This is a genomic window from Glycomyces mayteni, assembly GCF_042428885.1.
GTDB classification, from domain to species: domain Bacteria; phylum Actinomycetota; class Actinomycetes; order Mycobacteriales; family Micromonosporaceae; genus Glycomyces; species Glycomyces mayteni.
In genome coordinates this window covers 449,787-562,378 of record NZ_JBHMBP010000002.1, presented here as the reverse complement: position 1 = coordinate 562,378, position 112,592 = coordinate 449,787, and the positions used below count along the sequence as shown (strand labels likewise).

Below are 112,592 nucleotides of genomic sequence, written 5' to 3'. Positions count from 1 at the left end.
GTGAGGGCGAGGGACACGGCGTAGAGCGGGGAGCCGTGGGCGAAGTTGACGGTGCCGTCGATCGGGTCGAGGACCCACTCGTAGTGGGACTCGGTGTTGCCGGTGCGGCCGCGCTCCTCGCCGAGGAGCGGGATGTCGGGGGTCTCGGCGGCGAGGAACTCGCGGACGGCGTCCTCGACGGCGTAGTCGAGGTCCGTGGCGTAGTCGCGGTCGCCCTTGCCGCTGATGGAGCGCTCGCGCCCGAGGCCGGTCCGGATGACCTCTGATGCGGTCGCGGCCGCCTGCTCGGCCGTGCCCAGGAAGTCCAGCAGATCGCTCATTATTCGGTTCCTCGTCTCGTCAAACCCACCCGACGGACCACATCCTAGACGTGCAAGACCAAGCGCCACTTGGACTCCCAGTGCGATTTTTCCGGCAATCGCGGCGAGTCCGGGGCCGGTGCGCCCGCAAAGCGGTGCGCACCGGCGCAAATCACTCAGGTGGCGGGCAGCCACACCCGCATCGCGGCGGGTCCCCGGGTGGCGCGGAGTCTAAACGGCAGGAGCGGGATCTCCGCGGCCTTGCCGTCGTCGTCGGGCGCGGCGGGGCCGTAGGGCCAGGCGTCGGGGCGGTCGTGGACGCGGGCGGCGACGTGGACGGCGCCGTCGCGCAGGACCGGGGGGACGGCGGTGTCGACGGTGAGTTCGTCGAGGTCGCCGCCGGGGAAGTCCAGCGATTCGGCGCAGAGGACGACCGGGCCCTGTTCGACGGCGGCGCAGCCGCGGACGGCGTCCACGCGCGGGTCGGGGCGGGTCCAGCGCGGGGCGACCGAGAAGTCCAGGTGGATCTCCTCGCCGGGGGCGAACTCCCCGATGCGGCCCACGGTGACCGCGCCGGGGGTGATCCGGCGGACCGAGCCGTCGGGGTGGGTCAGCCGCACGTCCTCGGCCCAGGAGGGGACGCGGAAGGTGATCTCGCGGCTGCCGCCCTCGTTGGCGTCGACGCGGACGGTGACGCGGCCTTCCTCCGGGTAGTTCGTCTCGACGGTGAGGGCGAGGCGGGAGCCGTCGACGACGGTGTCGATGGTGCAGGGCGTGAACTGGTGGATCTGGACGCCGCCGTCGTCGGTGGTGGCGACGTAGGCGGCGAACTGGGCGAAGGTGCGGGCGAGGTTGGTCGGGCAGCAGGAGACGTTGAACCACGGGGCGCGGTGGCCGCCCGCGAGGGTGTGCGAGAGCGCCTGGCCCCCAGGCGGCTCGGGGTCGGCGGTGCGCTGGTGGAGCGGGTTGGCGTAGAAGAACGACCTGCCGTCGGGGGCGACCGCGCCGGAGAGGACGTTCCAGGCGATGCGCTCGATCATGTCGCCGTAGCGGGTGTCGCCGGTGGCGAGGGTGAGGCGCCAGGCGGTCATGACGGCGGCGATCCCGGCGCAGGACTCGGCGTAGGCGCGGTCGGGGCTGAGGGCGAAGTCGCGGCCGAACGCCTCGTCGGCGTACTGGGAGCCCATGCCGCCGGTGAGGTGGGTGCGGCGGGCGACGGTGCGGTCCCATTGGCGGCGCACGGCTTCCAGGAGGTCGTCGTCGCCGGTCTCGACGGCGACGTCCACGGCCCCGGAGGACAGGTAGAGCGCGCGGACCGCGTGGCCGCGGAGGACCTCGGCGTCGCGGACGGCGGTGTCGTCCTGGTAGTAGAAGCCGTTCTCCTTGAGGGTCTTCTGGCCGTGGCGCTCGATGAAGAGGCGGGCCTGCTCCAGGTAGCGGGGCTCGCCGGTGGCGCGGGAGAGCTCGGCGAGGGCCACCTCGATCTCGGCGTGGCCGCAGATCCGCTCGATGCCGCCGGGGCCGAACGTGTCGCAGACGTGGTCGGCGACGCGGCGGGCGATGCGGGTGAACTCGTCCTCGCCGTGGTTGCGCAGGCGGGCGACGGCGGCCTGGATGAGGTGGCCGGCGCAGTAGAGCTCGTGGCCCCATTCGAGGTTGGAGTAGCGGGGCTCCTGTCCGGGGTTGCCGAACGCGGTGTTGAGGTAGCCGTCCTCGTGCTGGGCGGCGCCGATGCGGGCCGTGAGCTTCTGGAACTCCTCCTCCAGGCCGGAGTCGCCGGTGCGGCCGATCTCCCAGGCCATGGCCTCGGCGAGCTTGTAGACCTCGGAGTCGGAGAACTCGCGCCCGGCGCGCTGGAACGGCCGCCCCGGCTCCTCCCCCGAGGCGACGCGGTCGAAGTTGCCGATCCAGTCGAGTGCTTCGAGCCAGTGCAGGCAGTGGCGGATGGTCGCCGCCGCGTTCACCGCCTGCCGCTCGCCCCAGTGGCCTCCGGTGAGGCGCACTTCCTCCGTCCCCAGCGGGCGGAAGGTACCGGTGGAGGGCATTACGGGTGTTCTCATGTTCATCCTTCGAAGGCTCCGGACGTGGGTCCTCGCGGTGGGCGAGGGGGTCGGCTCCGAAAGCTTGCGAAAAGGTTTTCGGAATGCCGTCGAGACGATGCTAGGGGCTGTCCGGGCTCCGCGTCAATGCGTGGAGCCCGGTGGATCGAGACCGGGCGACGGACGGCGGCATCTGGACCGAAAGCCTGGTTCGCAGGATTTCCCGTCGTCGGCTACAGTCGATCCGTTCCAGACCGAAGGAGGACGAGGTGGCCCGAACCCCGGCGCCGCGCGGCGCCCGCGCCGCGACGCTGACCGACGTCGCCCGGCTGGCGGGCGTCTCCGTCGCCACCGCCTCGAAGGCCCTGAACGGCCGCAACCACGTCAGCGCCGCCACCCGCCAGCGCGTCGCCGAGGCGGCCGCGCAGCTCTCCTTCTCCCCCAACTCGCTCGCCCGCGGTCTCCTCGCGGGGCGCACGGGCACCGTGGGGCTCCTGACCTCGGACCTGGTGGGGCGCTTCAGCCTCCCGATCCTCATGGGCGCGGAGGACGCGTTCGGCGCGGGCGAGATGTCGGTGTTCCTGTGCGACGCGCGCGGGGACGCGATCCGCGAGCGCCACCACGTGCAGGCGCTGCTCAGCCGCCGCGTGGACGGCCTCATCGTGGTGGGCTCCTCGACCGACCCGCGCCCGCCGCTCGCGGCGGCCGTCGACGTGCCGGTCGTGTACGCCTACGCGCCTTCGGAGGACCCCGAGGACCTGTCGATCGTGCCCGACAACGTGGGCGCGGGCCGGATGGCCGTGGAGCACCTGGTCGCCTGCGGGCGCACCAGGATCGCGCACATCTCGGGCGACCGCGGCTTCTCGGCGGCGCGCGACCGCGTGACCGGCTCGCTCGCCGCGCTCGACGCGGCGGGGCTGGCCCTGGTCGGCGACGTCGCGTACGGCTCCTGGGAGGAGGGCTGGGGCCGGGCGGCGGCCGGGATGCTCCTGGACCGGGAACCCGATGTGGATGCCGTGCTGTGCGGCTCGGACCAGGTGGCGCGGGGCGTGCTCGACACGCTGCGGGAACGGGGCCGGCGCGTCCCGGAGGACGTGGCGGTCATGGGCTTCGACGACTGGGCGGTCATGACGACCGGCGCCCGGCCGAAGCTGACCAGTGTGGACATGAACCTGGAGGAGCTGGGGCGCAGCGCGGCCCGCGCGCTGTTCGAGGCCATCGGCGCCGAGCACGGGCGGGGCGTGCGGACCGTGCAGTGCCGGGTGGTCGTGCGCGGCTCCACGGTGGCCGAGGGCTAGGTTCCGCACCGGTCCCGGCGCGGGGGGAGTATCTTCTCCGGTCGTGACCGAACAGATGACCTCCGACCGCCACGCGACCTGGCTCGAACTGTTCTTCGACCTCGTCGTCGTGGCCGCCGTCGCCCAGTTGACGCACCTGCTGGTCCACCCCAGCGGGCTGCACGTGGCGGCGTTCTTCACGCTGTACACGGCGATCTGGCTGGTCTGGACCTCGTTCACGGTGTACGCCAACGTCGCCTCGGAGCGGACCCGCACCCGGACGATGCTGCTGGGCATGGTGGGCCTCGCGGCGATGGCCGCGGCCGTGCCGGAGGCGACGGGCGCGCACTCGGCGGTGTTCGCCGCCGCGTACCTGTACACCACCGGGATCGCCTCGCAGGGGCTCACGCGCTCGGGCCGGATGGTCATGAGCTGGTCTGCGGCGCAGCGGAACGCGGGGCTGCTGCCGTGGATCGTCGCGTTCTGGGTGGACGACCCGCGGTGGAAGCTCGCGCTGTGGGCGCTGGGCGTGGCGATGACGCTCGCCGGGGCCGTGCTCGTGGGCGACGACAAGGACCGCATGCGGGAGTTCCAGGACCGGCTGCGCGAGCGGGCCGAGCGGAGCAGGCGTCCGGCGCAGGAGTTCGAGCTGTCGGACGTGCAGGGCTCGCACCTGGGCGAGCGGCTGGGCCTGTTCGTCATGATCGTGCTCGGCGAGGCCGTGCTCCAACTGGTGACCGCGATCGGCGAGGTCGAGTGGGGCTGGAGCCAGGTCGGCATCGGACTCGCCGGGTTCGGGCTCCTCATCGGACTGTGGTGGCTGAACTTCCGGTACGGGTTCGACGAGGAGAACCAGACCGCGCCCAGGTTCCTGCTCCCGGCGCACCTCGTGGTCGCCGTGTCGGTGACGCTCGTGGCGTTCGGCCTCGGCACGGCCGCCGAGCACGCCACCGCGCCGCTCCCGGACCTCCACCGGTGGCTCCTGTGCGCCGCGCTCGCGGTGTGCCTCGGCCTGTGCGCGCTGGCCAACCGGGCGTGGTGGTGCATGGCGGTGCTGGCGGCCCCGATCGCGGTGGCGGCCTTCGGTTCCCAGGTCGCGGCGGTGTTCACCGTGCTCGTCCTGGCGGCCTCGACGGGCGCGTTCGTGCTCTACTTCCTGCGCCGGACGGCAACCTCGCGGGCATGAGGGGTCCATCCAGAGTTTGGCATTAATTTTCGGGTTCGGGTCTACCCATGAAGGGGATTTTCATGGGATCTTCTGGAGGACCTCTGTACCCGAACTCCCCCGAAGGCCAGGTCCCACCGTGCGCACCACCGCTCCCTGGATCCTCGCGGCCGCCGCCCTCGCCGCGCTGTTCGTCCCACCGCCGGCCACCGCCCAGACCGGGGAGGACGCCGCCGTCCCCGTCGACGGCCAGAGCCGCCCCATCGCCCCCGGCATCGAGCTGGCGTCCTTCGACCGCTGGGAGGACCAGGGCTGGATCCGCGGCGACGCGGCCACCGTGGACCTCACCGGCGGCGCGGTCCCCCGCTACCTCGACCCCGGCGCGATCGCCGCGTCCGCGCCCGTGCGCGACCAGCTCGACGGCGTCGAGGACGCGGTCCTCGCGTTCAACGCGGACTTCTTCGACATCAACGACACCGGCGGGGCCGAGGGCGCGGCCGTCGCCGACGGCGAACTCGTCAAGTCCGCCGCCACCGGGACCTCCGACACCATCGCCTTCGCCGCCGACGGCACCGCCTCCGTGCAGCGCATCGGCTTCGACGGCACCGCCACCCTCCCCGGCGGGACCCTGGACCTCCACGGCCTCAACACGACCGCGCTCCCGGTGAACGGCGTCGGCGTGTACGACGCGCGCTGGGGCGAGGCGAGCCGCATCCGCGTCGCGGACGGCGCCATGGACGTGGTCGAGGCGACCGTGGTCGACGGGATCGTCACCGCGGTCACCGACGACCCGCAGGCCGGGCCGATCGCCGAGGGCGCGTACAGCCTGGTCGGCCGCGAAGCGGGCGCGACCGCGCTCGCCGCGCTCCAGGTCGGCGACGCCGTCGCGGTCGAGTACGCCGCCGTGACCGACGGCGACCTCCCGCAGACCGCCGTCGCGGGCAACCAGCTCCTCATCACCGACGGCGAGCTCGTCAACCAGACCGACCAGGCCCGCCACCCGCGCACCGCCGTCGGCGTCTCCGAGGACGGCACCGAGCTGTACGTGCTCACCGTGGACGGCCGCCAGGCCGCCAGCGGCGGCTACACCCTCCGCGAGACCGCCGAGGAACTGCTCGCCATGGGCGCCTACAGCGCCCTCAACCTCGACGGCGGCGGCTCCTCCACCCTCATCGCCCGCGCCCCCGGCACCGAGGACCTCGTCACCGTCAACAGCCCCTCCGACGGCACCGAGCGGTCCGTGGGCAACGCCCTCGCGTTCACCGTCCCCGGCGGCGACGGCGAAGCCGACGGGTTCGCCGTCGCCCCGCAGGCCCCGTTCAGCCCCGGCGCGATCGAAGGCGCCGACTACGACCGGGTCTTCCCCGGCCTCACCCGGCCCCTGTCCGTCGCCGCCTACGACGACGCGTACGGGCCCGCCGACGCCGACCCGCGCTGGAAGACCGACCCGTCCCGCCTCGGCTGGGTCGACGGCGACGCGGTCTTCCACGCCCGCAACCGATCCGGCGAGGCCGTCGTCACCGCCAGGGACGGCCGGGCCACCGGCTCCACCACGCTGACCGTCCTCGGCGCGCTCGACGCGATCGCGCCCTCGCAGCGCCTCCTGGCCCTCCCCGACGCCGAGGCGACCGCCGGGTTCCAGATCGTCGGCACCGACGCGGACGGGTTCACCGCCCCCATCGACCCCGCCGACGCCGACCTGTCCTACGACGGCGACCTGTTCGCGATCGAACCGGACGGGCTCGGCGGCTACACCGTCGCCGCCAAGGCCGCCGGCGGGTCCGGGACCGTGGAGATCACCGTCGCCGGGAAGACCACCGCGCTCGCGATCACCGTGGGCCTCGACGAGCAGGCCGTCAGTGACTTCAGCGACGGCGCGCAGTGGATCTTCTCCACCGCCCGCGCCACCGGCTCGATGGCGCCCGGCGAGGGCCACGACGGCGACGCCGGGCTCACGCTCACGTACGACTTCACGCAGTCGACCGCGACCCGCGCCGCCTACGCGCGGCCCCCGGCGCTCATCCCCGTGGACGGGCAGCCGCAGCGGTTCGGCATGTGGATCGAGGCCGAGGGCCTCGGCGAGTGGCCGTCCCTGCAACTCAAGGACGCCAACGGGACCGACGTGGTCCTGCGCGGCGACTACCTCACCGAGCCGGGCTGGAACTGGATCGAGTTCGACGTGCCGCAGGGCACGCAGTACCCGGTGTCGGTGTACCGCTTCTACGTCGCCGAGACCCGCCCGTCCGTGACCTACCACGGGTCGGTCACCATCTCGGGCCTCACGGCGTACACCGCGCCCGACGTGGAGATCCCCGCGGCCGAACCGCGGGTGGACACGATGGTCGCGAGCAACCTCGACGGCGCGGACTGGACGTTCGCGGTCATGTCCGACGCCCAGTTCACCGCCGAGAACCCCGACAGCGCGATCGTCGCCTCCGCGCGGCGGACCCTCCAGGAGATCAAGGCCTCGGACGCGGAGTTCGTGATCGTCAACGGCGACCTCGTGGACGAGTGCGAGCCCGACGACCTCGCGCTCGCGGAGCGGGTCCTGGACGAGGAGCTGGGCGACGAGCTCGACTGGGTGTACGTGCCGGGCAACCACGAGGCCATGGGGTGCTCCGTCGCGGACTGGTCGGCGGTCTTCGGGCCCGCGTACCAGACCTTCGACCGGGGCGGCACGCGCTTCATCACGCTCGACACCTCCGGCCTGACCATCGGGAAGGGCGGCTGGGACCAAGTCCTCATGCTGCGCAACGCCCTCGACGCGGCCGCCGAGGACCCCGACGTGGACTCCGTGGCGGTCGTGGCGCACGTGCCGACGAACGACAAGAGCCCGCAGGCGGCCTCGCAGCTGGGCGACCGGCTCGAAGCCGAGGTGGTCGAGGAGTGGCTCACCGGGTTCGAGGCCGACAGCGGCAAGGACGCGGCCTACATCGGCGCGCACGCCGGGTACTTCGACGCGTCCCGTGTGGACGGCGTGAACTACTGGGTGAACGGCAACTCCGGGAAGGCGCCGTCCACGACGCCCGAGGACGGCGGCTTCGTCGGCTGGACCCAGTTCGGCGTCGAGGACTCCGGCCGCGGCGAGTGGCTCAGCGCCCTCGTCCGCCCGCAGGTGGACGCGCTCACCGTGACCGCCGACGACCTCGCCCCCGGCGCGACGGTCGCCGTCGGCGCCGAACTGGCCCAAGGGGATGCGACGATCCCGCTGGTCTACCCGATGGGCGTCGAGTGGACCGGGTCGAACGTCTACATCGGCGACCGGCCGGGGCCGCTCGCGTGGCTGCGCTACGCCGCGTGGTTCGACCCCGAGACGCGCGAGCTCACCGCGTGGCGCCGCGGCACCGTGGAGCTGACGGCCACCGTCAACGGCGTCGCCGCGACCGACACCGCGACGATCCGCTAGCGGAGGGGGCCGCCGCGGCGGCCCCCTTTTCAGTCCCGCTCCGGGACGTGGCAGTCGGCCAGGTGGTCGTCGACCATCCCGACGGCCTGCATCATCGCGTACGCGGTGGTCGGCCCCACGAACCCGAAGCCCTCCTTCTTCAGCGCCTTCGACAGGGCCTTCGACTCCGGCGTGACCGCCGGGATGTCGGCGAGGGACTTCGGGCGCTCGCGCCGCTCGGGCGCGAAGGACCACACCAGGTCGCTGAGGCCGCCGTCCATCCGGGCGGCGGCCTTCGCGTTCGCGATGGTCGCCGCGATCTTCGCGCGGTTGCGCACGATCCCCGCGTCCCCCAGCAGCCGCTCGGCGTCCGCGTCCGTGAACCGCGCGACCTTCGCGATCCTGAAGCCCGCGAACGCCTTCCGGAACGCCTCGCGCTTGCGCAGGATCACCAGCCACGACAGGCCCGACTGGAACGCCTCCAGGCTGACCCGCTCGAACAGGGCGTCGTCGCCGCGGACCGGGCGGCCCCACTCGGCGTCGTGGTAGTCCCGGTAGATCTCCGGCTCGGCGCCCCACGGGCACCGCGCCAGCCCGTCTGCCGACGTCACCGCATCGCTCAAAACCCTCTCCCCCTCCTCGACCGGTCGCGAGCCTACGCGATGGGTCCGACACGTCCCGGGGACCGGGATGTCGGTGGCTTGTTGCAAGATATTTGCAATAGAGTCCCCACATCCCCTACGAAGGAGCACCCATGAGCACCTCCCCCACCGGCCACACGATCCCCGACCTCGTCATGGCCTGGGGCCGCGGCCGCGCCCACTCGCGCACCACCGCCCAGCCCGAGCCGATCGACGGCGGCTACGAAGTCGCCGTCGGCCCGCCCAGCACCGAGGTCCGCAAGGTCTACCACACCTACACGCCCGAGTTCCTCGCCCAGACCGCCGCCGCCCTCGACACCCCCGGCCACCAGCTCATGATCGCCGGACCCGACGCGCTCCTGCGGTCCGCGATCCCCGCGACCTGGACCATGGACCAGGGCGGCCACCTCATGGCCGTCGTCTTCTCCCCCGACCCGTACACCGTCCCCGACGGGTACCGGCTCGTCGTCGAGACCGAGGGCCCGCTCACCGTCGCCCGCGCGTTCCACACCAACGGCGACCACGCCGCCTCCGCGCGCCTGGGCCGCGACGGCGAATTCGGCGTCTTCGACAAGGTCGTCACCGCCGACAACCACCGGCGCCGCGGCCTCGGCTCCACCCTCATGCGCGCCCTGACGCTCAACGCCCACGCCCTCGGCATGCGCTCGGGGCTCCTCGTCGCCAGCGACGAGGGCCGCGCCCTCTACGAGCACCTCGGCTGGACGTTCGTCTCCGACTTCCCCGGCGCGCGCTCCAAAGCCGCCTAAATCGCTTGCCGGTCATGCGGTCCGCTGCGAGAGTGGCCGCATGACCACCGACTCCGCCTGGCGCGACGCGAACCGGGCCATGTGGGACGAGCGCGTCCCGATCCACGCCGCCAGCCGCTTCTACGACCAGGACGGGTTCCGCGCCGGAGGCGGCGACGTCAACGCGTTCGAGGCCGAGGAGGTCGGCGACGTCACCGGCAAGCGCCTCGTCCACCTCCAGTGCCACATGGGGCAGGACACCCTGTCGTGGGCGCGCCGCGGCGCCGCCGAGGTCGTGGGCCTCGACTTCTCCGAACCCGCCGTCGCCGTCGCGCGCGGCCTCGCCGCGGAACTGGGACTCGACGACCGCGCCTCGTTCGTCGCCGCCGACGTCTACGACGCGCCCGAGGCGCTCGGCGGGCGGACCTTCGACGTCGTCTACACCGGGCTCGGCGCCCTGTGCTGGCTCCCCGACGCCGAGCGCTGGGCCGACGCGGCCGCGTCCCTGGTCGCGCCCGGCGGGTTCCTGTACCTCGCCGAGTTCCACCCGCTGGCGGACGTCCTCGACTGGGACACCGGGACGCGGATCGAGCGCAGCTACCTCCGCGCCGAGCCGATGGTCTTCGACGAGCCGGGCACCTACACCGACGGCGAGGCCGACACTCAGAGCAATCTCAACTTCCAGTGGACGCACCCGGTGAGCGAGGTCGTCTCGGCGCTGGCCCGCAACGGCCTGCGGATCGAGTTCCTCCACGAGTTCGACTGGACCCTGTTCCAGCATCTCGGCCCCGTTGAGCAGCGGGAAGGCCGGTTCCAGTGGCCGGAGGGGGCGCCGCGGACGCCGCTGATGTACTCGCTCAAGGCGTCCCGGGTGTGACGGCCGCCGCGCGCTGGTTTCCGATCCTCCTCTGACCTTTCCTCCAGTGGTCGCCGGGTTTGTCCTCCCAGAATTCCAGGGACGAACCGCCAAGGAGGAATGCCGTGAAGACGAAGCAGCACCAGACGCCGAGCTACGAGGGCCGCCCGTACGCGAAGCCGGAGGAGGAACTGGTCGACCAGGGCCTCCAGTTCGACATCGGGACGCTCCTGAGCCGGCGCGGCGTGCTGTTCGCGGGCGGCGCGGCGGCCGCGGTGGGGCTCGCGGCGTGCACGAACTCGGCCGACGCCGCGGGCGCGGACACGAGCGCCGCGGCCGACGCGTCGGACCTGACGGAGATCCCCGAGGAGACCGCCGGGCCGTACCCGGGCGACGGGTCGAACGGCCCGGACGTCCTGGAGCAGTCGGGCGTGGTCCGCAGCGACATCCGGGCGAGCTTCGGGGACAGCACCACGGCCGCCGAGGGCGTGGACCTGGAGATCGAGCTGACGCTCTACGACATGGCGAACGACAACGCGCGCTTCGAGGGCGCGGCCGTGTACCTGTGGCACTGCAACAGGGACGGCGAGTACTCGATGTACTCCGACGCGATCGTGAACGAGAACTACCTGCGCGGCGTGCAGGTCGCCGACGCGGACGGGGTCGTGAAGTTCACGAGCGTCTTCCCGGCCTGCTACTCGGGCCGGTGGCCCCACATCCACTTCGAGGTCTACCCGGACGTCGACTCGATCACCGACAGCGCCAACGCGATCGCCACGTCGCAGATCGCGCTCCCGCAGGACGCGTGCGACACCGTGTACGCCGAGGAGGGCTACGAGCAGTCGGTGGAGAACCTCTCGCAGGTGTCCTTGGAGACCGACGGGATCTTCAGCGACGACGGCGGGGCCTCGCAGCTCCCGTCGGTCAGCGGCGACGTCGCGGGCGGCTACGCCATCGCGCTCCCGGTGGGAGTGGACACGACCACGGAGGCGGGCGGGGGCGGCTCGGCCCCGTCCGGCGGCGGCGAGGGCGGCCCCGGCGGGACCCCGCCGGGCGGCTCCGAGTCGAGCGGCGACAGTTAAGGGCAGGGAGAAGGCCCGCGACCGCAGTGCGGTCGCGGGCCTCTGCGCGTCTCAGATGAGGACGACGAGCCCGGACTCGCCGAAGAGCGTCGCGGCGAGCGCGCCGCGGTTGGCGGCCTTCATGGGGAGCTTCGCGCCGACGGCCTCGATGTGCGGCTCGACGCGCTCGGGGTGCGGGTGCACGGCCTCGATGCTCACGAGCGGGACGACGGGCAGGCCGGCGGCGGGGTGCGGGGTGCTCCCCCAGTCGATGAGGAACGGGACGGGGCCGCGGTGGCGGCCCTCCTTGTCGAGGGTGAGGCGCCACGAGAGGGTCGCGCCGTCGGGGGTCTGGCGGGTCATCTCCCACGGCTCGCCCGGGTCGTACCCGGCCTCGCGGGAGGCGGCGACGGCGCCGTCGATGTCCTCGGTGCGGACGGCCCAGGTCACCAGGCGGGCCTCGGTGAGGGTGTCGATGCCGAAGGGCCGCCACCGGTCGGGGGCGGGCTGATCGGGGTCGGGGCCGATGATCTCCAGGTACGCCCCCTCGCCGACGCCGAGCAGGAAGTTCCTGGTGCCCAGGCCCTGGTGGACGCCGCCGGGGACGGGTCGCGTCCCGGTCAGACGGGCGACCTCGTTGACGGTGGCGGCGAGGTCGGGCGTGGCGAGGACGAGGTGGTCGAGTGAGGACATGGGCCGGATTCTAGTCACGAAGCGCCACAGCCGTAACCGCCGTCCTGAAACCGCACCGGCCGCTCAGCGCCGGTTGGGGTCGGAGAGGGCCTCCAGCATGTCGTCGACGGGGTCGGCGAGGACGCGCTCGGCGGCCTGTTCGAGGACGCGTTCGGCCTCGGCCTGCGCGGGCTCGTAGCCGACGCGGCAGCCCTCGGGGGTGAAGGCGGCGTCGGGGGCGGGGGGATCGGTGTCGCGGCGCATGACGTCGCCGATGCCGTTCTCCAAGAGCCCGAACGCGTGGTGCGCGGCGGAGGCGGCCATCGCGGACACCTCGTAGATCGGGCGGCCTTCGAGGATCAGGTGGACGTTCGCCTCCACGAGGATGTGCTGGGTGTGGAGGAGCTGCGAGGAGACCAGGCGCGAGGTGAGCTTGGCGTGGCCCTCGTCGATGAGCACCTGGGCGAGCAGCGCGCCCGAGCGGCGGCGGTAGTCCATGGCGCTGACCATGAGCGTGGGGGTGGCATGGATGAGCTGCTGGACCTGGAGGAACAGCGGCTTGTCGCTCAGGCCGGTCTGCGGGGCGCGGTGCTCCAGGAGCTCGATGAAGCGGTCGCGCAGGACCGCGTGCGGGGTGGTGCCGCGGGGGCGCTCGCGCACGACGCGCGCGGCGTCCTCGATGTGGTGGCGCATCCCGCCGATGACGAGGTCTTCCTTGGTCGGGAAGTAGTTGAACACCGTGGCCTTCGAGACCTCCGCGGCGGCGGCGATCTCGGCGACGGACACGTTCTCGTAGCCGCGCTCCAGGAACATCTGGAGGGCGGTGGCCTTCAGCAGGCCCCACGTGGCGTTCTTCTTGCGCTCGCGGAGGCCTCGGTGTCGTTCCATCCCGCAACTGTACCAGCACTCCGTGGACCCGGCCAAAAATTCTTCCCGGAAAAAAGTTGTACCCGGTCAAAATCCGGTGCTACGCTCGCCGACATGACAGGAAACCCACCCGCCGACCCGCCCCGCAAGACGGCGCCGGACGTCGGCGAGGAGGCAGCACCGGAGGCCTCGATCCTCCGCCTCCTCGCCGACTACCTGCGGCCCCACCGCAAACCGCTGCTCCTCGCGGTCGCCTTCCAACTCGTCCAGACCGTCGCCTCCCTCTACGTGCCCACCCTCAACGCCGACCTCATCAACAACGGCGTCGCCGCCGGGGACACCGCCTACGTCCTGCGCCACGGCGGCTTCATGCTCGCCGTCACCGTCGTCCAGCTCGTCGCCGCCGGATTCGGCGTCTACTTCGGGGCCCGCGCCGCCATGGCCCTCGGCCGCGACCTCCGCGCCGACCTCTTCGGCCAGGTCCAGCGGTTCTCCTCCACCGAGATGGACCGCTTCGGGGCTCCCTCGCTCATCACCCGCACCACCAACGACGTCACGCAGGTCGTCACCATGCTCGTCATGGGGCTCACCCTGTTCATGATCGCCCCGATCACCGCCATCGGCGGCCTCTCGCTCGCGCTCACCCTCGACGTCCCCATGACCGGCATCCTCCTGGCCGCCATCCCGATCATGGCCGCGATCATCTACTTCATCGTGCGCGCCATGGTCCCCGCCGGACGCGCCATGCAGCGCTCCATCGACGGCATCAACAAGGTCATGCGCGAGCACATCACCGGCATCCGCGTCATCCGCGCGTTCGTCCGCGACGACCACGAGCAGGACCGCTTCAACGAGGCCAACGACAAGCTCACCGCCGCCTCCCTGCGCGTCGGCCGCGTCCAGGCGTTCTTCGGCGCCACCGCCATGGCCTCCAGCAACATCACCTCGATCGCCATCGTGTGGATCGGCGCCGGGCGCATCGCCGACGGCAGCCTCCAGATCGGCGACCTCATCGCCTTCCTCACCTACGCCGGGCTCATCCTCGGCTCCGTGATGATGTCCATGGGCGTGTTCATGATGGCCCCGCGCGCCAAGGTCGCCGCCGGGCGCATCCGCGAGGTCCTCGACACCGAGCCGACCATCACCGACCCCGCCGACGCCGTCCACGACCTCCCCGGCCGCGGCGAACTCGACGTCGACGGCGTCACCTTCCGCTACACCGGCGCCGAAGAACCCGTCCTCCGCGGCGTCGACCTCGTCGCCCGCCCCGGGCAGACCACCGCCGTCATCGGCTCCACCGGCGCCGGCAAGACCACGCTCCTCAACCTCATCCCCCGCCTCTTCGACGTCGACGGCGGCGCCGTCCGCATCGACGGCGTCGACGTCAGGAGCATGGACCGGGCCCTCATCGCCCGCACCGTCGGCCTCGTCCCCCAGCGCGCCTACCTGTTCTCCGGCACCATCGCCGCGAACCTCCGCTACGGGAACCCCGACGCCAGCGACGAGACCCTCTGGCGCGCACTCGAAACCGCGCAGGCCGCCGAGTTCGTCCGCGACATGCCCGAGGGCCTCGACACCGTCCTCGGCCAAGGCGGCACCACCGTCTCCGGCGGCCAGCGCCAGCGCCTCGCCATCGCCCGCACCATCGTCGCCGCGCCCCGCATCTACCTCTTCGACGACTCGTTCTCCGCACTCGACACCGCCACCGACGCGGCCCTGCGCGCCGCGCTCGCCCGCGACATCACCGATGCCGCGCAGGTGATCGTCGCCCAGCGCGTCTCGACCATCCGCGACGCCGACCGCATCGTCGTCCTCGACAACGGCCGCGTCGTCGGCACCGGCACCCACGAGGAGCTCCTCGAACACAACCCGGTGTACGCCGAGATCGTCAACTCCCAACTCACCCTTCAGGAGGCGCTGTGACCATGCGCGGACCCGCCGGCCTCGCCGGACCGAACCTGAAGAAGGCGGACGACTTCCGCGGCACCGTGCGCCGCATCGTCGGGCTCCTGTGGCGCGACAAGATGCGCCTCACCTCCGTCATCGGCTTCGGCGTCCTCATGGTCCTCGGGATGCTCGCCGTCCCCACGGTCCTCGGCCGCGCCACCGACCACGTCATCGCGGGCGCCGCCGCCGGCGACGTCGACTTCGCGGGCCTCGCGAAGATCCTCGGCCTCGCCGTCGCGATCGCCCTCGCCACGTTCGGGATCACCGTCTCCAACGGCCGCACCATCGCCAAGATGGCCCAGTACATGGCGTACGACCTGCGCGAAGAGGCCGACCGGAAGGTCGCCGCGCTCCCGCTGTCCTACTTCGACTCCCGGCCCCGCGGCGAGGTCCTCTCCCGCGTCACCAACGACATCGACAACCTGACGCAGACCGTCGGCCAGGTGACCCAGCGGATCGTGCAGGGCCTGCTGTTCCTCATCGGCGTCCCGATCATGATGCTCACCATCTCGCCGCTGCTCACCCTCGTCGTGGTCCTCACCCTCCCGCTGACCGTGCTCGCCGCCCGCGTCATCGGCAAGCGCAGCCAGCCGCGGTTCGCCCAGCAGTGGGCCACCACCGGGAAGCTCAACGGGCACGTCGAGGAGATGATCACCGGCCACCAGCTGGTGACCCTGTTCGGCCGCCGCGCCGAGGGCGCGGCCGTGTTCAAGCGGTACAACGACGACCTGTACGAGAACACCGTGCGGGCCCAATGGGTCTCGGCGCTCCTGGGCCCCGCCATGGCGTTCCTCGGGCTCGTCACGTACGTGCTCGTGGCCGTCGTCGGCGGCCTCCAGGTGGCGGCCGGGCTGCTCAGCTTCGGGCAGATCCAGGCGTTCATCCAGTACACCAACCAGTTCTCGAACCCGCTGAACATGCTCGCGGCGATGTTCGGGCAGGTCCAGTCCGCGGTCGCCTCGGGCGAGCGGGTGTTCGAGCTCCTCGACGCCGAGGAGCAGTCCCCGGAGCCCGCGGCCGCGCCGGAGGCGCTGGCGTCGGTGGAGGGCCGGGTGGCGTTCGAGGACGTGTCGTTCCGGTACCTGCCGGACGAGCCGCTCATCGAGCACCTGTGGCTGGAGGCCGAGCCGGGGAAGACGGTGGCGATCGTGGGGCCGACGGGCGCGGGGAAGACCACACTCGTGAACCTGCTGATGCGCTTCTACGACCTGGACGCGGGCCGGATCACCGTCGACGGCGTGGACGTGTCCACGGTGGAGCGGGAGCGGCTGCGGCGGCGGATCGGCATGGTCCTCCAGGACACGTGGCTGTTCGAGGGCACCATCGCGGAGAACATCGCGTACGGCAAGCCCGAGGCGGGCCGGGAGGAGATCGAGCGGGCCGCGCAGGCGGCGCACGCCGACCACTTCATCCGCACGCTCCCTGACGGCTACGACACGATCGTGGGCGCCGACGAGGGCGGGTTGAGCGCGGGCGAGCGGCAGCTGGTGACGATCGCGCGGGCGTTCCTCATCGACCCGTCGATCCTGATCCTGGACGAGGCCACGTCCTCGGTGGACACCCGCACGGAGATGCTGGTGCAGCAGGGCATGGTGGCGCTGCGGCAGGGACGCACGAGCTTCGTGATCGCGCACCGGCTCTCGACCATCCGCGACGCCGACGTGATCGTGGTGATGGAGCACGGCACGGTGGTCGAGCAGGGCCCGCACGAGAAGCTCCTCGCCTCGGGCGGCGCGTACGCGCGGCTCTACGAGGCCCAGTTCTCGCAGCCCGCAATCGAGGAGGAGGCCGAAGCGGCCGCGCCTGCTCGCGCATAAGACTCGGTGCACTGCAAGGGAAACCAGGGCCCGAACAACGGCGGCGCCCGGAGCTGGAAGGCTCCGGGCGCCGCCGCACGTTTCCGGCGAAAAATCCTATATCCTATATCCTATATCCTATATCCTATAGGATGTATGATCCCACAGCGATGCCGCACGGCCGCCGCCGGAGGATCGTACATCCTATTTCCTATAGGATATAGGATCGGCGGTCAGACGGTCGCGGTCTGGCCGTTGGGGATGCGGCGGTAGGAGTCGCCGACGAGTTGGGGGAAGAGGCGGTCGGGCAGGCCCATGCCGATGTCGCTGAGGATGGCGTCGTGGATGGGGTGGACGGCCTCGGCGTCCACGGCGCGGGCGAAGTCGATGGCCTCGGCGATCTTGAGCCAGGGCGCGGCGACCGGGGCGAGGAGGGTGCGCACGGGCATGTCGGGGACGGTGAGGGAGTCGCCGGGGTGGTAGACGCCGTCGACCAGGTAGCAGACGTTGGCGACGAGCGGGAGGTCCGGGTGGATCACGGCGTGGCGCTCGCCGAAGACCTTGACCTCGGTGCCCGCCACGGGGATGACGTCGCCCGCGCTCACACACGTGTAGGCCAGGCCGCTGGGGGCCTCGGCGAGGAGTTCGGGCCCGTAGATCGGGACGTCGGGGCGCTTCGCGTGGAAGTCGAGGAGGCGGGCCTCGTCGCAGTGGTCGGGATGCTCGTGCGTGATGAACACGGCGTCCGCCCCGTCGAGGGCCGCCGGGTCGGAGTACACGCCCGGGTCGATGACGATGAGCCCCTGACCGGTGTCGAGCCTGACGCAGGAGTGGCCGAACTTGGTGAGTCGCATGGTCACACAGTAGGACCCGGGGCCGGGCCGCTGCGGGCCGTTCCCGCAAAGCGCTAGAGCGTGAACGTCCCGGCGGCGGCGCTGACGGCGACGGCCGCCGCTCCGGCCGCGACGGCGAGGGCGACCACGGCCCAGTCGGCGGGGCGCATTCGCTGCTCGCGGGCGTGGGTGCGGGGGATCTCGGTGTCGAAGCCGCGCGCGTCCATCGCCGCGGCCAGGCGGCCGGCGCGGCGGATCGCGCCCACGAGCAGCGCGAACATGGTCGAGGCGAACAGCCTGGCGCGCCGCACCGGGTTCCAGCCCCCTTCGAGGCCGCGGGCGCGGCGGGCCGTGGTGATCTGCCGCCACTCGGCGGCCAGCAGCGGGAGGAGCCGCAGGGCCGCGAGCGAGCCGATCGTGAACCGGGCCGGGGCCTTGAGCTGCTGTGTGAGGGCGTCGGCGAGGTCCGTGGGGTCGGTGGTCGCGAACACGAGGACGCCCGCGGTGGCGGCGACGCACACGCGCAGGCCGATCGCGACGCCTCCCAGGAGCGCCCCGGTGCTCACCTCGACCGGCCCGAATTCGACCAGCGTCCGGCCGGTCTGCTCGGCCGCGAAGACCGCGTTCACGACCACGACCGCGCCCGCCGCGACCCACAGCCAGCGCAGCCGCCGCGCGAGCGGGCCGGGCCGGATGCCGGTGAACGGCAGCACGAGGAACAGGGCTGCGAGCAGCAGCAGCGGGGTGAGCCAGTCGGAGGCGACGAGCGCCACGGTCGTGAGCAGCACGACGGCGGCGAGTTTCGCGACCGGGTTGGCGCGCGCGATCGGCGCTTCGGGGCCGCAGACGGGCGCGAGGGTCAGCACGGGGCTTCCTTCCCGTCCTTGAGCACGAGTTCGCGGGCGCCGAGGGCGGCGGCGAAGTCGCGGTCGTGGGTGACGGCGAGGAGCGCGGTGCCCTCGTCGCGGATGTCGGCGGTGAGGTCCACGAGCTCGCCCCAGGTGCGGCGGTCCTGGCCGAACGTGGGCTCGTCGAGCAGGAGCACCCCGGGCGCGGCGGCCAGCGCGGAGGCGACGGAGAGGCGGCGGGCCTCGCCGCCGGAGAGCGTGTGGGGGTTGGCGGCGGCGAGGGGCGCGAGGCGGAGGCGTTCGAGGAGTTCGGCGACGCGGGCGTCGATGCGGGCCTGGGGCCAGCGGGCCTGCTTGGGGCCGAAGGCGAGTTCGTCGCGGACCGTGGCGGTGACGAACTGGTGCTCGGGGTCCTGGAAGACCGAGCCGACGCGGGTGGCGAGCCGCCGCGCGGGCAGGCGGTGGAGGGGCCGGTGCTCCCCCGGGACGGCGGCGGCGCCGCGGTCGGGCCGGGCGAGGCCCCCGGCGAGGAGCGCGAGCGTGGACTTGCCGGCGCCGTTGGGGCCGGTGACGGCGAGGAGTTCGCCCGCGCGGAGGTCGAAGGAGACGCCGTCGAGGGCGGGCCGCGGTGCGCCGGGGTGGGTGAGCGCGAGGTCGCGGGCGTGCAGGGCGGGGTCGCCGGGGGTGCGTCCGGGCCGGTGCGGGAGCGGTGCGCCGGGGACCCATACGCCCTGCGCGGCAAGGGAGTCGCCGTGGTCGGCGAGGACGCGGGCGGCGGGGCCGTCGGCGATGAGGGCGCCGTCGGGTCCGAGGGCGACGACGCGGTCGACCAGGTCGAGGATGTCGGCGACGCGGTGCTCCACGACGACGAGGGTGGCGTCGGTGTCGGCGAGGGCGGTGCGGAGGGCGTCGCGGACGTCTTGGGCGCCTTGGGGGTCGAGGTTCGCGGTGGGTTCGTCGAGGAGGATCAGCTCGGGGCGGCGGGCGAGGACCCCGGCGAGGGCCAGGCGCTGCTGCTCGCCGCCGGAGAGGGCGTGGGTGTCGCGGTCGGTCCCGTAGGGGAAGCCGACGGCGCTGAGGGCACTGTGGACTCTGGGCCAGATGTCGCCGCGGGGGACGGCCTGGTTCTCCAGGCCGAAGGCGACGTCGTCTCCGGCGCGAGCCATGACGAGCTGCGTCTCGGGGTCCTGGAAGAGGATGCCGACGCGGCCGCGCTGGTCGGCGGCGGGCTTGCCGTCGAGGAGGACCTCGCCGTCCTGGTCGCCCGCGTCGGCGGTGAGGAGTCCGGCGAGCGCGGCGAGCAGGGTGGACTTGCCCGACCCGGAGGGGCCGAGCAGGAGCACCCGCTCGCCGGGCTCGACGCGGAGGTCGACGCCCGTGACGGCCTGGGCTCGGCGTCCGGCGTGGCGCCAGGCGAAGCCGCGGAACTCGACCGGGATCACGGGGTCAGATCCGGGCCCGTTCGCGCCCGGCGGGGAAGCGGTCGAGGACGCCGGTGGGGAGCATGGCGTTGACGAGGGCCTTGGAGCCGAGTCCGGCGACGACGGCGCCGGAGAGGGCGGCGAAGGCGATGTAGGGGAGCTGGAAGGACCACAGTTCGGTGTCGGGGTACCAGACGACGACGTCGAAGATCGTGGCGGCGACGCAGGCGAGCGCGCCCGCGGCGACGGCGGTGGGGGTGCCGAAGCGGCGGTAGCGTCCCGCGGCGAAGCCGAGTTCGCCGCCGAGGCCCTGGAGGAGGCCCTGGTAGATGACCAGGACGCCCCACACGGAGCCGAGGAGTGCGGAGACGGTGGCGGCGAGGGCTTCGGTGAGGAGGCCGGCGCCGACGCGGCGGACGATGAGGGGGGCGAGGACGGCGGGGATGAGCCAGACGCCGTACAGGATGCCCTTGAGCGGGGGCAGGAACGCGAGGACGGGGTCGAGTCCGGCCCACACGAAGTTCCAGGCCCAGAAGACGACGCCGAAGGCGACGGCGAGGACGGCGCAGGTGAGGATGTCGACGGTGCGCCAGCGGCCGGGGGCGTCGAGGGTGCTGTCGGTAGGCATGGGCTTGCCTTTCAAGTGATGGGTACACAGCGCGACAGCGGCACACGACGACTTCCTACGCCGGTATTACCCGGATCAGGTGTGAGGGTCTGCGGTCGGTTCCGCACTCTCAGCCATTCGGCTCCCCTGTCTGCATCGACGTTAACACCAAGTGGGGCGCCGGTAGCGGGCCGCGGTCGGCCCAGTGGCGCCCGGCGCCCGCCGGGCCGTGCCCGGCCCGGGGGCTTGCCGGGCCGGGCCCGGCCCGGTCGGGGTGTCGCCGCGGGCCGTTAGGCTCGCGGGCATGACGAGCGAGCAGGATTGGGACCTGGTGAAGCGGGTCGTGGAGGCGCTGCCGGACGGCACCTGGACCTCGTACGGCGACCTCGCCGAGCTCATCGGCACGGGGCCGCGGCAGGTGGGGGCGTACATGCGCGACGGCGACGTGTCGCGGGCCTACCGGGTGCTGACGGCGGGCGGCACGGTCTCGGAGGGCTTCCGCTGGGCCGACGGCCGCTCGGGCCGCGACGTCCCCGACCTCCTCCGCGAGGACGGCGTGACGGTGAACACCCGCGGCCGCGCCGACAAGACCCAGCGCATGTCGGTCTACGACCTCAAACTCCTCGCCGCGGAGCTGGACGACGAGGCACCCGACGACACCGATGACCTGACATAACCCGATAAATCACGATTTGCCCGGTCTAAGGGACCCCTGGCGCAAAAGTACCCCAGGGGTCCGACATCAAGCGCCGCAACGAAACGCGAGCCAAGCTCGCCGAGCGGTGCGGCCACGGGCGGGTCAGTGGATGTCCGGGTCCGGGTCGGTGAGGCGCCATGAGGTGAACTCGACGGTGAGGCCGGCGCGCGAGGGGGCGGCGCAGTAGGGGCCGGCCGAGGCGGTGGCGTCGGGGTCGAGGGGGGCGAGGCGGACCAGGCGCCAGGGGCCGGGCTCGCCGTCGGCGGGTGTGGCGCGGGCGCGGACGGCGACCGCGTCGGCGAGGCGCGTCGCGCGCATCGTGACCTCCAGGCCCGCCCACTCCGGGACCGGCGCGGTGGACCAGTCCGAGCGGCCGTCGGTGACGACCGCGCCGAGCTGGAGCGCGCCGTCGGCGTACTCGACGCCGGTCTTGATCCACCGCTCGGCGTCGAGGCGGACCATGAGGCCCGCCTGGTCGAACTGCGCGTCGTAGTCGGCGATGAACGCGACCTCCACGGCCCGTTCGCGGTCCCACTCCTCCAGGAGCGCGTGCTCGTTGTCGTGGACGAACCCGTAGGCGGTGTGCCGCCACGCGTCGCTGCCCTCGGCCGCGGTCACGCGCAGCCGCCCCCCGGCCTCTTCGGCCGAGACCGGCAGCGACGTCCAGGCGCCGGACTTCCAAGGGACTTCGATAGGTGCGTCGATGTGCATCGGTCCGAGCCTAGCGACCGCATCGCTGTCACACCAGTGCTGTACAACGGTGCCCATGGGGGAATCCACCGAAACGCTCAGGAACGAAGCCGAGACCCTGCTGCGCGCCCTCGCGGGCGAGCACGCGCGCCTGCGCGAGGACCAGTGGAGGGCGATCGAGTCGCTCTGCACGGCGGGCCCGGACGAAGCGGGCCGCCGCGTGCTCCTGGTGCAGCGCACCGGGTTCGGCAAGTCCGCCGTCTACTTCACCTCGACGGCGCTGCTGCGCCGCCGCGGCGCGGGCCCCACCGTCATCGTCTCGCCGCTCCTGGCGCTCATGCGCAACCAGATCGAGGCCGCCGAGCGCGCGGGCATCCGCGCCCGCACCATCAACTCCGCGAACCCCGAGGACTGGGACGCCACCGCCGAGGCCATCGCCGAGGACGCCGTGGACGTGCTGCTCATCAGCCCCGAGCGCCTGAACAACCCGGCGTTCCGCGACTACCAGCTCCCGAAGCTCGCGGCCGGGTGCGGGATGCTCGTCGTGGACGAGGCGCACTGCATCTCCGACTGGGGCCACGACTTCCGGCCCGACTACCGCCGCATCGCGACGTTCATCGAGGACCTCCCCGAGCGCGTGCCGGTCCTGGCGACCACCGCCACCGCGAACGCCCGCGTCTCCGACGACATCGCCGAGCAGCTCGACCGGCCCGGCACGCCCACGCTCGTGCTGCGCGGCACGCTCGACCGCGAGTCGCTGCACCTGTCCGTCGCCGACCTCCCCGACAACGCGCACCGCCTCGCCTGGCTCGACGAGGCGCTGCCGCGCTTCGCCGGGTCCGGGATCGTCTACACGCTCACCGTGGCCGCCGCCGAGGAGGTCAGCGACTACCTCGGGAGCCGCGGCCACGCCGTCGCCTCCTACACCGGCCGCACCGACAACGCCGAGCGCCTCGCCCGCGAGGACGACCTCCTGGGCGACCGCATCAAGGCGCTCGTCGCCACCAGCGCGCTCGGCATGGGCTTCGACAAGCCCGACCTCGGGTTTGTGGTCCACTTGGGAGCGCCGTCGTCGCCGGTGGCGTACTACCAGCAGATCGGCCGCGCGGGCCGTGCCCGCGACCGGGCCGAGGTGGTGCTCCTGCCGGGCGCGGAGGACCGCGCGATCTGGGACTACTTCGGGTCGCTGTCGTTCCCCGCCGAGGACGCGGTGCGGCGCACGCTCGACGTGCTCGCCGCCGAGGGCCGGGCGCTGTCCACCGCGGCGCTGGAGACGCGGGTCGACCTGCGGCGCACCAGGTTGGACATGATGCTGAAGGTCCTCGACGTGGACGGGGCGGTGCGGCGCGTCAAGGGCGGCTGGGAGGCCACGGGCAGGCCGTGGACCTACGACGCCGAGCGGTACGCGAAGGTCGCGGCGGCCCGCCGCCACGAGCAGCAGCGGATGCTCGCGTACGAGTCGACGGACGGGTGCCGCCTGGAGTTCCTGCGCAGGGAGCTCGACGACGCGGAGGCCGCGCCGTGCGGGCGGTGCGACAACTGCACGGGCACGCGCGCGGAGTCGGCGGTGTCGTCGGAGGCGGCCGAGGGCGCGGCGGCGGCGCTGTCGAAGCCCGGGGTGGCGGTGGAGCCCAAGCGCATGTGGCCCACGGGGATGCAGGCGATGGGCGTGGACCTGAAGGGGAAGATCGCGCCGGAGCTGGGCGCGGAGCCGGGGCGGGCGCTCGCGCGGCTGTCGGACATCGGGTGGGGCGGGCCGCTGCGGGCGCTGCTGGGCGACGGGGCGGACCGGGACGTGCCCGAAGACGTGTTCAGCGCGGTCGTCAAAGTTCTGGCCGCGTGGGACTGGGCCGAGCGGCCCGCGGCGGTCGTCTCCACCGGGTCGCTCTCGCGGCCGCGGCTGGTGGACGGGCTGGCCGAGCGGATCGCGCGGCTGGGGCGCATGGAGTACCTGGGGGCCTTGGGCCGCACGCCGAACGCGGTGTCGGGTCAGCACCGGGCGAACAGCGCGCAGCGGCTGCACCAGGTGCTCGACGCGTTCACCGTGGACTTCCCGGTCCCGGCGGTGAGCGTGCTGCTCGTGGACGACGTGCGCGACTCGGGCTGGACGGCGACGGTGGCGGCGATGCGGCTGCGGGAGGCGGGCGCGGCGGCCGTGCATCCGCTGACGCTCGCGTTGCAGGCGTAGGGCTTTCCCCGCGTTCCGTCTCAGGGCCCCCGGCGCGCCTCGGGCCCGGACGCCGGAGCGTCCGGGCCCTTGCGGAGGAGGAGAGCGGTCTAGAGGGCGCCCAGGAGCGCCGGGTAGTAGCCGGAGGCGTGTCCGGCGGCGTTCGGGTGGTAGGGGACGTCGAGGAGCGTGAACCCGTGCAGCCACGGCGTCTGCGAGCAGATCTCGTGGCCGGTGAACTCGTCGCGCACGTCCACGTAGGTGAACCCGTGGGCTTCGGCGGCGGCCTGAATGACCCCGGAGAGCACGTCGGCGCCCTGGTTCATGCGGACCTGCTCGGCGATGCTGATCGACCCGAGCGCGTCGCAGGTGTTGCGGGCGGCGAACAGGCGCGGGTAGCCCGTGACGACCACCTCCGCGTCGGGGGCGCGGGACTCGATCTCGGTGTAGACCGCGTCGAGTTTCGCGGGGAGCTCCTGGGTGGCCTGGCGCTCGGACTCCTCGATCGCGGGCGTGCAGTTCTTGAACGGGGTGATGCACGCGATGACGGCGTCGGTCCAGCCGATGTCGTTGCCGCCGATGCCGATCGTGACGAGGTCGGTCCCGGCGTCGAGGGCCTGGACCTGGTTGGCGAGGACGTCGTCGGTGGTGGCGCCGCCGCAGGCGACGAAGGTGAACTCCGCGCCGAGTTCGGCGGCGAGGAGCGCGGGGTGGGCCTTGTTCGAGCGCTGGCAGGCCGTGTCCGTGTAGGGCCCGGCGCCCGAGCCGGAGGAGTAGGAGTCGCCGAGGGCGACGTACTCGGTCTGCTGCGCCTGCGCGGCGGCGGGGGCGATGAGGAGGGCGGCGAGGGCGGCGGCGACGGTCACCGTTGATCGTCTGAGTCGGTCCATGGGAGGTCCTTCGCGAGTCGGGGGAAGACTTGCCACATATTGTGAACTCGCGGGTAACTTGCGGGGAACCCTCCGACGGTAACAAATCGGGAAATTTACACATCTCGTTCTGTGGGTTGCGCGGGACGCGTGGCGGGCGCGGGGCGGCCGGGCCGCCCCGCCCGACGCTAGACCTCCCGGGCCACCGCCGGGTAGTAGCCGTTGGCGTGGCCGAGGGCGTTGGGGTGGAAGGACTCCGCGGTCGGGTAGCGCAGGCCGTGGAGGTAGGGCACGTCGTCGCAGACGGCGTGGCCCGCGAAGGACTCGCGCACGTCGACGTACTTGAAGCCGTGGTCGGCGGCGGCGGCGTCGAGGACGCCCGCGAGGACGTCGGCGGCGGCGTTCATGCGGGTCTGCTCGGCGACCGAGGGCTGGTGGAGCGCGCCGCACGTGGTGCGCGCGTTGAACAGCCGCGGGTAGCCCAGGACGAGGACCTCCGCGCGCGGGGCGCGGTCGGCGATGGCGTCGTAGACGCCGTCGAGCAGGCCCGGCAGTTGGCCGCGCATGAGCGTCTCGGACGCCTCGATGCGGCCGGTGCAGTCCATGAGCGGCGTCAGGCACGCGGCGACGGCCTCGGTCCAGCCGATGTCGTTGCCGCCGATGGTGACCGTGACGAGGTCGGTCCCGGCGTCGAGCGCGCCGAGCTGCTCGGCGAGGAGGTCGGCGGCCGTCGCGCCGGAGCACGCGGCGAACCGCAGGTCCGCGCCGAGGCCGTTGGCGAGCAGCCGCGGGTAGGCGAGGTCGGAGCGCAGGCACTCCTCGTCGGCGTAGTCCCCCGCGCCGGTCCCCGACGAGTACGAGTCGCCGAGGGCCGCGTACTGCATGGGCGGGGCCTCCGGGGGCCCGGCCTGGGCGGCGGCCGGGGTGAGGGCGAGGGTGGCGGTGGCGGCCAGCGCCGCGGCCGCGAGGCGCGCAGGGTTCATTCGGGCTCCGTTCCGAGTCGGTATGGGAGGGAACTTTATTGCCCGTTGTTCGCGGGAGGTGATGAAACCCCCGTTATGTGGAGGAATCACGTTCTCGGGTCGCCCGTGCGGGGTGCGGTCTTAGGCTGGGCGCATGGGTGATGCGACGGCGCGGCGGCGGGATTCGATGTCCGATCAGGCCCTGATCGAGGCGACGGGGGCGGACTGGCAGACGTGGCTGCGGCTGCTGGACGAGCGGGGCGCGGCGGAGCTGGGTCATGCGGCGATCGCGCGGCTGCTGGTGGGCGAGTTCGAGATCGACGGGTGGTGGGCGCAGTCGATCACGGTGGGGTACGAGCAGGAGCGGGGGCTGCGGGAGCCGGGGCAGCGGCCGGACGGGACGTTCAGCGCCAGCGCCTCCAGGACCGTGGCGGCGCCGATCGGGGCGGTGTTCGAGCATCTGGCGGACCCGGAGCGGCAGGCGGTGTGGCTGGGGGACGTGGAGTTGTCGCAGCGCAGCGCTTCGCCGCCGAAGTCGGTGCGGTTCGACGCTTCGGACGGGTCGCGGGTGAACGCGAACTTGACGGTGCGGTCCGACCGGACGGTGGTGGGGGTCGAGGTCGCGAAGCTGGGTTCGGCGGAGGAGGCCGCGGCGGCGAAGGCGGCGTGGCGGGAGCGCCTGGGGCGGCTGGCCGCGGGCCTGGAGTGATGCGGGCCCGGGGCGGTGGCGGGGCGGAATACGTTCGGCGGCAGGGGCGTTGCCTCGCGCATGTGGAGCAGTGACGAACTCGACCTGGACGCGTACCTGGCCCTGCTGGGGTACGACGGGGACCGTGCGCCGACGCTGGCGACGCTGCGGGCGTTGCAGCGCGCGCATGTGCTGACGGTGCGGTGGGCGACGCTGGACAGCTTCCTGTACCGGCGGGTGGCGCTGGATCTGCCTTCGGTGCAGGACAAGCTGGTCCGGCGCGGGGGCGGCGGGTACTGCTTCGAGCACGTGGTGCTGTTCGCGGCGGTGCTGGAGCGGCTGGGGTTCGCGTTCAGGGCCGTGTCGGGGCGGGTGCAGCTGGGGGCGGACTCGCGGCGTCCGCGGCCGGCGACGCACGCGATGCTGATCGCGGACGTGGAGGGCGCGCGGTGGCTGGTGGACGTGGGGTTCGGGGCGAGTCCGCTGGAGCCGGTGGAGCTGGTGGACGGGGCCGTGGGCGAGGCGGGGCCGTGGCCGGTGCTGCTGCGGTGGCAGGAGGTCACGCACGGGTCGGAGGGGTGGGCGGTGCACGAGCCCGGTGAGGGCCCGGAGGGCCCGGCGGGGTGGAAGGTGCGGCAGGTGTTCACCGAGAACCCGCAGTATCCGGTGGACTTCGCGGTCGGGAACCACTTCGTGGCCTCGAACGACCGCTCCCCCTTCGTGATCCGCCCGTTCGTGCAGCGGCTGCGCCCGGACCGGCTCGACAGCCTCGACGCGCTGGCGTGGACCGTCGCGCGTCCGGGTCGGGAGCCGGTGACCGAGTCGGTGGCGCCGGGCGAGGTGCCGGGGCTCCTGGGCGACGTGTTCGGCGTCCGCACGGGCGCGGAGGAGGCGGCGCTGCTGGTGCGCCGCCTCGCCGGGCTGGAGCGGGACGCGTCCTAGGTGGTCGTGACCTCTTCGGCGGGTGCGGCGGGGGGCGCGGCCTTCTTGGCCTTGCGGCCGCCGGAGCGGGAGATGGCGACGCCGACGAGGGCGAGCGCGCCGCCCGCGAGGGTGAGCCAGGTGGGGATCTCGCCGAGGAGCGTCCAGGACATGAGGACGACGATCGCGGGGACGACGTACGTGGTCGCGCCGAGTTTCCCGGCGGTGGTGTAGCGGAGCGCGTAGCCCCAGGTGAGGAAGGCGAGCGCGGTGGGGAACAGGCCGAGGTAGAGGACGTGGAGGGTCGCGGAGGCGGGGGCGTCGCCGAGCTGGCGGAGCAGGAGCGGGGCGAAGGGGAGGCACAGGACCGCGGCGATGGCGTTGCCGAAGGCGGTGAACTGGAGCGAGGAGCAGTGCTTGAGGGTGGGCTTCTGGACGACGACGCTGACGGCGTAGGTGATCGCGGAGACGAGGCACAGGAGGACGCCGAGGACGGAGGCGGTGCCGTGGCGGCCCATGGAGAGGCTGACGACGGCGACGCCCGCGAAGGCGACGGTGATGCCGAGGAAGAGGCGGGGCGGGAAGCCCTCTTTGAGGATCCAGCCGCCGAGGAGGGCGATGAGGATGGGTCCGATGTTGACGATGAGGGCCGCGGTGCCGGCGTCGACGAGCTGCTCGCCCCAGTTGAGGGCGACCATGTAGACGCCGAACCAGAGGACGCCGGCGGTGGCGATGCCGGGCCAGGCGCGGCGGCCGGGGAGTCCTTCGCGGCGGAGGGCCCAGACGGCGAGGAGGACGACGGCGGCGACGCCGGCGCGGCCGAGGGTGAGGGGGCCGGGGTCGAGGTGCTGTCCGGCGTCGCGGATGGACACGAACGCGGAGGCCCAGCAGATGACGGTGACGGCGACGGCGAGGGCGGCGCGGGTGTTCATTCGCTCGCTCATGGGCGGGTGCTCCTCGGGGCGGACGGGCCGCAGGTCGGGTGGGCTGCGGGCGCGGGCGGGCGCGGTTCGCGCCGGGCTCAACCTAGCACTGCGGTGCGATCGGTGTATCGGTCGATTGACTGGGGCGCGGGACCCCGGGGGTGGCGGCGCGGGGGCGGGGCCCCTAGGATGGAAAACGGTATCTATGCGGTCGTCGCGCGCCGGACCTGGGCGGATGCGGTCGCCCGGATCATGGCGGACAATGGTCGGACTCCTCCCGTCGGACCGAGACGAGGCGGCCGTGCTGGAGCGCGGCAGCCCGACGGGAATGTTCCGTTTACTGGAGAGGGATTCTGATTCATGAGTCAGACCGGTTTCACCTACGTGGAAAGCGTTAGCCCCGGGAGCGGGCGGCGCGGACCGCGGGCGGCGCTGGCCTCCGACGCCGCCGCGTTCAGCCTCGACGGCGAGTGGCGGTTCCGGCTCGGCGCCGGGCTGCACGACCTCGCCGAGGGGTTCGAGGACCCGGGCTTCGACGCGGGCGCGTGGGACGTGCTCGCGGTGCCGTCGATGTGGCAGATGCACGACCTCGACGGGGCGGCGCCCTACGGGAAGCCCGCCTACACCAACGTCGTCTACCCGTTCCCGGTCGACCCGCCGCGGGTCCCGGACGCCAACCCCACCGGCGAGTACCGCCGCACCTTCACCCTCCCCGCCGACTGGCCCGCCGCCGGCCGCACCGTGCTCCGCTTCGAGGGCGTGGACTCGGCGTTCGCGGTGTGGGTCAACGGGGTCCGCCTCGGCGACGGCAAGGGCTCGCGCCTGCCCACCGAGTTCGACGCCACCGAGCACGTCCGCGAGGGCGAGAACACCGTCGCCGTCCGCGTCCACCAGTGGTCGGCCGCCTCCTACCTGGAGGACCAGGACATGTGGTGGCTCTCGGGGATCTTCCGGCCCGTGTCGCTCGTCCACCGGCCCGAAGGCGGGATCGAGGACGTGTTCGCGCACGCCGACTACGACCACCGCACCGGCAGGGGCACGCTCCGCGTCGAGGCCCCCGACGGCGTGCGGGTCACCGTGCCCGAGCTGGGGATCGACGTCGCCGCGGGCGAGCCGGTCAGCCTCGCGGTGGAACCGTGGACGGCCGAGACGCCCCGCCTGTACGACGCCGAGGTCGCCACCGCGAGCGAGCGCGTCTCGCTGCGGATCGGGTTCCGGACCGTCGCGGTCGAGGACGGCCTCCTCAAGGTCAACGGCAAGCGCATCCTCCTGCGCGGCGTCAACCGCCACGAGTGGGACCCCGACCACGGGCGGACCCTCTCCGTCGAGACGATGCGCCGCGACCTGGAGGTCATGAAGCGGCACAACGTGAACGCCGTGCGCACCAGCCACTACCCGCCCGACCGCCGCTTCCTCGACCTGTGCGACGAGATCGGCGTGTGGGTCGTGGACGAGTGCGACCTGGAGACCCACGGATTCGTCTTCTACCAGTGGCGCGACAACCCCAGCGACGAGCCGATGTGGCGCGAGGCGTACCTCGACCGCATGGCGCGCATGGTCGAGCGCGACAAGAACCACGCCTCGGTCATCATGTGGTCCCTCGGCAACGAGTCCCACACCGGGCAGAACCTCGCCGCCATGTCCGCCTGGGCCAAGGACCGCGACCCGGGCCGCCCCGTCCACTACGAGGGCGACTGGGACTCGGGGTACGTGGACGTCTACTCCCGCATGTACGCCGACCACGCCGAGACCGACCGCATCGGCAACAAGACCGAAGAGTCCACGAAGGACCCCGCGCTCGACGCCCACCGCCGCAACATCCCGTTCATCCTGTGCGAGTACGCGCACGCCATGGGCAACGGCCCCGGCGGCATGAGCGAGTACCAGCGCCTGTTCGAGCAGCACGAACGCTGCCAGGGCGGGTTCATCTGGGAGTGGATCGACCACGGCGTGCGCATGCGCGCCGAGGACGGGCGCGAGTGGTTCGCGTACGGCGGGGACTTCGGCGAGCCGCTCCACGACGGCAACTTCGTCGTGGACGGCCTCGTGTTCCCCGACCGCGAGCCCTCCCCCGGCCTCGTCGAGTTCAAGAAGGTCGTCGAGCCGCTCCGCATCACCGTGGACGCCGGGTCGCGGCGCATCACCGTCGAGAACCTCCGCGACTTCGCCGACACCGGCGACCTGGAGTTCACCTGGGCCGTCGAGGACGGCGGGGAGGCCGAGCACCAGGGCCGCCTCGACCTGCCCGCGCTGGCCCCCGGGAACGCCGCGATCGTCCCGTTCCCGGCCGGGATCGGCGACCTCGCCGACCCGCGCGGGGAGCGGTGGCTGACCGTGCGGGCCGTCCTCGCCAAGGACGAGTCCTGGGCCGAGGCCGGGCACGAGATCGCCTGGGGCCAAGGGCAGTTGGCCGCGGCCCCGGCCCCCGCGCCGGCGTCCGTCTCGGCCGCGGCGACCGCCGCCGAGGGCGGGTACCGGCTCGGGGACGCCGTCTTCGACGCGTACGGTCGCCTCACCGCGATCGGCGGCCTGGAGATCGAGGGGCCGCGCCTGGACCTGTGGCGCGCGCCCACCGACAACGACCTCCGCAGCTGGCACGGGGCCCTCGCCGACCAGTGGCGCGAGATCCCCGCGGGCCTGCACCGCCTGGAGCACAAGGTCCTCGGGATCGACGCCGGGGACGGCGGCCTCGCCGTCACCACCCGCGTCGCCGCCGCCGGCGCCGAGATCGGCATGGGCGCGGTGTACCGGTGGACCGGCGCCGACGGCGTCCTGTGGCTCACCGTCGAGGTGAACCCGGACGGCGAGTGGGACTTCCCGCTGCCGCGCCTGGGCGTGCGGGCCTCGCTGCCGCGCGCGTACGACGACGTCACGTGGTTCGGCGGCGGGCCCGGCGAGGCCTACGCCGACACCCGCGACGCCGCCCGCGTCGGCCGGTTCCGCTCCACTGTGGCCGGACTCCAGACGCCGTACGTGTTCCCGCAGGAGAACGGCTCCCGCATCGACGTGCGCTGGGCCCGCCTCGCCGCCCCGGAGGGCCCCGCGCTCACCGTCCACGGCGGACCGCTGTTCGCGCTCACCGCGCGGCCGTGGACGAGCGAGGACCTGGAGGCGGCCCGCCACCGCACCGACCTGGTCGAACGCGACCGCGTCTACCTGAACCTGGACGCGGGCCTCCAGGGCATGGGCTCGGCCGCGTGCGGCCCCGGCGTGCTCCCCGAGCACCGCCTGCTGCCGCGCGCCACCGCGTTCACGCTGGGCTTCCGAGTGAGCGAGTAATGCCTTGCGGCGGGTTCGCGCGACGCGGTCGTCCGCAGTGTGAACTACCCTGAGTGCGGACCCGTCGCATCCCAACCGGTGAGAGAAGGACCCCTGTGCCCAAGAAGTCGAATGCCGACACCGCGAAGCGCCCCACGATCAGGGACGTGGCCGCGCGCGCGGGCGTGTCGGTGCCGACGGTCTCGCGGGTCCTCGCCGGGAACTACCCGGTGGCGCCCGCGACCCGCTCGAAGGTGCTGCGCGCCATGCGGGACCTCGACTACGTGGTGAACGCCCACGCGCGGGCGCTCGCGGGCGCGACCACCAAGACCGTCGCGTTCGTCGTGGACGACGTCACCGGGCCCTTCTACGCGTACATCGCGCGCGGCGTCGAGCAGCAGGCCGCCTCCGAAGGCCGCCTGTGCCTCCTGTGCACCACCCACGGCGACCCCGAGCGGGAGCTCGCCGTCGTGGAGCTCATGCGCGAGCAGCACGCCGAGGCCGTCATCGTCGTCGGCGGCGCCTGGGACAACGAGCACTACCAGGAGCGCATGCGCTACTTCGCGACCGCGCTCGACCGCTCGGGCTCGCGCCTGGTCCTGTGCGGGCGGCCCTCCCCCGGCGACGACGTCCCCGCCACCGTCGTCCACTACGACAACGAGGGCGGCGCGTACGCCATGGCCTCGCACCTCCTGTCGGCCGGGCACCGCCGCATCAGCTACATGGGCTTCGGCGAGGGCCTGACCACCACCGACGAGCGCATCCGCGGCTTCAAGCGCGCCCACGCCGACCACGGCGTGGAGGTGGACGAGTCGCTCATCCTCCCGGGGAGCTTCAGCAAGGCCAGCGGCCACGAGCTCACCCGCGGGCTCCTCGCCGAACGCGACGACGTCACCGCGGTCTTCGCCGCCACCGACATGGTCGCCGCCGGGGTCCTCAAGGCCCTGCGCGAAGCGGGCGTGAGCGTCCCCGACGACATGTCCGTCGTCGGCTTCGACGACATCCCCCTGGCCTCCGACCTGACCCCGGCACTGACCACCGTGCACGTCCCCCACGAGCAGCTCGGCCGCGAGGCCGTGCGCCTGGCACTCCACAGGGGACCGGAAGTGGAGGACCGGGTCGTCCTCGGCACCCACATCGTGGTCCGCGAGACCGTGGCGCCGCCGCGCCGGAAGTAGACGCGCGCGAGGGGCCGGGACGCACGCGTCCCGGCCCTGTCGCGTCTCACGCGGGCTTCAGGTCAGCGCTCGTCCCGGTCCTTGCCGGTCATGCGCTCCTTGGCGTCGTGGAGCTTGTCCTCGGCCTTCTCCTTGAGGTCGTGCCACTCCTCCTTCGCCTTGCCCTTGAGCTCGTCCGCGCGCCCCTCGTTCTCAAGGCGGTCGTTGTCGGTGGCGTCACCGACCTTCTCCTTCGCGCGGCCCTTCATCTGCTCGGCCTGGTCCTTCGCTTTGTCGAAAGCGCCCATGGTTTCCGTACCCCCTTCGGTGCGGTCATACATGGGGCTACCCGTCCGGCCGCCGGTTTATGCATCGCCGCCGTGACCTGGGGTTCGACCGGGTGCGCCGCCCCTCCCGACCCCCGTCGATCTCCTGATGGCGGATGTCGGCGGGGCGGGGCAGAATCTTGGGGTGACTTCTGACAGCGCGATCCAGATCCGCGAGGTGCTCCCGAGCGAGCACGCGGCGCTCGGCGACCTCACCGTCGACTCGTATCTCAAGGGCGGCTTCCTCATCGGGGGGCTCGACGACGAGTACACGCCGCACCTGCGGGACGTGGCGCACCGCGCCGCCCGGGCCACCGTGCTCGTCGCCGTGGACGGGGAGCGGCTGCTCGGCGGCGTGACCATCGCGTTCCCCGGGAGCCCGCTCATGGAGCTGGGCGGGGACGGCGACGCCGAGATCCGGATGCTCGCGGTCGACCCGGACGCGCACGGGCGCGGCGCCGGGTCGGCGCTCGCGGCGGCGTGCGTGGAGCGGGCGAAGGCGGCGGGCACGAAGCGGATCGTGCTGTGCTCGCAGCAGGAGATGACCACCGCGCACCGGATCTACCGGCGGCTCGGGTTCGAGCGCGAGCCCGCGCTCGACTGGGAGCCGCTGCCCGGCGTCATGCTGTGGGCGTTCGCCTTGCGGCTCTATAGAAACGAGTCGTAGATCCGCTTGTAGTCGGCCAGCGCGTAGTCGACCTCGGCTTGGCCGAGGCCGTAGCGGGCGAGGTCGTAGCGGTGGCCGCGGGGGCGGGTGGCGAGGGCCGCGTCGAGTGCGGCCTGCTCGGCGAGGCCCCAGGGGAGCCCGAGGCGCTGGAAGAGCGCGGGGACCTCGCGGGGGGCCTCGGTGGTGAGGTGGCGGTAGGGGACGTCGAGGACGGCGTAGGCGGGGAGGCGGGCGCGCTCGGTGCGGGCGCGGTCGGTGCCGGTGGCGAGGAGGCCGAGCCAGAGGCGCCCGATGTCGGCGGGGTCGGCCTCGGTGGTGTTGACGGCCATGGCGGTCTCGGTCATGGAGCACAGGGACGCGAGGGCGTCGGCGGGTTCGCGGTGGGTCCACACGATCTGGGCGTCGGGGAAGGTCTTCATGAGGGGGCCGAGGCTCCAGAGGTGGGCGGGGGCGCGCAGGACCCAGCGCCGCCGGGGGCTGCCGTGCTGGAGGACCTGGAGGGTCTGCTTGAGGTAGCGGTAGTCGGGGGCGGCGTCGCGGTCGAGCATCCACTGGACGTAGCCGGGCGGGTGGATGCGCACGAGGTGGCCGATGCCGTGCGGGAGGACCCAGATGCAGGAGTCGGGCTTGTCGGGGTGCATGTCGTAGAGGGCGCCGAAGGTGGGGACGGCCTTGTGCATGGCGTCCACGGTGCGTTCGGTGCGGCGGCGGTGGTCGTGGTCGGGGGCGGTGGGGAGGTCGGGGTGCATGAGCTGGTGGAGCAGGGGCGCGCGGTGGCCTGCGGGGGCGGCGAGGAGGCGCTGGAGGTGGGTGGTGCCGGTGCGGGGGATGCCGGTGACGACGATGGGGCGGTCGATCCGCTCGTCGGCGATCTCGGGGTTGAGGGCGTGGAGTTTGCGGATGCGCAGGCGGTTCTCGATGCGGTCGGTGACCTCTTGGACGGCGCTGAGCCAGCCGACGGGGGTGAGGCCGGGGACGTCGGCGTAGGCGTGGAGGAGGGCGCGCATGTCGTCGGTGAACTCGTCGTCGCCGCGGGCGGTGGAGCCGGTGCGCTGCTCGGCGTCGCGGACGGCGCGCTCGATGAGGCGGTCGACCTTCTTGCGGCGGCCCGCGACGGCGGGGGTGAGGACCGTGTTGACGGCCCTGAGCCAGGGCGCGACGCGCTCCATCCGGGTTCACTCCTTTTGTGCCGCTTGTGAATTGAGGTGAGCCTACCGTCGGGTGGCGGTAGGCCCGCCCCGGGTCCTGCCTGTGCAGGTTGTCACTGCGACTCTGCTGGCTCCAGGGGGATCGCGGCCGCGAGCTGCGGCGCGAGCTCGGCGACGAAGCGGGCCGCGAGGTGGTTGGAGTCGCGGTAGACCAGGAGGTTGCCGACGACGACGGGGCAGGTGCCCTCGTCCACGTCGCACATCCACGGGATCGGGTCCACGACGCGCGCGCCGGTGTCGGCCACGGCCGCCTCGGTGTCCTCGCGCCGCTCGGGCTCGATGAGGGCGTCGTCCAGGTCGCCGACGCAGGTGCTGGCGTCCTGGGGGTTCTCGGCGAGGCAGTCGGGGACGTCCTCGCCGAGGTCGGGCGAGTCGGCGAGGTAGTAGACCTCGTCCGCGGACTCCTCCAGGCGCTCGACGCTCTCGACCCACCCGTCGGTCCAGGCCGCGTCGGGGTCGTCGGCCATGACCTCCTTGTCGTCGTAGGTCGCGGCGACCACGGCGTCGGGCTCGACGTCGTCGAGGAGGTCGTAGACGCCGTCCTTCCACTCGGGGCACTCGGTGTACTCGCGTTCGAGCTTCGGGTCGTACTCGCGCACGTCGGGGACGGAGCAGTTGGCCTTGGTCATGGCGAGCAGGCGCCACCCGGCGGCCTCGGCGAGCTGGTTGACGGCCGGGAACCACTGGGCGGCATGGGAGTCGCCGAAGAGGACGAGGGTCTTGTCGCCGTCGGGGTCGCCGTACCAGCAGTCCTCGTCCACGTTCGGGTCGTCGCGCTCCACGACGCAGCCGTCGTCGTAGAGGGCGGGCTCGTCGAGCTTCGCGTCCTCCAGTGCGGGCGTGAGGTTCGCGGGGACGGTGTCCACGTCGGAGGACTCGTCGAGGAGGTCCCACACGGTGGCGTCGTCGCCGGTGATCTCGGCGGCCTCCTCGTTGGAGGCGGCGGGCATCGGCTGGAGCGAGGCGAGGATCGACAGCGCGAGCGCGCCGGTGATGAGCCCGCCGCCCATGGCGAGGGCCCGGGAGGGCACCTGCACGAGGGTCCGGCGGGTGCGGATCGGGTTCTCCACCAGGTGGAACGTGGCGACGGCGAGGAGGAACGCGGCGGCCATGAGCACCAGGTAGTGGCGCAGGCGCGGCTCCTCGACGCCGAGCATCGCGGGGCCGATCATGACCAGGGGCCAGTGCCACAGGTACAGGCCGTAGGAGATCTTCCCGACGTACTGGGCGGGCGCGACGCCCAGGAGCATGGTCGCGCCGAAGCGGTGCGGGGCGCAGCCCGCGGCGATGACGAGGGCGGTGCCCGCGACGGGGAGGGCCGCGGCGGTGCCGGGGAAGGCGGTGCGCTCGTCGATGAGGAGCACGGAGGCCCCGATGAGGCCCAGGCCCGCCCAGGAGCCGGCGGCGGCGGCCCACGCGGGCAGGCGCCGCAGGTGCGCGGCCGCGACGGCGACCCCGGCTCCCGCGGCGAGTTCCCATGCGCGCGTGTGGATGCCGAAGTAGGACCAGACCGGGTCGGGCCCCGACTGGGTGGCGCTCAGGTACAGCGAGGCGGCGCCGATCGCGGTGAGCACCACGGCGATCGCGGCGGTGCGGCGGCGGCGCAGGTGGTCGCCGGGGGCGAAGCGCCCGCCCCAGACGCGGCGCGCGAGCAGCGCGACGGCCAGGAGCAGCAGCGGCCAGAATATGTAGAACTGCTCCTCGACGGCGAGGGACCAGAAGTGCTGCAACGGGGACGGCACGGCGTCGGCGTTGAGGTACTCGGTGCCTTCGCGGGCGAGGCGGATGTTGACGACGTTGAGCGCGGCGGCCGCGGCGTCGGTCGCGATGTCCGGGAGCCTGGTGCGCGGCAGCCAGATCCACGCGGCGGCGAGCGTCGCGGCGAGCACGACGGCGGCGGCGGGCAGGAGGCGCACGGCGCGGCGGGCGTAGAACCCGGTGATGGAGACGCGGCCGGTGCGGTCGATCTCGCGCAGCAGCAGCGAGGTGATGAGGAAGCCGGAGATGACGAAGAAGACGTCGACGCCGATGAAGCCGCCCTCAGCGTAGAAGAAGCCGATGTGGGACGCGATCACCGCGCCCACGGCCAGGGCCCTGAGCCCTTCGATGTCGGGCCGCCAGTGGCTCGGCCGCGCACCGGGTTCCTTGGTCGCGGCCGCCGGGGCGGCCGGTGTCGGTATGGGGGCGCCGCTTCGGGGCGTCGCCGCTTGTTCCGCGTTGGTCAGACGCATATGTCGGGTCTCCGCAAAGGTTCACCGGGCAGGGACGGGCCGGTCGGGCAGGACCGGCCGATGACGATGGGGGTCGGTACCGGGGACGAACGCCGACCATAGCATTCGCCGCTTACCGGTACCGACCCCCTCGAAATCGGTGAAATCAGCCTCATTCAGCCGCTCACCGTCCGTCAGGTCGCTCCCGCACTACGGGACGCCCGGAGCCTCCGGGGTCTGCCTGAGCAGGCCCTCCTGCGTCGCGGAGGCGATGTACTGCCCCGCGGCGTCGAAGAAGCGGCCCTGGGCGAGGCCGCGGCCGTCGGCCGCGGTCGGGGACACCGAGTCGTACAGGACCCAGTCGTCGAAGCGGAACGGGCGGTGGAACCACATGGCGTGGTCCAGGCTCGTCCCGAGGTACCCGCCGGGGCCCCAGACGGCGCCGTGGCGGGACAGGACCGAGTCCAGGAGCGTCAGGTCCGAGGCGTACGTCAGGACGCACACGTGGATGAGCGGGTCGTCGGGGAGGACCCCGTCGGCCTTCATCCACACCCGCTGCCGCTCCAGGGCCGGGCGCTCCCCCGAAGCGGAGAAGCCCGAGCCGCCGAAGTACCGCACGTCGATCGGGCGCGGCACCCGCGCCCACATGCCGAGCCGGTCCGGGTGCGACTTGAGCTGCTCGCTCAAGGGCGGGATCGACTCGGGCGCGGGCAGGTCCGGCGGGGCCGGGTCGGCGTGCTCCAGGCCGCGCTCGCCGGTGTGGAACGAGGCCGACATGAAGAAGATCGTCTGCCCGCCCTGGAGGGCCACCGTGCGGCGCACCGAGAACGAGCGGCCGTCGCGGATGTCCTCGACCTGGTAGATGATCGGCTTGTCCGCGTTCCCGGGGCGCACGAAGTACCCGTGCAGCGAGTGGACGTGCCGGTCGGCCGGGACGGTCCGCCCGGCGGCGACGAGCGCCTGCCCGGCGACCTGGCCGCCGAAGACCCGCTGGAGGCCCACCTCGGCGCGCGGCCCGCGGAACAGGCCCTTGTCGACCTGCTCCAGGTCGAGGACGCCGAGGAGCGAGTCCACGGCGTCCTGTCCCACGAGGACCTCGACCATCTAGGAGCCGATCTGGTGGACCCGGACCGTGTTGGTCGAGCCCGGCGTGCCCGCCGGGGTGCCCGCCACGATCACGACCAGGTCGCCGGGGGCGGCCAGGTGGTGCTCCTGAAGCGTCTTGTCGACCAGCTGGAACATCGCGTCGGTGTGGTCGACGTGCTCCACCAGGTACGAGTCGGTGCCCCACGACAGGGCCATCTGGTTGCGGACCGACTCGATCGGCGTGAGGCCGTAGATCGGGCGGTTCGGCTTGAGCCGGGCGAGGCGCTTGACGGTGTCACCGGTCTGGGTGAACGCCACGAGGGCCTTCGCGCCGATCGCGTCGGCGATGTCGGCGGCGGCGTGCGTGACGGCGCCGGACTTCGTGCGCGGGTCGTGGAGCAGCTCGCGCAGGCCGATGGGGCCGCACTCGGTGGTCTCCACGATCTTCGCCATGGTCCGGACGGTGCCGATCGGGTACTTGCCGACCGAGGTCTCGCCGGAGAGCATGACCGCGTCGGTGCCGTCGAGGACGGCGTTGGCGACGTCGGAGACCTCGGCGCGGGTCGGGCGGGCGTTCTCGATCATCGAGTCGAGCATCTGCGTGGCCACGATGACCGGCTTCGCGTTCTCGCGGCAGAGGCGCACGATCTCCTTCTGCACGATCGGGACCTCGTCGAGGGGCATCTCGACGCCCAGGTCGCCGCGGGCGACCATGACGCCGTCGAACGCCAGGACGATCTCTTCGAGGCGCGCGACGGCCTCGGGCTTCTCGACCTTCGCGATGATCGGGCGGCGCACGCCGACCTCGTCCATCACCTTGTGGCCCAGGCGGACGTCGTCGGGCGTGCGCACGAACGACATGGCGATGAGGTCCACGCCCAGGTTCAGCGCGAACTTCATGTCCGAGATGTCCTTCTCGGAGAGTGCCGGGACGCTGATGTTCACGTTCGGGAGCGACAGCCCCTTGTTGTTGGAGACCGGGCCGCCCTCGACGACCAGGCACTCGACGTCGGTGTCGTCGGCGCCGAGCACTTCGAGCGCCAGCTTGCCGTCGTCCACCAGGAGGCGGTCGCCCTTGGTGACCTCGGCCGGCAGCTTCTTGTACGTGCAGGACACGCGGTCGTGGGTGCCGTCGACGTCGTCGGAGGTGATCTTGATGCGGTCGCCCGCGTTCCACTGCTCCGAGCCGTTGGCGAAGGTGCCCAGGCGGATCTTGGGGCCCTGCATGTCGGCGAGGATCGCGACGGGCTTCCCGGCGGCCGCGGCGGCGTCGCGGACCATCTGGTACACGGCCTCGTGGTCGGACTGGGCGCCGTGCGAGAAGTTCATGCGGGCGACGTTCATCCCCGCGTCGATCAGGCCGGCCATGCGCTCGGGCGTGGCGGTCGCAGGCCCGATGGTGCAGACGATTTTTGCTCTACGAGTCACCCTGCGATGTTATATCGGACCTTCACTCGCACTCAGGGGGTCACCGCAGTTGAGAGCTGTGATTCACCGTATGTGAATACGAAAAAGCGTAGGCGGAATTGAGCGCAGTGCGTCAGGGGCGATTGCGCCTGAAGCCGAGGCGAAGCTTGCGAGCCTCGCCATTCGGCAGAGCTTTACTGCGCTCAATTCCGCCTATTGCACGTTATGCGGCGAGCGGTTGTGCGGAGGCCGCGACGGGCGCGGGGAGCGCCGTCTGGCCGCCGAGGTACCGGTGCGCGGCGGCGGCCGCGGCGCGGCCCTCCGCGATCGCCCACACGATGAGCGAGGCGCCGCGGTGGGCGTCCCCGGCGACGAACACGCCGGGCGCGTCCGTCTGCCAGTCCTCGCCGCAGTCGATCACGTTGCGGCGGGTGCGCTCGATGCCGAGCTGGCGCAGCAGCGGCTGGTCCTCGGTCCCGGCGAAGCCGATCGCCAGGAGCACCAGGTCCGCGGGCACGAGCCGCTCGGTGCCGGGCACCGGGACGACGTCGCGGCGGCCCTGGGACTTGTCGACGGTGACCTCCGAGAGGCGCATCTGCCGGACGTGCCCGTGCTCGTCGCCGACGAACTCGGCGGCCGCGGAGGCGTAGTTGCGCTCCCCGCCCTCCTCGTGCGCCGGGTAGTTGCGGACGATGACCGGCCAGGTCGGCCACGGGTCCTTGCCCTCGTCGCGGTCCGAGGGCGGCATCGGGTACAGGTCGAGCTGGCGGACCGAGGCCGCGCCCTGCCGGTGGGCCACGCCCAGGCAGTCCGCGCCGGTGTCGCCGCCGCCGATGATGACCACGTGCTTGCCCTTGGCGTCGATCGGCGCGAACGGGGCCTTGCCCGCCGCGACCTGGTTGGCGCCGACGAGGTGCTCCATCGCCTGGTGGATGCCCGCCAGGGACCGGCCGGGCTGGTCGGTCTCGCGCCCTTCGAGCGCGCCCACGGCGAGCACGACCGCGTCGTGGCGCTCGCGCAGGTCCTCGGCGGTGATGTCGACGCCGACGTTGACGTCGCAGAGGAACTCCACGCCCTCGGCCCGCATCTGGGCGACGCGGCGGTCGATGTGGCGCTTCTCCAGCTTGAAGTCGGGGATGCCGTAGCGCAGGAGCCCGCCGGGGGCGTCGTCGCGCTCGTACACCGTCACCGAGTGGCCCGCGCGGGCGAGCTGCTGGGCGGCGGCCAGGCCCGCCGGGCCCGAGCCGACGACCGCGACGGACTTGCCCGTGGCGAACGCGGCCGGGCGCGGTTCGACGTTGCCGTCGTCGAAGGCCCGGTCGATGATCTCGACCTCGATGTTCTTGATGGTCACCGGGTCGTCGCCGATGCCGAGGACGCACGCGGCCTCGCACGGCGCCGGGCACAGCCGCCCGGTGAACTCCGGGAAGTTGTTCGTGGCGTGGAGCTGCTCGATCGCGGCGCCCCACCGGTCGGTGCGGGCCAGGTCGTTCCACTCGGGGATGCGGTTCCCGAGCGGGCAGCCGTTGTGGCAGAACGGGATGCCGCAGTCCATGCAGCGCGAGGCCTGGGCCGTCACGAGCTCGCCGGACGTGCGGGTGTACACCTCGCGGTTGTCGAGGATGCGCACCGGGATCGGGCGCTTCTTCGGGACCTCGCGCTGGTGCTGGAGGAATCCGCTGGGGTCAGGCATTGCCGGCCTCCGTCTGGGCTTGCTGGAGGGCGAGAACGGCCTTGTACTCGCGCGGGATGACCTTCGTGAAGCCGCTGGCGGCCTTGGGCCAGTTGCCGAGCAGCTCGGACGCGACCGCCGAGCCGGTGGCCCGGCCGTGGCGCAGCAGCAGCGAGTGGACCAGGTCGATGTCGGAGGCCGACAGCGGGTCGAGGTCCGCCAGCGCGGTGTTGGTGCGGGACTCGTCGAGGCGCCACACGTAGGCGGTGCCGCCGGACATGCCTGCCGCGAAGTTGCGGCCGGTGGGCCCGAGGACGAGGACGGTGCCCGCGGTCATGTACTCGCAGCCGTGGTCGCCCACGCCTTCGACGACGGCGACGGCGCCGGAGTTGCGGACGGCGAAGCGCTCGCCGACCTTCCCGCGGATGTACGCCTCGCCGGAGGTCGCCCCGTACAGGAGCGTGTTCCCGGCGATGACGTTGTCCTCGGCGGCGAAGGGGGCCCCGGCGTCGGGGGCGAGCACGAGGCGTCCGCCCGAGAGGCCCTTGCCGACGTAGTCGTTGGCGTCGCCGACGAGCTTGAACGTGGCGCCGCGGGTGAGGAACGCGCCGAAGGACTGCCCGGCGGTGCCGCGGAAGGTGAGCTTCACGGTGTCGTCGGGGAGGCCCTCGCGGTGGGCGCGGGAGACGGCCGCGCCCAGGAGCGCGCCGACGGACCGGTCGGTGTTGCGGATCGGCAGGTCGGCCTCGACGCGCTCGCCCTGCTCGATCGCGGGGCGGGCGAGGTCCACGAGGGCCGCGCCGAGGGTGGCGTGGACGCCGTGGTCCTGGACGGTGGCCTGGACGCGGGGGCCCGCGACGGGGGCGGCGATGACGTTGGCGAGGTCCACGCGGGCGGCCTTGCGGCCGGGCGCGGGGAGCTGCTTGAGGCGCTCGACGTCGCCGATGGCCTCGTCCAGGGAGCGGTAGCCGAGGTCGGCGAGGATCTCGCGGACCTCTTCGGCGATGTAGCGGAAGAAGTTCTCCACGAACTCCGGCTCGCCGGTGTACCGCTTGCGCAGGACGGGGTCCTGGGTGGCGACGCCGACGGGACACGTGTCGAGGTGGCAGACGCGCATCATGACGCAGCCGGTGACGACGAGCGGGGCGGTGGCGAAGCCGAAGCCCTCGGCGCCGAGGAGGGCGGCGACGACGACGTCGCGGCCGGTCTTCATGGCGCCGTCGACTTCGAGGCGGATGCGGTCGCGCAGGCCGTTGCGGACGAGGGTCTGCTGGGCCTCGGCGAGGCCGATCTCCCACGGGGTGCCCGCGTGCTTGATCGAGTTCGCCGGGGACGCGCCGGTGCCGCCGTCGTAGCCGGAGATGAGGATGGTGTCGGCCTTGGCCTTGGAGACGCCCGCGGCGACGGTGCCGACGCCGACCTCGGACACGAGCTTCACGTGGACCTCGGCGTCGCCGCCTCCGGCGTGCTTGAGGTCGTGGATGAGCTGCGCGAGGTCCTCGATGGAGTAGATGTCGTGGTGCGGGGGCGGGCTGATGAGGCCCACGCCGGGGGTCGAGTTGCGGGTCTTGGCGATCCACGGGTGGACCTTGTTGCCCTGGAGCTGGCCGCCCTCGCCGGGCTTGGCGCCCTGGGCCATCTTGATCTGGATGGCGTCGGCGGTGGCGAGGTACTCGGAGGTGACGCCGAAGCGGCCGGAGGCGACCTGCTTGATCGCGGAGCGGCGCTCGGGGTCGTAGAGGCGGTCGACGTCCTCGCCGCCCTCGCCGGAGTTGGAGCGGCCGCCGAGGCGGTTCATGGCGATCGCGAGGGTCTCGTGCGACTCGATGGAGAGCGCGCCGTAGGACATCGCGCCGGTGTGGAACCGCTTGACGATGGCCTCGACGGGCTCGACGTCGTCGAGCGGGACGGCCTCGCGGGAGTCGTCGAAGCCGAGCATCCCGCGCAGGAGCCCGGAGTCGGCGGCGATGGCGTTGACCTTGTCGGTGTAGCGCTTGAAGACCTCGTACTGGCCCGAGCGGGTGGCGTGCTGGAGCAGGAACACCGTCTCGGGGTTGAACAGGTGCACCTCGCCTTCGCGGCGCCACTGGTAGTCGCCGCCCGGGGGCAGCGGCTCGCTCGTCTCGACGGTCCGCTCGTAGGCGGCGCGGTGGCGCTCGGCGACCTCTTTGGCGAGGGTCTGGAGGCCGATGCCGCCGATGGAGGAGTCGGTGCCGGTGAAGTAGCGGTCCACGAAGTCGGCGTCGAGGCCGACGGCCTCGAAGATCTGCGCGCCGGTGTAGGACGCGATCGTGGAGATGCCGATCTTCGACATGACCTTGAGGACGCCCTTGCAGAGCGCGTTGATGTAGTTCTCGACGGCCTGGGCCGGTTCGGCGGCGACGACGCCCTGGGCGCTGAGCTCCTCGACGGAGTCGAACGCGAGGTAGGGGTTGATCGCGGCGGCGCCGTAGCCGAGGAGGACCGCGGCGTGGTGGACCTCGCGGCAGTCGCCGGTCTCGACCAGGAGCGCGACCTTGGTGCGGGTCTGCTCGCGGACGAGGTGCTGGTGCACGGCGGCGGTGAGCAGGAGCGAGGGGATCGGCGCGAGGTCGGCGGTGGAGTCGCGGTCGGAGAGCACGAGGATGCGCACGCCGTCCTCGATGGCCTCGGAGACGTGGCGGCAGATCTCGACCAGGCGGTCCTTCATGCCGCGGGCGCCGTGGCGGGCCTTGTAGACCCCGGAGACGCGCACGGCCTGGAAGCCCGGCATGTCGCCGTCCTCGTCGATGTGGAGGATCTTCGCGAGCTCCTCGTTCGAGAGGATCGGGCGGGTCAGCTCGATCTGGCGGCACGAGTGCGGGCCGGGTTCGAGGAGGTTCCCCTCGGGGCCGACGGTGGTCCCGAGCGCGGTGACGAGCTTCTCGCGGATGGCGTCGAGCGGCGGGTTGGTGACCTGCGCGAACAGCTGCGTGAAGTAGTCGAACAGGAGCTTCGGGCGCTTCGAGAGCCCGGCGATGGGCGTGTCGGAGCCCATGGAGACCAGCGGCTCCTCGCCGTTGGCGGCCATGGGGGCGAGGAACATGCGCAGCTCCTCGTCGGTGTACCCGAAGGTGAGCTGGCGGCGGCGCACGGACTCGGCGTCGTAGGTGCGGGGGCGGCGCTCGGGCAGCTCTTCGAGGCGGATGAGCCCGGCGTGGAGCCAGTCCCCGTAGGGGTGCTCCTTCGCGAGCGCGTCCTTGACCTCTTCGTCGTCCACGATGCGTCCGGCCTCGGTGTCCACGAGGAACATGCGGCCCGGCTCCAGGCGGCCCTTGGCGGCGACCTTCGCGGGGTCGATGTCGACCACGCCGGCCTCGGAGGCGAGGACCACGAGGTCGTCGGTGGTGCGCCACCAGCGGGCGGGGCGCAGGCCGTTGCGGTCGAGGACCGCGCCGATCTGGACGCCGTCGGTGAAGCAGACCGCGGCCGGGCCGTCCCACGGCTCCATGATGGACGCGTGGTAGCGGTAGAAGTCGCGGCGCTTGGGGTCCATGGTGGCGTTGTGCTCCCACGCCTCGGGGACCATCATGAGCATCGCGTGCGGCAGGCTGCGCCCGCCGAGGTGCAGCAGCTCCACGACCTCGTCGAAGTTGAGGGAGTCGGAGCCGTTCGGGGTGTTGATCGGGAACAGGCGGCGCAGGCGGCCGGGCAGCGCCGCGGTCGCGAGGTCGGCCTGGCGGGCGGTCATCCAGTTGCGGTTGCCGCGGATCGTGTTGATCTCGCCGTTGTGGGCGACCATCCGGAACGGGTGGGCGAGCGGCCACGACGGGAACGTGTTCGTGGAGAACCGCGAGTGGACGAGCACGATCGCGGAGGTCAGGCGCTCGTCGGCGAGCTCGGGGTAGAACTGCGGGACCTGCGCGGGGGTGAGCATGCCCTTGTACACGACGGTGCGGCCGGAGAGGCTGACGATCGCGGCGCCGTCGAGCTGGCGCTCGCGCATCTCGCGCTCGGCCTGCTTGCGGACGCAGAACGCGAGCCGGTCGAGCTCGATCCCGGAGGCGGCGGCGTCCTCGGCGGCGAGGAACACCTGGGAGACGCGGGGCTTGGAGGCGAGGGCGGCGGCGCCCAGGCCGGAGGCGTCGGTGGGCACGTCGCGCCAGCCGAGGACGCGGCAGCCCTCGGCCACGGCGTACTTCTCGACGATCGCGCGGGCGCGGAGGGTGGCGTCGTCGTCCTCGGGGGTGAAGACGAGCCCGGCGGCGTAGTGGCCGGCGGCGGGGAGGGGGAAGTCGACGGCGTCGCGGTAGAAGGCGTCCGGGATCTGGAGCATGATGCCCGCGCCGTCGCCCGAGTCGGGGTCGGGGGCGGTGGCGCCGCGGTGCTCCATGCGCACGAGCGCGGACAGGCCGCGCTCGATGACGCTGTGGGCGGCCCGGCCTTGCATGTCCGCGACGAAGGCGACGCCGCAGGCGTCGTGTTCCCAGGCGGGGCGGTAAAGACCGGGTGCGGGGTTCAGGGCAGAAACCAACCGTGGCCTCCTTCGTCGTCAAGCGCGCACGGCATGTGGGGATGCCCGTGCACGGCGGTGTTTCGTACGGGACGACGTCGGCCCGAGAGAATGCAAAGTGTCAGCCGAGTGTAATGCATCGCTCATCTGTCAGACACCATCGTCCTACGATCCGAGCAGGTCGCGCGGTTTTTCTGAACGAACCCTCAGGCGGGCTCCCGAGTCGCGCGCAACCTTCGCGTAATGGGCGTGTAACGGCACCTGGACCCGAGGCCGGGCCGTGCGGACCGGTGGACGCGGGTGGTTAGAGTGATCCCATATCGCACGGTGCCCATCCCGTGCAGGCACCCCTCGACCAGAGTACGTTCGCAAGGAGTCTTCTTCCAATGACCTATCCCCCGCCCCCTGGCTACGGACAGCAGCCGCAGCAGCCGGGCTACCCGCAGCAGCAGCCGGGCGGGTACGCCCCTCAGCCGCAGCAGCCCGGCTACGGGCAGCCGTCCCAGCCCCAGTACGGGCAGACCCAGCCTCCCGGCTTCGGCCAGCAGCCCCCCGGCTACCCGCCGCCCCCCGGAACGCCCGGCGGCCCCTACGGCGCCCCGCCGCCCATCCCGCCCTCGGGCGGTGGCGGCGCCGGCCTGGTGTGGAAGATCGTGGCCCCGATCGCGGTCGTCCTCATCATCGGCGTGGTCTTCATCGTCCGGCTCATCGCGAACGACGGCGACGCGGGCAACGCCCTCGACGACCTGACCGACTCCGACTCGTCGACCTCGGTCGCCGAAGGCGACTGCCTCATCGAGGACCTCAACTCGACCACCACGTCCACCGACACCGACCCGACCGCCGGCCTCACCGCCGAGTGCGACGCGGCCGAGTCGTACTGGACCGTGAACAAGGTCGTGGACGACCCCGACCTGCGCGCCGACTCCCTCGGCGAGCTGGAGGACTACGCGGGCGTCGAGGCCGAGTGCGGCGCCGTGGCGCTGCGCGGCGCGTTCGGCGAGGTCTGGCAGTCGTACTTCTACGTGTACGACTGGGACGGCGGCAAGGTCGACTTCCTGCTGTGCCTGACCGCGATCGAGAAGGAGAACGCCGACGGCGCCCTCCCGGTCACCCCGAACACCGGCGACTGCACCGACGGCAACGGCCTGAAGATCGACTGCTCGGCCCCGGGCGCGCTCTACACCGTCGAAGAGGTCGAGGCCTACGACCCGCCGCTGGAGGAGTCCGCGTTCGACTCCACCACCGCGCTGGGCGGGTGCCCGAACTCCGGCTACTACGCCGCCGCCCTCTACGGCGGCGACGGGCTCATCTGGGGCGCCTACTGCTCCAGCGACAACCTGTAGCGCCGCAAGGACATCGAGGGCCGCTCCCGCACCGCGGGGGCGGCCCTCGCCGTTCCGTCACCAGGGCGGGCTCGCCGGGTCCGCCTATGATGGAGGGGAACCGCCCCGAGTACGGCCACCCGACGGAGAGCCGCCATGACCTACCCGCCCCCGAACCCCTACGACCCCTCGCAGCAGCAGCCGGGCTACGGCCAGCCCTCGGCGCCCCAGCACTACACGACCGACGCCGACCCGTACTCCCGCCCCGACGTGTACGGCCCCGGCGCCGGATACGGCAACCCGCCGCTCAACGTCCAGCCCGGCAGCGCCCCGCCCGGCCTCCCGTACTCCCCCGCCGCCCCCGGCTACGTCCCCGGCCAGCCCACCGGGTACCAGCAGCCCCCGCCGCCGCCCGGCCCGCCCGGCGGCGCGTTCATGGCCGGGCAGGCCGCGCCCCCGCCGCCGCGCACCGGCGGCAACACCAGGCTCATCGTCACGCTCGTCGTCGTGGTCCTCGCCGTCGCCGTCGGCGGCACGTTCCTCGCGATGAACCTCGGCGAGGACGAGGGCGACCCCGTCGCCGAGGAGACCACGAGCGCAGCGGCCGAGGAGACCACCGGCGCCGCCGTCGAGGAGACCAGCGCGGGCGAGTCCGAGTACCGCGTGCCCGTCGAAGGCGAGTGCATCGAGAACGTCACCACGGGGTTCTACGTCGTGGACTGCGAGGGCGAGACCGCCTACTGGTACGTCGTGCACATCGTCCAGGCCCCCGCCGACGCCGACCCGAGCGACCCGACCCACGCCGTGGCCGCCGCCGACGCGTGCGAGGGCTACGAGTGGACCCAGTACTACTACACGGACACCGCGATCGCCGCGGGCCGCGACTGGGACCCCGACATCGACTCGATCACCGCGCTCTACTGCGTCCGCGAGGTCGGATAGCCCACGGCCCCAACGAGGCCGCCGCACCGCGCGCGCGGAGCTAGGATCGGGCCATGACCCTGACCCTGGACGACGTGGACCGCTTCGAGGCCGCCAGGCCGCGCCTGGCGGCCATCGCCTACCGGATGCTCGGCTCCGCCGCGGAGGCCGAGGACGCCGTCCAGGAGGCGTTCCTGCGCTGGCAGGGCGCGGACGTCGCCGCGATCGAGGTCCCCGAGGCGTGGCTGACGAAGGTCCTCACGAACCTGTGCCTGAACCAGCTCACCTCGGCGCGGGCGCGGCGCGAGACGTACGTCGGCGAGTGGCTGCCCGAACCCGTCCTCGGCGGCGACCCGATGCTGGGCCCGGCCGACACGGCCGAGCAGCGCGAGTCGGTGTCGTACGCCGTCATGACGCTCATGGAGCGCCTGTCGCCCAACGAGCGCGCCGTCTACGTGCTGCGCGAGGCGTTCGACTACCCGCACCGCGAGATCGCCGCGATCCTCGACATCACCGAGGCCGGAAGCCAGCAGATCTTCCACCGCGCCAAGAAGCACGTCGCCGACGGGCGCACCCGCGCCGAGATCGACCAGGCGGCCGCGCGCCGCATCGTGGAGGAGTTCCTCGCGGCGGCCACCGGCGGCTCGGTGACGCCGCTGCTGGAGCTGCTCACCGACGACTCGATCGCGATCGGCGACGGCGGCGGGAAGGTCCCGGCCCGCGCGAAGGCGTTCGAGGGCGCCACCGCGGTCGCGAAGTTCCTGTGGGGCATGTTCCGGCCCGCCGCGGTCAAGCGCGACATGATCGGCGGCGCCGCCGACCTGTACGCGTGGCCCGTCAACGGCGAGCCGGGCCTCGTCGCGGTCGTCGGCGACCGGGTCGTCGGGGTCATGGCGGTCGAGATCGCGGCGGACGGCGTCGCCGCGTGCCGCACCCAGGTCAACCCCGACAAGCTCGCCCGCGCCACGGCGCTGTGGGCGACGCTCGACCACGGGGAGCCCCTGGTCGAGCAGGCGTTCTGACCCCTCCTGACGTCATGTGACGTGCTTCACTGCTTATTCCTGTCAGCTTTCGCGGGCCCGCCCGGTTCAGGTCGCGAACACGAAGCAGACAGGAGCAAGCCCATGCAGCACCGCATCATCGTCCTCGGCGCCGGCTACACCGGCGCGTTCGCGGCCGGCCGCCTCGCGCGGCGGCTGCACGGCGACGACGTGGCCGTCACCCTCGTCAACGCCGAGCCCGACTTCGTCGAGCGCGTCCGCAACCACCAGCTCGCCGCAGGCCAGGACCTCAAGCCCCGGCCCTTCGCCGAGATGTTCGCCGGGACCGGCGTCGAACTCAAGCTCGCCGAGGTCACCGCGGTGGACGCCGACGCGAAGACCGTCGCGGTCACCGGCTCCGGCGGCGCCGAGACCCTCGCCTACGACACGCTCGTCTACGCCCTCGGCAGCGGCTGGACCGACCACGGCGTCGCCGGGGCCGCCGAGCACGCCTACGAGATCGCGAGCCGTTCCGGCGCGCTTCGCCTGCGCGACCGCCTGGCCCGCTTGGACGCCGGGTCCAGGGTGACCGTCGTCGGCGGCGGCCTCACCGGGATCGAGGCGGCCACGGAGTTCGCCGAGGCCCGCCCCGACCTGGACGTCGCGATCGTCGCCCGCCGCGACCTCGGCGACTGGGTCTCCCCGAAGGCGCAGGCGCACCTGCGGAAGGTCTTCGCGAAGCTCGGCATCACCGTTTACGAGCACACCGACGTCGCCGAAGTGCGCGACGGCGAGATCGTCACCGCCGACGGGACCCGGATCGCCAGCGCGGCGACGGTGTGGACCACCGGGTTCGCGGTCCACCCGATCGCGGCGGCCACGACCCTGGAGACCACCGCGCGCGGCCAGATCGTCGTGGACGGCGACATGGCCTCGGTCTCGCACCCGGACGTGTTCGCCGTCGGCGACGCGGGCTACGCGATCGGCGACGCCGGCGTGCCACTGCGCATGTCGTGCGCCTCGGGCATCCCCATGGCCCAGGCCGCGGCCGACGCGATCACGGCCCGCCTCACCGGGGCGAAGGCCGGGAAGGTGCCGCTGGGGTACTTCAACCAGTGCATCAGCCTGGGCCGCACCGAGGGCCTGATCCAGTACGTGCACGCCGACGACCGCACCCGCACCGTCTCGCTGCGCGGCCGGTTCGCCGCCCGCTACAAGGAGATCATCTGCAAGGGCGCGGCCTGGGGCGTCGCCAACCCGACGTACGGCATGCCGGTGCGCCGCCGCCGCGTCGCGAAGGCCGCCGAGCACGCCGGCTCCGCCGTCAAGGCCCTGGCCTAGTCCCTCCCCTGGGCCCGGGCGACACCCCGCCCGGGCCCGCTCCCCGCACACAACGCAAAGGAACATCATCATGAGCAAGGTCTGGTTCATCACCGGTTCGTCCCGCGGCCTCGGCCGGGAGTTCACCGAAGCGGCCCTCGGCCGCGGCGACCGCGTCGCCGCCACCGCGCGGAGCACTGAGAGTTTCGGCGAGCTGGTCGAGAAGTACGGCGACGCGGTCCTGCCGCTCGCCGTGGACGTCACCGACAAGGCCGCGGTGGACGCGGCCGTCGAAGCGGCCGTCGCGCACTTCGGCCGCCTCGACGTGGTCGTCAACAACGCCGGGTACGCGCAGGTCGGGGCGGTCGAGGAGCTGTCCGAGGCGGAGCTGCGCGGCGAGATGGAGACGAACTTCTACGGCGCCGTGTGGGTCGTCCAGGCGGTCCTCCCCCACCTGCGGGCGCAGGGCTCGGGCCACATCGTGCAGCTCTCGTCGGCGGCGGGCCTCATCGCGATGCCGCTCGGCGGCGCGTACCACGCGTCGAAGTGGGCCCTGGAGGGTCTGAACGAGGCGCTCGCGGGCGAGGTCGCGTCGTTCGGGATCAAGGTGACCATCGTCGAGCCCGGCGGGTTCGCCACCCGGAAGGGCAAGAACCCCGACCCGCTCGACAACGGCCACATGGCGGCCGCGCACCCCGCGTACGTGCCGCTGCGCGAGAAGCTCGCCCAGGCGGTCAAGGGCCAGCCCGCGGGCGACCCGGCCGCCTCGGCGCGGGCGATGCTCAAGCTCGTGGACCTGGAACAGCCGCCGCTGCGCGTCCTGTGGGGCCTGGGCTTCCACCCGATGCTCAAGCAGGCGTACGCGGCCCGGCTCCAGGGCTGGGAGGACTGGAAGGAGCTGTCGCTGGAGGCCCAGGGCGAGCTGTCGGTCTGAGGGAAACAGGAAAGCGGGCGCCCCTCGGGGCGCCCGCTTCGGCTTGTCTTAGGCGGCGGTGATCCGCGGGTGGAGGTCCTCGGCCGGGGGGTTCCACGTGTCGAGGTCGACGGTGGCCTGGTCGCCGGAGCGGATGTCCTTGATCTGCGTGCCCTCGTCGTTGGTGAAGAGCACGAAGGGGATGCCGCGCTTGTCGGCGAACTTGATCTGCTTGCCGAACTTGGCGGCCGAGGGCGAGACCTGCACGGGGATGCCGCGGGCGCGCAGGCGCTGGGCGATCGCGTTCGAGGCGGGCCGGTCGTCCTCGTGGTTGAGGGCGACGAGGACGCACGTGGGGACCTCGCGGGTCGCATCCAGCTTCCCGGCCTGGAGCAGAGGCACCAGGAGGCGGGAGACGCCGATCGACAGGCCCACGCCGGGGTACGTGTTCTTGCCGTCGGAGGCGAGCTTGTCGTAGCGGCCGCCGGAGCAGACCGAGCCGAGGTGCTCCTCCCCTTCGATGAAGACCTCGTAGACCGTGCCGGTGTAGTAGTCGAGGCCGCGCGCGATCTTCATGTCGGCGACGACGAAGCCGGGGGCGGCCGCCGCCGCGGCGTCGACCACCGCGGCCAGCTCGGTCAGGCCCTCCTCCAGGAGCGGGTCGGCGACGCCGAGCGCGCGGATCTCGTCGACGAACGAGGAGTCCTCGGCGCTGATCGAGGCGAGCTTCAGGCACGCCTCGGCCTGCTCGGGGGTCGCGTCCACGCCGTCGATGAGGAGCTTCGCGGTGGCGTCGCGCCCGATCTTGTCGAGCTTGTCGATGATCCGCAGCGCCTCCTCGGTGTCGCGGATGCCCAGGCCCTGGTAGAAGCCCTGCGAGAGCTTGCGGTTGTTGACGTGCATGCGGACCTTCGGCAGCGGGAGGCCCTTGAGCGCGTCGGCGACGACGAGCGCCACCTCCACCTCGTAGTGCGCGGGCAGCTCGCCGAGGTCCACGATGTCGATGTCGGCCTGCCAGAACTCGCGGTACCGCCCGCCCTGGGGGCGCTCGCCGCGCCAGACCGGCTGGATCTGGTAGCGGCGGAACGGGAAGTTGAGCTTCCCGGCGTTCTCCAGCACGTACCGCGCGAACGGCACGGTCAGGTCGAAGTGCAGGCCCAGTTCGGCGTCCGAGGCGTCGCGGTCGTCGGCCTGGAGGCGGCGCAGCACGTAGACCTCCTTCGAGGTCTCGCCCTTGCGCAGGAGCTGGTCCATGGGCTCGACGGCGCGGGTCTGGAGGTTCGCGAAGCCGTGCAGCTCGAAGGCGCGGCGGAGATGGTCCACGACCTGCTGCTCGACGATCCGCTGCCGGGGCAGCAGTTCGGGGAAGCCCGAGAGCGGCTGGGGTCGTGACATGGGTGTCTCCTAGCGCGTAGTTCGATCGGAAAAGGAAGCGGAGCCGTCGCTAATGGGCGGTCAGGCGCTTCAGGTACGGGTTGCGGGCGCGCTCGGCCGCGATCGTGGTGGCCGGGCCGTGCCCGGGGAGGACGACGACGCCGTCGTCGAGCGGGAGGACCTTCGTCCGCAGCGTCTCCTGCATGGCCGCGTCGGAGCCGCCGGGCAGGTCGGTGCGGCCGATCGCGCCGCGGAACAGCACGTCGCCGGTGAGCGTGTACGCGGCCTCGTCGCCCGCGGTGTGGAACATGGCCGACCCGGCGGTGTGCCCGGGGGCGTGGTCCACGGCGAAGCGCATCCCCGCGAGCTCGACGGTCCCGCCGTCGGCGAGGACCTGCACGTCGTCGGGCTCGGTCCAGTCGAGGCCGGTGCCCACGAGCGCCATCATGTTCGGGCCGAAGCCCTGCGTGGGGTCGGCGAGCAGGTGCGCGTCGTCGGCGTGGATGTACGCGGGGACGTCGTTCGCGCCGCACACGGGCGTCACGGAGAACGTGTGGTCGAGGTGCCCGTGGGTGAGGACCACGGCGACGGGCTTGAGGCCGCGCTCGCCGAGCAGGGCCTCCAGGCGCGGGGCGACGCCGATGCCCGGGTCCACGACCACGCACTCGGCGCCGGGACCGGAGGACAGCACGTAGCAGTTCGTCCCGAACGCATCGGCCACCAGCGTCTCGATGAGCACCGCTCCCCCTCCCTTCGCGGGCTCAGAATACACGGGGCATCCTGCGGTGACGCGTCTGACTTGACCCGGTTAGACTGCGGAACTCGTAACCCCCAACACAAGCGAACGTCATGAGGAGTCCAGGTGCCCGCGAAGTCCAAGCACATGGAGCAGCGCAAGCAGCGCATCGCGAACGCGAAGAAGAACGCGCGCCTCGCGGGCAAGCTGCGCAGGCGGCGCCAGCTCCAGGCGCTGGGCGGGCTCCTCGCCGTCGCCGCCGTGCTGACCCTGGTGTACCTCTGGCAGGACGGGTTCTTCAAGGACGAGGAGCCCGCGGCCGAGGAGCCGACCTCCGAGATCACCGAGGACCCGCTGGCGACCGAGGTTCCGACCGACGGCACCGAGGAGACGGCCACGGCCGACCCGACGGCGGAGTCCTCCGAGGCCCCGACCGACACCGAGACCGAGTAAGCACCCCTAACCGCGCGAAGGAGATCCGACGGTGGCGTCGAAACAGGCTCAGCGACTGGCGGCCCGCCAGCACTTGCAGCAGCGCATGGCCGTCAAGGCCGAGGAGGAGCGCCGCAGGCGCACCGTCGCGTGGAGCGTCGGCGGCGTGGGCGCGCTGGCCGCGCTCGTGCTCCTGGCCTGGGGCGCGTTCGCGTGGCTCGGCCCCGACGACGAGTCCGCCGGCGACCCCGACGTGCAGCAGCTCGTGAACGACGCCGAGGCGGCGGCCGACCGCTGCGGCGACGTCGAGCCCAGCGGCGAGGGCGCCACCGGCACCGCCACGGAGGGCCTCACCGACGGCCGCCCCGTGCAGGACGTCTACCTCGAATGCCTCCAGATGACGGCCCCGGACGCCTCCGCGACCGCCTCATGCATGTACACCTCGATGGACGGGACCAGCCCGGTCCCGCTCGCGACCGAGCCCGCCGCCGGGTCGCAGGAGATGACCATCGTGACCAACCTCGGCCTCATCACCGCCGACATCGAGACCGCCGAGGCCCCGTGCACCGCCGGGTCCTTCACGTTCCTCGCGCAGGACGGGTACTTCGACGGCCAGCAGTGCCACCGCCTGACCACCGAGGGCATCTACGTGCTCCAGTGCGGCGACCCCGACGCGCGCGCCGCGATCGAGGCCGGCACGCCCGAGATGGCCGGCGCGGGCTCCCCCGGCTACCAGTACGGCGAGGAGAACACCCCGGTCGAGGCCGAGGCGAACTACCCGGCCGGGACCATCGCGATGGCCAACGCGGGCGCCGGGACCACCGGCAGCCAGTTCTTCATCGTCTACGAGGACACGACCCTGGGCGCGGACTACACGATCCTCGGCCAGATCACCTCGGGCCTGGACATCGTCGAGCAGGTCGCGGCCGCGGGCGTCATGTAGCGCCGCCCCCGATGTGATCCAGTCGCGGGCGCGGTCGGGGCAGCGCAGGCGGCCCGGGCCGCGCCCCGCGGCTAGGATTAATGCGTATCGGAGCTTTGTTGAGGCTTTGAGAAGCTGTAGTGCCGTGCGATACCGAGGAGGCGTGCGTGGTGACCGAGCGAGCCGCGTCCGGCAGTCCCGCTGACGCCGCGCCCACTTCCGGCGGCCCCATGGGCCCGCCGACGGGGCGCCGCATGCGGGCCCGGCTGGCGCGCTTCAACGCGCCGTGGCAGTCCTCGACCCTCCCGGAGGTCCTGGAGCCGCTCGTGGCGGCCCACCGGGCCGCGCACCCCCGTGCCGACGTGCGGCTCCTCCAGCAGGCGTACACGCGCGCCGAGCAGCTGCACAACGGGCAGTTCCGAAAGTCCGGCGACCCGTACATCACGCACCCGCTCGCGGTCGCGTCGATCCTCGCCGAACTCGGCATGGACACGAACACGCTGGTCGCGGCCCTCCTGCACGACACCGTCGAGGACACCGACTACCAGCTCGACGAGCTCGGCGACGAGTTCGGCGGGGAGGTCGCGCTCCTGGTCGACGGCGTCACCAAGCTCGACAAGGTGAAGCTCGGCGACGCCGCGAAGGCCGAGACGATCCGCAAGATGGTCGTCGCCATGGCGAAGGACCCGCGCGTCCTCGTCATCAAGCTCGCCGACCGGCTCCACAACATGCGCACGCTGACGTTCCTGCCCCCCGAGAAGCAGGAGCAGAAGGCCCGGGAGACGCTGGAGATCCTCGCGCCCCTGGCCCACCGGCTCGGCATGAACACGATCAAGTGGGAGCTGGAGGACCTGTCGTTCGCCACGCTCTACAAGAAGCGGTACGCCGAGATCGCGCGCCTGGTCTCCGAGCACTCCCCGCAGCGGGAGATGCTCCTCCAGCAGGTCGTGGCCCAGGTCAAGGACCACCTGAAGGGCTCGCGCATCAAGGCCGAGGTCTCCGGGCGGCCGAAGCACCTGTACTCGATCTACCAGAAGATGATCGTGCGCGGCCGCGACTTCAACGACATCTACGACCTGGTGGGCCTGCGCATCCTCGTCGAGGACGAGCGGGACTGCTACGCGGCGCTCGGGGTGATCCACGCGAACTGGCAGCCGGTGCCGGGGCGCTTCAAGGACTACATCGCGATGCCCAAGTTCAACATGTACCAGTCGCTGCACACCACGGTGATCGGCCCGAACGGCAAGCCCGTCGAGATGCAGATCCGCACGTGGGCGATGCACCGCACCGCCGAGTACGGCATCGCCGCGCACTGGAAGTACAAGGAGACCAAGAACTCCACGGTCGCCGGGCCGCCCGCGCACATCGACGACATGGCGTGGCTGCGCCAGCTCCTCGACTGGCAGCGCGAGGCCGCCGACCCCTCGGAGTTCCTCGACGCGCTCCGCTTCGACCTCGCCTCCTCCGAGGCGTACGTCTTCACCCCGAAGGGCGACGTCATCGCCCTCCCCGCGGGCTCCACACCCGTGGACTTCGCGTACGCCGTCCACACCGAGGTCGGCAACCGCTGCATCGGCGCGCAGGTCAACGGCAAGATCGTGCCGCTGGAGTCGACGCTGTCGAACGGGGACGTGGTCGAGGTGTTCACCTCGAACTCCGAGAACGCCACGCCCAGCGAGGACTGGCTCGCGTTCGTCAAGAGCCCCCGCGCCCGCACCAAGATCAAGCAGCACTTCAAGCGCGAGCGCCGCGAAGAGGCCATCGAGCTGGGCAAGGACGAGCTGACCCGCGCGATGCGCAAGCGGCGCCTGCCGCTCCAGCGGATGCTCTCCCACGACAACCTGACGTCCCTCGCGAAGGACCTCAACCTCAAGGACGTCGAGGCGCTGTACGCGGCCCTCGGCGAGCACCACATCTCCGCGTCCGCGGTCGTCCAGAAGCTCCTGGAGGTCCAGGGCGGGGCCGAGGGCGCCGCCGAGGACATGGCCGAGGCCACCGCGCCGACGCAGCCCGCGCGCATCGTCCCCGAGGCGCACGGCGACATCCACGCGGCCGTCACGGTCGCGGGGATGGAGGAGGGCGAGATGCCGGTGCGCCTCGCCCACTGCTGCAACCCGATCCCGGGCGACTCCATCATCGGCTTCGCGACCCGCTACCACGTGATCTCCGTGCACCGCAGGGACTGCGAGAACGCCGAGGAGCGCATCGAGCTCCAGCCCGACCGGGTCCTGGAGGTCCACTGGTCCCACGAGGACGACCAGGCGACGTTCGTGGCGACCGTGCAGGTCGAGGCCCTCGACCGGCACCGCCTCCTCGCCGACGTCACGCAGGTCCTCTCGGGCGAGCGCGTCTCGATCCTCTCCGCGACGGTGACCACGACCCGCGACCGGGTCGCCCTGTCGCGCTTCACGTTCGAGATGGCGAACCCCGAGCACCTCGACCACATCATCAAGGTGATCCGCAAGGTCGACGGCGTCTACGACGCCTACCGACTCACCGGGGCCGAACGCACGTAGCGCTCGCGATATAGGGTGGGCCGGTCGCCAACCCGCCTACCGGAAAGCAAGACCATGACGGAGCTGTCCCAGTTCGACGACGACGAGCGCGCCCTGATCCTCAACACCCCCGGGGTCGTCCTCAAGGGGACCGTGGTCTCCGACGGGTCCAAGAACGCCCTGGTGTTCCTCAAAGAGGTCACCGCGGGCGCGAAGGTCTTCAAAGAGGCCCGCAAGCACCCGAACCCCTTCGTCAAGTCCGTGGCCCTCGCCCTGCGCGAACGCGACCCCGAGTCCTCCGACGGCGAGCTCCCCGTGGACGACGCCGCCATGTCCGAGGCCCTCAAACTCGCCGCTGACGTCGCCGACCTCCTGCGCCGCAAGGCCGCCCCCGAGGACACCGCCGCCTACACCGCCTGGCTCCTCCACCTCGCCACCGAAGTCGCCGGCGCCGTCAAGACCCGCCAAGGCGGCCTCTTCTCAAAGAAAGTGGCCGTCAACGACGGCGAACGCATGTTCCTCGAAGACCTCACCCAGGCCCTCAACGCCTAGAACCCCTGCAAGGCCCGCACCCGAGAGGGCGCGGGCCTTCGGCGTGTCATGCGCTCCTGGTGAAGGTCATGTTCACGCCGTCGTCGGGGTGGTAAGTCCACGAGACCTCGATGCCGTCGAACTCGGCCTCCTGATAGCCGTCAAGCGCGCGCGTGTTCTCCATCTGGTCCCTGACCGCGTCGGGGACGTCGAGCTCGTCGAGGATGCAGGAGAACTGCGTCAACGTAGCGCCCGGCATCTCCTCGGCTCCGGCCCGGTCGATGCTCAGGGTGTCGCCATCGTCGCCGATGCGGACGTCCGAAGATCCGACGGCGCACTCCTCCTTGACGGCTTCGAACAGGTCGTCGTCGGCGGCCCCGGCCCCGCCGGGGTCGTTTCCGGCGAGGCCGACCGTGAGGCCGACGAAGAAGCCGACGAGCGGTCCGGCGATGGCCCACGCCAGGAGCGGGTTCCGGCGCCGGGGCGGCAGGGCGGGGAGCCCCGGTGCGGGCGGTTCGAGTGCGGGCGGTTCGAGTGCGGGCGGTTCGAGTGCGGGCGGTTCGAGTGCGGGCGGTTCGAGTGCGGGCGGTTCAGGTGCGGTTGCGGCGGTCTCGGGGACACCGGGACCGGCCGAGGGATCTGAGGGAGTCATACGTGGAGCGTCGCACCGGATCACCGCTTGCCGCACCCATAACCACTCGATCGTGTGCGCGTACTGCCAGGCGGTCTTCTCGGGGGTGGTGAAGCGGGACAAGAAGAAGGGCATGAGGGCGTCTCGGAAGCGGGCGGCGAGGGGGCCGGCGGCTTTGGACTGGTTGGTGCGGGCGGCTTCGGCGATGACGCGTTCGACGCGGGCGCGGCGGCGGGACTCGTAGGCGGTGAAGGCGCGGTCGACCGGGAGGTCGCGGAGGCACTTGGCGAGTTCGACGGCGGACTCGGCGGCGAGGCTGGCGCCCTGGCCGGAGGACGGGGAGGTGGCGTGGGCGGCGTCGCCGATGAGGACGATGCGGCCCTTGGACCAGACGGGGACGTGCGGGAGGTCTTCGAGGGGCGAGGGCGGGATGAACCCGTCGGGCGTGACGTGGTCGAGGATGGTCATGGCGGGTCCGGCGTCGTCGGCGAAGGCGCCCCGCATGCGGGCCATCCACATGTCGAACGTGGTGTTCGCCAGGTCGGCGTCGGCGAGGCGCTTGTAAGGCATGTTCGCGAACCAGCCGGTGCTCTCGCCGTCGGAGAGGTACCCGAAGAAGGCGCGGCGGCCGAAGACCATGCGGAAGTCGCCGTCGGTGGGCCGGATGCCCGCGGGGCCGTCGATGTAGCCGCCGAGGCCCACCAGGCCCGTGTAGCGGGGCGTGACGGCGGGGTCGATGAGGCCGCGGACGGCGGAGCGGATGCCGTCGGCGCCGATGAGGATGTCGGCTTCGGCGGTGGTGTGGTCGTCGAAGCGGGCGATGACGCTGTGGCCGGTGTCCACGGCGCCCTCGAAGCGCTTGCCGTAGGTGATGGGGACGCCGTCGGCTTCGGCGCGGGCCTGGAGGAGCTCGGAGATGCGGCCGCGCGGGAGCGTGACGCGCCCGGGGAGGGCAGGGTCGGTGTCGATGGCGCCGAGGACCTTGCCGGTGCCCGAGGAGATGACCATGCGGGGCGTGGGCATGCCCGCGGCGGCCAGGTCGGCGTCGGCGCCGACGACGCTGAGGGCGTTCAGGCCGTTCGAGGCGAGGCCGAGGGGGCCGCCCTTGGAGCCGGTGCCGGGGCGGTATGCCTCGAAGACCTGGGCGTCGATCCCGGCTTTGCGCAGGGCCAGGGCGGCGACGGGGCCGCCGACGCCGCCGCCGATGACCAGCGCGGTCCGGGCCTTGCGGTGCTGTTCGTTCGTCATGGCGGGAGCGTAGGTCGCAACCGGCGCGTGCGGCGTCATCCTGGGGTAGCGTTCGGGATTCGACCACGGTTGTACGGCGCGATTGTGCGGCGCGATTGTGCGGCGAATCGCCGCGGGGCCCCGAATCCCCTCTTATAGTGATACCGACTCACGTAGGGAGGGGTTCTCGTGGACAAGTTCAACGAGATGAAGGACAAGGCCGGCGACATGGCCGACGACGCCAAGGACAAGGCCGAAGACCTGTACAACAAGGCCAAGGAGTCGCCGGTGGGCGACAAACTCGACGACGTCACGGACCAGGTCAAGGAGAAGGCCCAGGGCCTGATCTCGAAGTTCAAGGGCGACAAAGGCCCCGAGTGACTCCGGGCTCCCGTAGCGAGCCAGCCAGCTATGAAGCGGCGGGCGGACCACCAGGTCCGCCCGCCGCTTTCGTGCCGTGTGCTAGCGCCGCTTGCGCTTCTTGCTGTTGCCCGGCCGGGACTGCGAGGTCCGGTTCGGGCCGGACCTGGACGTGCCGCTGCCGGACTTGACGGGCTCCTCCAGCAGCTCCAGCGGGAGGTCGTCGATCTTCGCGAGCTCCAGGCGGTCGTCGTCCTCGTCGTCGTCCGCGGCCTTGCGGGCGGGCTTCTCGGACTTCCCGGACTCGTCCTCGCCGCGGCCGCGGGCCGTGGCGACCTTCTTGTTGTGGCGCTGGACGGCGGCGCTGCGCTCGGCCAGGTCCACCACCCACGGGGCGGCCAGGAAGATCGAGGAGTACGCGCCGACGACCATGCCGACGAACAGCACGAGCGCCAGGTCCTTCAGCGTGCCGACGCCGAGGGCGCCCACGCCGACGAACAGCAGCGCCGCGACCGGCAGCACGCCGATGACGGAGGTGTTGATCGAGCGCATGAGCGTCTGGTTGACCGCGTCGTTGACGGCCTCGGCGAAGGTCTGGTTGCGCGACTTGAGCAGCTGCGCGGTGTTCTCCTGGACCTTGTCGAAGACGACGACGGTGTCGTAGATCGAGTACCCGAGGATCGTCAGCAGGCCGACGATCGTGGAGGGCGTGATCTCGAAGCCGACGAGCGAGTAGATGCCGACGGTGATGATGATGTCGTGCGCGAGCGCGCCCAGCGAGGCGATGGCCATGCGCCGCTCGTACCTGATCCAGATGAAGGCCGAGACCAGCACCAGGAACACGACGAGCGCGATGAGCGCCTGCTTGGACACGGCCGCGCCCCAGGTCGCGGAGACCTCGGAGACGGAGATCGAGTCGGCCCCGATGCCCGCCTCGGCGGCCATGGCGTCGCGGATCGCGGTGGACTGGCCGTCCTCCAGCTCGCCGACGCGGATGATGTAGGACCGGCCGTCGCCGGTCCCGGCGACCTGGCCGGTGCCGATGTCCGCGCCCGCGGCCTCGGCGGCGTTCTCGACCTGTTCGAGGCTCGCCGAGGTGTCGGCCGCGGGGACGGCGTACTGGACGCCGCCCGCGAAGTCGATGCCGAGGACGAAGCCCTTGAAGATCATGACGACCGCGAGGGCGGCGATGACGATCCCGGAGGCGAGGTAGAACTTCCGGCGGTTGGCGATGAACTGGAAGTCCGTCTCGCCGCGGTAGAGCCGGCTGAGGACGCCGGGGCGCTTCTCGGTCTGCTTGGTGCTCATCGGTCCTTAGCCTTTCGCGGCCGCGTCGCCGGTGGCCGGGGCGGTCTTGGTGTGCAGGCCGGAGAGGGCCTGGCTGTTGAGGACCCTCCCGCGCGAGAGCCATTCGGCGATCGGGTGGGTGAAGAGGAAGACGATCATGACGTCGACGATCGTGGAGATGCCGAGCGAGAACGCGAACGCCCGGACCGGGCCGATGGCCAGGATGTACAGCACGACCGCGGAGATCATCGAGATCGCGTTCGCCGACATGATCGTGCGGCGGGCGCGGACCCACGCGCGCGGGATCGCCGAGCGCGCCGAGCGGCCCCCGGCCATCTCCTCCTTTATTCGCTCGAAGTACACGATGAAGGAGTCGGCGGTGATGCCGATCGAGACCACGAAGCCCGCGACGCCCGCGAGGGTGAGCGTCAGGCCCACCTGCGAGCCCAGGAGCGCGATCGCCGGGTACAGCACCGCGGAGGCCACGATGAGCGAGCCGAGGACCACGAAGCCCATGAGCCGGTAGTAGACCATCGAGTACAGGAACACCAGGATCAGGCCGAGGAACATGGCGTACATGCCCGCTTCGAGCTGGTCCACGCCGAGCGTCGCGGTGACCTCGTTGACGGTCTCGACCACGAACGTCGTCGGCAGCGAGCCGAAGTTGAGCTGGTCGGCGAGCTGGTTCGCCTCGTCGGCGGAGAAGTCGCCGGAGATCTGCGTGGAGTTGGTCGACGCCTCGTTGATCGTCGGCGCGGACACGACCTCGTTGTCGAGGACGATCGCGACCTGCGACCCGACGTTCTCGTTGGTGAGCGCGCCCCACGACTCCGCGCCGGAGGCCGAGAACTGCACGTTCACGACGAACATGTTCGGGTTGGCCTGGTCGGTGCCGACGTCGGCCTGCGTGACGTCCGAGCCGAGCACGGTGGCCGGCTGGAGCAGGTACTTGTAGGCGACCTTCAGGTCCGGGTCGTCGGCCGAGTACGGCTCGGGGGCCGAGCACGCCACGACCTCGATGTCCGCCTGCTGGACGGCGCCCGGCGGGCGGTTGTCGAGCTGGGTGCAGGTGATCTGGGGGACGAAGAACTGGACGTTCGCCGGGAGCAGCGAGACCTCTTCGGGGGTGAGCTCGCCGAACGGCTCCAGGAGCGCCATGGTCGCCTCGTCCGCGGGGGCCGCGGTGAGGGCCTGCGCGGTCGCGGCGGCGTCGGCGCCGACCTTCGCCCACACGTCGTCCAGCGTCACGTCCACGTCGTCGGTGGCGGGCGCCTGGCCCTGGCCCGACGCGTCCTCGGAGGTGGCCTCCTCGGTGGGGGTCTCCGCGGCCTCTTCAGTCGGCGTTTCGCTCGACTCGGCCGTGGGGGTCTCGGACGCGCCGTCCGAGGGGTCCTCGCTCGGGGACTCCTCGGCGAGGGCCTCCTCCAGCGCGGACGTGTCCATCGTCGAGTTGGTGACGATGCGGAACCGCAGCTCCGCGGGGGCGCCGACGTCGCGGAGCGCCTCCTCGTCGATGTCGTCGCCCGCGACGTTCACGACGATGTTCTCACTGCCCTCGACGAACACCTCGGGCTCGGAGACGCCGGTCGAGTTGACGCGGCTCTCGATGATCTGGCGCGCCTGCTCCATGGTCTCGGCCGAGGGCGGCTCGTCCGTGCCCTGCTGGTACGCCGTGAGGGTCATGGAGAGCCCGCCCTGGAGGTCGAGCCCCAGTTTCGGAGTGGGGAACTTCCACCCGGAACCCGCCAGCGCGGACACCCACAGGATCGCGAGCACGGCGAGCAGCGCCACGAAATACGGGGCGACTGCCAGGCGCTTGCGCTGGATCTTCTTCCGTGGGCGGTCAGCGCCCGTTACTGAAGCCAATGGTCGGTCTCTTCCTCAGAACTCGGACAGGGGCGGGCGCGAAGCGACCGCGCAGACGGTGGCGGGCGCCGGTCCGCGGGGCGGACCGGAGGGAGTGGGCTCGCACACGCACCCTCGGCGGGGCTCATTCTAGGACGGGTGCCTCAAAGGGCATGCAGGGCCTAGTACTCCTTGCGGTCGGACTTCCCGGTGTGCTTGTCGCCGTCGGTCTTGTCGTCGCCGTTGGCGAGCTTCTCCAGGTCCTCGTCGGAGAGGGTGGCCTCCTCCTCGGAGACGGTCTCCTCGGTGGTCTCGGCCTCGGTCTCGGCGGGGGAGACGACCTTGGCGACGGCCTGGCGGGCGAAGACGAGGAAGGTGTCGTCGCTGGCCTCGATGGTGATGGTCTCGTCGTCGGAGTCGACGACGGTGCCGTAGAGGCCGCCGATGGTCATGACGCGGGCACCGGGCTGAACGTTGGACTGCATGTCCTGCTGCTCGCGCTGGCGCTTGCGCTGGGGGCGGATCATCACGAAGTACATGAGCGCGATGAAGCCGACGATCATGATCAGGAACATGATGTTGGAGCCGCCGGCGCTTTCCTGAGCGAGGACGTCTGCGGTTGCGAGCACGGTGGTGCCTTTCGTCGTGGTGGTCACGGTCTGGGAGGGTGACGTGGGCGGAGTCTATCCAATACGTGGTGTCGCCCCGTCTCCACGGCCCACCCTACGCGTCGCCGCTCCGGAACAGCCCGTCGGCGCTCGGCGGCTGGAGGCCGAGGTGCTGCCAGGCGGCGGCGGTGGCGACGCGCCCGCGGGGGGTGCGGGCGAGGAGCCCGGCGCGCACGAGGAACGGCTCGCAGACCTCTTCGACGGTGTCGGGCTGCTCCCCCACGGCGACGGCGAGGGTCTTGGGGCCGACGGGGCCGCCGTTGAAGGTCTGGACGAGGGCGCGCAGGACGGCGCGGTCGAGGCGGTCGAGGCCGAGGGAGTCGACGTCGTAGAGGTGGAGGGCGTCGACGGCGACGGTCTCGGTGATGGTCCCGGCGGCGCGGACCTGCGCGAAGTCGCGGACGCGGCGCAGGAGGCGGTTGGCGATGCGGGGTGTGCCGCGGGAGCGCCCGGCGATCTGGACGGCGCCTTCGGGGGTGATGCCGACGTCGAGGATGGCGGCGGAGCGGTTGACGATCGCTTCGAGCTCGTCCTCGGAGTAGAACTCCAGTTGGCCGAGGAAGCCGAAGCGGTCGCGCAGGGGCCCGGTGAGGAGTCCGGCGCGGGTGGTGGCGCCGACGAGCGTGAACGGTTCGAGTTCGAGGGGGATGGCGGTGGCGCCGGGGCCCTTGCCGACGACGACGTCGACGCGGTAGTCCTCCATGGCGGTGTAGAGGAGCTCCTCGGCGGGGCGGGCCATGCGGTGGATCTCGTCGATGAAGAGGACTTCGCGGGGTTCGAGGCTGGTGAGGATCGCGGCGAGGTCGCCGGAGCGTTCGAGGGCGGGCCCGGAGGTCTGGCGGAGGCTGACGCCGAGTTCGGCGGCGATGATCATGGAGAGGGTGGTCTTGCCGAGGCCGGGCGGGCCGGACAGGAGGATGTGGTCTGGCGGGGTGCCGCGGTGGCGGGCGCCTTCGAGGATGAGGCCGATCTGCTCGCGGACGCGGCCCTGGCCGATGATCTCGTCGAGCTTGCCGGGGCGGATGCCGGCCTCGGCCTTGCGTTCGAGCTCGGTGGCCTCGGCGGCGGTGAGCGCCCGGTCCCATTCCTCGGTCGTGACGTCGATGTCGAAGTCGTCTTCCATGCGCTACCGCTTCCCGAGGAGTCGGATGGCCTGCTTGAGGAGGGTGGGGACGTCCTGGCCATCGGCGCCCTCGGCGTCGAGCTGCTCGATGGCGGTCTCCGCCTCCTTCGCGGTCCAGCCGAGGGCCTGGAGGCCCTGGCTGACCTGGGTGCGCCAGCCGCCGGGGCGGCCGCCGGTCTGCTTGGGGACGCCGTGGAGGTCGACGGGGCCGATCTTGTCGGCGAGGTCGAGGACGATCCGCTCGGCGCTCTTCTTGCCGACGCCGGGGATGCGCGAGAGCGTGGTGGTGTCGGCGGTGGCGATGGCGTGGCGGATGACATCGGGGCGCAGGGCCTCGATGGCGTCGCGGGCGATGCGCGGGCCGATCTTCTGGGCGCCCTGGAGCAGCTCGAACAGGTCGCGCTCCTCGGCGGTGTTGAAGCCGTGCAGGGTGATCGAGTCCTCGCGGACGATCGTGGAGATCGCCAGGACCGCCTCGGAGCCGACCTTGAGGTTGGCGAGGGTGTGGGCGCCCGCGTGGACGGCGTAGCCGACGCCGTTGACGTCGACGACGGCGTAGACCTCGCCGACGGCGGCGATGGTGCCGGTGAGCTGGGCGATCATCGGTTGCGCTCCTTGGCTGCGGCGACCGCGGCGGCCTGCGAGGCGGCGGCCTGGGCGATGCGGGCTTTGACGCCGCCCCTCCACAAGTGGCAGACGGCGATGGCGAGCGCGTCGGCCGCGTCGGCGGGCTTCGGCGCTTCCTTCAGGCGGAGGATGCGGGTGACCATGGTGGTGACCTGGCGTTTGTCGGCGGTGCCGTTGCCGCACACGGCGTTCTTGACCTCAGAGGGCGTGTACGTGGCGGTGGGCAGGCCGAGGCGGGCGGCGGCGAGGAGCGCGATGCCGGAGGCCTGGGCGGTGCCGATGACGCTGGCGACGTTGTGCTGGCTGAAGACGCGTTCGACGGCGACGGCCTCGGGCCGGTGCTCGTCGAGGAGGGCGCGGAGGCCGTCGTCGAGGGCGAGGAGGCGGTCGGCAAGGCCGGCTTCGGGATCGGTGCGGACCACGTCGACGGCGACCATGGTGCCGGGCGCCCCGGGGCGTCCTTCGACGACGCCGACGCCGCAGCGGGTCAGGCCCGGGTCGATCCCCATGACGCGCACGCGCTCCTCCTGTCGCTCGGTTGTCGCGTCAGCTTATCCGGCCGGTCCGACGTCCGGGTGCAAGCGCCGCCGCGGGCGGTGTTCGAGGCGACCTGGAGCGACACCCGATGGTCGGGAATCGGACTGGTGGCCTTGCCCATAAACCACTTGCCGGTCGGCAGGTCACGTGATTTCGTTGTAGTCGGCCGGTAGCACCGCATCCGCCCCCCATCGGCGCAACGAGGCGACCGCGGGCCCGGCCGGCCTTCCTCCGCTCTGCCGAACCACTGGTTGGGAACAACTGTGTCTGCTGCCGCCTTCATGCCGCCCGTCGCCGCCGACGGCCACTCCCGACGCTTCATAGCCACCATGGTGTTCGTGCTCGGCGCCCTGTCCGCGACCGCGCCGATCGCCATCGACCTGTACCTCCCGGCCTTCCCCGCGATGGCCGACGCCCTCGGGACCCCCGAGAGCCGCATCCAGCTCACCTTGACCGCCATGATGATCGGCATGGGCGTGGGCCAGGCCGTCGTCGGCCCGCTCTCGGACCGCTTCGGGCGCCGCAAGCCGCTGCTCATCGGCATGTCGGTGTTCACGCTCGTGTCGCTGCTGTGCGCGGTCGCCACGAGCGCCGACCTGCTCATCGCGCTGCGCTTCGTGCAGGGCCTGTCCGGCGCGGCCGGGGTCGTGGTGGCCCGCGCGGTCATCCGCGACCACTTCGCCGGGGACGACATGACCCGGTTCACGGCCAAGATGATGTTCGTCACGATGCTCGCGCCGATGCTCGGCCCGATCGTCGGGGCCCAGCTCATCCGCTTCGGCCCGTGGCCGACCGTGTTCGTGTTCATGGCGGTCCTGTCGGCGCTGTCGACGTTCCTGGTGTGGAAGTACCTGCCCGAGAGCCTCCCCGCGGAGGAACGGCGGTCGATGACGGCACGCGAGTTCGGGTCCACCGTGGTGACGCTGGTGCGCGACGCGCACTTCATCGCGCCGACGATCGCGGTGCTCATGAACTTCTCGATGCTGTTCACGTACGTGTCGACGTTCAGCTTCATCTCGCAGAACGAGCTCGGGGCCTCCCCCGGGTTCTACTCGCTGCTGTTCGCGGTCGGCACGCTCGCGCTCCTGGCGGGCAACCAGGCGAACATGCTCATGATCGATCGCTCGAAGTCCTCCAGCCGCATGATCGTCGGCATGGCGATCTCGCTGGCGGGCGTCACGTTCCTGACGGTGGTCCAGCTGGTGGGCGCGGCGAACCTGTGGACGGTCCCGGCCGGGATCGTCCTGATGATGCTCGGCTGCGGCGTGGTGTTCCCGAACGCGGGCGCCGCGGCGATGTCCTCGCAGCCGCCGCAGATCGCCGGGACCGCCTCGGCGTTCATGGGCGCGACCCAGATGGCCGCGGGCGGCGTCCTCCCGGCCCTGGTCACCGTCGGCGGCGTGACCCTCGCGAGCATGACGTTCGGCGTCGCGGTGTACGCGGTCGCAACGGCCGCCGCGGTCGCCTGGACGATCGTGGTGTACCGCAGGTCACCAGTGCCCGGGATCGCGTAACGCTTCGCGAAGCAAATCGTTTGAACGAACGGCGGCTTGTTCTCCACCTACGTGGAGGTGTTCCGATCAGGGGCCATGGGCCGAACCGGATCAGTTGCTGCCCCCGCCAACGCGGGTTCGTCGGGCCGCCAATGCAACAAAGGGGCCCGGAGCGTTCGCTTCGGGCCCCTTCTCGTGCGCTCGCTAGTCCTCGTCGAGCTTCGCGAGGATCTCGTCGGAGATGTCCGCGTTCGTCCACACGTTCTGGACCTCGTCGGAGTCCTCCAGGGCGTCCACGACGCGGATGACCTTGCGCGCGCCCTCGACGTCGACCTCGATGTTCACGGAGGCCTGGAACCCGGCCTCGGCCGAGTCGTAGTCGATCCCGGCGTCCTGGAGGGCGGTGCGGACCGCGACCAGGTCGGTGGGCTCGCAGAGGATCTCGAAGCCGTCCTCGCCGAGGCCGTTGACCTCGTCGGCGCCCGCGTCGAGGACCGCCATGAGCAGGTCGTCCTCGGTGAGCCCGTCAGCGGCGGGGACCAGGATGACCCCGCGGCGGGAGAACATGTACGCGACCGAGCCGGCCTCGCCCAGGGAGCCGCCGTTGCGGGTCAGGGCCACGCGGACCTCGGCCGCGGCGCGGTTGCGGTTGTCGGTGAGGCACTCGATGAGGACCGCGACCCCGCCGGGGGCGTACCCCTCGTACATGAGGGTCTCGTAGTCGACGCCCGCGCCGTCGAGCCCGCCGCCGCGCTTGACGGCGCGGTCGATGTTGTCATTGGGGACCGAGCTCTTCTTGGCCTTCTGGATCGCGTCGTAGAGCGTCGGGTTGCCCCCGGGGTCGGCGCCGCCGGTACGCGCCGCGACCTCGATGTTCTTGATCAGCTTCGCGAAGATCTTGCCCCGCTTGGCGTCGATCGCGGCCTTCTTGTGCTTGGTCGTCGCCCACTTGGAGTGACCACTCATCCCGGCGTTCCTCGTTCCTCTTGCTCGTCCGGTCCGGCGCTCAGCCTCGGACCATGTCCACGAAGTACTGGTGCACCCGCGCGTCGGGGGTCACCTCCGGGTGGAAGGAGGTGGCCAGGCAGGCGCCCGCACGTACCGCGACGATCCTACCGCCCGACGCATCGAGGCCTGTCTCACCGCTGTCCACCCGGGCCAGCACCTCGACCCCGTCGCCGACCCGCTCGACCCACGGCGCGCGGATGAACACGGCCCGGAAAAGGCCCCCCGCGACGCCGTCGATCCCGATCTCCGTCTCGAACGAGTCCACCTGGCGTCCGAACGCGTTGCGGCGCACCGTCATCGGGATGACTCCGAAGGAGCGCTGGTCGGGGCGGCCGTCGAGGACCTCGTCGGCGAGCAGGATCATGCCCGCGCACGACCCGAACGCGGGCATGCCCTCGTCCAGGCGCTTCTTGACCGGGTTGAACATGTCGAAGATGCCGAGGAGCTTGCTCATGGTGGTGGACTCCCCGCCGGGGATCACCAGGCCGTCGACCGCGTCGAGCTCGGCGGGCCGCCGCACCGGCGCGGCCTCGGCCCCCGCGGCCTCCAGGGCGCGCATGTGGTCCACCACGTCGCCTTGCAGGGCGAGCACGCCGATCCGGGGCACGGTCATCAGAGAACTCCAAAACTAGGCGGCGTCGGGCCGTTCCAGCGTAATCGCGGCCGCGCGGGCCGCCGACCTGGCGGATCGGCGCTGTGACCGAAACCGGCCTGACCACTGTCATCGGGTGACGATCCGTTAAAGTCACCGATCGAACGTGACGCACCCCTTCATGCCCGGGAGAAAGCAATGGCGAAGACCTCGAAGCGCAACCCGATGCCCCGCTCGGTGCGGGCCGCGCGCAACACGATGTGGCTGGAGGCGGCCCTCGCCCTCGTCGCCGGCGGCCTCATCGTGCTCCTGCACCACACCGCGAAGGAGTTCGTGCCGCCCGCCGCCGAGCACGACGTCTACCGCGGCGCGGTCGGCCTCGGCGCCCTCGCGGTGTTCCTGCTGCTCTCGACGCTGCTCCTGCGCTTCCAGTGGCGCATCCTGTGGATTCTCAACCTGCTCGTGCAGGTCGCCGCGCTCGCCGGGCTCGGCTGGCTGCTGTTCACCAGCGGACTGTACTGGGCGCTGTGCATCGGCCTCGCCATCGTGCCGATTACGATTCTGGGAACGCTTACCGAGCGCTTCGCCCGCCGGTGGTTCAACCACTAGGGCGCCGTCCGATCCCCGTCTGAGAGGCACGAGATGCTCCCCCAACCGAACTTCGGCCGCGACCGCGATCCAGGCAAGGGCGCTCCCGAGCCAGAGGGGGACGACCCGGACGCGAAGCCCAAGAAGCTCCTGCGACTCCAGATCGCCCTGTGGGTCGAGGTCGTCAGCGCCGTCATCGCGGGCAACATCCTCGCGTTCTACACGTTCTCGCTGCGCTCGGCCTCGGTCGCGGAGCTGACCGACGTGTACGAGAACTCCGGCATGGACCTCGACCAGACCCCGGCCGAGACCGCCCAGGCCGCGCACGACTTCTACCAGTCGACGAACTTCCTCGCCTCGAACCTGGTCATCGCGGGCTTCGCGCTCGTGGCCGCGATCGTCGCCGCCATGTGCGCGATCCGCCTCAAGTCCCGCCAGAAGGCCGTCCGCTGGTGGGCCGTGGGCGCCACCGCGGTCCTGTTCATCGTCGGCATGTTCATGTCCACGATCTTCGGCCTCTACGTCGCGCCGTGGGTGTTCGCCGCGATCCTGGCCCTGTGGTGGCTGTTCTCCGCCGACATCCGCTACTGGATGGACGGCAGCGCGGCCCCGGCGGGACCGCGCCGCAAGAAGCAGCAGCAGGACGACGACGAGGCCGCCGAGGACTAGTTCCCGGCGTCGTCGCCGTTCCCGTGCTTGGCGATGTAGTCGATGAAGGCGGCCCGGGCCAGCGGCTCGGCGCCGCCCCAGTCGCCCTTCGTGGCCTCGCGCCAGATCCCCACCAGGTCGTCGATGGCCACGCCGATCTCCGCCACGTCGGGGTCCAGGTCCTCGGATTCGAGGGCGGTCGGGGTGTGCCGGAACAGGTCGATGAAGAACCGCCAGTCGTGGCGGTCGCGCGCCAGCGCGAAGGCGCGGCGCTGGAGGTCGGGAGTGTCGTACTGGTCCAGCTCGGTAGCGTTCATGGCACAAGGGTAGGCGTGTCGGAGCCCGATCGGAGCCGGTCCGGTTCTTAGGATCTGCGCATGCGCAAACTCGCGGTAGGCGCCCTCGGCGCCGCAGCCTTCGCGGTGATGACTCCCGCTCCCGCACATGCCGATCCGATCCCCGTGGACCCGGGCATCGGCAGCGGCGTCGACACCGGCTTCCTGTACTTGGAGATCGCCCCCGAGGACGGTCCGACCGAGCGCGCGGTGCTGTCGTGCCCCGGCGGGCAGGGCCACTCGCGCGGCGAGGAGGCGTGCCTCCAGCTCACCGCGGTGGACGGGGAGATCGGCTCGCTCGAAGCGGCCGACGGGATGTGCAACAAGGTGTACGCGCCGGTGACCCTCAAGGGCTTCGGGCTGTGGGACGGCCGGTTCACGTACTACGAGGAGACGTTCGGGAACAAGTGCGAGGGGGTCCTCGCCACGGGCGGGACGGTCTTCGACATCGCCGAGTAGGGATGGGATGCGAAGGGCCCGGAGCGGAGCGCTCCGGGCCCTTTCGCGTGCGGGCTACCAGCCGCGCTTGGCGAGCTTCTGCTCCTCGGAGAGCGTGTCGACGTTGATGCCGACCATGGCTTCGCCGAGGCCGCGGGAGACCTCGGCGATGATCTTCGGGTCGTCGTGGAAGGCGGTGGCCTTGACGATGGCGGCGGCGCGCTTGGCCGGGTCGCCGGACTTGAAGATGCCGGAGCCGACGAAGACGCCCTCGGCGCCGAGCTGCATCATCATGGCCGCGTCGGCGGGGGTGGCGATGCCGCCCGCGGTGAAGAGCACGACCGGGAGCTTCCCGAGCTTCGCGACTTCGGCGACGAGCTCGTAGGGGGCGCGCAGCTCCTTGGCGGCGGCGTACAGCTCGGTGGAGTCGAGGGTGGTGAGCTTGCCGATGTCCTGGCGGATCTGGCGCATGTGGCGGGTCGCCTCGACCACGTTGCCGGTGCCGGCCTCGCCCTTGGAGCGGATCATGGCCGCGCCCTCGGCGATGCGGCGCAGGGCCTCGCCGAGGTTGGTCGCGCCGCACACGAACGGCACGTTGTACTTCCACTTGTCGATGTGGTTGGCCTCGTCGGCGGGGGTGAGGACCTCGGACTCGTCGACGTAGTCGACGCCGAGGGACTCCAGGACGGCGGCTTCGGTGAAGTGGCCGATGCGGGCCTTCGCCATGACCGGGATCGAGACGGCCTCGATGATGCCGTCGATCATGTCGGGGTCGGACATGCGGGAGACGCCGCCCTCGGCGCGGATGTCCGCGGGGACGCGTTCGAGCGCCATGACCGCGACGGCCCCGGCGTCCTCGGCGATCCTGGCCTGCTCAGGGGTGACGACGTCCATGATGACGCCGCCTTTCAGCATGTCGGCCATGCCGCGCTTGACGCGGGCGGTCCCGACCTCGGCCTCGGTCTTCTGGGTCTCTGACACGGTCACCGGCTCCATCTGTACGTCCACGGTCTCAGGGGTGCTGACCTGGCCGATTCTACGCCGCGACCCGTCTCACAGGCCCCTTGATACAAACCCGTGAGGGGGCGCACGGTCACTTGACGGGGTCGTCGATGTCCCAGTACTGCGGTCGCGGGAGGCGGTGGTGCAGGCGCAGCATGACCGCGACGGGCAGGGACCGGGAGGCGACGGCGTCGCGCACGAAGTCGGTGTGGATCTGGCGGGCCAGGGCGACGCGGCGGTTCGCCGATTCGAGGTCGTCGGTCCAGACGGGGTCGGCGGCGAGGTCGCGCAGGGCCCGGGTGAGGTCGTTCTCGGCGTACTCGCGCAGTTCGCGCTGGCGCTGGGTGTCGGCGGGGACGGCGACGACGGAGAGGGCGAGGGCGACCACTTCCTCGAAGCCGGGGTTGCCGACGAAGCGGAGGACGGTCTCGGCGCGGTCGTCGAGCTTGGTGAGGAGCGCGGTCTCGGCGGCGCGGGCGCGGCGGTGGAGTCGCTCGACCCGCGCGACCGTCCAGGTCGCGTACGCGCCCGCGACGGCCGCGATCGTCACGAGCGCCGCCAACCACCACATCGGGATCATCGTACGGGCATACGGCTTGGGGGGCGGGCCGGGATCACCGGCGGCGCTCGACGCCCGCTTCGATCGCGGCGCGGTAGACCTCCAGGAGGCGGGCGGCGACCTCGGGCCAGTCGTAGCGCTTGACCCACTCGTTCGCTCGCTCCACATAGGCGGTGCGGCGGTCGGGTTCGTCGAGGAGGCGGGCGGCCTTGGCGGCGAGGTCGGCGGCGTCGCCGACGGCGAACAGCTCCCCCGCGCGGCCCTCGTCCAGGACCGAGGAGAACGCCTCGATGTCGCTGGCGAGGACGCAGGTGCCCGCGGCCATGGCCTCGGTGAGGACCATGCCGAAGGACTCGCCGCCGGTGTTGGGGGCGACGTACAGGTCCACTCCGGCGAGCATGGAGGCCTTCTCCTCGTCGGAGACGGCGCCGAGGAAGCGGATGCGGGCGGCGACGTCGGGGTCGAGTCCGGCGACGGCCGCTTCGGGGTCGCCGCGGCCGACGACGACGAGGTGGAGGTCGGGGCGGTCGGCGGCCAGCGCGGCGAAGGCGTCGCGGAGGATCGGGAAGCCCTTGCGGGGCTCGGTGAAGCGGCCCATGAACCCGATGGTGGGGCCGTCGGGGAGGCCGTCGAGGGGCGCGGCCTTGCGGTAGAAGGCGACGGGGACGCCGTTGGGGATCTCGACGGCGCCGCCGCCGAGGTGCTCGACCTGCACTTTGCGGGCGTAGGGGCTGACGGCGATGCGCGCGGAGAGGTTCTCCAGGACCAGCTGGGCCATGTGCTTCCCGGCGGCGAGGATGCGCGAGCGGGTCATCGCGGTGTGGAAGGTGGCGACGACGGGGCAGCGGGCGTTGAGGACGGCGAGGCACGCGAGGCTCGGGGTGAGCGGTTCGTGGACGTGGATGACGTCGAAGCCGCCTTCGTTGCACCACTTGCGGACCCGGGCGGCCGAGCGGGGGCCGAAGGCGAGGCGCGCGATGGACCCGTTGTAGGGGACGGCGACGGCCTTGCCGCCGGGGACGACGAAGTCGGGCAGGCCCGCGGTCTCGGTGGCGGGCGCGAGGACGGACACGTCATGGCCGGCGTCGATGAGGGTCTCGGCGAGGTCGCGGATGTGGAACTGGACGCCGCCGGGGACGTCGAAGGAGTACGGGCTGACGATCCCGATCCTCAGCGGCCCCATCAGGGCCTCGGCGCGAAGTCGGCGGTCCAGAACCGCTGGAGCATGTGCCAGTCGGCGGGGTGGGCGCGGATGCCCTCCTCGAACGCGTCGGCCACGCGCTGGGTGGTGGACGCCAGGCGCTCGCGCAGGGGCCCCGTGCCGGTGTCGACGGGGCCGGAGATGTGGCAGACGGCCTTGTCGTCCTCGTAGTGGATGGCGGCGGTGAACAGTTCGACGCGGTTGCGGATCGCCAGGAGCGCCGGGCCGGACGGGAAGGTCGTGGCCTCGCCGAAGAACTTCACCTCGGTGCCCGAGCGGCCCAGGTCGCGGTCGGCGACGAGGGCCACGACGTGCCCGGCGTCGAGTGCTTCGCCAAGGGCCGCTTGGGGGTTGCGGTCGCCGCCGGAGGCCGGGATGATCTTCATCCCGAGAGACTCGCGGTATTCGAGGAAGCGCCGGTAGACCCCTTCGGGTTTGAGGCGCTCGGCGACGGTGGTGAGCGGGTCGCCGGAGATGCGCGGGACCCAGGCCCCGGCGAGGTCCCAGTTCCCGCAGTGGGGCAGGGCCACGATCGAGCCGAGGCCCTGCTCGGCGCGTTCGTGGACGCGCTCGAAGCCGTTCATCTCGAAGCGGCGCAGCAGGTGCTCGTCGCTCATCGACGGGAGGCGGAACGCCTCGATCCAGTAGCGGGCGTACGAGCGCATGGCGTCGCGGACGAGCTCGTCGCCCGGTTCGCCGCCGACGACGCGGGCGAGGTTGCGGCGCAGCTGCTGCACGCCGCGGCCGTTCTTGCGGGCGGCGCGGTCGGCGAAGCGGCGGCTCAGGCCGTACGCCCAGGACTCGGGCATGAGCCGCACCCCGCGCCAGGCCGCCAGGTAGGCCAGCTCGGTGAGGCGCTCAGGCATCGACGCGCTCCTCGCTCGCGGCGAGGAGCGCGCGCGCCTGGACGAACCGCTGCACGACGGTGACCGTGGAGAGCACCGCGAGCAGGCCGAGGCCCGCTTCGAGGGCGAACGGGACGCCGAGGACCTCGACGAGGACCGCGAGCCCGGCGATGATGAGCCGTTCGGGGCGCTCGGCGATGCCGACGTCGACGCGTGCGCCGAGGTTCCCGGCGGCGGCCTTGACGTAGGACACGAGCTGCCCGGCGACCAGCGCGGTCAGCGCCAGCGCGGCGCCGAGGAAGCGGCCCTCGGCGAGCAGGTAGTAGGCGAGGCCCGCGAAGATCGCGCCGTCCGCGAGGCGGTCGCACGTGGAGTCGAGGAGCGCGCCGAAGCGGCTGGAGGTGCCCTTGACGCGGGCGATGGCGCCGTCGAGCATGTCGGTGAACACGGACAGGCCGACGACGATCAGCCCGGCGAGCAGGTGCCCCTGGGAGAGGAGCAGGACGGCGGCGGCGACCACGATCGCGGTCCCGGTGACGGTGACGGCGTTGGCGGACACGCCGACGCGGATGAGGAGCCTCGCGGCGGCGTCGACGTAGCGGCGCACGCCCGCTCGGCCGGAGGTCCGAAGGAACTTCGCCATGGTCTCCTGTGTTTCTCGGCAGCGCCCAAGTGGGTGTTCGGGCAAGTGGGTGCGGCGCCCGCTCCGGCCGGCCGGAGCGGGGCTGTGCCTTTGACTCTAACCGTGCCCGGCCGGTCACACCCGCTCCCATGCGGCCGCCAGTTGCTCCCGGGTGTCGGAGAGGTATTGGGGGAGGGTCTTGGTGCGGCCGATGATGGGCATGAAGTTCGCGTCCCCGCCCCAGCGGGGGACGACGTGCTGGTGGAGGTGCCCGGCGATCCCGGCGCCCGCGACCTGGCCCTGGTTCATGCCGATGTTGAAGCCGTGCGCGCCCATCGCCGAGCGCAGGACCGTCATGACGCGCTGGGTGAGCGAGCCCATTTCGGCGACCTCGTCGGCGTCGAGGTCGGTGTAGTCGGGGACGTGCCGGAACGGGACGACCATGACGTGCCCGGAGTTGTAGGGGTACTTGTTCAGCACCACGAACATCGACTGGCCGCGGGCCACGATGTTCCCCTCGGCGTCGTCGAGCTTGGCGATCTCGCAGAACGGGCAGCCCTCGATGTCCGCGTCCTCGCCGGTGGGCTTGCCCTCCCCCTGGATGTAGGCCATCCGGTGCGGCGTCCACAGCCGCTCGTACCCGTCGGGGACGCCTGGTCCTTCGCGCTGTTCCACGGGACGATCCTAGGCCACGGCCGCGGAAAGCGGTAACGCGACGAAACGCCCGCGACACTCCACCTCGGATAAGCTCCGATCGTGACGTTGCCCCAGCTGTACCTAGTCGTGCTCATCGGCTGCGTCACCGTGCTCGTGTCCATCGCGGCGATCCGCGCGACCCACCGGCTCGGGCTCCCGGCGCTACTGGTGTTCCTCGGGGCCGGGATGGTCCTCGGCGAGGACGGCGTGGGCATCCCCTTCGAGGACTTCGAGCTCGCGCAGGTGCTCGGGACGTTCGCGCTGGCGCTCATCCTCATCGAGGGCGGCCTGTCGACCAGGTGGCGGGCGATCTCCGGGCAGCTCGCGCCCGCGTCGATGCTGGCGACGGTGGGCGTGGGCGTCTCGGTCACCGTGACCGCGCTCGGCGCGCACTACCTGCTCGGGTTCGCGTGGCAGACCGCGCTGGTCATGGGCGCGGTCGTCGCGTCCACCGACGCGGCCGCGGTGTTCTCGGAGCTGCGCGGCATCGGGCTTCCCAAGCGGCTCAGCGGGACCCTGGAGGCGGAGTCGGGGTTCAACGACGCGCCCGCGGTGATCCTGGTCCTCGCGTTCTCCGCCGCGGAGGGCCTGCCGAGCACGTTCGAGCTGTTCGGGCTCCTGGTGTGGGAGCTGGCCGCCGGGTCGGTGATCGGACTCGCCGTGGGCGCGGGCGGGGCGTGGCTGCTGCGGCGCCTCGCGCTCCCGGTGTCGGGCCTGTATCCGCTGGCGGTGTTCAGCCTCGGGATGGCCGCGTTCGCGGCGGCGGGGACGCTCCACGCGTCGGGGTTCATCGCCGCGTACCTCGCGGCGCTGGTCCTGGGGAACTCGCGGCTGCCGCACCGGGCCGCCACGCAGTCGTTCGCGAGCGGCCTCGGCTGGGTCGCGCAGCTCGGCATGTTCGTCATGCTCGGGCTCCTGGCGTCCCCGGAGAACCTGCTGCACATGCTCGTCCCGGCGCTCCTGCTCGGCGCGGTCCTGACGTTCGTCGCCCGGCCGATGTCGGTGTGGCTCTCGCTCATTCCGTTCCGGTTCTCCGGCAGGGAGAAGACGCTCCTGTCGTGGGCGGGCCTGCGCGGGGCCGTGCCGATCATGCTCGCCACGATCCCCCGCTCCGAGCACCTGCCCGGGTCGCAGTCGCTGTGGGACCTGGTGTTCATCCTCGTGGTCGTGTTCACCCTGTTCCAGGGCCCGACCCTGCCGTGGGTCGCCAAGCGCCTCGGCCTCGCCCAGTCGGGCGTCGTCCAGGAGGTGGACATCGAGACCGCGCCCCTCGACGCCGTGGACGGCGAGGTCCTCACCATCACCGTCCCTAAAGGATCGGGGCTCGCGGGCATCCGCATCTTCGAGCTGCGCCTGCCCGAGGGGTCCGCCATCGCGGGCGTGGTGCGGGTGGACCGCCTGTTCGTGCCCGCCAAGGCCGACCGCCTCCGCTCCGGCGACCAGCTCATCGTCGTCACCACCCCGAGGCTCCGCGAAGCCACCGAGCAGCGCCTCACCGCCCTCGCGCGGGCCGGGCGCCTCGCCCGCTGGCTCGGCGAGACCGGCCGCGACTGAACGCCGACGGGGCCGGGGCGTGAGCCCCGGCCCCGTCGATCAGGGTCCTATTCGGCTGCGGCCGAAGGGCCTTCGTTCACCCGCGAGCGGACGACCTCGGCGACGTGGGCGACCGCCTCGTCGGCGGGGACCCCGTTGCGCTGGGAGCCGTCGCGGTAGCGGAAGGAGACCGTGCCCGCGTTCTGGTCGTCGTCCCCCGCGATGATCATGAACGGGATCTTCTGGAGCTGCGCGTTGCGGACCTTCTTCTGCATCCGGTCGTCCGAGTGGTCGACCTCCGCGCGCAGGCCCTCGGCGCGCAGGCGCGACACGAACGCCTCCAGGTAGTCGGCGTTCTCGTCGCGCACGGGGATGCCCACGGCCTGGACCGGGGCCAGCCACGCCGGGAACGCGCCCGCGTAGTGCTCGGTGAGGACCCCGAAGAACCGCTCGATCGAGCCGAACAGCGCGCGGTGGATCATGACCGGCTGCTTGCGGGTGCCGTCGTCCGCCGAGTACTCCAGGTGGAAGCGCGCGGGCTGATTGAAGTCGAGCTGGATGGTCGACATCTGCCAGGTGCGGCCGATCGCGTCCTTCGCCTGGACGGAGATCTTCGGGCCGTAGAAGGCCGCCCCGCCCGGGTCCGGGACCAGGTCCAGGCCCGACTCCTCGGCGACCTGCCGCAGGACCGCGGTGGCCTCCTCCCACTGGGCGTCGTCCCCGATGAACTTGTCGGAGTCGCCCTTGGTCGACAGCTCCAGGTAGAAGTCGTTCAGGCCGTAGTCGCGCAGGAGCTGGAGCACGAACTCCAGGAGGCTCCGGATCTCGCCGGGCGCCTGCTCCTGGGTGCAGTAGATGTGCGCGTCGTCCTGGGTCAGGCCGCGCACGCGGGTGAGGCCCTGGACCACGCCGGACTTCTCGTACCGGTACACGGTCCCAAACTCCGACAGGCGCAGCGGCAGCTCCCGGTAGGAGCGCCCGCGCGAGCGGAAGATCAGGTTGTGCATCGGGCAGTTCATGGCCTTGAGGTAGTAGTTCGCGCCTTCGAGCTCGATCGGCGGGAACATGCCCTCGTCGTAGTGCGGCAGGTGCCCGGAGGTGTGGAACAGCTGCTCTTTGGTGATGTGCGGGGTGTTCACCAGCTCGTACCCGGCCTCGCGCTGGCGTTCGCGCAGGTAGGACTCCATCTCGTAGCGGATGATGCCGCCCTTGGGGTGGAACACCGGCAGGCCCGGGCCGATCTCGTCGGGGAACGAGAACAGGTCGAGCTGCTGGCCGAGCTTGCGGTGGTCGCGCTTCTCGGCCTCGGCGAGGCGCGCGAGGTAGTCCTTCTGCTCCTGGACGGTCGGCCACGCGGTGCCGTAGATGCGCTGGAGCTGCGGGTTCTTCTCCGAGCCCATCCAGTACGCGGCGGCCGAGCGCATGAGCTTGACCGCGCCGATGAGCTTGGTCGAGGGCAGGTGCGGGCCCCGGCACAGGTCGGACCAGACCTTCGCGCCGGTGCGGTCGCGGTTGTCGTAGGCGGTGAGCTCGCCGCCGCCGACCTCCATGACCTCGTCGGCGTCGGTGCCCTCGCCCTTGGTGTCGATGAGTTCGAGCTTGTAGGGCTCGCCCGCGAGTTCGGCGCGGGCCTCGTCGAGGGAGGCGTACTTGCGGCGGTGGAAGGTCTGCCCCTGCTTGATGATCTGGAGCATGCGCTTCTCGACGGCCTTGAGGTCGTCGGGGTTGAACGGCTCGGCGACGTCGAAGTCGTAGTAGAAGCCGTCGGTGATCGGCGGGCCGATGCCGAGCTTGGCCTCGTGGAGCTCCTGGACGGCCTGGGCCATGACGTGCGCGGCCGAGTGGCGCAGCACGTTGAGCCCGTCGGGGCTGTTCAGCGGGACCGGCTCGACCTTCGCGTCGGCCTCGGGCGCCCAGGACAGGTCGCGGAGCTGCCCTTCGGCGTCGCGGAGGACGACGATCGCGTTCGGCCCCGCGACGGGGAGGCCGGCCTCGGCCACCGCGTCGGCACCGGTCGTGCCGGCCGTCACCCACAGGGGTTCGACGACGACTGGACTCTGGTTCGGTGCTGCGGAAGCCACGGTTCTCCTCATGGAATGGGCCGGTCGAGCGGCCGGCGCTTGACGTTCGGGTCCATGGTAGTCGCCGTCCGGGGGCGCGTTCGAGCCCATTACCGGCGGGTGAGGCGTGTCCGGGGAAACTGCGGGATCGGGCTTGACCTTGGTCCCGGCACCGGGGTTTACCGTCGTTCCATGACCACCGCGACAGCACCGTTGACCGTGGGCCGGCTCGCCGAGGCGGCGGGCGTGACCACCGACGCCATCCGCCACTGGGAGCGCGAGGGCCTGTTCCCCGCGCCCGAGCGCAGCGCCGCCGGGTACCGGCGGTACGGGCCCGCAGAGCTGGACCGCGCCCGGTTCATTCGGGCGTGCCAGCGCGCGGGGCTGCGCCTGGCCGACATCGGCGACCTGCTCGCGGTGCGCGACACGGGCGCGTGCCCGTGCGAGCCCGCCGGGTCGCACCTGGAGCGGCGGATCGCGGAGGTGGCCGCGGAGATCGCGCGCCTGGAGTCGCTGCGCTCGCAGCTGACGGCGATGCTGGGCGCGGTGGAGGCGGGCACGTGCGACGGCCCGCTGCCCGACAACTGGTGTCCCCCGAGAGCGGTCGATGGAGGTGAATGCGAGTGATGACGAGCGACGAGTGCTGCAACTGCTGCAACGACGACGCGTGCCGGTGTGCGGGCGAGGACTGCTGCCACGGCTGCTGCGAGAAGTAGCGGCGACGCGAGCCGAGGCCGGACCCGTTCGGGTCCGGCCTCTGGCGCGTCTCGGAGCGTCTCGGAGCGTCTCCGCAAATCGGACATCCGCAGCGCCCCTCGAACAAGGGTGCCGCGGGGGTCCGACAGCCTATTTCGCGGTGAGGACGATCTTGCCGAAGTGGCCGCCCGCGTTCATGAGGCGGTGGGCTTCGGCGGCGTCGCCGAGGGGGAGGCGGGTGGTGACGACGGGTTTGATGTCGCCGGTGTCGAGGGCGGGCCAGACGCGTTCGAAGACCTCGGCGAGGATCTGGCGGCGCTGGTCCAGGGGGCGGGCGCGGAGGGTGGTGCCGGTGATGGTGGCGCGCTTGGCGAGGAGGCCGCCGAGGTGGATCTGGGCGGCGTTCCCTTGCTGGAGGCCGATGATGGCGAGGCGGCCGTCCTGGGCGAGGGCCTTGAGGTTGGGCTCGAAGTAGGCCGCGCCGATGACGTCGAGGATCGCGTCGGCGCCCCCGGCCTCTTGGGCGAGGGCCGCGAAGTCCTCGCTGCGGTAGTCCACGACGCGGTCGGCGCCGAGGGCTTCGAGCTGCTTGGTCCACTCGCCGCGGGCGGTGGTCCAGGTCTCGGCGTCGGCGAGTTTGCGGGCGAACTGGACGGCGAAGGTGCCGACGCCGCCCGCGCCGCCGTGGACGAGGACGCGGCGCTTGCCGGTCGCGTCCTCCCCGAGCAGGTAGCCGAGGTTGGAGTAGACGGTCGCGGCGGCCTCGGGCAGGCCCGCCGCGTCGACGAGGTCGACGTTCTCGGGCGTCGGGAGCACGAGCCCGGCGTCCACGGTGACGTACTGGGCGTAGCCGCCGCCGGGGAGCAGGGCGCAGACCTCGGCGCCGAGGAGGGTGGCGTTGTCGGCGCTGCCGACGTCAATGATGGTCCCGGAGACCTCCAGGCCGGGCCAGGCCGGGGCGCCCTGCGGGGGCGGGTAGTGGCCGGAGACCTGGAGGAGGTCGGCGCGGTTGACGCCGGCGGCGGCGACCTCGATGAGCACTTCGTCGGGGCCGGGCGCGGGTTCGGGCACCTGGGCGGCGGTGAGGCTCCCGCCGGACACGGTCATGGCAAGCATTCCCGCATAGTATGACTGCCGCTGGAACCCAAAGCGACATACCCGTCAGTAAGTCATATCAGGACCGCAGAAAACTTCGACTTTCCTTGTGCCCCAACGGTTTACGGGTTCTCGCTGGAGTGGCCGGGGAAGAGGTGCGCGGCGGGGTCGATCGCGACGGCGGCGTTGTTGACGGCCGTGGCGGCCTCGCCGAAGCCCGTGGCGATGAGCTTGACCTTCCCCGGATAGGCCGCGATGTCCCCTGCGGCGTAGACGCGCGGGAGGCTCGCGGCCATCGTGGAGTCCACACTGATCGTGCGGTGGTCGAGGTCCAGGCCCCACTCCCCCAGCGGACCGAGGTCGGCGGTGAAGCCGAGCGCGGCGACGACGGCGCCGGCGGGGAGCTCGCGCGGGCCCTCGTCCTTGACGTCGATCGCGACCCCCTCCACATGGGTCGTGCCGTGGATGGCGGTGACCTGGGCGTTCACGATGATCGGGACGCCGAGGCCGCGCACGCGGTCGATCGTGGCGGCGTGGGCGCGGAAGCGCTCGCGGCGGTGGACGATCACCGTGGAGCGGGCGACGCCGTGGAGGGCCAGCGCCCAGTCGAACGCGGAGTCGCCGCCGCCGACGATGACGACGTCCTGTCCGGCGTGGGCGGCGAGTTCGGGAACGAAGTAGACGATGCCGGCGCCGTGGTAGCCGTCGGCGGCCGGGAGCGGGCGGGGCGCGAAGCTGCCGAGGCCGCCGGTGATGAGCAGGGCCTTCGCTTCGACGCGGAGGTCGCCGGTGAGGTCGAGGACGGGCAGGCCGTCCACGTGGTGGAGCTTCTGGGCCTGGTGGCCGAGGTGGTAGACCGGCTCGAAGGGGGCGGCTTGGCGCAGGAGGTTGTCGACGAGGTCGCGGCCCTTGATCTCGGGGAAGCCGCCGACGTCGTAGATCTGCTTCTCGGGGTACATGGCGGTGATCTGGCCGCCCGCTTCGGGAAGGGTGTCGATGACGGCGGTGCGCAGGCCGCGGAAGCCCGCGTAGTAGGCGGCGAAGAGGCCGGTCGGTCCGGCCCCGATGATCGCGAGGTCCACTGTGGTGAGGGGCATTGGCGGTCACGGCTCCCTGGGATCGCGCCGCTCGGGGCGGCGGTTCCACCGATCCTAGCGGCGGAAGGGGCCCGGCGGGGCCGCACGAATGCGGTGCTGCGCGGCCCCGGTCGGGATCAGAGGCCGCGGAAGGGCCCGGTGACCTCGTAGGTGAGGCCGCCGCTGGAGGAGCCGCTGGTGCCGCGCTGCGACGAGAAGTAGAGGCGGTCCCCGGCCGGGTTGAACGCGGGTCCGGTGATCTCGGAGGCGCTCTGGCCGGTGACGCGCAGGAACGGCGCGACGACGTCGTCGGGGGTGATGATGCAGATCTCCATGTTGCCGCCGTCCTCGGCGACGAACAGGTCGCCGGAGCCGGAGGCGCCGGTGATGTTGTCGACGCCGGTGAGGGGCGCGCCGGAGACGTTGTCGTCGTAGACCGTTGCGAGGGTGTTGGCGTCGGCGTCGTAGGCCCAGACCTTGTTGTCGCCCTTGGTGGTGAAGAAGCAGATGCCGTCGGTGTAGTAGCAGCCCTCGCCGCCGTTGAAGCGCTTGGTGTTGGCGACCTGGTTGCGGGTGGCGGTCGGGGAGCCGTCGGGGTCGGGGACGGTGGCCCACGCGAGCGCGGAGCCGGTCTGGGTGAGGACCTGGAGGGCGCCGGTGGCGAGGTTCCCCCAGGCGGCGGGGCGGAAGCGGTAGAAGGCGCCGTCGGCGACGTCCTCGGTCAGGTAGACCACGCCGTGGTCGGGGTCGGCGGCGGCGGCCTCGTGCTTGAAGCGGCCCATGGCGTCGCGGCGCACGGCGGCGTCGTCGCCGAACGGGTCGGTCTCGTAGACGTAGCCGCGGTCGACCTCCTCGCAGGAGAGCCAGGTGTTCCAGGGGGTGGCCCCGCCCGCGCAGTTGGTGCGGGTGCCGCTGAGGGTGCGGTAGGCGTCCACGACGTTCCCGGCGGCGTCGAAGCGGAGCGCGCCGACCCCGCCGCCGGAGGAGACCTCGGAGTTGGAGACGTAGATCCAGCCGTTCCCGTCGGCGAAGCACGCGCCGCCGTCGGGGGCGGCGTGCCAGGTGTAGGAGGTGCCGGTGACGATCTGCGAGGAGCGGGCGACGATCCGGGAGGCGAAGCCCGCGGGGAGCTGGATGCCGCGGGCGTCGGCGGCCTGGAGGGCGCCGTAGGGGCTGGCGCCGGGGACGGCGGGGTACGCGAAGGAGGGGCGGGTCATGGTGAAGCCGAGGGCGACCGAGCCGGCGCCGGCGACCGCGGCGCGCATGACGTTCCGTCGTTGCATGGTTGGCAGTCCTTTGGGGGAGGATGGGGCGCAGCGGAACCGCTGCCGCAGGCCAGCGTAGGGACTTTGCGGCTTTTGCGAGTTGACCTCGGAGGGCGATCCGGTGACGTGCGGCCGTCCATCCCCTGAACGGGCGGGGGCCCGCCGGGCACGAACTAGACTCGGGGCCGTGAAGACAGCGCTGATCACCGGCATCACCGGGCAGGACGGCTCGTACCTGGCCGAACTGCTGCTCGCGAAGGGCTACACGGTGCACGGCGTGGTGCGGCACGCGTCCTCCCTCATCGCCAACACCTCGCGCCTGGAGGCGGTGTACCAGGACCCGCACGAGTCGGGGCGGCGCCTGTTCCTCCACAAGGGCGACGTCACGGACGCGGGGCTGCTGGTCAACCTCATCAGGGACATCGAGCCCGACGAGATCTACAACCTCGCCGCGCAGTCCCATGTGCGCGTGAGCTTCGACCTGCCCGACTACACGGCGAACGTGACCGCGCTGGGGGCGATCCGGCTCCTGGAGGCCGTGCGCGCCAGCCGGATCGACGCGCGGGTGTACCAGGCGTCCACTTCGGAGATGTTCGGGACGACGGCGCCGCCGCAGGACGAGACCGCGCCGTTCCACCCGCGGAGCCCGTACGGGGTCGCGAAGCTGTTCGCGCACTGGGCGACGGTGAACTACCGGGAGTCGTACGGGATGTTCGCGGTCAACGGCATCGCGTTCAACCACGAGAGCCCGCGGCGCGGCGAGACGTTCGTGACCCGCAAGATCACGCGCGCGGTCGCGCGGATCGCCGCGGGAATGGAGAAGAAGGTCTACCTGGGGAACCTCGACGCGGTCCGCGACTGGGGCTACGCGCCCGAGTACGCCGAGGCCATGTGGCGGATGCTCCAGCACACCGAGCCGGTCGACTACGTGATCGCGACCGGGCGGGCCGCGACGGTGCGCGAGTTCGCCGAGGCCGCGTTCGCGCACGCCGGGCTCGACTGGCGCGACCACATCGAGCACGACGACCGCTACGAGCGGCCCGCGGAGGTCCCCAAGCTCGTCGGCGACCCCGCGAAGATCGCCCGCGAGATCGGCTGGGAGGCCCGCGTCCACTGGGACGAGCTGGCCCGGATCATGGTCGACGCCGACCGCAAGGCCCTGCGCGACGGCGCCTGACGCGGTTACCATCGCGGGCATGACTCATCTCAGCGACACGGTGAAGCTCAACGACGGCACGGACATGCCGCGACTCGGCTACGGGACCTACAAGGTCGGCGACGACGAGGCGCAGGAGGCCGTCGAGGCGGCCCTGGCGACCGGGTACCGGCTCGTCGACACCGCCGAGATGTACGGCAACGAGGTGGGCGTGGGCCGGGCGCTCAGCGGCTCCGGCGTCCCGCGCTCGGAGGTGTTCCTGACCACGAAGGTCTGGAACGACCACCACGGCGCGAAGGCCGCCCGCGAGGCGCTCGAAGCCTCCCTGGAGCGCCTGGGCACCGACTACCTCGACCTGTACCTGATCCACTGGCCCTCCCCCAAGCAGGGCCTGTACGTCGAGACCTACGAGGCGCTGCTCCAGGCGAAGGCCGACGGGCTGATCCGCTCGGCGGGCGTCTCGAACTTCAACCCCGAGCACCTGGAGCGGGTCCACGAGGGCACCGGCGTGTGGCCCACGGTCAACCAGGTCGAGCTGCACCCGTACTTCAACCAGCCCGAGCTGCGGGCCTGGCAGGCCGAGCGCGGCATCCGCACCGAGTCGTGGGGCCCGCTGGGCCAGCGCACCGGCTCGGTCCTGGCCGAGCCCGCGGTGACCGCGGCGGCCGAGGCGCACGGGAAGAGCCCGGGGCAGGTCGTGATCCGGTGGCACCTCCAGAACGGGTGCATCGTGATCCCCAAGTCCTCCAAGGCGAGCCGCATCGCCGAGAACTTCGACGTGTTCGACTTCGAGCTGAGCGCGCAGGAGGTGGCCGCGATCAGCGCCCTGGAGACCGGGAAGCGGCAGGGCATCGACCCGGCTAGCGGCGAGCGGTAGGACGAGGTTCGAGGGCGGCCGGAGGTCCGGCCGCCCTTTGCCGTTGTTCGGCTATTCGATGCCTTCGGCGAGGCGCTTGAGTTCGGCGACGTGCCCGGCGAAGGCGGCGCGGCCGGTGTCGGTGAGCGCGGCCCAGGTGCGGGTGCGGCCTTCGAGGGGCGACTTGCGGACCGTCAGGTACCCGGCGTCCTCAAGGGCCTTGAGCTGCTTGCTGAGGACGGAGTCGCTGACGCCCAGGCCCTCGCGGATCGCGGCGAACTCGACCTCGGTCATGCGCGAGAGCATCGAGCAGATCCGCAGGCGGTTGGGCGCGTGGACGACCTCGTCGAAGCGGGGGGCAGTCATGCGGCCTCGCGGAGGTCGGCGCGCAGGAGCCGGTCGAAGTGGCGGCCCCACACGGTGGTGAGGACCGCGAGGACGATCCCGGCGGCGACCGAGGGCCACCACAGCTCGAAGCCGAGGCCGAACACGGCGCCGACGGCGGCGATCGCGATGCCGATGAACACCGCGTTCATCGCGCTGCGGCGCGAGCGGGGGCCGCCGGAGTAGCCGTCGACCCACACGCCGGTGATGCGGCGGTAGGCGGTGGCGAGGAGGTACGCGCCGATCGCGAAGGCGCCCACCGCGCCCCACACGATCGCGAGGCGGGCGCCGCTGCCCGCGACGGCGGCCAGGCCGCCGATGAGGACGCCGAGGATCGGGTGGTACCACCAGGGGGTGTAGAGGCGGTCGGCGATGTCGGAGCGGGTGCGGTCGACGTCGGCGAGGGCGGCTCGGGCCTCTTCGGGGTTCATGCGACTTTCCATGACGGAAACTCTAGCGGACGACTTTCCATCGCGTCAAGTCGGGGTTTTCCGTCGCGGAAAGTGCGGTGGGCAAACGGTCGCACGGTGAGTAGCTTTGCGCGCATGAGCGAACTGAGCACGGCAATCACCCTGACCGGCGGCGCGAGCATCCCGCGGTTCGGTTACGGCACCTTCAGGATCGAGGACGGCGACACCCAGGCGGCCGTCGAGACCGCCCTGGAGACCGGCTACCGGCTCCTCGACACCGCCGTCGGCTACGGCAACGAGGTCGGCGTGGGCCGCGCCCTCGCCGCGTCCGGCCTCAAGCGCGAGGAGGTGTTCCTGACCAGCAAGGTCTGGGACCACGGCTACGACGACGTCCGCCGCAACCTGGACGAGTCCCTGGAGCGGCTCGGCACCGACCACCTCGACCTGTACCTGCTGCACTGGCCGCGCCCGAGCGTCGACAAGTACGTCGAGTCCTGGCAGGCGCTCCTCGACGCCCGCGCCGAGGGCCTCATCCGCGCCGCCGGCGTCTCGAACTTCACGATCGAGCACCTCGACCGCATCGAGACCGAGACCGGCGCCGCCGCCGAGATCAACCAGGTCGAGCTCCACCCGTACTTCGCCCAGCCCGAACTGCGCGCCTACCACGCCGAGCACCTCATCGCGACCGAGTCCTGGGGCCCCCTCGCCCTCCGCGGCGGCGCCCTCTTCGACGAACCCGCCCTCAAGGCCGTCGCCGACGCCCACGGCCGCACCCCCGCCCAGGTCGCCCTCCGCTGGAACCTCCAGCGCGGCAACGTCGTCATCCCCAAATCCGTCACCCCCGCCCGCATCCGCGAGAACTGGCAGGTCCTCGACTTCACCCTCACCGACGCCGACCTCGCCGCCATCGACGCCCTCGACACGGGAACCCGCCAAGGCGGCGACCCCGCAGTCGTCGGCAACTAACCACGCGAAAGGCCCCGCGCGATCCGCGCGGGGCCCTTTCACGTTCCGGTCCTAGAACACGAGTTCGCGCTCCGTCGCGGCGGGCGTGTCCACGAACGCGTAGCCGTCGCCGCCGTCGAGGTTCTCCAGGTCGCCAACCGGCGTGAACACCAGCGTCGCGCCCGCGGCGTCCTCAGGGACGGCGAAGACCGCGGTGTACCGGAGGTTCCCGCCGGTGTCCGGCAGCTCCTCGCTGCTCCAGGCCAGCGCGGCGACCGGGTCGCCGCCCGCTTGGACCGTGAGCGCAGACTCGTCGAGGTTCCAGCGCAGCGCCGCGTCCTCGTAGCTGCACCAGTTGAACCTGACGTCGAGGAACACCGTCCCGGGCTCGGCCCAGCCCTCTTCGGGCCGCCACGCCGAGCGGTCGCTCTCCACGAAGCTGCTGCCGCAGGTCAGGTACCAGGCGTCTGACCCGTTGGCGACGCCGACCTCCTCGTACCCGAACTCGTCGCCCATGACCGGGCCGAGCGTGCGGCCGTCGTAGTAGGCGGCGACGGGCTCGACCCGCTCGCCGCTGCGCAGGTTCAGGCCCTGGGCGCGGCCGTCCTCCTCGACCCACAGGACCGCGTCCTCGCCCTTGGGGACCGAGACGGCGAGGTGGCCGCCGGGGGCGGGGACGGCGTCGAGCTCGATCCGCTCCTCCCCCGCCTCGATCCACGCGGCCAGGCCGACGGCCTCGGATTCGAGCACCGCGGGGTCGTCGGGGTCGATCTGCGACTCGGCGACCAGCTCCGGCGAGAGCGCGAACTGGTTGACGAGCCATTCCACGTCGCCCGCGGCCTCGGGCAGGTCGCCGAGCCCCTCGGCGGCGGCCAGCGCCTCGGGGATCTCGGCGCCCGCGCTGTGGCACAGCAGCGAGAGCGAGAAGTGCGGGCCGACGATCGCCGCGTCCTGGTCGAAGAACCACAGGTCGTCGCCGTTGGTGCAGCGCGCGGAGGCGCCTTCGCCCGTGACGAGCTCGTACGCCTCGGTCTTCTCGCCGAGGAGGGAGCAGCCCGAGGCGGCCAGTGTGAGGAGGGTGAGGGGGATGAGGGGTTTGATGAACTTGTCTTGTGTCGTTTGCACACGGTGAAGATAATCGAGCACCGTGCGTCATGACTCAGTAGACGGTCAGGGTCCGCGGCCGGACGGAGCCGAGCGTCAGAACAGGGCTTCCCATTCGGTGGTCGCGGGGTCGTCGCGGAATTCCCATTCGCGGCCCTGTTCGTCGACGACCCGGCCGTAGGGGGCGAAGGCGATCGTGAACTCGGCGTCGTAGTCGGGGACCTCGAAGACCGCGTAGACCTCGACGCCCATGCCGTCCAGGCCGGCCTCGCGCCAGGCGACCGGTTCGGCGGCCTCGCCGCTGGCGAGGACGATGGAGCGCTGGTCGAGACTCCAGGTGAACTCGTCGAAGTCGCGGCACCAGGTGGTGCCGACGGTGAGGAACACCGTCCCGTCCTCGGCCCAGCCCAGCTCCTCGTCCCAGGGGTTGCGCCAGGCGCTGCCGCCGTCGTACTCGCAGGCGAGCCACGTGTAGTCGGCGCCGCGGTCGAAGTAGACCTCTTCGTACCGGTAGCCGCTGAACAGGTCGGTGGTGGAGGAGACACCGTTGTAGAAGGCGAACACGGGGTCGACGCGCTCTCCGGTGCGCATGTCGACCCCTTGGGCGCGGCCGGTGTCCTCGACCCAGAGGACGGCCTGCTCGTCGGCGGGGGCGGTGAGGACGACCCAGTCGCCGGGGTCGGGGGCCTCGCGCAGTTCGAACTCGTAGTCGCCGATGGTGACCCAGGCGCGGGTCGGCGCGTAGCCGTACTGGGCTTCCATGGGGGTCGTCGACACCTGGTTGACGACGAACTCGCTGCCGTCCTCGGCTTTCGGGAGGTCGGCGAGGGCGCTGGAGCGGGCCGCGACCTGGGCGGGCAGTTCCTCGCCCACGAAGCGGCAGGCGACGTCGACGGTGAAGTGGGGGCCGAGGATGTGGCGGGCCTCGTCGGTCCAGTAATCGTCGCCCTTCTCGCACCAGGCGCCTGAGTCGGCGCCGAAGAAGAACTCGTGCGGCGCGGTCCGTTCGAGGACGTCAGGAATCGGGACATAACCGCACGCGCTGCTTGTGAGCAGGAGTATCGCCAGAGGGGCGAATATGAGTTTGTGTGTTTTCAGGGGCACCAGGAGACCGTAGGGAATCACCGAGAGTGACAGCACAAGAGACTGTCGCCGATGGCGGTCAGCCGATGCCGTGGCGGACCGCCCATAGGGCGGCTTGGGTTCGGTCGGCGGCTCCTATGCGGCGGAGGAGGTTGGTGACGTGGGTTTTGACGGTCTTCTCGGAGACGCCGAGGGCGCGGGCGATCTGGCGGTTGGTCTGGCCCTTGGCGATGAGGCCGAGGACCTGCGACTCGCGGGGGGTGAGGTTGGGGGCGGCGGGGCCGGTGGCGCCGTTCATCAGGCCGCGCATGGCGACCGGGGCGAGGAGGAGCTGGCCGGAGTGGACGGTGCGGATGGCGCTGGCGAGGGCGTCGGGGTCGATGTCCTTGTAGACGAAGCCCGCGGCTCCGGCGGTGATGGCGGCGGGGACGCGTTCGGCGTCGGTGGCCGAGGTGAGGACGAGGACGCGGGCGCGGGCGTCGCCGAGGCGGTCGAGGACGCCCTGGCCGTCGAGGCCGGGCATCTTGAGGTCGAGGAGGACCACGTCGGGGTCGAGGGCGGCGATGGCAGCGAGGGCCTCCTCGCCGTCGCCCGCTTCGCCGACGACGGCGAGGTCGGGTTCGAGTTCGAGGTAGCCGCGCAGGCCGCGGCGGACGACGGGGTGGTCGTCGACGAGGAGGAGGCGGATCGGGTCAGTCACGGCCGTCCCTTTCGGTGTCGAGGATGAGCGTGACGACGGTGCCCTCGCCGGGGGCGGTGGCGAGGCGCAGGTCGCCGCCGAGGGCCTTGGCGCGCTCGCGCATCGACAGGAGGCCGAGGCCGCGGGTGGCGGCCTCGTCGGCGTCGAAGCCCAGGCCGTCGTCGGCGACGGTGATGCGCTCGGTCTCGATCGTGAGGGTCACGTTGCGGGCCTTGGCATGCCGGAACGCGTTGCCGAGGGCCTCCTGGACGAGCCGGAGCACCTCCACTTCGCCGTCGCGGGAGAGGTCCACCGGGGAGCGGACCGCGAAGTGGACGCTGGTGTCGTGGAGGCGGTCGAGGAGCGTCGTGTGGCGCCGGAGGGTCTCGACCAGGCCGTGGGCGTCGAGGTCGGCGGGGCGCAGTTCGACGATGACGCCGCGCAGTTCGGCGACGGCCTCGGCGGCGAGCTGCTCCACCTCGTCGAGGCGCGCGCGGGCGGCGGCGGGGTCCTCGGGGAGGAGTTTCCCTGCGGCGCGGGCGGAGAGGCGCAGGGAGAACAGGCGCTGCATGACGGCGTCGTGGAGTTCGCGGGCGAGGCGGTTGCGCTCTTCGACCACGGTGAGTTCGCGACTGCGCTCGTACAGGCGGGCGTTGGTGATCGCGATGGCCGCGTGGGAGGCGAGGAGTTCGATGAGGTCGGTGTCGGCCGCGGTGAACCCGGGCCGCCCGAGGTCGTTGGTGAGGACCACGATGCCGAGGATCTGCTCCCCGTCGCGGATGGGGACGCCCAGCAGCGCGCTCATCGCCGGGTGGGCCTTGGGCCACCAGCGGAAGCGCGGGTCGCGGCGCAGGTCGTCCAGGCGGATCGGCTCGGTCTCGGTGAGGATCGCCGCGAGCATCCCGTGCTGGCGCGGCAGCGGGCCGATCTCCAGGCGCTGCTCCTCGCCGATGCCGTCGGTGATGAACTCGGCGAACCCGCCGTCGTCGTCGGGGATGCCGATCGCGGCGTAGTCGGCGCCCACGAGGCGCCGGGCCGAGGAGACGATCACTTCGAGGACCTGGTGGACGGACAGGTGCCTGGTGATCGCGCCGACGGCCGCCGACACCTCGTGCAGCAGGGCGGCGGGATCAGAGTGGGAGGCGGTCACGGCACGAATCTAGCCCAGGATCGGGCCGCCGCGGCTCGGTCGCTGGTCTTAGGACCTGCGGACCGGGACCGACCGCGACCTCGGGCCGATGTGCGCCGCCCGGGGCGGCAATAGCGTCGGCGGCATGACTCACGAAACCCGAACCGCCGTCGTCACCGGGGCGTCCGCCGGGCTCGGCCTGGCCCTCGCCGAGCGGCTCGCCGCCGACGGCTGGCGCCTGATCCTCACCGCCCGCGGCGAGGCCCGCCTCAAAGAGGCCGCCGACCGCCTCGGCGCCGAGTACCTCACGGGCGACCTGGCGTACGACCCTGAGCACCGCGTGCGCCTGATCGCCTTGGCGGACGGGCGGATCGACCTGCTCGTCAACAACGCGTCCACGCTCGGCGAGGTGCCGCTGCCGACGCTCGCCGACGCCGACTTGGCGCGGCTCCCCGAGGTGTTCGAGCTGAACATGCGGGCCCCGCTCCACCTGGTGCAGCTCGCGCTCCCGTCGCTGCGCGAGCGCGGCGGCGCCGTCGTGAACATTTCGAGCGACGCCGCGACCGGCCCGTACGCGACCTGGGGCGTCTACGGGGCGTCGAAGGCCGCCCTGGACCAGTTGTCGAACGTGCTCGCCGCCGAGGAGCCCGCCGTGCGCGTGTGGGCCGTCGACCCCGGCGAGATGCGCACGCAGATGCTCGCCGACGCCGTGGGCGAGGCCGACGCGGCCGAGGCCGGGGACCCCGCCGACGCGGCGGCCGCGATCGCGCGGCTCGTGGAGGCGCGGCCCGACAGCGGCCGCTACGAGGCCAAGGCGTTCCGAGACCGCAGCAAGGAAGGGGCCGGGGAATGAGCACCACGTTGACCGAGCCGTTCGCATTCGCGCTCGACGCCGCCCTGGAGGCGCGCCGGCCCGCCGAGGTCCGCGGCACCGGCCGCTCCGACGTGCGGATGCTGGTGACCGACAAGGCCACCGGCGCGATCACCCACCGCCACTTCGAGGACCTCCCGGCGCTCGTGCGCCCCGGGGACCTCCTGGTCGTCAACAACTCCGGGACGCTCCCGGCCGCGGTCGTCACCCGCCAGGGCCTGCGCGTCCACTTCTCCTCGGTGCGGCCCGACGGGTCGTGGCTCGTGGAGCTGCGCGACCGCGACAAGCCGTACCTCGGGGACGTCCTGGGCCGGATCGTCGACCTCCCCGGCGGCTACCAGCTGTACCTGGAGCGGCGCTTCGGCAAGCGGCTGTGGGTGGTCCGCCCGCCGTTCGGGTCCGTCCCGGACTACCTCGCGCGGTACGGCAGGCCGATCCGCTACTCGTACGTCGAGGAGCAGTGGCCCGTCAGCGCCTACCAGACCGCGTTCGCGACCGTGCCCGGATCGGCCGAGATGCCGAGCGCCGCAAGGCCGTTCACGCCGGAGATCGTCACGCGCCTGGTGTCGGCCGGGGTCGGGATCGCGCCGATCACGCTCCACACGGGGGTCGCGTCGCTGGAGAGCGACGAGGACCCGTACCCGGAGTGGTTCGAGGTCGGGGAGTACACGGCGCGGGCCGTGAACGGCGCGAAGGCAGCGGGCGGGCGCGTCATCGCCGTGGGGACGACGGTGGTGCGGGCCCTGGAGAGCGCCGTGGAGGACGGCCGCGTCGTCGGCACCTCGGGCCACACCGAGCGGATCGTCTCGACCGCCGACCCGGTCGCCGTCGTGGACGGACTGCTCACGGGCTTCCACGAGCCGCGCTCCACGCACCTGTCGATGCTGGAGGCGATCTGCCCGACCGGGCTGCTGCGCGACTCGTACGCGGCCGCGATCGAGGGGAAGTACCTGTGGCACGAGTTCGGCGACGTCCACCTCATCGCCTGAACGGGGCCCGGACCTGCGCGTTACCATCGGTTCGGCGGCCGCACGGGCCGCCGAACCGAACGCGAGAGGGCCGGGATGTTCAACAGGGGGCACGGTCCCGAGGGACGCAACGGGAAGCGCCGCTTCGCGATCCCCGACACGCCCCTGGTCTCGGCGGTGACCGCGGCCGTGACGCTCGCGCTCGCCGTGGTCCTGTTCCTCACCGCGATGCCGGGCGAGGAGCGGGTCCTGTACTACGAGGGCGAGCGGGTCAGCCCGTCCGCGCTGTGCGAGACGACCGGTCCCGACGGGACCGCCGTCATGGGCGCCTGCGCCGAACTCGGCGAGTGGGAGACCCGCGAGACCGGTTGGGGCGTCGTCAGACTCGTGATCGCGGGGGTTCTCGCCGCGGGCGCGGCCGTCGTGATCGCGGGCATTCCCAAGCAGGTCGCCGAGCGCCGCCGCGAGGAGCTGGCGGCCCTGGAGCGGCTCACCGACGAGGACTTCCCCCGCAGGTAGCCGCCCCGGGCGGACCGCAGTTAATCGACGTAGATGTCCGGCTGGAAGTCGGTCGTGCCGGGCACGACCGAGTAGCCGTCGAGATCGGTGACGCCGATCGAGGCCAGCAGGTCCTCGACCATGACGGCGTTCCGCGTGTAGGACGCGTCGCGCGAGAGGATCGCCAGCGCCGCGTCGGCGACGATCTCGGGCTTGCGGGACCGGTCGAGCATCGGCTGCCCGCCGAGGGCGAACTCGACGGCCGCGGTGGCGATGGTCGTCTTGGGCCACAGGCAGTTCGCGGCGATCCCCGGCTCGGTCTCGGCCGCGCCGAGGGTCATGATCGTCATGCCGTACTTGGTGGCCGTGTAGGGGCCGCCGGAGAACCAGCGCGGGTCGGTGTTCAGCGGCGGGCTGACGGTCAGCAGGTGCGCGTGGTCGGATTCGCGCAGGTGCGGGAGGGCGGCGCTGACGGTCGCGAAGGTGCCGCGGAGGTTGACGCCCGCGATGAGGTCGAACTTCTTGAGGGAGAGCTCGCCGATGCCCGTGAGGTCGAGCGCGGAGGCGTTGTTGACGCAGGCGTCGAGCCCCCCGAACTCGGCGGCGGCCCGGTCCACGGCCTCGGCCACGGACTCGGCATCGCGCAGGTCGCCGACGATCGGGAGGGCCTGGCCGCCCGCCTCCTCGACGGCCTTGGCGGTCTCGTAGAGGGTGCCGGGGAGTTTCGGGTGCGGCTCGCCGGTCTTGGCGAACAGCGCGACCTTCGCTCCGGCGGCGCCGAGCGCGACGGCGATGGCGGCGCCGATGCCGCGGCTGGCGCCGGTGACGAACGCCGCGCGCCCCTTGAGGGGGTGGTCCTTGACCAGGGCGGCCCTGACGTCTAGCTCCATTGCTATGCCTCCATAGGTTCGACTCCCCCGAATATTACTGGAAAGTAACTTCAGGGGGAAGCAAGGCCGCCGTGACACGCCGCCGACCGCCCCGGCGGTTTCCTGAACGTCTGCTGTGAGCGGGTGCGGAAGTCCCCTGGAAACGGTCGCGAACCCTGTCAGCGCAGGAAACGGTGAAATAGGCTGGGCAACCACAAAGGGTCTTGCACGAGTACTGAGGAGCGGTGGATGACTTCGACCAGCGGGCCAGCCGGCGCCGTACCGCCTGCGGTGCCGCTCCGGGGCGACGGGTCCCCGGCGCGTCTCCTGGTCGTCGACGACGAGGAGAGCCTGGCCGACCTGCTGGTCGAAGCCCTCTCGTTCCAGGGGTACACCGTGAGCGCGGCGCGCAGCGGCACCGAGGCGCTGACCTCGGTCGAGTCCGTGCGGCCCGACCTGGTGATCCTCGACGTGAACATGCCGGGCCTCGACGGCTTCGGCGTGGCCGACCGCCTGCGCGCCTCCGGCGACGCGACCCCGATCATCTTCCTCACCGCCCGCACCGCCCCCGACGACCTCCGCGACGGCTTCGGCTCCGGCGGCGACGACTACCTCATGAAGCCGTTCCGGCTGGAGGAGCTGTCGCTGCGCGTCTCGGCCGTGCTGCGCCGCACCCTGGGCCGCGAGACCGCGTCGAGCCAGCCCGCCGACACCGTCTCGGTCGCGGACCTGAGCCTCGACCTCGCCGCGCACCAGGTGACCCGCGACGGCAAGACGATCGACCTGTCCCCCACCGAGTTCCGCCTCCTGCGGTACCTCGCGGCGAACGCCGGGCGCGTGGTGTCCAAGTCGGAGCTGCTCAAGCAGGTGTGGGGCTACGACTTCGAGACCGAGTCGAGCCTCGCCGAGACGTACGTGTTCTACCTGCGCCGCAAGCTCGACAAGCTCGGCCCGCGCCTCATCCACACGGTCCGCGGCGTCGGCTACATGCTCCGCCCGCCCCAGGAGTAGCCCGTGGCCATCAGAACGAAGATCGCCGCAGCGATGGCGATCCTGCTCATCGTGGCCGTCGCCATCATCGGCTTCGTGACCGTGCAGACGCTGTCGACCAAGCTCACCAACCAGGTCGACCAGAAGCTGCACGGGGTCGTCGAGCAGGGCGGCATCCGCACCAACCCGGGGTTCGGGGCCGACGGCGAGACGCCCTACAACGAGTTCGCGGTCCTGATCTTCGACGGCTCCGGCGACCTGATCATCAGCAGCCAGGCCGGGTTCAAAGACGCCCCCTACGCGCTCCCCGACATCGACTCGCCGCCGTCCGACAGCTCCTACTTCACCGTGGACAGCACCGACGGCGACACCGTCTACCGCGCCGTGAGCCTGGTCGACGTCGACGCCTCGGTCAACGGCGTGCCCGGCACTTACACGATCGTGGTCGCCACCTCGATGAACGACGTGGAGGCCTCGATCTCGACGCTGACGCGCACGGTCGTCATCACCGCCCTGCTCGTCGCGGCCCTCGGCATCCTCGCCGCCTGGATCATCACCCGCCGCGGGCTGCGCGTGGTCGACCACATGGTGGCCGACGCCGAGACCGTCGCGACCGGGAACCTGGGGCACCGGATCACCGTCGCGGACCCCCGCACGGAAATGGGCCGACTGTCGTTGGCGCTCAACCGGATGGTGTCGAGGCTGACCGATGCGATCACGCAGCGGGACCGGCAGCACGAGCGGTTGCGGCAGTTCGTGGCCGACGCCGGGCACGAGCTGCGGACGCCGCTGACCGCGATCGGCGGGTACGTGCAGCTCTACCAGAACGGCGCGGCCGCGCAGGGCGAGAAGCTCGACCGGGCGATGGACCGGATCGGGTCCGAGAACGCGAGGCTCGCGAAGCTCGTGGACGACCTCATGGTGCTCTCGCGCCTGGACGAGGAGGTGGGCGGCGACCGGGAGCTGGTCGAGCTGGCGCAGCTCGCGCAGGACGCCGTGGACGACGCCGAGGTGGCCGACGCGACGCACCCCGTGGGGCTGATCGCGGCCGAGCCGGTCACGGTGGTGGCCAACGAGGGGCAGCTGCGGCAGGTGCTCGTGAACCTGCTGACCAACGCCAGGGTCCACACCCCGGCCGGGACCGCGATCGACGTGTCGGTCAAGGCCGAGGACGGCTGGGCGGTCGTGCGGATCGCCGACCACGGGCCCGGCATCCCCGCCGAGCACCGCCAGAAGGTCTTCGACCGGTTCTACCGGGCCGACCCGTCGCGCTCGCGCGCCACCGGCGGCTCGGGGCTGGGTCTGTCCATCGTGTCCTCGATCGTGGCCGCGCACGGCGGCCTCATCAAGCTCGACAGCGAAGAGGGCCGAGGCACCGCGATCGAGGTCAGGCTGCCGGTCGCAAGGCTCGAATAATCGCGAGGGACCGTCGTGCGCGACTGCTACGCTCACACCTCGTGACCCGACTCCTCCCCCGCTGGTTCGTCGAACACATCGACCCCGTGCCCGACCAGGACGAACTCCCGGTCTCGACGCTCGAACTGTTCTTCGACCTCATCTTCGTCTTCACCGTCGCGCAGTTCACGGCGATCATCGCCCACGACCCCCTCACCGGGCTGCTCCAGACCGTGCTCATGTTCGGGTTCCTGTGGTGGATGTACGCCGGGTACTCGTGGCTCACCAACGTCATCCCGCCCGTGCGGCCCGCCCGGCGCGTCCTCCTGCTGTGCGCCATGGCCGGATGGCTCGTGGTGGCCCTGACGATCCCCGCCGCGTTCGAGGGCGGCAGCGTGTGGATCGCCGTGGGGATGCTCGTCGTCGTGGTCGTCCACGGCCTCATGTACCTCCAGGCCGCCCGCGCGTTCGGCCCGGTGTTCCTCGCCAACCTCGTCGCGGTCGCCGCCGTGTTCGCGGCCGAGCTCGGACCCGAAGGGGCGTGGCGCTACTCGTTCTGGGCGCTCGCGGCCGTCATCGTGTGGTCCGTCCCGGTCTGGCACGGCCAGCGCGGGTTGAAGCTCCACCCCGCGCACATCACCGAACGGCACGGCCTGGTCGTGCTCGTGGCCCTCGGGGAGTCGGTGGTCGCGATCGGGATCGGCGCGCGCGGGCTGCCGGTGGACGCGGACCTGCTGGTCGCGGCGGTGCTGGGGCTCGCGATCGGGGCGTGCATGTGGTGGTCGCTGTTCGTGCGGGACCTGCCCGCGACCGAGCACGCGCTCAAGGCCACGAAGGACCAGGTGAAGCGGGTGCGGAAGGTCCTCGCGGGCCTGTCGTACTCGTTCGTGCCCGTGCTCGTCGGCATCCTCGTGTTCGCCGCGGGCCTGAAGCACTCCGTGGGGCACGCGTTGTCGCCCTTGGACCTCGAATCGACGCTGCTGCTGTCGGGCGGGGTCGCGGCGTTCCTGCTCGGCACGGCCGGACTGCGGTGGTCGATGCGGCTGCCGAGGCCGTGGGAGCGGGTGGCGCTCGCCGCGGCCGTGCTCGCGGTCGCGCCGGTGGGCCTGGCAAACACCGCGCTCCAGCTCGCGGCGGTCGTGGCGGTCCTGGTCGGCGCGCTCGCGCTGGAGGGCCGGTCTAGCGCGGCGCCGAGGCCAGCGCCCGCGGGATGACCAGGGGCGTCCCGGACTCGGGGTCGTCGATGATCCGGCAGGGCAGGTCGAAGACCTCCTGGACGGTCTCGGCGGTGACGATGTCGGCGGGGGCGCCCTCCGCGACGACCGCGCCGTCGCGCATGGCGATGAGGTGCGTGGCGTAGCGGGCGGCCTGGTTGAGGTCGTGGAGGACCGCGACGAGGGTGCGGCCCTCGCGGTGGAGTTTCGCGCACAGGTCGAGGACCTCGATCTGGTGCGTGATGTCGAGGTAGGTGGTGGGCTCGTCGAGCAGGAGCAGGGGCGTCTGCTGGGCGAGGACCATCGCGATCCACACGCGCTGGCGCTGGCCGCCGGAGAGCTCGTCGACGCCGCGGGAGGCGAGGTCGGCGATGTCGGTGGCGTGCATGGCCTCGGCGACGACGCGCTCGTCCTCGGCGGACCACTGGCGGAGGATGCCCTGGTGGGGGTAGCGGCCGCGGGCGACGAGGTCGGCGACGGTGATGCCGTCGGGCGCGATCGGGGACTGCGGGAGCAGGCCGAGGCGGCGGGCGACGGCGCGGGTGGGCTGGTGGTGGATGTCCTTGCCGTCGAGGAGGACGGTCCCGTGGGAGGGCTTGAGCATCCGCGCGAGGGCCTTGAGGAGCGTGGACTTGCCGCAGGCGTTGGGGCCCATGATGACCGTGAACTCCCCTTCGGGGATGTCGACGGTGAGGTCCGCGCTGATGACGTGGCGGCCGTAGCCGAGGGTGGCCTCGCGGGCGGCGAGCGGGCTAGCGGTCACGACAGGATCCCCTTCTTGCGGTTGGCGATGAGCAGCCAGATGAGATAGGCGCCGCCGACGACGCCGGTGACGACGCCGGTGGGCAGTTGGCGGTCGCCGACGCCGGCGACGGCGATCATGTCGGCGGCCGTCACGATGAGGGCGCCGACGAGCGCGGAGCACAGGAGGCTGCGCGCGGAGCCGGTGAGGCGCGCGGCGATGTGGGGCGCGGCGAGGGCGACGAACGCGAGCGGCCCGGCGACGGCGACGGCCCCGGCGGTGAGCACGGAGGCGGTGACGAGCGCGGTGATGCGGGTGGCGCCGACGTGGACGCCGAGCCCGGTGGCGGCGGCTTCGCCGAGGCGCAGGGAGTCGAGGCCGCGGTGGAGGAACGCGACGACGACCAGGCCCGCGGCGAGGACGATGCCGACGGCGGCGGCCTGCTTGAAGTCGCGGCCGGAGAGGTCGCCGGTGAGCCAGTAGACGGCGCGGAACGCGTCGATGATCGTGGTGCGGGTGAGCAGGTACCCGTTGATCCCGGCGAGGATCGCGGCGACGCCGATGCCGACGAGGACGAGGCGGTACCCGGAGGGGTCGGCGCCGCGCGTCAGGCTCCAGATGAGGAGCCCGGTGGCGAGCGCGCCGACCGCGGCGAGGACGGCGGTGGTCTGGAGGGACGCGCCGGTGACGATGATGGCGATGAGCGCGCCGGTGGTGGCGCCCTGGGTGAGGCCGAGGAGGTCGGGGCTGCCGAGGGGGTTGCGGGTGAGGGTCTGGAACAGGGCCCCGGCCAGGCCCATGCACGCGCCGACGGCGAGGCCGGTGGTCAGGCGCGGCAGGCGCAGGGTCCAGAGGATGAACTCGTCGCCTTTGGTGCCCTGGTGGATGAGCGCGTACCAGACGCGTTCGAGGCCGAGGGAGGTCGATCCCGTTGCGGCCGACCACATCGCGACGGCGACGAGTGCGGCGAGGGACCCGAGGACCGCGGCGAGCAGGCGGTGGCGCAGGCGGATCGAGAGGCCGCCGAGTCTGAGGACCGTCACAGCCGGGCCACCTTCCTGCGGCTGACGAGGGAGATGAAGAACGGGCCGCCGACGACGGCGCAGACGATGCCGACCTGGACTTCCGCGGGGCGGGCGGCGAGGCGGCCGATGACGTCCATGAGGACGAGGAACGCGGCGCCGGTGAGCATCGAGTAGGGCAGGACCCAGTTCTGGTCGGGCCCGGTGAAGGCCCGCACGACGTGCGGGACGACCAGGCCGACGAAGACGATCGGGCCGCACACGGCCGTCGCGGTCCCGGCCAGCACGGTGATCGCGGCGATCCCGGCGACGCGCAGGACGCGCGGGTCGACGCCGAGGCCCGTGGCAGTGGCGTCCCCGAGCGCGAGGGCGTTGAGCGGCCGGGCGAGGAGGATGCCGACGGCGCTCGCGACGCCGATGAGGATCACGACCGGGAGGATCGGGGCGGTGTGGGCGTTGACGAGCGAGCCGACGGACCAGAACCGCATGGTCTCCAGGGACGCGGCGTCCATGAGCTGGATCGCGGAGACGTACGCGTACCCGGCGGCGGTGACGGCGGCGCCCGCGAGCGCGAGCCGCGCGGGGGTCGCGGTGGCGGCCCCGGCGATGAGGTAGGTGGCGACCGTGGCGACCGCCGCGCCCGCGAACGCGAAGCCGATGGTCTGCGTGAAGCTGGAGAAGCCGAGGAAGTACGCGGCGGTGACGACCGCGGCGGCCGCGCCGGTGTTGACGCCGAGGAGGCCGGGGTCGGCGAGGGGGTTGCGGGTCATGGCCTGCATGAGGGCCCCGGCGAGGCCGAGCGCGGCCCCGGCGGCGAGGCCGAGGGCGGTGCGGGGCAGGCGCAGCTCGGTGACGACGGGGTAGGCGTCGGAGCCGGGGTCGGTGAGCCCGGCCCAGACCTGGCCGAGGTCCATGGCGCGGGCGCCGAGGGCGACGCTCGCGACGGCGAGGACCGCGATGGCGGCGAGGAGGACCGCGAGTCCGGCGATGCGGCGCGCGTTGCGCGGGCGGGGCGCGGGTTCGCTTGCGTCCCTTGGACCTTCGACCGCCGGTGGGGGCGGCGCGGAGGGGGCGCGGTGCGCGGTTGACAAGTGCGGTCTCCGGCGGGATAGTGGCTGCGGTTTTGTTTAGGCTAACCTAACCGTCGCTCGCCCCGCCATGACCGATCACCCTCCGAAGGAGTTCGACGTGCCACTCCCCGCCTTCGACCGCCGCCGCCTGCTCGCCGCCTCGGGCGGCCTCGGTGCGGCCTCCCTCCTGGCCGCGTGCAGCGGCGGCGGGGACGACCCCGTGCAGACCGAGCCCGACGGCAAGCCGTTCTCGTTCCTCGACGAGCGCAGCGGCGAGGACGTCAAGCTCGTGGCGGTCCCAACGACAGTGGTCGCGTTCACCGGCCTCGCCGCGGCCCTGTACGACTACGGCGTCGAGGTCGCGGCGGTCTTCGGGCCGACGACGCTCGCCGACGGGCAGCCGGACCTCCAGGCCGGGCGCCTGCCCGTGGAGGAGCTGACGGTGCTCGGGAACGCCTGGGGCGAGTTCGACGTCGAGAAGTACGCCGAGCTCGGGCCCGAGCTCATCGTGTCCCACTACTACGAGGGCTTCGACCTGTGGTTCGTGCCCGAGGACCGGCTCGAAGAGGTCGAGTCGCTCGCGCCGGGGATCGGCATCGAGGTCTCGAAGCCCACGATCGACCAGATCATCGACCGCCATGCGGCCCTTGCCAAGGCGCTCGGCGCGGACCTGAACTCGACGGAGAACGCCGCGGCTGTGGAGCGGTTCGGGACCGCCGCGGGCTCGGTGGCCGCCGCCGTCGCCGAGAAGCCGCTCAAGGTGCTCGCCGTGGGCGCGTGGCCCGACGGGCTGTACATCGCGAACCCGCCCACGTTCAACGTGCTCGCCAAGAGCGTCGAGCTCGGCGTGGACGTCGTGGTCCCCGAGAACCCGGACCAGAACAACTACTGGGAGCTCCTGTCCTGGGAGAACGTCGACAAGTACGCGGCCGACGTGATCTTCCTGGACACCCGCACCGGGAACCTCTCCGCCGAGCAGCTGGCGTCGGACTACCCGACCTGGGCCGCGCTCCCCGCGGTCGCGGCCGGGCAGGTCTACGGGTGGAACGCCGAGCCGGTGTACTCGCACGTCGGCGGCGCGATCGAGCTGGAGCGGATCGCCGAGGGGCTGACGTCGGGCCAGGCGCTCTAGTGGCTGACGCCACGTGAGCACCCCAGGTCAGGACCCCGCAATCCGATTAGGTTAGCCTAACCTCGGTTCGGCCGGGCCAGGCCCGCAATCCGACCGCCCGTCCCGGCCCCCCGCCTCTCACGAAGGAGACATGCACATGGCATTCGATGCCGACAAGGTCACGCTCGCCCGCCGCGGGCTGCTCGCCGGGGGCGGCGCCCTCGGCCTCACCGGCGCCCTCGCCGCCTGCGGTTCCGGCGACGACGCCGCCGACACCGGGGAGGAGTCCACCGGCCCCTGGGAGTTCACCGACGACCAGCCCGTCACCTCCGAGCTCGACCACGTCCCCACCAAGCTCGTCGCGTACACCGGCATGGCCGCCGCGCTGTACGACTTCGGCATCGAGGTCCCCGCCGTCTTCGGCCCCACCACCAACGAGGACGGCACCGCCACCAGCCAGGCCGGGAACCTGCCCGTCGGCGACCTCGAAGTCTTCGGGAACACCTACGGCGAGTTCGACGTCGAGGCGTACGCGGGCTGGGGCCCCGAGGTCCTGCTCACCCACTTCTACTACGACCCGGCGACCCTCTGGTACATCCCCGAGGAGTCCAAGGGCAACATCACCGAGCTCGCCGAGGTCGTGGCCCTGAGCGCCGACGACGGCGCGAACACCCTCGACGCGGTCATCGGCCGCCACGCCGAGCTCGCCGAGAGCCTCGGCGCCGACCTCGCCTCCGACGAGAACGCCGCGAACAAGGAGCGGTACGACGCGGCCGTCGCGGCCCTCACCGAGGCCGCCGCCGCCAACCCCGTCACCGTGCTCGCGTGCTCCGCGGCCGCCGAGGTTTTCTACGCCTCGAACCCGGCCATGGGCAACGACATGCGCTTCTTCACCGAGCTGGGCGTCAACTTCGTGCAGCCCGACAACCTCGACGAGGGCGGCTACTTCGAGAGCCTCTCGTGGGAGAACGCCGACAAGTACCCCGCCGACCTCCTCTTCCTCGACTCCCGCATCCAGGCCCTCCAGCCCGACGCGCTCACCGAGTTCCCGACCTGGACCGCCCTCCCGGCCGTCCAGGAAGGGCAGGTCACCGGGTGGGAGGCCGAGCCCATGTACTCCTACGGGCTCGCCGCCGTCTCCATCGAGGCGCTGGCCGAGGCCATCAAGAACGCGAAGAAGCTGGTCTAAGGCAGACCGGTTCTTCATCCACCACAACTGAATGCAAAGTGAGAAAGGGCGGGGGTTGCGTGGCCCCCGCCCTTTCGCCTTGCCTTCCTTGACTACTTGATGTCGAAGACGACGACCGACGGGTCGTGGTCCGAGACGCCGTAGCGGCCGTAAGCGGGCTCCTCGCCGAAGTCCCACGCGTCGGCCGGGTAGTCGGCGTTGATGTGCGCCGAACCGGTCCACTCGACCTCGCGCAGCAGCGCCGGGGACGCGAACATCTGGTCGAGCGTCTGCGTCTGGCCCACATAGGTGTAGGAGTACGCGGCCGCCGGGTGGTCCTCCACCTGCACGTCGTACAGGGAGCACAGCCCCGAGTCCTCGTACATCCCGGCGAGCTGGTCCGACGGGCCGGTCCAGTCCCCCGCGATGACCTGGCCCTCGGCGAACGGGTCGTCGGGGCGCGGGAAGACGTTGAAGTCGCCGCCCGCGAGGACCTTCGCCCGGCGCTGGTGGTCCAGGATCGTCGCGCTGATCGCCGCCACGTAGTTCGCCTGCTCGGTGCGGTGCAGCACGCGCGTGTTCGGGCTGGACGAGAAGTGGTTGTTGATCAGGTAGATCTCGCCGATATTGCGGCCGTGCTTGTCCTTGAAGTAGAACTTCGCGGCCTGCGCGGCGCGGCTGAACACGTCGTAGCCGTTGCACGCGAACACGCCCGAGGACGTGCACTGGTCGACGACCTCCTGCGGGAGTGCCGCGTTGAGGGCCTTCGGGTTCTGCACGTCGGCGTTGATCGCGTCGGCCTCGGTCGGGTAGTCGATCTCCGGGGAGTCGCCGAAGACCGGGTCCCACTTCTTCACGTTCGACAGTCCGACCAGCTTGGGCTGGAACAGGAAGCCGGTCATGATGCCGCGGGTGTCGGCCGCGTCGAGGTCGCCCACGGCCTGGTAGGTCGGGCCGCCGTACTCGGCGATGACGAGCGCGAGCTCCTGGATCGAGTCGGGCGCGCCGTCGCCGCCGGTGTTCGCGTCGCCGGTGTTCACCAGGTCGCACACGAGCCGGTCCTCGCCGAGGTCCGAGTGCTTCGTCCACGCCGGGTTGACCGAGCAGACGTCCTGGGCCTCGCCCTCCTGCGTCATGAGGATCGCCGGGCTCTTGAGGTCCTCGACGATCTGCGCGGCCTGGCGCTGGAGCTGGGCCTCGTACTCGGCGTAGGTGGCCGGGACGTAGTCGAACGGCGGGCTGACGTTCCCCTCGGGGTCCTCGGGGTCGGTGCAGCCGGTGTTGCCCGCGAAGTCGCAGCCCGAGTTCGGGTTGTCGCGGGTGTCGTAGAGGTTCTCGATGTTGTACGAGGCGATCGACGCCTCGTGCTTGCCCGCGGCCTCGACGGGCTCGTTGTCCGCGGGTTCGAGACCGTCTTCGAGGACCAGGTCCTCGGCGACCTCGACCGCGTACTTCGCGAACGAGAGGTAGACGCCGCCGGTGGCGGCCTCGGTGATCACGTCGTAGGTCTTCGCGGGGGCGATGATCGACTCGGTGGTCCCGGCGGTGGCGCGGACGCCGAGGTCGCCGATGACGAACAGGTAGCCGTTGCCGTCGTCGAAGTTGCCCTCGACGGTGTCGAGCGGGTGCGCGTCGCGGTAGGCGCGGGCGGCGTAGCCGTCCTGCTGCGCCGCTTCCGCATCGCCGCGCATGGCCCAGACCTCGCCGCCGGAGGAGAACACGTCGCGGCCAGCGGTCACCACGGACTCGGCCGGGACGGTCATCTGCATGCCGAGGTGGCGGCGCATGTACTCCAGGGACGCTTTCGCGTCGTCCGGCGGGTCGATCTCCACCGACTCGACCTCGGCGAGCGGGTCGAGGCCGGTCTCCACCACGTCGTAGACGTATGCGGAGCCGCCGGAGAACTGGATGTTCCCGAAGTAGGTGCCGACGACGCCGCGCAGGACGATCTCGTCGCCCACGTTCACGGTCCAGTTGGCGCCCAGCTCCTCGCGCGCGGGGGACCCGGCGAGGGTCCGCAGCGTCGAGTACTGGTTGTTGAAGACGAAGATGCCGTCGGAGGAGTTCGCGTCGCCGTCGGTCGCGTCGGCGCGCTCCTGGAGGAAGAAGCCCTTGTTCCCGGACGGGTCGAGGGTCTCCTGGGTGACGACGCCCTGGACGTACACGGTCTGGCCCGCGAGGGGCGAGGTGAAGTCGGTGTCGCCGTCCTCGATCGAGCCCTGCACGGCGCCGATGTGGACGATGTCGGCCTGGGCCTGCGCCGAGGACGCGAAGAGGAACCCGGAGGCGCCGATGAGGACCGCGCCCGCGGCCGCCGCCGCGAGTCGGGCACGCCGTCTGAGGGACTGCACGGGGAAGCTCCAATGCTCTTGTCGCCCGGCGCGGGGCGCCGGAAGCGGGTGATGGGGCGGTACTCACTCAACCGCAACACCTGGGCCTGCGCAAGACCTCCAGGTGAATTCCTCGTATCATCCCACGTCTCAATTCGGCAACGCCGCTGCTCGACGGGACCGTGCGGCGGGACCGTGCGGCGGGACCGTGCGAAATGGAGGCGGGGCCCGCGCGGGCCCCGCCTCCGTTCCTCATCTCATCGCAGGCCGTCAGGTTCAGGGCGTGTAGTAGTCGGGCACCGCCACGTCGCCGAAGTCCATGTCCGAGGCCAGGTAGAAGCTCGTGTACTGCGGCTGGTTGTAGGTGGTCTGCTGGTTCGCGACGCCCACGCGGTACTGCGGGTCGTGCATCAGCGTGAACAGCTTGTGGTCGGTGACCTCCGTGGACGTGAAGATCCGGATCGCGCTGGAGTCGGTGGTGCGGACCAGGAGCTCCTCGCGCCAGTCGCCGAGCACGTCGGCCACGAGGCCCGGGTTGCCCTTGGTGTAGTTGTTGGTCAGGGTTCCGGCGGCGTCGAGGACCACGCCGTCCTGGTAGTCGCGGATCGTCGTCTCCTCGACGGTGGCGGCGTCCGCGCCGTGGACGAGCTGGGTCGTCAGGTCGGCGTCCCAGCGGATGCTCATGTTCGTGCCGGGCGCGGCCCCCTCGATCGGCTCGCCGGTGACGGTGAACAGGCCCTCGGGGTTCCCGGCCTGGTCCGGCGGGAGGCCCGCCCAGGCTTCGATCCCGGGGATCGACGGGTCGATGTCGCCGACCATCCCGCGCCCCGTGTCGCGGCCGGTGTAGCCGCCCCACAGGACCTCGCCGGTCGCGGCGTCGCGCATCGCGTAGCCGTACGGCGCCCACGTGCCGCCCTCGAAGACCGAGAAGATCTCCAGCCCTTCGCGGTCGGGGTCGAAGTCGCCCACGTGCAGGGCGTCCCCGTGCCCGAGCTTGGCCCAGGCGCCCGGGTTCGCCGAGCCCTCCGGCATGGTGTCGTAGGAGGAGTAGAGGAGCGAGCCGTCGTCGTCCAGTGTGGCCGCGCCGTAGACGATCTCCTGCCTGCCGTCGCCGTCCACGTCGGCCACCTGCATGAAGTGGTCGCCCTGGGTGGTGAGGGTCCCCCACTCGGGGTCGGGGCCCTCGACGCCGTGCGGGCCGTCGTTGAACGGGTTCGACATCGGGGCGTGCCCGGAGTCGGCCTGCCAGCGCAGCGTCAAGTGCCTGCCGTCCCAGTCGATCGCGGTGACTGTGGAGCGGGTGTAGTAGCCGCGGGCGAAGATCGCGCTCGGGTGCTCGCCGTCGAGGTAGGCGACGCCGGAGAGGAACCGGTCGACCCGGTTGCCCGGTTCGATGCGGGCCATGGCGTAGTCGCCCCACAGGAGGCCGTCGTCGCCGCGCTCCACCGGGAAGTCGATCGTGTCCATCTCAAGGCCGGTGCGGCCGTTGAAGACCGTGAGGTACTCCGGTCCGTCCACGATGAAGCCCTCGAAGTTGCGGAGCTGGTTCCTCGCGGAGCGGGACGGGGCGTAGACGTCGATGAAGTAGTCGGCGAGGGTCTCCGCGTCCGCCTGGGAGAGCGGGTAGGCGAAGTCGAACTGGGCGTCGGCGCCGAGCGCGGCCTCGATGGTCGCGGGCCAGTCGCCGTCGACGACCTCGGGGTGGTCGCTCCAGCCCTGGAACACCTCCACGAGGTGGTCGTAGTAGTCCGCGGCGGACATCCGGTAGTCGTCCTGGTGGGTGACCCCGGCGCGGCGGTCGTCGCGGGGCAGGGTGATGTACTGCTCGCGGTCCTTGGCGTACGAGGTGGACTTGGTGCCCGGCGCGGTCTTCATCATGACCTCGGCCTTGCCGTCGCCGTCGAAGTCGTAGACGTCGAACTGCGTGTAGTGGGCGCCGGCGCGGATGTTCACGCCGAGGTCGATGCGCCACAGCAGCTCGCCCTCCTGCGTGTACGCGTCGAGGTAGACGTTGCCGGTGTAGCCGACCTGGGAGACGTCCTTGGAGTTCGAGGGGTCCCACTTGACGATGTACTCGTAGTCGCCGTCGCCGTCGAGGTCGCCGGGGCTGATGTCGTTGGCCTTGTAGGTGTACGCCTCGCCCGCGGGGGTGACGCCGTCGGCGGGCTTCTGGAGCGGCACGTCCAGGTAGCCGTCGGCCCAGGGGGAGACAGTGTCGGAGACGTCGTCGCGGCCGCGCTTGACGGCGACGACCTTGTACTCGGCGTCCGCGTCGCCCGCGGTGTCGAGGTAGTTGGTGGAGTCGGTGACGGTGGCGATCTTCCGGCCGTCCCGGTAGACCTTGAACACCGCTCCTTCCAGTCCTGAATCGTTATAACCGGTGACCTCATCCGCGAGCAGGCGCCAGCTCAGGAACACGCCGTCGCCGGTGACCGCGGCGACCAGGCCGCGGTCGAGGTCCTCCAACTGGATCTCGTCGTGCCGGCCGCCATTGTGGCCCTGCGCGGAGGCGGTGACACCGGCGCCGGCCAGCACGCCGACCAGCGCCACGGCCACGGCCCTGCGGAGTCTTCTGGGGGGATGCATCGAAGGGGCTCCTCGATTCCTGCGAGGCCGGAGCGTCGAGGGGGACCCCCGAGCCTCAATTGAAACGATTTAACGCATCGAAACCTATCAACCTTGGCAAGCCCTGTCAAGAACCCCCGGTGAGCCCCGACACCACCCCCACCCCACCGCATCCCGCCCCTGCGGACTCCGGTACAGTTACCCCTCGTCGCGCTCGATTAGCTCAGCGGGAGAGCACTCGCTTCACACGCGAGGGGTCACTGGTTCGATCCCAGTATCGAGCACCCTGGTGCCACTAGTTCAACTAGTGGCACTTTTTTGCGTCCGGACCCTTCTGCGGCACCGGTCCTGCCGGGCGGCCGTCACAGCGACTGCGGGAAGGAGAAGCAGCGGTCGGGGTCGTAGGCGTGCTTCACCGCGCGGAGCCGGTCCAGGTTGCGGCCGTGGTAGGCGGTCGCCCAGTCCGTCAGGAGCGGGTCGGGGAAGTTCGGGTAGACGCGCTTCGAGCTGTCGCCGTAGGCGGCCGCCCAAGCCTCGTCGAGCCACGGGTCGGCGGTCGGGGCGACCAGTTGCAGCATGAACCGCTCGCCGCGGTGGGCGAACGCGGTGGCCGCGGCGGGGACGCGGTTGTACGCGCCGCCCATGGCCGTGAAGTTGAGCCGCCGGCCACCGGTGAGCGAGGCCGTCAGCGCAGCGATCGTGGAGGGCTGCAACGGATGCGCGAAGAACGCCGACCGCGAGCGCTGGATCGCGCCGCCCGGGGTGTCGAGGTCCTCGAACGAGCGCTTGAGACGGTGGAACGGCATGCCGCCCTGGACGTCGGTCTCGGGCGCCGCCCCGACCGCGTCGCAGAAGCCCTGCAGCAGTTCGCGAGTCGCAGGCTCGTCCAGAAGCGCGGCGCCGAACAGCACCGCGTCCTCGCCGAGTGCGAGATCCGCGGTGATCTCGTCGGGCGCGTCCGGGGCCCACTCCTGCCAGGCGGCCACCAGATCCGCGTGCGACGGTCGCCTCCAGCGCAGGACGAACCGGGTGGCGACCGGCTCGGGCACGGTGTCGAAGACGAGCGAGACGACGACCCCGAACTGGCCGCCTCCCGCACCGCGCAGGGCCCAGAACAGATCGGGCTCGCGGTCGGCGTCGCAGTCCGCGATCCGGCCGTCGGCGAGGACCACGCGGGCGCCGGCGAGGCGGTCGCTGGTGAGCCCGTGGACGCGCCCGAGGAGCCCGATGCCTCCGCCGAGGGTCAGACCCGCGATGCCGACGGTCGCGCCGCACCCGGCGGGGAGCGTGCGGCCGCGGGCGTGCAGGGCGGTGTAGACGTGCGCAAGACGGGCGCCAGCGCCGATCTTCGCGGTGCCGTCGGCGACGGCGACGGTGTCGAGGGCCGCGAGGTCGAGCACGATGCCGTCGGTGGTGGATCGGCCGGCGAAGCAGTGGCCTCCCCCGCGCGGGGTCGTCCGGGCGCCGGTGTCGCGCGCGTAGGCGAGGACGGCCGCCACGTCGGCGGTCGAGCGGCAGCGGGCGACGGCCAGCGGCCGGGTCTCCTGGTGGGCGGGGTCGACCGGGCGGCGGGCGGTGTCGTAGTCGGGGTGGGCGGGGGTGAGGAGGTCGCCGTCGAGGCGCAGTCGTGCGAGGTCCTGCATGTGCCGAGGCTATCGGCCGCCGAGGCCCCGGGGCTTGAACGATCCGTGCGTCATCGCCGCGCCGGAACGGGGCGGGCGGCCAGGAACGGGCGGAAGGAGGCGGTGTGGTCGTGTCCGCAGCCGCAGCGGTCGACGCTGCCGCGCAGGAGCAGTACGGGGCTGACGCCGGTGAGGCGCACGCATTCGCGCGTGAGGTGGGCGTGGTCGGCGTAGCCGGTGTCTGCCGCGAGTCCAGCGATCCCGTCGGCGTCGCGGCGGCCGCTCGGCGCGGCCCCGGCCTGGGCGAGCGCGAGGAACCCCTGGAAACGGAGCGTGCGCTGGAGCGCCTTGGGGCTCAGTCCGACCGCGTGGAGGCAGCGGCGCCGCAGCTGGCTCGGAGAGATCGCCAGGCGGCCGGCGAGCGCGGCGATCCGGACCGGGTCCCAGGGCATGAGGCGCCGGACCGCCTCGCGCATGAGCGGGTCGAGGACCGCTGAGGCCCGGTACGTCTGGAGGAGGAGGGCCTGCACGCGGGTGAGCGCCGCCTCGGGGGTCCGCGCGCCGTTCGCCTCCTCGGCGAGGCGCTCGGCCGTGACCCCCCAGAGGTCCTGGAGGTCGATGCGCTGGTCGACGAGGTCGTCGAGGACTTCGGGCAGCGGCGGGGCGGCGCCGGGGTGGAAGCGGACGCCGACCAGGACGGTCCGCGGGGGCAGGATCTCGATGCTGGGGCCGGTCAGCGGGCCGAGCAGCCGGGGGCGGGCGCCGATCGGGAGGTGCAGCTCGACGCCGCCCGTCGGCAGGTGGCGCTGGGTGTAGGGCGCGGACCCGGTGCGCTGGATCCACACGCTGCGCACGACCGGCGCGAGAGCGGCGACGGGCGCCCGTTCGAGGTAGGACTCGTCCATCTCCGGAGGCTACACCGGCGCTCCCGCGCGATTGACACGAGTAGCTTGCTTGAGCTACTGTCAGCTCATGCAAGCTGAAAAGAGCACTGTCGAGCTGACGGTGACCGAGGCCGCCCGCCGGACCCAGATCGTGGCCGCGGCGATCGAGACCGTCGCCGAACTCGGCTACGCCCGCGCGTCCTTCGCCAAGATCGCCGACCGCGCCGGACTGAGCAGCACCAGCCGCATCTCCTACCACTTCGCCGGCAAGGACGATCTCCTGCGCGCCTGCGTCGCGGAGATCACCGAGGTGGCGACCGACTTCATGCGCCCCCGCGTCGACGCGGCCGAAGGGTACGCGGCCAAGCTCCGCGCCTACATCGAGGCGAACCTCGACCTGCTCGTGGAGCGCCCGGCGCACCTGCGGGCGCTCGTCGAGATCCTCCGCAACGTGCGCGGCGCCGAGGACGGACTGGGCGGATCGGCGCCCGCCGCCCGCACCGCCCTGTTCGCCGAGCACCTGCGCGCGGGCCAGCGGGCCGGGGAGTTCGGCTCCTTCGACCCCGACGTGCTCGCGCTCGCGCTCACCGGCGCCATCGACGCGTTCGTGGGCGCGGACCACGACGGCGCCGACCTGCGCCGCAACGGCATCGAACTCGCCGACGCGTTCGACCGCGCGACCCGGGCGGCGTCATGAACGGCACCAAGGCCGAGCCCGGCGCGAAGGACGGCATGCGCGCGCTCGTGCGCCGCAACATCGCCACCGTCGCCTTCGACCTGGTGCTGCCGATGGCCGCCTACTACGGGCTGCGGGCCGCCGGAGTCGGCCAGTGGTGGGCGATGATGGCGGGCATCCTGGTGGTCCTGCCCCGGGTCGCGTACCAGCTCGCCACGCGACGCCGGTTCGACGTCACGGCCGCGTTCACCCTCAGCGTCATCGTCTTCAGCCTCGCGATCGGCCTGCTCACCGACGACCCCCGCGCGCTCGCCGTCCGCGAAGGCTGGGTCGGCTCGCTCCTGGGCCTGTTCGGCGCGTGGATGATCGTGAGCGTCGCGATCGGGCGGCCCGCGCTCATGGTGCTCGGCCGCGGCATCGCCGAGACCAAGAGCGGCGCGGCCGGGGCCGCGACGTGGGCCGCGCGCTGGGATCACGACCGGCGGTTCCGCCACGGCATCCGCGTCCTCACCACCGTGTGGGGCGTCATGCTCACGGCGGCCGCGGCGGTGAACCTCCTGTTGATCTACACGCTGCCGGTCGACCTGATCGCCGCCGTGTCGAACGGCGCGTACTGGGCGATCCTCGCCGCGGCGCTGGCCTTCCACCTGTACTACACGAAGCGGGTCGATCTCCGTGCCTGAGCAGACGGACGTCCTGGTCGTCGGCGCGGGCCCGACCGGGCTGGCCGTCGCCGCCGAACTCGCGCTCGCCGGAGTCGGCGCGATCGTGATCGACGCGCTCCCGGAGCGCTCGGGGCAGTCGAAGGCGCTGGCGCTGCAACCGCGCTCGGCGGAGCTCCTGGACTCGCGCGGATGGCTGGAGCCGCTGCGCCCGCATATCCATGCGCGCCTTGCCGAAGGGCATTTCGCGGGTCTGCCGCTGGACTACTCGGTCCTGGAGACGCGCTTCCCGCACCAGATCGCGGTCGAGCAGGCCCGGATCGAGGAGGTGCTGGAGGCGCGGG

At 72.0% G+C, this 112,592-nt stretch carries 101 protein-coding genes, 1 tRNA gene and 1 riboswitch (2 of these 103 cut by a window edge); of the genes, 46 read left to right on the top strand and 56 right to left on the bottom strand.

Annotated elements, in window-relative coordinates:
* Together ACFFXY_RS09230 and ACFFXY_RS09225 are read right to left on the bottom strand one after the other, a co-directional pair.
* Positions 1-320, bottom strand: the beginning of a protein-coding gene (locus ACFFXY_RS09230) for an inositol monophosphatase family protein (protein WP_382348765.1). It extends 637 nt beyond the left edge of the window; 320 of the gene's 957 nt are visible here — the first part of the coding sequence; it begins with the start codon at positions 318-320; the stop codon falls past the left edge of the window.
* Positions 321-475: 155 nt separating this feature from the next.
* Positions 476-2,359, bottom strand: coding sequence for a glycoside hydrolase family 127 protein (locus tag ACFFXY_RS09225; RefSeq protein ID WP_382348763.1), 1,884 nt, complete (start codon positions 2,357-2,359; stop codon positions 476-478).
* Positions 2,360-2,607: 248 nt separating this feature from the next.
* Between ACFFXY_RS09225 and ACFFXY_RS09220 the strand changes: the two genes are divergently transcribed.
* The 3 genes from ACFFXY_RS09220 to ACFFXY_RS09210 all read left to right on the top strand — a co-directional run bounded on the left by ACFFXY_RS09220 (position 2,608) and on the right by ACFFXY_RS09210 (position 8,186).
* Positions 2,608-3,636, top strand: coding sequence for a LacI family DNA-binding transcriptional regulator (locus tag ACFFXY_RS09220; RefSeq protein WP_382348760.1), 1,029 nt, complete (start codon positions 2,608-2,610; stop codon positions 3,634-3,636).
* Between the two features lie 43 nt (positions 3,637-3,679).
* On the top strand, positions 3,680-4,801 hold the full coding sequence (locus tag ACFFXY_RS09215) for a low temperature requirement protein A (protein ID WP_382348757.1): 1,122 nt from the start codon (positions 3,680-3,682) through the stop codon (positions 4,799-4,801).
* Positions 4,802-4,919: 118 nt separating this feature from the next.
* Positions 4,920-8,186, top strand: coding sequence for a phosphodiester glycosidase family protein (locus ACFFXY_RS09210; RefSeq protein WP_382348754.1), 3,267 nt, complete (start codon positions 4,920-4,922; stop codon positions 8,184-8,186).
* Between the two features lie 29 nt (positions 8,187-8,215).
* Here ACFFXY_RS09210 and ACFFXY_RS09205 read toward each other — a convergent pair whose 3' ends face one another.
* Positions 8,216-8,788 carry a DNA-3-methyladenine glycosylase I gene (locus ACFFXY_RS09205; RefSeq protein ID WP_382348751.1) on the bottom strand — a complete coding sequence of 191 codons (573 nt, stop codon included), beginning with the start codon at positions 8,786-8,788 and terminating at the stop codon, positions 8,216-8,218.
* Positions 8,789-8,919: 131 nt separating this feature from the next.
* On the opposite strand from ACFFXY_RS09205, the gene ACFFXY_RS09200 reads away from it, so the two are divergent.
* From ACFFXY_RS09200 to ACFFXY_RS09190, 3 genes are all read left to right on the top strand, one after another.
* Positions 8,920-9,573 (top strand): GNAT family N-acetyltransferase, encoded by a 654-nt coding sequence (locus ACFFXY_RS09200; RefSeq protein ID WP_382348748.1) that lies wholly within the window; start codon positions 8,920-8,922, stop codon positions 9,571-9,573.
* A gap of 40 nt (positions 9,574-9,613) precedes the next feature.
* Entirely contained in the window at positions 9,614-10,429 is an 816-nt protein-coding gene (locus tag ACFFXY_RS09195; protein WP_382348745.1) for a class I SAM-dependent methyltransferase, read from the top strand.
* 104 nt (positions 10,430-10,533) lie between these two features.
* The gene (locus ACFFXY_RS09190) at positions 10,534-11,490 is read left to right on the top strand and encodes an intradiol ring-cleavage dioxygenase (RefSeq protein WP_382348742.1); all 957 of its coding nucleotides are present in this window, start codon (positions 10,534-10,536) and stop codon (positions 11,488-11,490) included.
* Between the two features lie 51 nt (positions 11,491-11,541).
* On the opposite strand, the gene ACFFXY_RS09185 is transcribed toward ACFFXY_RS09190, so the two are convergent.
* The gene (locus ACFFXY_RS09185) at positions 11,542-12,162 is read right to left on the bottom strand and encodes a VOC family protein (protein ID WP_382348739.1); all 621 of its coding nucleotides are present in this window, start codon (positions 12,160-12,162) and stop codon (positions 11,542-11,544) included.
* 63 nt (positions 12,163-12,225) lie between these two features.
* On the bottom strand, positions 12,226-13,029 hold the full coding sequence (locus tag ACFFXY_RS09180) for a TetR/AcrR family transcriptional regulator (protein WP_382348736.1): 804 nt from the start codon (positions 13,027-13,029) through the stop codon (positions 12,226-12,228).
* A 93-nt stretch (positions 13,030-13,122) separates the two neighbouring features.
* Between ACFFXY_RS09180 and ACFFXY_RS09175 the strand changes: the two genes are divergently transcribed.
* Both ACFFXY_RS09175 and ACFFXY_RS09170 read left to right on the top strand, forming a co-directional pair.
* A complete protein-coding gene (locus tag ACFFXY_RS09175; protein ID WP_382348733.1) occupies positions 13,123-14,931 on the top strand; it encodes an ABC transporter ATP-binding protein in 1,809 nt (602 codons plus the stop codon).
* 2 nt (positions 14,932-14,933) lie between these two features.
* Positions 14,934-16,772 carry an ABC transporter ATP-binding protein gene (locus ACFFXY_RS09170; protein ID WP_382348730.1) on the top strand — a complete coding sequence of 613 codons (1,839 nt, stop codon included), beginning with the start codon at positions 14,934-14,936 and terminating at the stop codon, positions 16,770-16,772.
* A gap of 212 nt (positions 16,773-16,984) precedes the next feature.
* Here the strand turns inward: ACFFXY_RS09170 and ACFFXY_RS09165 are convergent, their stop codons facing one another.
* Genes ACFFXY_RS09165 through ACFFXY_RS09150 form a run of 4 tightly spaced genes read right to left on the bottom strand, consistent with a single transcriptional unit; the run spans position 16,985 to position 20,481 of the window.
* A complete protein-coding gene (locus tag ACFFXY_RS09165) occupies positions 16,985-17,605 on the bottom strand; it encodes an MBL fold metallo-hydrolase (protein ID WP_382348727.1) in 621 nt (206 codons plus the stop codon).
* A gap of 53 nt (positions 17,606-17,658) precedes the next feature.
* Positions 17,659-18,450 carry an energy-coupling factor transporter transmembrane component T family protein gene (locus ACFFXY_RS09160; protein ID WP_382348724.1) on the bottom strand — a complete coding sequence of 264 codons (792 nt, stop codon included), beginning with the start codon at positions 18,448-18,450 and terminating at the stop codon, positions 17,659-17,661.
* Positions 18,444-19,874, bottom strand: a complete 1,431-nt coding sequence (locus ACFFXY_RS09155) for an ABC transporter ATP-binding protein (protein WP_382348721.1) — start codon at positions 19,872-19,874, stop codon at positions 18,444-18,446. Before ACFFXY_RS09155 ends, ACFFXY_RS09160 begins: the two co-directional genes overlap by 7 nt.
* A 4-nt stretch (positions 19,875-19,878) precedes the next feature.
* Positions 19,879-20,481 (bottom strand): ECF transporter S component, encoded by a 603-nt coding sequence (locus ACFFXY_RS09150; protein WP_382348718.1) that lies wholly within the window; start codon positions 20,479-20,481, stop codon positions 19,879-19,881.
* Positions 20,482-20,516: 35 nt separating this feature from the next.
* Positions 20,517-20,619, bottom strand: a riboswitch (TPP riboswitch).
* Positions 20,620-20,764: 145 nt separating this feature from the next.
* Between ACFFXY_RS09150 and ACFFXY_RS09145 the strand changes: the two genes are divergently transcribed.
* On the top strand, positions 20,765-21,136 hold the full coding sequence (locus tag ACFFXY_RS09145; RefSeq protein WP_382348715.1) for an MGMT family protein: 372 nt from the start codon (positions 20,765-20,767) through the stop codon (positions 21,134-21,136).
* A 123-nt stretch (positions 21,137-21,259) separates the two neighbouring features.
* Here ACFFXY_RS09145 and ACFFXY_RS09140 read toward each other — a convergent pair whose 3' ends face one another.
* Entirely contained in the window at positions 21,260-21,868 is a 609-nt protein-coding gene (locus ACFFXY_RS09140; protein WP_382348712.1) for a DUF1349 domain-containing protein, read from the bottom strand.
* A 55-nt stretch (positions 21,869-21,923) separates the two neighbouring features.
* On the opposite strand from ACFFXY_RS09140, the gene ACFFXY_RS09135 reads away from it, so the two are divergent.
* A complete protein-coding gene (locus ACFFXY_RS09135) occupies positions 21,924-24,035 on the top strand; it encodes a RecQ family ATP-dependent DNA helicase (protein ID WP_382348709.1) in 2,112 nt (703 codons plus the stop codon).
* 89 nt (positions 24,036-24,124) lie between these two features.
* Here the strand turns inward: ACFFXY_RS09135 and ACFFXY_RS09130 are convergent, their stop codons facing one another.
* Positions 24,125-24,904: an SGNH/GDSL hydrolase family protein gene (locus ACFFXY_RS09130; protein WP_382348706.1), complete on the bottom strand. Its 780-nt coding sequence runs from the start codon at positions 24,902-24,904 to the stop codon at positions 24,125-24,127.
* A 167-nt stretch (positions 24,905-25,071) separates the two neighbouring features.
* The gene (locus ACFFXY_RS09125) at positions 25,072-25,866 is read right to left on the bottom strand and encodes an SGNH/GDSL hydrolase family protein (protein ID WP_382348703.1); all 795 of its coding nucleotides are present in this window, start codon (positions 25,864-25,866) and stop codon (positions 25,072-25,074) included.
* Positions 25,867-25,999: 133 nt separating this feature from the next.
* Here ACFFXY_RS09125 and ACFFXY_RS09120 point away from each other — a divergent pair, with 133 nt between their 5' ends.
* Together ACFFXY_RS09120 and ACFFXY_RS09115 are read left to right on the top strand one after the other, a co-directional pair.
* Positions 26,000-26,554 (top strand): hypothetical protein, encoded by a 555-nt coding sequence (locus ACFFXY_RS09120; protein ID WP_382348700.1) that lies wholly within the window; start codon positions 26,000-26,002, stop codon positions 26,552-26,554.
* A gap of 60 nt (positions 26,555-26,614) precedes the next feature.
* The gene (locus ACFFXY_RS09115) at positions 26,615-27,475 is read left to right on the top strand and encodes an arylamine N-acetyltransferase family protein (protein ID WP_382348697.1); all 861 of its coding nucleotides are present in this window, start codon (positions 26,615-26,617) and stop codon (positions 27,473-27,475) included.
* Here the strand turns inward: ACFFXY_RS09115 and ACFFXY_RS09110 are convergent.
* Positions 27,472-28,398, bottom strand: a complete 927-nt coding sequence (locus ACFFXY_RS09110) for a DMT family transporter (RefSeq protein ID WP_382348694.1) — start codon at positions 28,396-28,398, stop codon at positions 27,472-27,474. The genes ACFFXY_RS09115 and ACFFXY_RS09110 overlap by 4 nt on opposite strands.
* Before the next feature lie 339 nt (positions 28,399-28,737).
* Between ACFFXY_RS09110 and ACFFXY_RS09105 the strand changes: the two genes are divergently transcribed.
* The gene (locus ACFFXY_RS09105; protein ID WP_382348691.1) at positions 28,738-31,656 is read left to right on the top strand and encodes a glycoside hydrolase family 2 TIM barrel-domain containing protein; all 2,919 of its coding nucleotides are present in this window, start codon (positions 28,738-28,740) and stop codon (positions 31,654-31,656) included.
* A gap of 95 nt (positions 31,657-31,751) precedes the next feature.
* Positions 31,752-32,813 carry a LacI family DNA-binding transcriptional regulator gene (locus tag ACFFXY_RS09100; protein ID WP_382348688.1) on the top strand — a complete coding sequence of 354 codons (1,062 nt, stop codon included), beginning with the start codon at positions 31,752-31,754 and terminating at the stop codon, positions 32,811-32,813.
* A gap of 62 nt (positions 32,814-32,875) precedes the next feature.
* Here ACFFXY_RS09100 and ACFFXY_RS09095 read toward each other — a convergent pair whose 3' ends face one another.
* Positions 32,876-33,100 carry a CsbD family protein gene (locus tag ACFFXY_RS09095; protein WP_382348685.1) on the bottom strand — a complete coding sequence of 75 codons (225 nt, stop codon included), beginning with the start codon at positions 33,098-33,100 and terminating at the stop codon, positions 32,876-32,878.
* A 163-nt stretch (positions 33,101-33,263) separates the two neighbouring features.
* Here ACFFXY_RS09095 and ACFFXY_RS09090 point away from each other — a divergent pair, with 163 nt between their 5' ends.
* On the top strand, positions 33,264-33,785 hold the full coding sequence (locus ACFFXY_RS09090) for a GNAT family N-acetyltransferase (protein WP_382348682.1): 522 nt from the start codon (positions 33,264-33,266) through the stop codon (positions 33,783-33,785).
* On the opposite strand, the gene ACFFXY_RS09085 is transcribed toward ACFFXY_RS09090, so the two are convergent.
* From ACFFXY_RS09085 to gltB, 6 genes are all read right to left on the bottom strand, one after another.
* Positions 33,767-34,954, bottom strand: coding sequence for a sulfotransferase family protein (locus ACFFXY_RS09085; RefSeq protein WP_382348679.1), 1,188 nt, complete (start codon positions 34,952-34,954; stop codon positions 33,767-33,769). The two genes, ACFFXY_RS09090 and ACFFXY_RS09085, sit on opposite strands and share 19 nt — an antisense overlap.
* A gap of 92 nt (positions 34,955-35,046) precedes the next feature.
* A complete protein-coding gene (locus ACFFXY_RS09080) occupies positions 35,047-37,224 on the bottom strand; it encodes an acyltransferase family protein (protein WP_382348676.1) in 2,178 nt (725 codons plus the stop codon).
* 189 nt (positions 37,225-37,413) lie between these two features.
* Positions 37,414-38,307 (bottom strand): acyl-CoA thioesterase, encoded by an 894-nt coding sequence (locus ACFFXY_RS09075; RefSeq protein WP_382348673.1) that lies wholly within the window; start codon positions 38,305-38,307, stop codon positions 37,414-37,416.
* Entirely contained in the window at positions 38,308-39,717 is a 1,410-nt protein-coding gene (gene pyk / locus ACFFXY_RS09070) for a pyruvate kinase (protein ID WP_382348670.1), read from the bottom strand.
* A 202-nt stretch (positions 39,718-39,919) separates the two neighbouring features.
* Complete coding sequence (locus ACFFXY_RS09065; RefSeq protein WP_382348667.1) at positions 39,920-41,389, bottom strand: glutamate synthase subunit beta; 1,470 nt, start codon at positions 41,387-41,389, stop codon at positions 39,920-39,922.
* A complete protein-coding gene (gene gltB, locus ACFFXY_RS09060; protein WP_382348664.1) occupies positions 41,382-45,860 on the bottom strand; it encodes a glutamate synthase large subunit in 4,479 nt (1,492 codons plus the stop codon). The genes ACFFXY_RS09065 and gltB overlap by 8 nt, the downstream gene beginning before the upstream one ends.
* A 365-nt stretch (positions 45,861-46,225) precedes the next feature.
* Here gltB and ACFFXY_RS09055 point away from each other — a divergent pair, with 365 nt between their 5' ends.
* The 5 genes from ACFFXY_RS09055 (at position 46,226) to ACFFXY_RS09035 (ending at position 51,319) form a co-directional block, all read left to right on the top strand.
* The gene (locus tag ACFFXY_RS09055; RefSeq protein ID WP_382348661.1) at positions 46,226-47,185 is read left to right on the top strand and encodes a DUF1720 domain-containing protein; all 960 of its coding nucleotides are present in this window, start codon (positions 46,226-46,228) and stop codon (positions 47,183-47,185) included.
* A 135-nt stretch (positions 47,186-47,320) separates the two neighbouring features.
* Positions 47,321-48,106 (top strand): hypothetical protein, encoded by a 786-nt coding sequence (locus tag ACFFXY_RS09050; RefSeq protein ID WP_382348658.1) that lies wholly within the window; start codon positions 47,321-47,323, stop codon positions 48,104-48,106.
* A 53-nt stretch (positions 48,107-48,159) separates the two neighbouring features.
* Positions 48,160-49,107, top strand: a complete 948-nt coding sequence (gene sigJ / locus ACFFXY_RS09045) for an RNA polymerase sigma factor SigJ (RefSeq protein ID WP_382348655.1) — start codon at positions 48,160-48,162, stop codon at positions 49,105-49,107.
* Positions 49,108-49,209: 102 nt separating this feature from the next.
* A complete protein-coding gene (locus ACFFXY_RS09040; protein WP_382348652.1) occupies positions 49,210-50,406 on the top strand; it encodes an NAD(P)/FAD-dependent oxidoreductase in 1,197 nt (398 codons plus the stop codon).
* 70 nt (positions 50,407-50,476) lie between these two features.
* Positions 50,477-51,319, top strand: coding sequence for an SDR family NAD(P)-dependent oxidoreductase (locus tag ACFFXY_RS09035; protein ID WP_382348650.1), 843 nt, complete (start codon positions 50,477-50,479; stop codon positions 51,317-51,319).
* 48 nt (positions 51,320-51,367) lie between these two features.
* On the opposite strand, the gene hisS is transcribed toward ACFFXY_RS09035, so the two are convergent.
* Both hisS and ACFFXY_RS09025 read right to left on the bottom strand, forming a co-directional pair.
* On the bottom strand, positions 51,368-52,693 hold the full coding sequence (gene hisS / locus ACFFXY_RS09030) for a histidine--tRNA ligase (RefSeq protein ID WP_382348647.1): 1,326 nt from the start codon (positions 52,691-52,693) through the stop codon (positions 51,368-51,370).
* Positions 52,694-52,742: 49 nt separating this feature from the next.
* The gene (locus ACFFXY_RS09025; protein WP_382348644.1) at positions 52,743-53,411 is read right to left on the bottom strand and encodes an MBL fold metallo-hydrolase; all 669 of its coding nucleotides are present in this window, start codon (positions 53,409-53,411) and stop codon (positions 52,743-52,745) included.
* A gap of 123 nt (positions 53,412-53,534) precedes the next feature.
* On the opposite strand from ACFFXY_RS09025, the gene ACFFXY_RS09020 reads away from it, so the two are divergent.
* The 4 genes from ACFFXY_RS09020 (at position 53,535) to ACFFXY_RS09005 (ending at position 57,809) form a co-directional block, all read left to right on the top strand.
* Complete coding sequence (locus ACFFXY_RS09020) at positions 53,535-53,861, top strand: hypothetical protein (RefSeq protein WP_382348641.1); 327 nt, start codon at positions 53,535-53,537, stop codon at positions 53,859-53,861.
* 31 nt (positions 53,862-53,892) lie between these two features.
* The gene (locus ACFFXY_RS09015; RefSeq protein WP_382348638.1) at positions 53,893-54,783 is read left to right on the top strand and encodes a peptidylprolyl isomerase; all 891 of its coding nucleotides are present in this window, start codon (positions 53,893-53,895) and stop codon (positions 54,781-54,783) included.
* A gap of 209 nt (positions 54,784-54,992) precedes the next feature.
* Positions 54,993-57,278 (top strand): RelA/SpoT family protein, encoded by a 2,286-nt coding sequence (locus ACFFXY_RS09010; protein WP_382350598.1) that lies wholly within the window; start codon positions 54,993-54,995, stop codon positions 57,276-57,278.
* A 54-nt stretch (positions 57,279-57,332) separates the two neighbouring features.
* The gene (locus tag ACFFXY_RS09005) at positions 57,333-57,809 is read left to right on the top strand and encodes a hypothetical protein (protein ID WP_382348635.1); all 477 of its coding nucleotides are present in this window, start codon (positions 57,333-57,335) and stop codon (positions 57,807-57,809) included.
* Positions 57,810-57,855: 46 nt separating this feature from the next.
* Here the strand turns inward: ACFFXY_RS09005 and ACFFXY_RS09000 are convergent, their stop codons facing one another.
* Positions 57,856-59,667 carry an FAD-dependent oxidoreductase gene (locus ACFFXY_RS09000; protein WP_382348632.1) on the bottom strand — a complete coding sequence of 604 codons (1,812 nt, stop codon included), beginning with the start codon at positions 59,665-59,667 and terminating at the stop codon, positions 57,856-57,858.
* 168 nt (positions 59,668-59,835) lie between these two features.
* Between ACFFXY_RS09000 and ACFFXY_RS08995 the strand changes: the two genes are divergently transcribed.
* Positions 59,836-60,027 (top strand): YtxH domain-containing protein, encoded by a 192-nt coding sequence (locus tag ACFFXY_RS08995; RefSeq protein ID WP_106365423.1) that lies wholly within the window; start codon positions 59,836-59,838, stop codon positions 60,025-60,027.
* An 81-nt stretch (positions 60,028-60,108) separates the two neighbouring features.
* Here the strand turns inward: ACFFXY_RS08995 and secF are convergent, their stop codons facing one another.
* From secF to ruvC, 6 genes are all read right to left on the bottom strand, one after another.
* Positions 60,109-61,314: a protein translocase subunit SecF gene (gene secF / locus ACFFXY_RS08990; protein ID WP_382348628.1), complete on the bottom strand. Its 1,206-nt coding sequence runs from the start codon at positions 61,312-61,314 to the stop codon at positions 60,109-60,111.
* A gap of 6 nt (positions 61,315-61,320) precedes the next feature.
* Complete coding sequence (gene secD, locus ACFFXY_RS08985) at positions 61,321-63,159, bottom strand: protein translocase subunit SecD (protein ID WP_382348625.1); 1,839 nt, start codon at positions 63,157-63,159, stop codon at positions 61,321-61,323.
* Positions 63,160-63,320: 161 nt separating this feature from the next.
* Positions 63,321-63,794: a preprotein translocase subunit YajC gene (gene yajC, locus ACFFXY_RS08980; RefSeq protein WP_382348622.1), complete on the bottom strand. Its 474-nt coding sequence runs from the start codon at positions 63,792-63,794 to the stop codon at positions 63,321-63,323.
* Positions 63,795-63,861: 67 nt separating this feature from the next.
* Positions 63,862-64,929: a Holliday junction branch migration DNA helicase RuvB gene (ruvB, locus tag ACFFXY_RS08975; RefSeq protein ID WP_382348619.1), complete on the bottom strand. Its 1,068-nt coding sequence runs from the start codon at positions 64,927-64,929 to the stop codon at positions 63,862-63,864.
* A gap of 3 nt (positions 64,930-64,932) precedes the next feature.
* Complete coding sequence (gene ruvA, locus ACFFXY_RS08970) at positions 64,933-65,532, bottom strand: Holliday junction branch migration protein RuvA (protein WP_382348616.1); 600 nt, start codon at positions 65,530-65,532, stop codon at positions 64,933-64,935.
* The gene (ruvC, locus tag ACFFXY_RS08965; protein ID WP_382348613.1) at positions 65,529-66,074 is read right to left on the bottom strand and encodes a crossover junction endodeoxyribonuclease RuvC; all 546 of its coding nucleotides are present in this window, start codon (positions 66,072-66,074) and stop codon (positions 65,529-65,531) included. The genes ruvA and ruvC overlap by 4 nt, the downstream gene beginning before the upstream one ends.
* A 282-nt stretch (positions 66,075-66,356) precedes the next feature.
* On the opposite strand from ruvC, the gene ACFFXY_RS08960 reads away from it, so the two are divergent.
* Positions 66,357-67,607 (top strand): multidrug effflux MFS transporter, encoded by a 1,251-nt coding sequence (locus ACFFXY_RS08960; RefSeq protein ID WP_382348610.1) that lies wholly within the window; start codon positions 66,357-66,359, stop codon positions 67,605-67,607.
* A 183-nt stretch (positions 67,608-67,790) separates the two neighbouring features.
* Here the strand turns inward: ACFFXY_RS08960 and ACFFXY_RS08955 are convergent, their stop codons facing one another.
* Positions 67,791-68,552 (bottom strand): YebC/PmpR family DNA-binding transcriptional regulator, encoded by a 762-nt coding sequence (locus tag ACFFXY_RS08955; RefSeq protein ID WP_382348607.1) that lies wholly within the window; start codon positions 68,550-68,552, stop codon positions 67,791-67,793.
* Between the two features lie 40 nt (positions 68,553-68,592).
* A complete protein-coding gene (pdxT, locus tag ACFFXY_RS08950) occupies positions 68,593-69,207 on the bottom strand; it encodes a pyridoxal 5'-phosphate synthase glutaminase subunit PdxT (protein ID WP_382348604.1) in 615 nt (204 codons plus the stop codon).
* 177 nt (positions 69,208-69,384) lie between these two features.
* On the opposite strand from pdxT, the gene ACFFXY_RS08945 reads away from it, so the two are divergent.
* Both ACFFXY_RS08945 and ACFFXY_RS08940 read left to right on the top strand, forming a co-directional pair.
* The gene (locus tag ACFFXY_RS08945; RefSeq protein WP_359949087.1) at positions 69,385-69,795 is read left to right on the top strand and encodes a hypothetical protein; all 411 of its coding nucleotides are present in this window, start codon (positions 69,385-69,387) and stop codon (positions 69,793-69,795) included.
* A gap of 33 nt (positions 69,796-69,828) precedes the next feature.
* Positions 69,829-70,443 carry a hypothetical protein gene (locus tag ACFFXY_RS08940; protein ID WP_382348601.1) on the top strand — a complete coding sequence of 205 codons (615 nt, stop codon included), beginning with the start codon at positions 69,829-69,831 and terminating at the stop codon, positions 70,441-70,443.
* Here ACFFXY_RS08940 and ACFFXY_RS08935 read toward each other — a convergent pair.
* Positions 70,440-70,739, bottom strand: a complete 300-nt coding sequence (locus ACFFXY_RS08935) for a hypothetical protein (protein ID WP_382348598.1) — start codon at positions 70,737-70,739, stop codon at positions 70,440-70,442. The genes ACFFXY_RS08940 and ACFFXY_RS08935 overlap by 4 nt on opposite strands.
* A 60-nt stretch (positions 70,740-70,799) precedes the next feature.
* On the opposite strand from ACFFXY_RS08935, the gene ACFFXY_RS08930 reads away from it, so the two are divergent.
* Complete coding sequence (locus tag ACFFXY_RS08930) at positions 70,800-71,216, top strand: SSI family serine proteinase inhibitor (protein WP_382348595.1); 417 nt, start codon at positions 70,800-70,802, stop codon at positions 71,214-71,216.
* Positions 71,217-71,270: 54 nt separating this feature from the next.
* Here the strand turns inward: ACFFXY_RS08930 and pdxS are convergent, their stop codons facing one another.
* From pdxS to ACFFXY_RS08900, 6 genes are all read right to left on the bottom strand, one after another.
* On the bottom strand, positions 71,271-72,191 hold the full coding sequence (gene pdxS / locus ACFFXY_RS08925) for a pyridoxal 5'-phosphate synthase lyase subunit PdxS (protein ID WP_382350595.1): 921 nt from the start codon (positions 72,189-72,191) through the stop codon (positions 71,271-71,273).
* 97 nt (positions 72,192-72,288) lie between these two features.
* Complete coding sequence (locus tag ACFFXY_RS08920; protein WP_382348592.1) at positions 72,289-72,768, bottom strand: hypothetical protein; 480 nt, start codon at positions 72,766-72,768, stop codon at positions 72,289-72,291.
* Between the two features lie 43 nt (positions 72,769-72,811).
* Positions 72,812-73,930: a glycosyltransferase family 4 protein gene (locus ACFFXY_RS08915; RefSeq protein ID WP_382350593.1), complete on the bottom strand. Its 1,119-nt coding sequence runs from the start codon at positions 73,928-73,930 to the stop codon at positions 72,812-72,814.
* Positions 73,931-73,938: 8 nt separating this feature from the next.
* Positions 73,939-74,823: a phosphatidylinositol mannoside acyltransferase gene (locus ACFFXY_RS08910; protein WP_382348589.1), complete on the bottom strand. Its 885-nt coding sequence runs from the start codon at positions 74,821-74,823 to the stop codon at positions 73,939-73,941.
* Positions 74,816-75,445 (bottom strand): phosphatidylinositol phosphate synthase, encoded by a 630-nt coding sequence (gene pgsA / locus ACFFXY_RS08905; protein ID WP_382348586.1) that lies wholly within the window; start codon positions 75,443-75,445, stop codon positions 74,816-74,818. Before pgsA ends, ACFFXY_RS08910 begins: the two co-directional genes overlap by 8 nt.
* A gap of 114 nt (positions 75,446-75,559) precedes the next feature.
* Entirely contained in the window at positions 75,560-76,099 is a 540-nt protein-coding gene (locus ACFFXY_RS08900; protein ID WP_382348583.1) for an HIT family protein, read from the bottom strand.
* Between the two features lie 81 nt (positions 76,100-76,180).
* Between ACFFXY_RS08900 and ACFFXY_RS08895 the strand changes: the two genes are divergently transcribed.
* A complete protein-coding gene (locus tag ACFFXY_RS08895) occupies positions 76,181-77,674 on the top strand; it encodes a potassium/proton antiporter (protein WP_382348580.1) in 1,494 nt (497 codons plus the stop codon).
* 47 nt (positions 77,675-77,721) lie between these two features.
* On the opposite strand, the gene thrS is transcribed toward ACFFXY_RS08895, so the two are convergent.
* Positions 77,722-79,734 carry a threonine--tRNA ligase gene (gene thrS, locus ACFFXY_RS08890; protein WP_382348577.1) on the bottom strand — a complete coding sequence of 671 codons (2,013 nt, stop codon included), beginning with the start codon at positions 79,732-79,734 and terminating at the stop codon, positions 77,722-77,724.
* Between the two features lie 171 nt (positions 79,735-79,905).
* Here thrS and ACFFXY_RS08885 point away from each other — a divergent pair, with 171 nt between their 5' ends.
* Positions 79,906-80,340 (top strand): heavy metal-responsive transcriptional regulator, encoded by a 435-nt coding sequence (locus ACFFXY_RS08885; protein ID WP_382348574.1) that lies wholly within the window; start codon positions 79,906-79,908, stop codon positions 80,338-80,340.
* A 219-nt stretch (positions 80,341-80,559) separates the two neighbouring features.
* On the opposite strand, the gene ACFFXY_RS08880 is transcribed toward ACFFXY_RS08885, so the two are convergent.
* The 3 genes from ACFFXY_RS08880 to ACFFXY_RS08870 form a co-directional block, all read right to left on the bottom strand.
* A complete protein-coding gene (locus tag ACFFXY_RS08880) occupies positions 80,560-81,525 on the bottom strand; it encodes an NAD(P)H-quinone oxidoreductase (protein ID WP_382348571.1) in 966 nt (321 codons plus the stop codon).
* A 101-nt stretch (positions 81,526-81,626) separates the two neighbouring features.
* Positions 81,627-82,601 (bottom strand): NAD(P)/FAD-dependent oxidoreductase, encoded by a 975-nt coding sequence (locus tag ACFFXY_RS08875; protein WP_382348568.1) that lies wholly within the window; start codon positions 82,599-82,601, stop codon positions 81,627-81,629.
* A 116-nt stretch (positions 82,602-82,717) separates the two neighbouring features.
* Positions 82,718-83,863: an alkaline phosphatase PhoX gene (locus tag ACFFXY_RS08870; RefSeq protein ID WP_382348565.1), complete on the bottom strand. Its 1,146-nt coding sequence runs from the start codon at positions 83,861-83,863 to the stop codon at positions 82,718-82,720.
* A gap of 169 nt (positions 83,864-84,032) precedes the next feature.
* Between ACFFXY_RS08870 and gmd the strand changes: the two genes are divergently transcribed.
* Positions 84,033-85,022, top strand: a complete 990-nt coding sequence (gmd, locus tag ACFFXY_RS08865; protein ID WP_382348562.1) for a GDP-mannose 4,6-dehydratase — start codon at positions 84,033-84,035, stop codon at positions 85,020-85,022.
* Positions 85,023-85,041: 19 nt separating this feature from the next.
* Positions 85,042-85,878 carry an aldo/keto reductase gene (locus ACFFXY_RS08860; RefSeq protein WP_382348559.1) on the top strand — a complete coding sequence of 279 codons (837 nt, stop codon included), beginning with the start codon at positions 85,042-85,044 and terminating at the stop codon, positions 85,876-85,878.
* Between the two features lie 51 nt (positions 85,879-85,929).
* Here ACFFXY_RS08860 and ACFFXY_RS08855 read toward each other — a convergent pair whose 3' ends face one another.
* Both ACFFXY_RS08855 and ACFFXY_RS08850 read right to left on the bottom strand, forming a co-directional pair.
* Positions 85,930-86,223, bottom strand: a complete 294-nt coding sequence (locus ACFFXY_RS08855; protein WP_382348556.1) for a transcriptional regulator — start codon at positions 86,221-86,223, stop codon at positions 85,930-85,932.
* Positions 86,220-86,684: a hypothetical protein gene (locus ACFFXY_RS08850; protein WP_382348553.1), complete on the bottom strand. Its 465-nt coding sequence runs from the start codon at positions 86,682-86,684 to the stop codon at positions 86,220-86,222. The genes ACFFXY_RS08855 and ACFFXY_RS08850 overlap by 4 nt, the downstream gene beginning before the upstream one ends.
* Positions 86,685-86,786: 102 nt before the next feature.
* On the opposite strand from ACFFXY_RS08850, the gene ACFFXY_RS08845 reads away from it, so the two are divergent.
* A complete protein-coding gene (locus ACFFXY_RS08845; RefSeq protein ID WP_382348550.1) occupies positions 86,787-87,617 on the top strand; it encodes an aldo/keto reductase in 831 nt (276 codons plus the stop codon).
* Positions 87,618-87,668: 51 nt separating this feature from the next.
* On the opposite strand, the gene ACFFXY_RS08840 is transcribed toward ACFFXY_RS08845, so the two are convergent.
* The 4 genes from ACFFXY_RS08840 to ACFFXY_RS08825 form a co-directional block, all read right to left on the bottom strand.
* Complete coding sequence (locus ACFFXY_RS08840) at positions 87,669-88,721, bottom strand: hypothetical protein (protein ID WP_382348547.1); 1,053 nt, start codon at positions 88,719-88,721, stop codon at positions 87,669-87,671.
* 75 nt (positions 88,722-88,796) lie between these two features.
* A complete protein-coding gene (locus ACFFXY_RS08835) occupies positions 88,797-89,804 on the bottom strand; it encodes a hypothetical protein (RefSeq protein ID WP_382348544.1) in 1,008 nt (335 codons plus the stop codon).
* Positions 89,805-89,862: 58 nt separating this feature from the next.
* The gene (locus tag ACFFXY_RS08830; protein WP_382348541.1) at positions 89,863-90,483 is read right to left on the bottom strand and encodes a response regulator; all 621 of its coding nucleotides are present in this window, start codon (positions 90,481-90,483) and stop codon (positions 89,863-89,865) included.
* The gene (locus tag ACFFXY_RS08825; protein ID WP_382350590.1) at positions 90,476-91,621 is read right to left on the bottom strand and encodes a GAF domain-containing sensor histidine kinase; all 1,146 of its coding nucleotides are present in this window, start codon (positions 91,619-91,621) and stop codon (positions 90,476-90,478) included. Before ACFFXY_RS08825 ends, ACFFXY_RS08830 begins: the two co-directional genes overlap by 8 nt.
* Before the next feature lie 115 nt (positions 91,622-91,736).
* On the opposite strand from ACFFXY_RS08825, the gene ACFFXY_RS08820 reads away from it, so the two are divergent.
* The 3 genes from ACFFXY_RS08820 (at position 91,737) to ACFFXY_RS08810 (ending at position 93,949) form a co-directional block, all read left to right on the top strand.
* On the top strand, positions 91,737-92,444 hold the full coding sequence (locus ACFFXY_RS08820; RefSeq protein ID WP_382348538.1) for an SDR family oxidoreductase: 708 nt from the start codon (positions 91,737-91,739) through the stop codon (positions 92,442-92,444).
* On the top strand, positions 92,441-93,451 hold the full coding sequence (locus ACFFXY_RS08815) for an S-adenosylmethionine:tRNA ribosyltransferase-isomerase (RefSeq protein ID WP_382348535.1): 1,011 nt from the start codon (positions 92,441-92,443) through the stop codon (positions 93,449-93,451). Before ACFFXY_RS08820 ends, ACFFXY_RS08815 begins: the two co-directional genes overlap by 4 nt.
* Before the next feature lie 75 nt (positions 93,452-93,526).
* Positions 93,527-93,949, top strand: a complete 423-nt coding sequence (locus ACFFXY_RS08810; RefSeq protein WP_382348532.1) for a hypothetical protein — start codon at positions 93,527-93,529, stop codon at positions 93,947-93,949.
* Between the two features lie 20 nt (positions 93,950-93,969).
* Here the strand turns inward: ACFFXY_RS08810 and ACFFXY_RS08805 are convergent, their stop codons facing one another.
* The gene (locus tag ACFFXY_RS08805; RefSeq protein ID WP_382348529.1) at positions 93,970-94,818 is read right to left on the bottom strand and encodes an SDR family oxidoreductase; all 849 of its coding nucleotides are present in this window, start codon (positions 94,816-94,818) and stop codon (positions 93,970-93,972) included.
* Between the two features lie 228 nt (positions 94,819-95,046).
* On the opposite strand from ACFFXY_RS08805, the gene ACFFXY_RS08800 reads away from it, so the two are divergent.
* The 3 genes from ACFFXY_RS08800 to ACFFXY_RS08790 are packed head-to-tail and all read left to right on the top strand — an operon-like array spanning position 95,047 to position 98,396.
* A complete protein-coding gene (locus ACFFXY_RS08800; RefSeq protein ID WP_382348526.1) occupies positions 95,047-95,808 on the top strand; it encodes a response regulator transcription factor in 762 nt (253 codons plus the stop codon).
* A 3-nt stretch (positions 95,809-95,811) separates the two neighbouring features.
* The gene (locus tag ACFFXY_RS08795; protein ID WP_382348523.1) at positions 95,812-97,203 is read left to right on the top strand and encodes a sensor histidine kinase; all 1,392 of its coding nucleotides are present in this window, start codon (positions 95,812-95,814) and stop codon (positions 97,201-97,203) included.
* A gap of 41 nt (positions 97,204-97,244) precedes the next feature.
* Positions 97,245-98,396 carry a low temperature requirement protein A gene (locus tag ACFFXY_RS08790; protein ID WP_382348520.1) on the top strand — a complete coding sequence of 384 codons (1,152 nt, stop codon included), beginning with the start codon at positions 97,245-97,247 and terminating at the stop codon, positions 98,394-98,396.
* Here the strand turns inward: ACFFXY_RS08790 and ACFFXY_RS08785 are convergent.
* From ACFFXY_RS08785 to ACFFXY_RS08775, 3 genes are read right to left on the bottom strand one after another with little or no spacing between them, the layout of a single operon-like run.
* Positions 98,362-99,159 (bottom strand): ABC transporter ATP-binding protein, encoded by a 798-nt coding sequence (locus ACFFXY_RS08785; protein WP_382348517.1) that lies wholly within the window; start codon positions 99,157-99,159, stop codon positions 98,362-98,364. The two genes, ACFFXY_RS08790 and ACFFXY_RS08785, sit on opposite strands and share 35 nt — an antisense overlap.
* A complete protein-coding gene (locus tag ACFFXY_RS08780; RefSeq protein WP_382348514.1) occupies positions 99,156-100,181 on the bottom strand; it encodes a FecCD family ABC transporter permease in 1,026 nt (341 codons plus the stop codon). Before ACFFXY_RS08780 ends, ACFFXY_RS08785 begins: the two co-directional genes overlap by 4 nt.
* Positions 100,178-101,251, bottom strand: coding sequence for a FecCD family ABC transporter permease (locus ACFFXY_RS08775; RefSeq protein WP_382348511.1), 1,074 nt, complete (start codon positions 101,249-101,251; stop codon positions 100,178-100,180). Before ACFFXY_RS08775 ends, ACFFXY_RS08780 begins: the two co-directional genes overlap by 4 nt.
* 97 nt (positions 101,252-101,348) lie before the next feature.
* Here ACFFXY_RS08775 and ACFFXY_RS08770 point away from each other — a divergent pair, with 97 nt between their 5' ends.
* Positions 101,349-102,362 carry an ABC transporter substrate-binding protein gene (locus tag ACFFXY_RS08770; RefSeq protein WP_382348508.1) on the top strand — a complete coding sequence of 338 codons (1,014 nt, stop codon included), beginning with the start codon at positions 101,349-101,351 and terminating at the stop codon, positions 102,360-102,362.
* Between the two features lie 136 nt (positions 102,363-102,498).
* Positions 102,499-103,530: an ABC transporter substrate-binding protein gene (locus tag ACFFXY_RS08765; protein ID WP_382348505.1), complete on the top strand. Its 1,032-nt coding sequence runs from the start codon at positions 102,499-102,501 to the stop codon at positions 103,528-103,530.
* Between the two features lie 92 nt (positions 103,531-103,622).
* Here the strand turns inward: ACFFXY_RS08765 and ACFFXY_RS08760 are convergent, their stop codons facing one another.
* Together ACFFXY_RS08760 and ACFFXY_RS08755 are read right to left on the bottom strand one after the other, a co-directional pair.
* Positions 103,623-105,860: a hypothetical protein gene (locus ACFFXY_RS08760; RefSeq protein ID WP_382348502.1), complete on the bottom strand. Its 2,238-nt coding sequence runs from the start codon at positions 105,858-105,860 to the stop codon at positions 103,623-103,625.
* 255 nt (positions 105,861-106,115) lie between these two features.
* A complete protein-coding gene (locus ACFFXY_RS08755; RefSeq protein WP_382348499.1) occupies positions 106,116-108,425 on the bottom strand; it encodes a rhamnogalacturonan lyase in 2,310 nt (769 codons plus the stop codon).
* Between the two features lie 191 nt (positions 108,426-108,616).
* Between ACFFXY_RS08755 and ACFFXY_RS08750 the strand changes: the two genes are divergently transcribed.
* Positions 108,617-108,688, top strand: a tRNA-Val gene (locus ACFFXY_RS08750).
* A gap of 78 nt (positions 108,689-108,766) precedes the next feature.
* Here ACFFXY_RS08750 and ACFFXY_RS08745 read toward each other — a convergent pair.
* Both ACFFXY_RS08745 and ACFFXY_RS08740 read right to left on the bottom strand, forming a co-directional pair.
* Positions 108,767-110,047: an FAD-binding oxidoreductase gene (locus ACFFXY_RS08745; protein WP_382348496.1), complete on the bottom strand. Its 1,281-nt coding sequence runs from the start codon at positions 110,045-110,047 to the stop codon at positions 108,767-108,769.
* 50 nt (positions 110,048-110,097) lie between these two features.
* Entirely contained in the window at positions 110,098-110,931 is an 834-nt protein-coding gene (locus ACFFXY_RS08740; protein WP_382348493.1) for a helix-turn-helix domain-containing protein, read from the bottom strand.
* A gap of 67 nt (positions 110,932-110,998) precedes the next feature.
* On the opposite strand from ACFFXY_RS08740, the gene ACFFXY_RS08735 reads away from it, so the two are divergent.
* The 3 genes in view from ACFFXY_RS08735 to ACFFXY_RS08725 are tightly spaced (each overlapping or abutting the next) and all read left to right on the top strand, a layout consistent with a single transcriptional unit that may run on beyond the window.
* Positions 110,999-111,607: a TetR/AcrR family transcriptional regulator gene (locus tag ACFFXY_RS08735; protein WP_382348490.1), complete on the top strand. Its 609-nt coding sequence runs from the start codon at positions 110,999-111,001 to the stop codon at positions 111,605-111,607.
* Positions 111,604-112,269, top strand: coding sequence for a VC0807 family protein (locus ACFFXY_RS08730; RefSeq protein ID WP_382348487.1), 666 nt, complete (start codon positions 111,604-111,606; stop codon positions 112,267-112,269). Before ACFFXY_RS08735 ends, ACFFXY_RS08730 begins: the two co-directional genes overlap by 4 nt.
* A protein-coding gene (locus ACFFXY_RS08725) for an FAD-dependent monooxygenase (protein WP_382348484.1) crosses the window boundary here: on the top strand, positions 112,262-112,592 show its start. It continues 1,136 nt past the right edge of the window; only the first 331 of its 1,467 coding nucleotides appear in the window; the start codon lies at positions 112,262-112,264; the stop codon falls past the right edge of the window. Before ACFFXY_RS08730 ends, ACFFXY_RS08725 begins: the two co-directional genes overlap by 8 nt.

What these genes read in the sequence shown, in the direction of transcription:
- ACFFXY_RS09225 (WP_382348763.1), bottom strand. Translation starts at nt 2,359, where the DNA reads ATGAGAACACCCGTAATGCCCTCCACCGGTACCTTCCGCCCGCTGGGG.
- ACFFXY_RS08935 (WP_382348598.1), bottom strand. Translation starts at nt 70,739, where the DNA reads ATGAACGCTACCGAGCTGGACCAGTACGACACTCCCGACCTCCAGCGC.
- ACFFXY_RS08815 (WP_382348535.1), top strand. Translation starts at nt 92,441, where the DNA reads ATGAGCACCACGTTGACCGAGCCGTTCGCATTCGCGCTCGACGCCGCC.
- secF (WP_382348628.1), bottom strand. Translation starts at nt 61,314, where the DNA reads ATGAGCACCAAGCAGACCGAGAAGCGCCCCGGCGTCCTCAGCCGGCTC.
- pdxT (WP_382348604.1), bottom strand. Translation starts at nt 69,207, where the DNA reads ATGACCGTGCCCCGGATCGGCGTGCTCGCCCTGCAAGGCGACGTGGTG.
- hisS (WP_382348647.1), bottom strand. Translation starts at nt 52,693, where the DNA reads ATGTCACGACCCCAGCCGCTCTCGGGCTTCCCCGAACTGCTGCCCCGG.
- ACFFXY_RS09035 (WP_382348650.1), top strand. Translation starts at nt 50,477, where the DNA reads ATGAGCAAGGTCTGGTTCATCACCGGTTCGTCCCGCGGCCTCGGCCGG.
- ACFFXY_RS08955 (WP_382348607.1), bottom strand. Translation starts at nt 68,552, where the DNA reads ATGAGTGGTCACTCCAAGTGGGCGACGACCAAGCACAAGAAGGCCGCG.
- ACFFXY_RS08820 (WP_382348538.1), top strand. Translation starts at nt 91,737, where the DNA reads ATGACTCACGAAACCCGAACCGCCGTCGTCACCGGGGCGTCCGCCGGG.
- ACFFXY_RS09165 (WP_382348727.1), bottom strand. Translation starts at nt 17,605, where the DNA reads ATGCGACTCACCAAGTTCGGCCACTCCTGCGTCAGGCTCGACACCGGT.
- ACFFXY_RS09105 (WP_382348691.1), top strand. Translation starts at nt 28,738, where the DNA reads ATGAGTCAGACCGGTTTCACCTACGTGGAAAGCGTTAGCCCCGGGAGC.
- ACFFXY_RS09120 (WP_382348700.1), top strand. Translation starts at nt 26,000, where the DNA reads ATGGGTGATGCGACGGCGCGGCGGCGGGATTCGATGTCCGATCAGGCC.
- ACFFXY_RS08745 (WP_382348496.1), bottom strand. Translation starts at nt 110,047, where the DNA reads ATGCAGGACCTCGCACGACTGCGCCTCGACGGCGACCTCCTCACCCCC.
- ACFFXY_RS09115 (WP_382348697.1), top strand. Translation starts at nt 26,615, where the DNA reads ATGTGGAGCAGTGACGAACTCGACCTGGACGCGTACCTGGCCCTGCTG.
- ACFFXY_RS09050 (WP_382348658.1), top strand. Translation starts at nt 47,321, where the DNA reads ATGACCTACCCGCCCCCGAACCCCTACGACCCCTCGCAGCAGCAGCCG.
- ACFFXY_RS08885 (WP_382348574.1), top strand. Translation starts at nt 79,906, where the DNA reads ATGACCACCGCGACAGCACCGTTGACCGTGGGCCGGCTCGCCGAGGCG.
- ACFFXY_RS08940 (WP_382348601.1), top strand. Translation starts at nt 69,829, where the DNA reads ATGCTCCCCCAACCGAACTTCGGCCGCGACCGCGATCCAGGCAAGGGC.
- ACFFXY_RS08740 (WP_382348493.1), bottom strand. Translation starts at nt 110,931, where the DNA reads ATGGACGAGTCCTACCTCGAACGGGCGCCCGTCGCCGCTCTCGCGCCG.
- ACFFXY_RS09180 (WP_382348736.1), bottom strand. Translation starts at nt 13,029, where the DNA reads ATGGAACGACACCGAGGCCTCCGCGAGCGCAAGAAGAACGCCACGTGG.
- ACFFXY_RS08730 (WP_382348487.1), top strand. Translation starts at nt 111,604, where the DNA reads ATGAACGGCACCAAGGCCGAGCCCGGCGCGAAGGACGGCATGCGCGCG.
- ACFFXY_RS09095 (WP_382348685.1), bottom strand. Translation starts at nt 33,100, where the DNA reads ATGGGCGCTTTCGACAAAGCGAAGGACCAGGCCGAGCAGATGAAGGGC.
- ACFFXY_RS09055 (WP_382348661.1), top strand. Translation starts at nt 46,226, where the DNA reads ATGACCTATCCCCCGCCCCCTGGCTACGGACAGCAGCCGCAGCAGCCG.
- ACFFXY_RS09085 (WP_382348679.1), bottom strand. Translation starts at nt 34,954, where the DNA reads ATGGAGCGCGTCGCGCCCTGGCTCAGGGCCGTCAACACGGTCCTCACC.
- ACFFXY_RS09170 (WP_382348730.1), top strand. Translation starts at nt 14,934, where the DNA reads ATGCGCGGACCCGCCGGCCTCGCCGGACCGAACCTGAAGAAGGCGGAC.
- ACFFXY_RS09185 (WP_382348739.1), bottom strand. Translation starts at nt 12,162, where the DNA reads ATGTCCTCACTCGACCACCTCGTCCTCGCCACGCCCGACCTCGCCGCC.
- ACFFXY_RS09145 (WP_382348715.1), top strand. Translation starts at nt 20,765, where the DNA reads ATGACGAGCGAGCAGGATTGGGACCTGGTGAAGCGGGTCGTGGAGGCG.
- ACFFXY_RS08845 (WP_382348550.1), top strand. Translation starts at nt 86,787, where the DNA reads ATGAGCGAACTGAGCACGGCAATCACCCTGACCGGCGGCGCGAGCATC.
- ACFFXY_RS08945 (WP_359949087.1), top strand. Translation starts at nt 69,385, where the DNA reads ATGGCGAAGACCTCGAAGCGCAACCCGATGCCCCGCTCGGTGCGGGCC.
- ACFFXY_RS08810 (WP_382348532.1), top strand. Translation starts at nt 93,527, where the DNA reads ATGTTCAACAGGGGGCACGGTCCCGAGGGACGCAACGGGAAGCGCCGC.
- ACFFXY_RS08860 (WP_382348559.1), top strand. Translation starts at nt 85,042, where the DNA reads ATGACTCATCTCAGCGACACGGTGAAGCTCAACGACGGCACGGACATG.
- ACFFXY_RS08765 (WP_382348505.1), top strand. Translation starts at nt 102,499, where the DNA reads ATGGCATTCGATGCCGACAAGGTCACGCTCGCCCGCCGCGGGCTGCTC.
- ACFFXY_RS08755 (WP_382348499.1), bottom strand. Translation starts at nt 108,425, where the DNA reads ATGCATCCCCCCAGAAGACTCCGCAGGGCCGTGGCCGTGGCGCTGGTC.
- ACFFXY_RS09040 (WP_382348652.1), top strand. Translation starts at nt 49,210, where the DNA reads ATGCAGCACCGCATCATCGTCCTCGGCGCCGGCTACACCGGCGCGTTC.
- ACFFXY_RS08880 (WP_382348571.1), bottom strand. Translation starts at nt 81,525, where the DNA reads ATGCTTGCCATGACCGTGTCCGGCGGGAGCCTCACCGCCGCCCAGGTG.
- ACFFXY_RS08870 (WP_382348565.1), bottom strand. Translation starts at nt 83,863, where the DNA reads ATGCAACGACGGAACGTCATGCGCGCCGCGGTCGCCGGCGCCGGCTCG.
- ACFFXY_RS09000 (WP_382348632.1), bottom strand. Translation starts at nt 59,667, where the DNA reads ATGACGAACGAACAGCACCGCAAGGCCCGGACCGCGCTGGTCATCGGC.
- ACFFXY_RS09080 (WP_382348676.1), bottom strand. Translation starts at nt 37,224, where the DNA reads ATGCGTCTGACCAACGCGGAACAAGCGGCGACGCCCCGAAGCGGCGCC.
- ACFFXY_RS09175 (WP_382348733.1), top strand. Translation starts at nt 13,123, where the DNA reads ATGACAGGAAACCCACCCGCCGACCCGCCCCGCAAGACGGCGCCGGAC.
- ACFFXY_RS09195 (WP_382348745.1), top strand. Translation starts at nt 9,614, where the DNA reads ATGACCACCGACTCCGCCTGGCGCGACGCGAACCGGGCCATGTGGGAC.
- ACFFXY_RS08910 (WP_382348589.1), bottom strand. Translation starts at nt 74,823, where the DNA reads ATGCCTGAGCGCCTCACCGAGCTGGCCTACCTGGCGGCCTGGCGCGGG.
- ACFFXY_RS09125 (WP_382348703.1), bottom strand. Translation starts at nt 25,866, where the DNA reads ATGAACCCTGCGCGCCTCGCGGCCGCGGCGCTGGCCGCCACCGCCACC.
- sigJ (WP_382348655.1), top strand. Translation starts at nt 48,160, where the DNA reads ATGACCCTGACCCTGGACGACGTGGACCGCTTCGAGGCCGCCAGGCCG.
- ACFFXY_RS09140 (WP_382348712.1), bottom strand. Translation starts at nt 21,868, where the DNA reads ATGCACATCGACGCACCTATCGAAGTCCCTTGGAAGTCCGGCGCCTGG.
- ACFFXY_RS09135 (WP_382348709.1), top strand. Translation starts at nt 21,924, where the DNA reads ATGGGGGAATCCACCGAAACGCTCAGGAACGAAGCCGAGACCCTGCTG.
- ACFFXY_RS08930 (WP_382348595.1), top strand. Translation starts at nt 70,800, where the DNA reads ATGCGCAAACTCGCGGTAGGCGCCCTCGGCGCCGCAGCCTTCGCGGTG.
- ACFFXY_RS08800 (WP_382348526.1), top strand. Translation starts at nt 95,047, where the DNA reads ATGACTTCGACCAGCGGGCCAGCCGGCGCCGTACCGCCTGCGGTGCCG.
- ACFFXY_RS08735 (WP_382348490.1), top strand. Translation starts at nt 110,999, where the DNA reads ATGCAAGCTGAAAAGAGCACTGTCGAGCTGACGGTGACCGAGGCCGCC.
- pdxS (WP_382350595.1), bottom strand. Translation starts at nt 72,191, where the DNA reads ATGGAGCCGGTGACCGTGTCAGAGACCCAGAAGACCGAGGCCGAGGTC.
- ACFFXY_RS09075 (WP_382348673.1), bottom strand. Translation starts at nt 38,307, where the DNA reads ATGGTCGAGGTCCTCGTGGGACAGGACGCCGTGGACTCGCTCCTCGGC.
- pgsA (WP_382348586.1), bottom strand. Translation starts at nt 75,445, where the DNA reads ATGGCGAAGTTCCTTCGGACCTCCGGCCGAGCGGGCGTGCGCCGCTAC.
- ACFFXY_RS09010 (WP_382350598.1), top strand. Translation starts at nt 54,993, where the DNA reads ATGGGCCCGCCGACGGGGCGCCGCATGCGGGCCCGGCTGGCGCGCTTC.
- ruvB (WP_382348619.1), bottom strand. Translation starts at nt 64,929, where the DNA reads ATGGAAGACGACTTCGACATCGACGTCACGACCGAGGAATGGGACCGG.
- ACFFXY_RS09005 (WP_382348635.1), top strand. Translation starts at nt 57,333, where the DNA reads ATGACGGAGCTGTCCCAGTTCGACGACGACGAGCGCGCCCTGATCCTC.
- ACFFXY_RS08920 (WP_382348592.1), bottom strand. Translation starts at nt 72,768, where the DNA reads ATGTGGTGGTTGGCGGCGCTCGTGACGATCGCGGCCGTCGCGGGCGCG.
- ACFFXY_RS09065 (WP_382348667.1), bottom strand. Translation starts at nt 41,389, where the DNA reads ATGCCTGACCCCAGCGGATTCCTCCAGCACCAGCGCGAGGTCCCGAAG.
- ACFFXY_RS09130 (WP_382348706.1), bottom strand. Translation starts at nt 24,904, where the DNA reads ATGGACCGACTCAGACGATCAACGGTGACCGTCGCCGCCGCCCTCGCC.
- ruvA (WP_382348616.1), bottom strand. Translation starts at nt 65,532, where the DNA reads ATGATCGCCCAGCTCACCGGCACCATCGCCGCCGTCGGCGAGGTCTAC.
- ACFFXY_RS08875 (WP_382348568.1), bottom strand. Translation starts at nt 82,601, where the DNA reads ATGCCCCTCACCACAGTGGACCTCGCGATCATCGGGGCCGGACCGACC.
- ACFFXY_RS08850 (WP_382348553.1), bottom strand. Translation starts at nt 86,684, where the DNA reads ATGGAAAGTCGCATGAACCCCGAAGAGGCCCGAGCCGCCCTCGCCGAC.
- ACFFXY_RS08855 (WP_382348556.1), bottom strand. Translation starts at nt 86,223, where the DNA reads ATGACTGCCCCCCGCTTCGACGAGGTCGTCCACGCGCCCAACCGCCTG.
- ACFFXY_RS09150 (WP_382348718.1), bottom strand. Translation starts at nt 20,481, where the DNA reads ATGCCTACCGACAGCACCCTCGACGCCCCCGGCCGCTGGCGCACCGTC.
- ACFFXY_RS09110 (WP_382348694.1), bottom strand. Translation starts at nt 28,398, where the DNA reads ATGAGCGAGCGAATGAACACCCGCGCCGCCCTCGCCGTCGCCGTCACC.
- ACFFXY_RS09200 (WP_382348748.1), top strand. Translation starts at nt 8,920, where the DNA reads ATGAGCACCTCCCCCACCGGCCACACGATCCCCGACCTCGTCATGGCC.
- ACFFXY_RS08805 (WP_382348529.1), bottom strand. Translation starts at nt 94,818, where the DNA reads ATGGAGCTAGACGTCAGGGCCGCCCTGGTCAAGGACCACCCCCTCAAG.